A 114,827-nucleotide genomic window follows, 5' to 3' on the forward strand; every position below is an offset into this window, starting at 1 on the left:
GCCGCTGCTGCTGGTCGCGGGACTGGCCTTCACCGGTTCGTGGCTGCTGGGCAGTGATTCATTCTGGATCTCCTACGGGCTGTTAATTCTTGCTGCCGCCTGTATGTACGCACCTTACGGTCCGTTCTTTGCGCTGATCCCCGAACTGCTGCCAAAAAGCGTGGCCGGTGTATCAATGGGCCTGATCAACAGCTTTGGCGCGCTGGGTGCCTTTACCGGTGCCTGGCTGGTGGGATTACTGAACGGCCTGACCGGCAACCCGAGCCTGTCGTTTGTGCTGATGGCGGTATCACTGTTTGTTTCGGTGGCAATCATGTATTCGGTGCGTCCGCAGACAAAGCAGGATGGTAAGTCGGTAACCGCGATTGAGGCTAAGGCTTGATGATTTGAGCTTTGCGAAAAACGGTGTATCAGCACCGTTTTTTCCTTACGATAATCATAATTTTTCGTCAGGTTACTGTTGGTTAGGTAACGCAGATTCATTCAGAATGAATCAACTCAAATAAAAAATTGTTTGAGATTTTTTTTCTATGCACATCATCATGGCAAACATTACAAAGTGTAATTAGGTTTCCTAACACATTTTCCCCACCGTCAGCATGGTGTTCAATATGATGTAATTCAAGAAAAGTCCTTGGATCTCCGGGAATTTTTCTTATATGGGACCATTGGCAGATTCGACAAGCATGGCGATCTCGTTCCAGCACTTTGACTCGGACAGGATCGGGTATTTTTCTATCATGAACTTCCGCTTGCCGATCTTCTTCAAGCAGGTAGGCACCTACATTCAATTCCGGGCGACCGGAATTTTTAGTTGCAATCGGCCAGCCATCCTCAGTGCGTAATTCGCGGGTACGACGAGCCCACTCCTTACTATCGTTAGCTAAATATCTCAACTCCTCACCCGTTACCGGGCGACCAACATTCTTCCTCAGATAGGTCAGTATTTTTTCCTTGGTTGAAACCTTAGTACGGCGAAGTTCATTGACTTCATTCCAACGGAGCGCAGCTTCTCTATCTTGTTCAGAAGACATCAGTGCATAAATATCAGTTTTGAGGCAGCTAATGTCACTGACATTGAGATCTTCTATAGAAATTTCCTGTTGCTCGATCATTTCTTTAAGTGTATTACCACTTAATACTGACCAACCAAATTCAACCCTTAATTCTCTTATCCTCCTTGCATATTCGCTTATCCCAGCGACTATCATTAATTCATCGCCATGAATAATTTCCCTTGGGTATTTCATTAGATATGCCAAAATACGCTCTCGCGCAGAATTACAGCCTTCATCATTAATAAGAGAGCTCCCTAAATCACGTAACACGTGAGTTGCAGGTACGAGAGCCAAAACCTGCTCCCGCAAAGAACTTTCTAATAATCTGCTCTCAAAATCAGCAATTAATACTGCAAGCTGTTTACGCAGCGTTTCCGGTTCGTTCTTCTTTGATCTTCGCACCATTTTGAATTCTGCATTCCATCAAGTGAATAACATAACTAGCTATTTTTTCAGCAAAAACAGGAGGAACCGCATTACCAATCTGGCGAGCGATTTCTGTTTTAGTACCTGTGAAAACAAAGCTATCATTAAAACTCATTAACCGGGCAGCTTCACGATGTGTTATTGGACGATGTTCTTCCGGATGGAGATAACGTCCTTTTTCAGGCTTAAAGAATTCTGTACGTATGGTAACGGAAGGGCGTTCCCACCATAAGCGTCCAAAGAGGTCCGTACCACCGGATTTTTTTCTAATCCAACAATCAGGGGTAATATCTGGCCTGTTATTTTGCAAGTCAAATCTGTTACCCCCTATCGGAACAGCGCGATAACGCTCCTGAGACAGAGCAGTTGGGTTCCGACCGAAGTGGAGATCCAATGGAGGTGGGACGTCCCGAATTTCTGTTCCCACGGGTTCTGGTAAATCACTAATAAAATCTTTAACGTTTAGCCATGAAGGAAGTTTACCGGGTTTATCCGGATTTTGATGCGAAGGCAACGGCGGAAAGTTTGATACTTTATCCAGAGAAAACCGCTCTTTCTTAATGCCAATGGCAATAGCGCGCTTACGCGTCTGAGGTACACCATAATCAGCGGTATTCAGTATTGAAGGGTTTAAAAGCGTGAAACCCAGTCTTTCAGCACGGACCGTGATATCCTGAAACTCATCACTCGATAAAAGCCCGGGAACGTTTTCCATAACAAAAACTGAGGCCGATGACTTCTCAATGATATCCATGTAAGGTTCCCAAAGTGCACGACGATGGTCACCATCACGGTTTTTATTTAATAAGCTGAACCCCTGGCAAGGGGGACCACCAATAACGATATCTGCTTCAGGTACGGGATTTTCAGCAATCCATTCCTCAATATTTGCGACTACACCATGCTCACCATAGTTAGCATTGTAGGTTTTGATCGCAGCACTATCATTATCAAGTGCCAGAATACCTTCAAAATGAGCGCTATTATCACCTTTCATGAAGCCGTAGGACAAACCACCGGCACCACAAAATAAATCGATGACTTTCAACTTGCTAATTTTACTCATTAAAAATAGCTCCTGGTTCTGAATTTCATATCAACGGGTTATTCTACCACAAAATAGAACTGTATGCATTTACAGTATTTGGCGTTTCTATGAATCAGAAGTGAGGCTATCGGTTATATAAAAACGACACAAGGAGCAAATCAGGCAGGATTGAGAATCGCTTAACTCATTGATATTTAATGGCACGCCCTACAGGATTCGAACCTGTGACCTACGGCTTAGAAGGCCGGTGCTCTATCCAGCTGAGCTAAGGGCGCACGGTGAGTGGGTCGGATTATACGGTCAACCTCCGCTTAGTCAACGATTTTACCGCCTTTCGCCACCCGATGACGAAGTAATGAACGATATCCTGCCAATCTCCGCCTGACAGCAGCGCCCGCTTCTGACAAAATAGGGCCAATCCCCGATTTAACTCAACACAGATGGATCACCTCTCTGATGGTAGCAAAAATTATTGACGGTAAAACGATTGCGCAGCAGGTGCGGCAAGAGGTTGCGGAAAAAGTACAGCAGCGTCTGGCAGCCGGTAAACGTGCACCTGGCCTGGCCGTAGTTCTGGTGGGTGAGAACCCGGCGTCGCAAATCTATGTCGGCAGCAAACGTCGTGCCTGTGAAGAGGTCGGTTTCCTCTCCCGCTCTTACGATCTGCCCGCAACGACCAGCGAAGCAGAGCTGCTGGATCTGATTACCGAACTGAACAACGATCCGGCGATTGACGGTATTCTGGTGCAGCTGCCGCTGCCGGCCGGCATTGACAATGTGAAGGTGCTGGAGCATATCTCTCCGGCAAAAGACGTGGACGGCTTCCATCCTTATAACGTTGGCCGCCTGTGCCAGCGTGCGCCGAAGCTGCGTCCGTGCACGCCACGCGGCATCGTCACGCTGCTGGAGCGCTACAATATTGACACCTTCGGCCTGAACGCCGTAGTGGTTGGAGCCTCAAACATCGTTGGTCGCCCGATGAGCATGGAGCTGCTGCTGGCCGGTTGTACCACCACCGTAACTCACCGCTTCACCAAAAATCTGCGTCATCACGTGGAGCACGCCGATCTGCTGGTGGTTGCCGTTGGCAAACCCGGCTTTATTCCCGGCGAGTGGATTAAGCCTGGCGCGATTGTGATCGATGTGGGCATCAACCGCCTGGAAAGCGGCAAAGTGGTGGGCGATGTGGAGTTTGAAACCGCCTCCGAGCGCGCTTCCTATATCACTCCGGTGCCGGGCGGCGTGGGTCCAATGACCGTAGCAACCCTGATTCAGAATACCCTGCAGGCCTGTGAAGGCAGCGATGATGGAGCAGCAGAATAATGGCAACTTTTTCCCTTGGCGATCATCCACATGTGGATCTCTGCGACCTGTTGAAGCTGGAAGGCTGGGTTGAAAGCGGCGCAATGGCTAAATCCCTGATTGCCGACGGTTACGTGACCGTCAACGGCGCGGTGGAAACCCGCAAGCGCTGCAAAATCGTGGCTGGTCAGACCGTCGAATTCGATGGCAATCAGGTTACCGTTACCGCCTGACGCTCAATAAACGCATCAAGCAGCCGAGAACACGTCTGTTTGTCAGCTTAAGCCGCCATTCTTCGGGATAGCGGCTTTTTTATGCCGATGTAAACAGCCGATGCTCTGTATTACGGCAACCCGCTCAAGATTTCTCCATTCTCCTACCCACAAATGATTACTCCGTTGATCGTTGATTCATATCAATAAATTACCGACAGCAGGCGTTACCCTGCCTTATCCCCTGTTAAACGGAAGAGGTAGAGCATGAAAGCTGCTGTAGTCACTCACGATCACAAAGTGAACGTTGTTGAAAAAACCCTCCGCCCACTCAAGCACGGCGAAGCCCTGTTAAAAATGGATTGCTGTGGCGTGTGCCATACCGACCTGCATGTTAAAAATGGTGATTTCGGTGATAAAACCGGGGTCATCCTTGGCCATGAAGGCGTAGGCGTCGTCAAGGAAATCGGCCCGGGCGTCACCTCACTGAAGCCCGGCGATCGCGCCAGCGTAGCCTGGTTCTTCAAAGGCTGCGGCCACTGTGAGTACTGCAACAGCGGTAATGAAACCCTGTGCCGTGACGTGGTTAACGCGGGCTACACTGCCGACGGCGGCATGGCGGAAGAGTGCATCGTGGTGGCGGACTACGCGGTAAAAGTGCCGGACGGTCTGGATTCTGCGGCAGCAAGCAGCGTGACCTGCGCCGGGGTTACCACCTATAAAGCGGTGAAAGTTTCCGGCATCGCCCCTGGCAAATGGCTGGTGATCTACGGCCTTGGCGGTCTGGGCAACCTGGCGCTGCAGTACGCTAAAAACGTATTTAACGCGAAGGTGATTGCCGTTGACGTCAACGATTCACAGCTGCAGTTCGCCAAAGATATGGGCGCGGATATGGTGATCAACTCACGCAATGAAGACGCGGCAAAACTGATTCAGGAACGCGTGGGCGGCGCTCACGCAGCGGTAGTGACTGCCGTTGCTAAAGCGGCCTTTAACTCAGCGGTAGACGCCATGCGCGCCGGTGGGCGCATCGTGGCCGTTGGCCTGCCGCCGGAGTCAATGAGCCTGAATATTCCGCGCCTGGTGCTGGACGGTATTCAGGTGGTGGGATCGCTGGTTGGCACGCGTGAAGATCTGGCCGAAGCCTTCCAGTTTGCTGCCGAAGGTAAAGTGCTGCCGAAGGTTACCCGCCGTCCGCTGGAAGATATCAACACTATCTTCCACGAAATGGAAAGCGGGACTATCGTTGGCCGTATGGTGATTGATTTTACCGGGGCGAAATAATCCCCTTTAACCGGCCCGCACTACGCGGGCCGGTTGTTCGCAAACGCTACTCGCTCCACGGCTGTACCCGATAGGCACAACGCCTGGCCTGGCTGAGAATATGCTCAATGCGTACCACGTCGGCGTGCAGCACTTCGCTAAAGATGGCCTGTTCCGCCCGGCAAAATCCCTGACAGACCGTTGCCGCCGCGCAGATAGGACAGTGGTTCTCAATCAGCAGCAGGCTGCCATCATCCAGCACCTCATATTCCGCCATATAGCCTTCGGCAGAACGGATCTCCGCCAGCCGCGCAACGCGTTCGGTTAAACCGCCAAGCGCAGCCAGTTCGTGCCGATAAAACTCGCGGGTTTTCTTCTCGCGCTTTTCAATCAGCAGATCGATTCCCTGCTCGCCAAACGTTTCTCTGACAATCTCCAGCAGCTGGACGGTCAGTTCGGGGTGAGTATCCGGAAACTGCTTCTGCCCTTCCGCCGTCAGCTGCCAGAACTGTGAAGGGCGGCCCACGCCACGCGATTTAGAGAAGGCGGCAACCAGCCCTTCCGCCGCCAGCTTGTTGAACTGCTGGCGCGCGGCTTCTGCGGTCATTCCCAGCACCTTTCCCGCTTCAGCAGCCTGCTGTGGGCCACGGGTTTTCAGCAGATGAAGCAGCCGCTGTGATGTCGATAAGTGCTCTTCATGTGAAGGTTCCGTTGACAAGATTTTTATACCCCCACTAATATTCCAAGTGTTTTCTTGTTTTATTAATTTACCTCAGAGCTGTGCGGCCGACAACGTCTGAGCGAATAACCATTATGCCTCACGGAGTCACTATGTCATCGCATGAAGGGAACTGGGGAGATCTGCTCTCCGGTCAGAATGCCGCACGCTCGGCTGCACTTTCCGGCGGCGTTGCGCTGCACGCCATCAATATCTATATCGCCACCACCGTGCTGCCGTCGGTCGTTCAGGAGATCGGCGGGCTGAATCTGTATGCATGGAATACCACGCTGTTCGTGGTTGCCTCGATACTCGGTTCGGCACTGACCAGCCGCACGCTGAACCGCACCGGTGCGCGCGGTGCCTATATGATTGCCATCACGCTGTTTCTGGCCGGCAGCCTGCTGTGCGCCCTGGCACCGTCGATGCTGGTGATGCTGCTGGGCCGTACCGTGCAGGGGCTGGGCGGCGGTTTCCTGTTCGCGCTGGGCTACGCGATGATCTACGAAGTGTTTGAGAAGTCGCTGTGGCCGCGTGCCTTTGCGCTGGTGTCGGGCATGTGGGGCGTTGCCACGCTGGTTGGTCCGGCGATCGGCGGTATCTTTGCCGATATCAACGCCTGGCGCATGGCATTTGGCTTCCTGGTCCCGGTGTCGCTGCTGTACGCCTGGCTTATCTGGCGTGCGCTACCCGCCGACGCTCAGGATCGCGGGCCTGCCGCGCCGCTGCCGGGTATCCAGCTGCTGCTGCTGACGGCGGCGGTGCTGGCCATCAGCCTCGGCAGTACCGAAGCGGATCTGAGCTATAACCTACTCGGGGTTGGCGTGGCGGTGATTCTGGTGGCGATACTGGTACGTCGTGAACGGAAAGGCGACGCTGGCCTGCTGCCGCGCAATGCGCTGCGCCTTCATTCACCGCTGCTGATGCTGTATCTGACCATCGGCCTGCTGGTGGTCGGCATGACCAGTGAAACCTTCGTGCCCTACTTCCTGCAGCACCTGCACGGCCAGTCTCCGCTGATGTCGGGCTATCTGGCGGCGCTGATGGCGGCAGGCTGGACGCTGGCCGAAGTCTGGAGCTCCGGCTGGCAGGGCAAACGTATTACGCTGGCGATTGTTATTGGCCCGGTGCTGGTGCTGGCCGGGATGGTAATGCTGGCGCTGGCGATTCCGGTACAGATCGCCGAGGGCATCACGCTGCTGGTGGCGATCTCGCTGGCGCTGCTGCTGGTGGGCTTCGGGATTGGTATCGGCTGGCCACATCTGCTGACCCGGGTGCTGGAGGTAACGCCTGCAGAAGATCAGGACGCCGCCGCCACTTCGATTTCTACCGTACAGCTATTCGCTACCGCACTGGGCGCTGCGCTCTCCGGCATGCTGGCGAATATGGGCGGGCTGAACGTGCCGGGGGGCACTGAGGGGGCAATCAGCGCTTCGCGGGTGCTGTTTGGCGTGCTGGCGCTGGCACCGCTGCTGGCAATCTACAGCGCCAGCCGGGCGGCTAAAGCCAGGTAACCAGAACGATGCCGCTCAGACGGCGGCATCGCTTATCACCGTTGCGCCATCGACCTGACCCAGCTGGTAATGCCGCACCTCCGCATGTTCAGCAATCAGCTGTGCCAGCAGCGGCGAATGGCTGGTCACCCACAGCTGGCTGTAGCGGCTGGCTTCGGCAATCAGCTCAGCGAGCGCGGGCAGCAGATCGGGATGCAGGCTGTTTTCCGGCTCGTTAAGCGCCATAAATGCGGGCGGACGCGGGCTGAGCAGCGCCACCACCAGGCAGAGAAAGCGCAGCGTACCGTCGGACAGCTCGGCGGGCTCCAGCGGCCGCAGAATACCCTGGCGATGCATCAACAGCTGAAAGCGCCCGCCCTGCGCGTCCACTTCAAAACGGCTGTCGGGAAACGCCCGCTCAAGAATTGAGAACAGCAGCTCGCTGTGGCCGCGCTCGCGAATGGTTTCAAAGGCGGCGGCCAGATTGCTGCCGTCGTGGGCCAGCACCGGTGAGCGAATGCCCACCTGCGGCGCACGCAGCGCGCTGCCCGGCCACACGGCAAATTCATGGTAGAAACGCCAGCCGCGCAGGCTCTCGCGCACCTGCGACACCTCCGGGTAAAGATGCGGTTCCGCCAGCTGAGCAAACACCGACTCTTCCGCGTGCAGCGAGGCCGGATAAGCCACTCTTTCACCCTCGATATTTTGCAAAAACGCAGTCTGGTTGTTGCGCTCCAGCAGCTGCGCCGATCGGCGGCGTCGCTGTCCGCTCAGCCACAGCTGTTCTTTTTTCACCAGCGGGTCGAGGTTAAACAGGCTGATCAGCGGCTCGGGGAAACCGATTTCCAACTGGTAGTCGAAGTCGCTCATCTCAACCGCCAGCACCATGCGTTTGAGTTCGCTGTTGCGTTCACCCGGCCGCTTTCCACCCGCCCACATTGCCTTCTGAATGCCACCGTCCTGCGCCAGCCCCAGCGACAGGCGTTCGCACGCCGCTTCGTGCAGCAAACGCACCGCTTTATACAGATTGGATTTGCCGCAGCCGTTGGGGCCACTGATGACATTCAGCTGGCCAAGTTCAAACTCAAGATGGCGGATGGAGCGGTAGTTAGTGAGGGCAAACTGACGGATCATATCAACACGTCCCGGATGTAAAACGGGCCAGCGATTGCCGGCCCGGAGTGAGGGGTTACTTACGACGCCAGCTGGTACCGGCAGGGCCATCTTCAAGAATAATGCCCAGCTCATTCAGCTTATCGCGGGCCACATCGGCCTGCGCCCAGTTCTTCTCTTTGCGCGCATCGTTGCGCATTTTAATCAGCGCTTCGATCTCCGCCACTTCATCATCGTTGCTCTGCGCCCCGCTTTGCAGGAACAGTTCCGGGTCCTGCTCCAGCAGGCCAAGCACGCCTGCCAGCTGGCGCAGACGGGCAGCCAGCGCATCGGCAGCGGTTTTATCTTCTGACTTCAGGCGGTTAACCTCACGCGCCAGGTCGAACAGCGCCGAGTAGGCTTCCGGCGTGTTGAAGTCGTCGTCCATCGCCTCGCGGAAGCGGGCTTCAAACGCTTCGCCACCGGCAGGCGTTGCCGACGCATCGGTATTACGCAGCGAGGTGTAGAGGCGTTCCAGCGCAGCGCGCGCCTGGTTCAGGTTATCTTCGCCGTAGTTCAGCTGGCTGCGATAGTGGCCGGACATCAGGAAGTAGCGCACGGTTTCCGCGTCGTAGTGCGCCAGCACGTCGCGCACGGTAAAGAAGTTGTTCAGCGATTTTGACATCTTCTCGCGGTCAACCATCACCATGCCGGAGTGCATCCAGTAGTTCACATACGGGCCATCGTGGGCGCAGGTGGACTGAGCAATTTCGTTTTCATGGTGTGGGAACATCAGATCGGAACCACCGCCGTGAATGTCAAAGTGGTGGCCAAGCTGTTTGCAGTTCATCGCCGAGCACTCAATGTGCCAGCCCGGACGACCGTTGCCCCACGGCGATGCCCAGCCCGGCTCATCGGACTTGGACATTTTCCACAGCACGAAGTCCATCGGGTTGCGTTTTACATCAGCCACTTCCACGCGCGCACCGGCCTGCAGCTGTTCCAGATCCTGACGCGACAGCGAACCGTAGGTCGGGTCGCTGTCTACGGAGAACATCACGTCGCCGTTGCTGGCGACATAGGCGTGCTCACGGGCGATCAGCGTGCTCACCAGTTCGATGATTTCATCAATATGGCGGGTCGCACGCGGCTCCTGGTCCGGCGGCAGAATGTTCAGCGCGGCAAAATCGGTGTGCATTTCGGCAATCATGCGGTCGGTCAATTCACCGATCGTTTCGCCATTCTCGTTGGCACGCTTGATGATTTTGTCATCAATATCGGTGATGTTACGCACGTACTTCAGTGAATAGCCGAGGTAACGCAGATAGCGAGCCACTACGTCAAACGCCACAAAGGTCCTGCCGTGTCCAATGTGACAGAGGTCATAAACGGTAATGCCGCACACGTACATGCCAACTTGACCGGCATGGATAGGTTTAAATTCCTCTTTTTGACGACTCAGGGTGTTGAAAATCTTTAGCATTGAGACATTCCGTTTTAGGCGTGTGCGGGGTTAATGATAAAAATGATAATCCCGTATTCTGACGCATTTTTCATGCCAGCGCTACGCCAGGTATCGCTATAGCGCGGATGTTGTTATGCAGCAGGGCTGACTCGCCATCACATTTTGTGATATAAGACCCGTCTGCCGCACGGAGCGGACATTTGTCCATTCCACCGGCGCGCATTCTTAATACTCTAACCCTGACAGGATGAAAATATGGTCACTTTCCAGACTAACCACGGCGATATCGTAATCAAAACCTTTGATGACAAAGCGCCGGCAACCGTAAAAAACTTCCTGGAGTACTGCCGTGAAGGCTTCTACGACAACACCATTTTTCACCGCGTAATTAACGGTTTCATGATTCAGGGCGGCGGTTTCGAACCTGGCATGAAGCAGAAAAACACCAAAGACGAGATCCGCAACGAAGCGAACAACGGTCTGAAGAACACCAAAGGCACCCTGGCGATGGCGCGTACTCAGGCTCCTCACTCTGCTACCGCACAGTTCTTTATCAACGTTGCCGACAACGACTTCCTGAACTTCCGTGACGAAAGCCTGCAGGGCTGGGGTTACTGCGTGTTCGCTGAAGTGGTTGAAGGTATGGACGTGGTTGAGAAAATCAAAGCCGTTTCTACCGGCCGCAGCGGTATGCACCAGGACGTGCCAAAAGACGACGTGATTATCCAGAAAGTTACCGTCAGCGAGTAATAATGTCGCACACGCTGTTTATCGCAGATATTCATCTGTGTGTTGAGGAACCGGCAATTACTGCCGGTTTTCTTCATTTTTTACGCCGGGAAGCGCAGCATGCTGACGCCCTCTATATTCTTGGCGATCTGTTTGAGGCCTGGATCGGCGACGACGATCCGAATCCACTACACGCCGAAGTCGCTCAGGCTCTGAGCCAGCTCAACATCCCCTGCTTCTTTATTCACGGCAACCGCGATTTCCTGGTCGGCAAACGCTTTGCCCGCGCGGCAGGCATGACTCTGCTGCCGGAAGAGCAACTGCTGGATCTTTACGGTAAGCGCGTGCTGATTATGCACGGCGATACGCTCTGTACCGACGATGTCGGCTATCTGCGTTTCCGTGCCAAAGTGCATCAGCCCTGGCTGCAAAAACTGTTCCTCGCCCTGCCGCTGTTTATTCGCCAGCGTATTGCGGTGGAAATGCGCGCCGGAAGTAAAGAGGCGAACAGCAGCAAAGACATGGCGATTATGGACGTGAATCAGCAGGCCGTTGTGGCAGTAATGCATCGCCATCATGCGCCAATCCTGATCCACGGCCACACCCATCGCCCGGCGGTACATCAGCTGATGGTTGACGGTCACCCGGCCGAAAGAATTGTTCTGGGTGCCTGGCACGAGCAGGGATCGATGATCCGAGTCAGTGCAGAAGAGACGGCGCTGATTTCCTTCCCGTTCTGAATCAAAATTTTGCCCTGAGATGGCGTGATAATCCGCTACGCAACCGTTTTCCTTGCCGCTGACTCATGCTATTCTCTCAGCCCTTCCCATCGGGTAGCCCCAGGGTTACTACGGTGACGTTTTACAATCACAGGAGTCAGCCCCGCATGTCATCTAACGCCGCACCGGCCCGCATTGCTATTGTTATGGGTTCCAAAAGTGACTGGGCAACCATGCAGTTTGCAGCGGAAATCCTCACCAGCCTGGACGTTCCCTTCCACTGTGAAGTGGTTTCTGCCCACCGTACCCCGGACAAGCTGTTTAGCTTTGCCGAACAGGCTGCGGATAACGGCTATCAGGTGATTATTGCAGGCGCAGGCGGCGCGGCTCACCTGCCGGGTATGCTGGCAGCCAAAACGCTGGTTCCGGTGCTGGGCGTGCCGGTACAGAGCGCGGCACTGAGCGGCGTCGACAGCCTTTATTCCATCGTGCAGATGCCACGCGGCATTCCGGTTGGCACGCTGGCGATTGGTAAAGCCGGTGCGGCCAATGCAGCCTTGCTGGCGGCGCAAATCGTTGCCCTGCACGATGCCGAGCTGGCAACACGTCTGGCGGCATGGCGTCAGTCCCAGACCGATGAAGTGCTGAACAACCCGGACCCACGGGGTGAGGCATGAAACCGGTTTGCGTATTAGGTAACGGACAGCTTGGCCGCATGCTGCGCCAGGCGGGGGAACCGCTGGGGATCGCCGTTTATCCGGTCGGTCTGGATGCGGAACCGGAAGCGCTGCCGATTGCAGCCAGCGTAATTACCGCTGAAATTGAACGCTGGCCGGAAACCGCGCTGACTCGCGAACTGGCAGGTCATAACGCCTTCGTTAACCGCGATATTTTCCCCCAGCTTGCCGACCGTCTGACACAAAAACAGCTGCTTGACCGGCTGGGTCTGGCCACCGCGCCGTGGCAGCTGCTTTCCTCCGCCGACCAGTGGCCGCAGGTGTTTACCACCCTCGGTGAACTGGCAATCGTCAAACGCCGTACCGGTGGCTACGACGGACGCGGACAGTGGCGCCTGCGCGCGAATGAAACCAATTCATTACCGGAAGAGTGCTACGGCGAGTGCATCGTTGAGCGCGGCATTAACTTCTCCGGCGAAGTGTCGCTGGTAGGCGCGCGCGGGCACGATGGCCGCACGGTATTCTACCCGCTGACTCATAACCTGCATCAGGACGGTATTCTGCGTACCAGCGTCATGCTGCCGGTGGTGAATGCTGCCCATCAGCAGCAGGCCGAGCAGATGCTGTCAGCCATCATGAACGAGCTGAACTACGTCGGCGTGATGGCGATGGAGTGCTTCGTGGTGCCGGAAGGTCTGCTGATTAACGAGCTGGCCCCGCGCGTGCACAACAGCGGCCACTGGACGCAGAATGGCGCATCGATTAGCCAGTTCGAGCTGCATCTGCGGGCGATCCTCGATCTGCCGCTGCCGAAGCCGGTGGTCAGCAGCCCGGCGGTGATGGTGAATCTGATCGGTACTGACGTGAATCTTGACTGGCTGCAGCAGCCGCTGGTGCATCTGCACTGGTACGATAAAGAAGTGCGTCCGGGCCGTAAGGTCGGGCACCTGAATCTTTCTGACGTTAGCACCGCAGCATTGAGCGACGCGCTGAATGCGCTGGTGCCGATGCTGTCGGAAGAGTACGCCAGCGGGATTGCCTGGGCGGTTGAGAAGCTGGGCTGATCCCCTTCCTTGTTTCTTTGATATATATTGAAGAACGCATATCGCGTTCTTCAATTATTTACACGTTTTAGATGTAAAAGGAAAAGAATAGTCCTGGACTATACTTTAGTACGGCTAACAATTTTCATTTTAACAGCGTATTGTTAAAGCAATAAAAAATAAAATATATCAATAAATTGCCAGTCTTTTCATTATCCAGCACCAGGGAATTTAATCAATTATACTGAATCCAGGTATGAAATGTTTCAATTTCTGTCACCGGATATATTAATCTCTACAAAAATCAGTAATATATGTCGTCACCATCAAATCATACCCACAGTATCTATAAACCATGGCACAATACTGCAATTAACCCGATGATTATGATCATGTTGATCGCAGCTACCAGGGAAAGGACTATTCACAAGGATGAGTCATTATGCGAAATCCATTTTTTAACAACATGGCAATTAACTCATCGATTAAAGTACACCTTGAAAAAAGGCTGGCAAAGTATAAAAACTTCAATTATGCCTATGCTATCATGAGTAAAAATAACCCATCAAATTTTAGCATAATCTCTAATAGACAAGAATGGTTCGATGTATATCTGGAAAATAACTTCCAGTTTATTGATCCAGTATTAATGACAGCATTAGACAGGATCACTCCCTTTGCATGGGATGAAAACATCATGCTCAGCCAGGGAATAAAGGTCCCCAAGATTTTTGACATAGCAAAAAATCACAACATCATAAATGGATATACTTTCGTATTGCACGATCAATATAATAATCTTGTTGTTCTATCAATGATGATGAATGAAGAATGTGATGACAACATTGATGAATTCATCACTTATAATAAAAATCAGCTCCAGATGATTTTAATAACCACCCATGAAAAATTAACTTCACTTTATAAAGAACAAGAAAGCAAATCAGAATTTGAAGGGATGAACGCTAAAGACCTATTATCAAAACGCGAAAACGAAGTTATTTACTGGGCTAGTGTTGGGAAATCCTATCAGGAAATAGCGCTCATACTGGATATAAAAACCACCACTGTAAAATATCACATTGGTAATACGGTAAAAAAACTCGGAGTCACTAATGCAAAACATGCAATTCGAATGGGGGTGGAATTACAAATCATCAGACCGCTTCTCCCTGACGAAAAATGATAAAGGCCACTGTTTCAAAGAGTGACGACTCCCACCAATACTATTTTGCACCAATGCGGTTAACACTTCCTGGCTACCTTCGTCTACAGGCATAAAGATAAGGTATATATTTTCATTTTTTTCCGAAACCCCTATCTCAACAATAGAAACAGGCCATCCAGAACGTTTAAATATAATATACATAGAATGACTGACTATCGCATAGATCCCATCGTAGCGATAATGCCTCGCATAATTTATCATTGATAAAAACAAAGTTGCACTAACAGGGAAACCTTTACCCCTGAGTATTTCTGAACGGTTCTTATCAATAAATAAACGACTGGCTTCAATAAAATTACCACTGGGGATTTCAATTTTATTGAAATACTTATTGAAAACATGGGTAATCATATTTGGATATTTTGTTTCAATAAACCTTACACCACAAATGAGATGCCCACTGGCTTTATCTAGCAGATACACAGTTTGATGACTATCGTATTTATCCGATTCCATCCCATCATGGCAACTCACCATCCAGTTCAATCTGTCTTTAAAAACAGATTTTCTTAAAGAAAAAAGATCCTTAGATCTATAATCATCAAGAGACCTGTGACGAACATCAAAAAAATCCAGCATAGAAAACCATCCATAGTAAATTCTGGCATGAATAACCCGTTAAATCAGACCATATCAAATGACATGCTTCATGTAAAATAACAACGTTAAACTATCTGGTAGTCGATCAGCACTATTACTTTAAATTTAAAAAACTCTCGATTGATATTTTATTTCGATGTTAGGAATAAACTTATTTTTAAATATCAGTTTATTCTTAACCGTTCTGACGAAGTCGGATGTTCTTACAAGACTGCTAAGCCTATCGTTTGCAATCCAGACGTTGCCGATCGTTAAAGCTGCCGTTTTTGAGTATTACTGACTAAAAATAAAGCTTTATGCAGACTCATCATGTATCAACCCTCTGCTAATAAATGTATTACAGTGAGGCAAACCCAACGCTTCTGGCAGCAACACCGTAACCTAAAAGGGAGAGTGGTACTGGACAGGTTAGCCGGGTGTCTGCCGCACGGATGCGGCAGCCAAGCCTACAAGGACGTATTTACGGCGACCCGGCGATCTGCCAGTACCACTCTCACCAGGCCACCGCTTCCACCACAATTACCCCGCCTCATACCCCCTGAACAGCGCCCTGCCCTTCAGCAACCGCACGCCCAGCCAGCCACCGCACAGGGAGAGCAGCAGCGCACCGGTCAGCGGCAGCACCAGCCACAGTACGAAATCCGGCTGCCACGGGAAATCGAACACTTTTCGCTGTAATCCCCACAGGGCCACCTCCGCACCGATTGCCGCCGCCGCACCGGACACTACGCCCAGCAGTGCAAACTCGCACCACAGCGTACCGCGCAGCAGCTTTTTACCCGCACCCAGCGTGCGATACACCACCAGCTCCTGACGCCGCTGGCGCATGCCCACCTGGATCTGCGCCAGCAGCAGAAGCACGCCACAGGCGGTCACCAGCACCACCATAATTTCCAGCGCCTGGCTCACCTGCGCCAGTACCTGCCCGATCTGCCGCAGAATACTGCCGATATCCAGCAGGCTCAGAGTCGGAAACTCGCGGTTTAGTTGCACCAGCAGCGCATTGTTATTATCCAGGCGGAAGCTGGTCAGCCAGGTCTGCGGCTGCGCATCCAGCGCGCCCGGCGGGAAGATAAAGAAGAAGTTCGGCTTCAGGCTTTCCCAGTCCACTTTGCGCAGACTGGTGATTTTCGCCGTAAAGTCCTGGGTATCGCCGGTAAAGGTCAGCGTGTCGCCCAGCTTCACGCCCAGCCTTCCCGCCAGTTCCTCCTCCATCGACGTTTCACCCGCTTTTGGAGGCCATGTACCTGCGGTGAGCGGGTTATGATCCGGCAGGTCGCGCTGCCACGTCAGATTCAGCTCGCGGTTGAGTGATTCATCCATCTTCGGATCGACCGGCTGCTGATTGATGCCGGTCAGGCGCACGCGAGCCACCGGGTAGAAGGTTTCCGGCTTCACCTGATGCTGTTCAAGGAAGGTTTTCACCTGCGGCACCTGCTGCTCGGTAAGATTCAGCAGGAAGTAGTTCGGGCTACCCGGCGGCAGCTGTTGCTGCCAGCGGTCCAGCAGATCGCCGCGCATCACCAGCAGCAGCGCCAGCAGCATAAACGACAGCGAGAATGCCGCCAGCTGGCTCAGAGTGGTCCACGGCTGTCGCAGCAGGCGGTTAACCGCCAGGCGAAATGCCAGATTGCGCAGGGTCAGGCGCTTAAGCAGCAGCAGTCCTCCCCAGCCCACCGCGCCCAGCAGCAGCGACAGCAACACAATGCCCGCCACCAGCGCCCACAGCAGTTTACTGCCGCCGACCAGCAGCGCCAGCAGCCCCACCACCACCAGCACCATCAGCGGCAGATAAATTTTCAGCGGCCAGATATTCGCCACCGCGTCGCGTCGCAGTACGCGCAGCGGCTGGGTTGCCAGCAGCAGACGATAGGGCCGCAGGCCAACCAGCAGGGAAATCACAAACAGCGAGCCTACCGCCCACAGCCACGGCCATGCACTGGCGGCCGGGAGTTCACCGGGCAGCACCGGGCGCAGCATACGCAGCAGCAGCGCCTCAAACCCCATACCGATAACGCCACCGCAGATCGCCGCCAGCAGCAGTACCGCCAGCCACTGCCCGACAATCAGCTTGCGTAACGCCTTGCGGTTAGCGCCCAGGGTTTTCAGTACCGCCACCAGATCGTAGCGGCTGCGGCAGTAGTGGCTCATCGCCACCGCTACGGCGGCAATCGCCAGCATCAGCGTCAGCAGCGCCGACAGCAGCAGGAACTGCTGGGCGCGCTGCATGGATTTACCCAGCGCATCGTCCGAGTTTTCCACGCTGATCCAGCGCTGGTCCGGCGTCAGCCGCGAGGCTATCCAGTCATCAAAGCGCGCCAGCTGCTGCGGATTGCCGGCAAATTTATAATTCCAGGTGAGGCGGCTGCCCGGCTGTACGGCACCGGTTTTTTCCACGTCGGCCAGGTTCATCAGCAGCCGCGGGGCCGTTTGAAACGGATTAAATCCGGCATCCGGTTCCTGAATGACCTCCCCGGCAATACGTAAAGTCGTATCGCCCACATCCAGATTTTCGCCGCTTTTACGCTCGAGCTGCGCCAGCAGTCGGGGCGCGGCCAGCACGGTTCCCGCCGCCGGTTTTAACCCGGCCGGCTCGGTCGCCAACTGGCCGAACATCGGATAGGCATCATCCACCGCTTTCACCGATGCCAGCTGTGGGGTATCACCGGCGAAGGTCATGGTCATAAAGGTCAGTTGGCGCCCCACCTGTAGCCCGTCGCTGCGCGCCTGCTCAAGCCATTCGGCAGGCACCTCACGCGAGCTGCGCAGCGTGCGGTCGCCCGCCATGAAATCACGGCTTTGCTGAGTTAAGCCTTTCTCCATGCGGTCGCTGAGCGATCCCAGCGCCAGCACGCAGGCCACCGCCAGCGTCAGCGCCAGCCAGACAATCAGCAGCGAGGGGGATTTCCACTCACGCCAGAACCAGCGCCAGATCATGATTCCTCCCACAGCTTGCCGTCGCGCAGCCGCAGACGACGATCGCAGCGCGCCGCCAGTTGTTCATCGTGGGTAACCAGAATCAGCGTGGTGCCCAGCTCGCGGTTCATGGAAAACAGCAGATCGGCGATGCGATCGCCGGTTTTACGGTCGAGGTTACCGGTCGGTTCATCGGCAAACAGCAGCGCCGGGCGGCCGTTAAAAGCGCGAGCCAGCGCCACGCGCTGCTGCTCCCCGCCGGAAAGCTGAGCGGGAAGATGGCTGAGGCGCTGGCCAAGCCCAAGCTGACCGAGCAGCTGCGCCGCCTGTTCGCGGCTCTGCCGGTCGCTCTCGCCGCGCAACAGCGCCGGGAGCTGTACGTTTTCCACCGCGTTCAGCGTTGGCACCAGCATGAAAGACTGAAAAACAAAGCCCACATTTTTCGCCCGCAGCTCCGCCCGCTGTTCTTCATCCATTTTATGCAGCGGCTGCCCCAGCATCATCACTTCCCCTTCGCTGCCGTCGTCCAGACCGGCAAGAATGCCGAGCAGCGTCGATTTCCCTGAACCCGACTCGCCGATCAGGGCGATAGTTTCAGCCGGTTTGACAACCAGCTCAACTCCGGTAAGGATGGAAAGCTGATGCTCACCCTGACCGACGGACTTACTAAGACGATGAACTTCAAGAATGTTTTCCGCTGGCATTACCCTTTCCTGTTGCTGTTAGCTTTGATGACGATGCGCGCGACGGCGGCGGATACGCTGCTGGTGCTGGGCGACAGCCTCAGCGCCGGTTACCGCATGTCCGCCAGTGCCGCATGGCCTGCATTACTCAATGATAAGTGGCAAAAATCACCCGCTATTATTAACGGTAGCATAAGCGGCGACACCGCAGCCCAGGGGGTTGCACGTCTGCCCGCTCTGCTGAAAAAGCATCAGCCCCGCTGGGTGCTGATTGAACTGGGCGGCAACGACGGTCTGCGCGGCTTCCCGCCTAAACAGCTGGAGCAGGATCTGGACAGCGCCATTAAACAGGTTAAAGCCGCCGGGGCGCAGCCGCTGCTGATGCAGGTTCGCCTGCCCGCCAACTATGGCCGCCGCTATACCGAATCGTTTGCCGCCATTTATCCGCAGCTGGCGGAGCGCAATAGCATTCCGCTGGTGCCGTTCTTTATGGAGCAGGTGTATCTGAAACCGGAGTGGATGCAGGATGACGGTATTCATCCGGCCCCTGCCGCACAGTCGTTTATTGCCGATGTGATGGCGAAACAGCTGGCTCCTTTAGTTAACCATGAGTAACCCGGCCACGAACGCTGTAACAGGTAAAGTTATGCAAAAATCTATCGTAATAACCGGCAGTTCCAGCGGAATTGGCCTGGTGGCGGCCAGCGATTTGCTGCGCCGGGGCTATCATGTGATTGCCGCCTGCCGCAAGCCGCAGGACGTGGAGCGGATGAATGAGCTGGGCTTCAGCGGCGTGTTGCTCGATCTGGATGATGCAGAAAGCGTGGAGCGCGGTGCGGCAGAGATCCTCACGCTGTGCGAGGGCCGCCTGTTCGGACTGTTTAATAATGGCGGTTTTGGCCAGTATGGACCGCTGCAATCGGTTACCCGTGCCCAGCTGGAGCGGCAGTTTTCCACCAACCTGTTCGGCACCCACCAGCTGACTATTCTGCTGCTACCGGCGCTTATCGCCAGCGGTGCCGGGCGCATTATTAACACCAGCTCGGTACTGGGGCTGATCTCTACGCCGGGCCGCGGTGCCTATGCCGCCAGTAAATATGCGCTGGAGGCCTGGTCCGATGCGCTGCGTATGGAGCTTCATACCAGCGGCGTGCGCGTCAGCCTGATCGAACCGGGGCCAATCAGTACGCGGTTTACCGATAATGTCAGCCAGGCGCAGCAGGATAAACCGGTGAAAAACCCGGGCATCGCCGCCCGCTTTACCCTGCCGCCGGAGGCGATTTTGCCGAAGCTGCACCACGCGCTGGAAAGCAAGCATCCGCGCCTGCGTTATCCGGTGACGCTGGTCACCTGGACCATGACGCTGCTGCGCAGGCTGCTGCCGGGGCGCGCGCTGGACTGGTTTTTACGGCAGAATTAGTCCACGGGCCTTGAAGCCCGCCGTTCTGCCCCAATACAGTATGAAACTCACGTGAAAAGAGACGAATTCATGGCACCACACGCTGCGATTGTTGAAATTAATGAAACCAACCTGCACCAGACGCTGGAACAGTCAATGCAGGTTCCCGTACTGTTTTATTTCTGGTCCGGGCGCAGCCAGCACTGCCTGCAACTGACGCCGCTGCTGGAGCGCCTGGCGCAGGAGTATGCCGGTCAGTTTATTCTGGCAACGCTGGACTGTGATGCGGAACCTGCCGTCGCGCAGCAGTTTGGTCTGCGCTCAATCCCGACCGTGTATCTGTTCCAGAACGGTCAGCCGGTCGACGGCTTCCAGGGGCCGCAGCCGGAAGAGGCGATACGCGCCCTGCTGGAAAAAGTGCTGCCGAAGGAAGAAGAGCTGAAGGCGCAGCAGGCGATGCAGCTGATGGACGAAGGCAAAGCGCTGGATGCCCTGCCGCTGCTGAAAGATGCCTGGCAGCTGAGCAATCAGCGTAGCGATATCGGCTTCCTACTGGCTGAAGTGCTGATTGGCCTGAACCGCAGCGACGAAGCGGAAGCGGTGCTGAAAGCGGTGCCGTTGCAGGATCAGGATAGCCGCTATCAGGGGCTGATTGCGCAAATCGATCTGCTGAAACAGGCGGCGGACACTCCGGAGATCCAACAGCTGCAGCAGCAGATCGCCGAGAACCCGGAAGACGCTTCGCTGGCAACCCAGCTGGCGATCCAGCTCCATCAGGTTGGCCGCAACGAAGAGGCGCTGGAGCTGCTGTTCGTTCATCTGAAGAAAGATCTTGGCGCTGCGGATGGCCAGGCGCGTAAAATCCTGCAGGAAATTCTTGCCGCGCTGGGTACCGGCGATGCGCTGGCCAGCAAGTACCGCCGCCAGCTTTACTCCCTGCTTTACTGATTATCCGGTACGGACGCGGCATCACGGGCTGCGTCCGGCCTGTTACTTAGCCGTGGCTGCCTGCTCCTGACTCTATTCCGGTACTGACAAATGACTGACCGCTTCTCGAAGAAAAATCCGACCATTCAGGATATTGCCCGAATTTCGGGGTTAAGTACCGCCACGGTGGATCGGGTTTTGAATCAGCGCCCCGGCGTACGTGAAAATACCCGCCAGCGGGTCGAGGAAGCACTCAGGCAATTCTCCGCACAGCAGAACAGCGGGCAGCAGATGAAAATCGCCTTTGTTCTGGAAGCCGGTACCAGCTACATCGAACTGGTGAAGAGTGCGCTAGAGAGCGTTAAGACAGGCTATCCCGCTATCACCACCACCTTTGACAGCGTGCCCAACTATCAGCGCGATGCTCAGGCATTCAGCCAGCTGTTAAAAAAGCGCGTTAGCGAATCCGATGCGGTGGTACTGGTTTCCCGCGAGGATGTGCAGGTGAATAGTGAGGTGCGCAGCGCCGGTGCCAGCGGTGTACCGGTGATCTGTCTGTCAACCGATCTGCCCCATTCTGCCGCCTACGTTGGGGTTGATGAGGTGAGCGCCGGGGCTAATGCCGCGCTGCTGATGGGAAAAATGCTGCCGGTAAAAGCGGCCAAAGTGCTGTTTGTGGTTAGCGCCACCTATCGCAATCAGGAAGAGCGGGAAATGGGCTTTCGCCGGGTGATGCGCAATGAATTCCCCCACCTGGAGATTCAGGAAAAAATCAGCTCCAACGATGAATCAGCGGAGACTTACAAGCTGATAAAAAAATATCTTCAGGATAATCGCGATATCGCCGCCGTTTACAACGTCGCCGGTGGTAACCGCGGCATTGCCAGGGCGCTGGCCGAAGAAAAACTGGCAGGAAAGGTTATTTTTATTGCTCATGAGCTGACCGAGCACAGCCAGCGAATGCTTGAACAGGACGAGGTTAACGTTATTTTTGGCCATGACAGCGAACGTGAAATCGAAGCGTGTTTTACTCTCGCTCAGCGGCTGGTGAAAGGCCAACCCGTCCGCTCAAGCTATATGCCGCTGCTGATGTTCACCAAATATTCCCGCTTCGATCTCCCCTCCCCGGCGGATAACGAGTAACGCGCAAAATTAAACCTGCACATACAGGCTGCGCATCAGTATCCCGCATCAAAAAATGAGTTTTTGTTGTAGATAATCAGCGGGGTTTTGATGCTGACCGCCGGTTTCCCCGCGCGGATCTGTTCAAAAATCGTCAGGCAGTGGTTAATTTCACTCTGCACATCGTGGCCCAGCACCGCGTCCATTTCCCCGGTTTCCAACAGGCTGCGGGTGAATTCGCTCAGCTCGTGGCCAATAAACAGCACCTTATCCGTCAGCCCGGCTTCGCGCAGCGCCCGGGCAATACCACGATTCCCTCCCGCCATATTATAAATGCCCGCCATCGGTGCATTCTCCTTCAGGTATTTTTTTACGCTCAGCCACGCGCCTTCGGCTTCATCGTTGATATTCACCCGTTCCAGAATATTCAGATGAGCGTAATCGGCGCGTAATACCCGGCGGAAGCCCACCTCGCGCTCTTCCTGGGCGCGATAGGCTGAACTGCACAGCAGCAGAATATTCCCCGGCACGCGCGGCAGCATTCGGCCCATCAGCCAGGCGGCGGTAGCACCGGTACCAATCTGATCCAGCCCGACGTAGGCGCTGCGCCGTGAGTTGGGTAGATCGGTGGTCAGGCAGATCACCGGCACGCCGTTTTCCACCGCCTCACGCACCGCGCGGTTGGTTTTTACCTCATCCCGCGAAACCAGAATAATTCCTTCACATTCTTCGGCTCGCCGCAGGATCAGCGCGCTGAAGCGATCGGCATTCACCTGCACGTTGGGCACGCTGTCGAAGGTGAAGTGCAGTTCAGGGTGAGCAGCACTGTATTTTTTGGCCTCTTTCTCAATCAGATTGATAAAGCTTGAACCTGCCTCGCAGATAAAGGCGATACGCCGCAGCGGTAACGAGGCATTTTCCTGCCAGTTCCCCCCAAGGCGGTTGATGGCCGCCTGCACTTTTTTGCCGGTGACCGCCCGCACGCCGCTGCGGGCATTCAGCACCCGATCGACGGTCGAGGTGCTCAGACCTGCCGCCTTCGCAATTTCAACAACCGTTGGGCCACGACGAAAAGGTTTCTCTGACATAGGATTCCTGATGCAATTATACCGGCCTTTAAAATGTTAATAATCATAACCAGTTACGTTAAAAACACCAAATATTCCATCAAATTGAATTACATCATAATTATTAAAAATGATGTAAATCACATCAAACAATTGTGTGATGAGAATCATTTTTTGACGAGATTTATCCGACGTTAAATTGACTTCACCCCCCTGCCAGGCGATCAATTGCGAAACAAAATTTTTACTTTCGCATCCTGTGAAAAATATTTTCAGGTCATCGCTAAAAGAGGTAAATGATGTCAAATCATAACGTTACTAATGTTTCAAATCCGGTGCGCTGGGGAGTCGTCAGCACGGCGAATATTGCCTGTGCCAAAATTATTCCGGCAATGCTGGCCAGCGAATACTGTGAGGTAAAAGCCATCGCTTCGCGCTCGCTGGAAAAAGCGCAAGCCAAAGCCGATCTCTTTGGTATTCCGCAGGCGTACGGCAGTTATGAAGCGCTGCTTAACGATCCCGATATTGAGGCTATCTACGTTCCGCTGCCGAACGATCAGCATATCGATATGGTGCTGGCCGCTGCCGCGCACGGCAAACACGTACTCTGCGAAAAGCCGGTGGCGCTGACCGCCAGCGAAGCAAAGCGCCTGCGCGATATTCCGGCCAATCTGCTGGTGGCAGAAGCCTTTATGGTCCGCCACCATCCGCAGTTTGACATACTGCGCCAGCAGATCCGCAGCGGCGATCACGGACGGATTCAGGCGGCGCAGATCCTGCTCTCCTTCATGCTGGATAACCCGGGTGATTTTCGCTTTGACGTCAAAAAAGGCGGCGGCGCACTCTACGATCTCGGCTGCTATACGGTGATGACCGCACGCTATCTGTTCGAGCGCCAGCCGGAGCGGGTTTTCTGCTCGATGGTGCGATCCGCCCATAACGGCACCGATGAAACAACCCACGCGATCCTCGATTTCGGTCAGGGGCAGCAGGCCACGTTAACCGTCAGCCTGAAGATGGCCGCTTCACAGCGCGTGCAGGTGGTGTGTGAGAAATCCCTGCTCGACCTCTCAGCCCCTTATGTACCCGGTAGCGGCTCCCCCGCCACGCTGTGGGTCGACTCCCACACCGGCCTGGACGATGCCGCACCGCAGCCGCAGGTGCTGCCGGTGGTGGAGCAGTATCAGTGTGAAGTCACGAACTTCTCACGCACCCTTCGCGGCGAACTGACGCCTGAATTCGGTGTGGAAGATGCCATCGCCCAGATGCAGGTGATGGACGCCCTGTTTGCTTCCGCAGAGAGCGGACAGTGGGTCGAGGTGGCGAAATGAAAACGTTCAATATCGCCATTATCGGTGCCGGGATGATCGGTGCCGCTCACGCCTCCGGCTACCGCGCCCATCAGGCCCGGCTCGCCAGCGACCAGCATCAGTTTGTTCTGCACACCGTCTGCGATGCGCGGGAAGATGCAGCCCGCGAGCTGGCTAAGGTCTGGGGCTTCGCCCACGTAGCCAGCGACTGGCAGGCGGTCATTGCTGACCCGGAAATCGACATTGTCAGCGTCACGCTACCGAACTTTATGCACGCCGAGGTGGCCACCGCCGCGCTGCGCGCCGGTAAGCACGTGCTGTGCGAAAAACCGCTGGCGCTGACCGCAGCGCAGGCGGCAGAGATGACCGCGCTGGCAAAAGCGAGCAAAGGCGTCAGCGGCAGCGTCTTTAACTACCGCCGCATTCCCGCCGTGGCGATGATCAAACAGCTGGTGGAGAACGGTGAAATCGGCACCCTGAGCCATCTGCTTATCCAGTACCAGTGCGGCTATGCGGCAGATCCGCTGCTGCCGCACAGCTGGCGCTATACCGAAAGCAAAGCGGGCGGCGGTGCGCTGCATGATATCGGCGCGCATGCGATCGATATTGCCCGCTTCTTCTGCGGCGATATCAGCGAAATAGTCGGTGCCGCCACCGATACGCTGATTACCCACCGTTATCTGCCGCTGGCCGCTAACGCGGGCCACAACCACGTGGCGCTTAGCGATCGCAGTGAAAAAGTCGATACCGACGACATCAGCTCCTGCGTGATGCGCTTTCGCAACGGCTGCCAGGGGCTGTTCTCCGCCAGCCGCGTCACCGTCGGCATGGGCAATACCCTGTCATTCACGCTGACCGGCAGCCGGGGCACCATTCTGTTTAATTCCGAACGCCCCGGCGAACTGCATATTGCCCGCGCTGAACGCGAAGGCGGTGCTTTTATCACCCTGGCTAACCAGCCTTCGTTCCCGTTCCTCAGCGATCTGATCCCGGTGCCGCACGACGGCGTGGCGGTCGGCTACGCCGAAGGTTTCGGTTTTATGATGGCCGAATTTATGCAGGCGGTGGCCGAAGGCAAGCCGTGGCAAAAAGGCGCCTTCAGCGATGGTCTGGCCGTCGCGCAGGTTCTGGAAGCCATTCAACTCTCATCGCGCGAGCGCCGTCCGGTTGCTATCGCGGAATTTAACCAAGGGGAAAACCATGTTTAATGTTGCATTACTGGGTGCAGGCCGCATCGGGCAAATTCACGCGGGTAATATTGCCGCCCACCCGGACTGCCGTCTGGTTCGCGTGATGGATGTCTATACCCCGGCGGCACAGGCGCTGGCGGCAAAATATGGCGCACAGGTCAGCACGCTGGATCAGGTTTTGAATGACGATAATGTTGATATTGTCGCCATCTGCAGTGCGACCGATACCCATGCCGATCTGATTGAAGCCGCCGCCCGCGCTGGCAAAGCGATCTTCTGCGAAAAACCGGTGGATCTCAGCCTGGAGCGGGTGGAACGCTGTCTCGCCACGGTGCGCGAAGCGGATGTTCCGCTGATGATTGGCTTTAACCGTCGCTTCGACCCAAGCATGGCTGGGCTACAGCAAAGCCTGGTTAACGGCGAGATCGGCAATACCGAACTGGTCACCATCAGCTCGCGCGATCCTGCCGCCCCTTCCGCCGACTATGTGAAAACCTCCGGCGGCCTGTTCCGCGATATGACCATTCACGACCTGGATATGGCCCGCTGGCTGCTGCAGGAAGAGCCGGTGTCGGTCTTCGCCAGCGCTTCATCGCTGGTCGATCCGGAGATTAAAGCGGCAGGCGATGTGGATACGGCGGTGATTACGCTGACCTGCGCCAGCGGCAAAATCGCGGTGATCACCAACAGCCGCCGCGCCAGCTACGGCTACGACCAGCGTATTGAAGTCCACGGCAGCAAAGGGATGCTGGCGGTGGCAAACCATCCGGAAAGCAGCCTGATTAAATCGGTCGCGGAAGGCGTGGTGGCGCAGAAACCGATGCACTTCTTCCTGCAGCGCTACGGCGATGCCTATCGTCTGGAGCTGGGTGGGCTGATCGAACACCTGAAAAACGGCACTGCTATTCATCCATCCGGCGAAGACGGTTTGCAGGCACTGCTGCTGGCGGATGCGGCGCTGGAATCTCTGCGCACCGGTAAAGCCGTGCAGCCGGGGAACCGCGTATGAAAATCGGCATGGTTACCGACAGCCTCGGCCATCTCAGCCAGGACGAGATGCTGCGCGCCGCCGCCGAACTGGGCCTCAGCCATGTTGAATTTGGCTGCGGCAACTGGTCCTCGGCACCGCATATCGACCTGAAGGGGCTGCTGGCCAGCGGCGACGCGCGGCGGAATTTCCTGGCGAAAGTCGCCGATCACGGCCTGACCATCTCCGCGCTGAACGCCAGCGGCAACCCGCTGCATCCCGGCCAGAGCGGTGCCGACCATCAGGCCTGTGCCGATGCGACGCTGGAGCTGGCTGGCCTGCTGAAAATCGATCGCGTGGTAATGATGTCCGGCCTGCCGGGCGGGCCTGGCGACAGCTGGCCGAACTGGATCACCGTGGCCTGGCCGCCGTTCTGCTCGCAGATTCTGGAATATCAGTGGAATGAAGTGGCGATCCCGTGGTGGAAGCAGCGGGTAAAAAACGCCCGCGAGCACGGCGTCAGCCGCCTGTGCATCGAGTTTCACGGCGGGCAGCTGGTTTACAACGTGCCGTCATTCTGGCGGCTGCGGGAAGCGGTTGGCGAGACAGTGGGCGTTAACTTCGATCCCAGCCATCTGCTGTGGATGGGAGCCGATCCGCTGGCCTGCATTCATGAGCTTGGTGAGGCGATCTACCACGTACACGCTAAAGATACCTTTGTTAACGCCCGCCAGACCGCACTCAGCAGCCGGCTGGAAACCCTGCATCCGGTCAGCAGCCGCGAGCGGGCGTGGAACTACGTCACGCTGGGATATGGACAGGACGAACAGTGGTGGAAGCAGTTCTGCTACCACCTGCGCCAGGTGGGCTACGACGACGTGCTGAGTATCGAGCACGAAGACGTAGTACTGGCACGCGATGAAGGGATGCGTAAATCCGTCGCGTTACTGGAACGTTGCCTTGCCGATGCGCCGTCGGACTACCGTCTGCCGGATATCGGTTAAGTCAGCGGACAGGTGATACCGGGCCGTTCACGCGGCCCTTTTTCTCCCCTATGAAAAGAAAGAGAACATCATGCGTACCCTTAAAAAAAATATTATCACTCTGCTCTGCATGTTGCCCCTCTCCGGTGCCGTGACTGCCGCCACGCCGCGTATTGGCGTGGCGATGTCCGCCTTTGACGATAACTGGCTGACCATCCTGCGCACCGCCATTATTCAGCAGGCGAAAACGGAAGGCGTTCAGACCCAAATCGAAGATGGAAAAAATGAGATAGGCACCCAGCTGAATCAGATCCAGAACTTCACCGCTTCCAGCCCGACGGCGATCATCGTGAACCCGGTAGACAGCGACGCCGTGCAGTCCATCAGTGACGATGCCGCAGCGGCCAATATTCCGCTGGTTTACGTCAACCGCGAGCCGGCCAATATCAACTCACTACCGGCCAGCCAGGCGTTCGTCGGCTCCAGTGAAAAAGAAGGCGGCACGCTACAGGCGAAAGAGGTCTGCCGCCTGCTGAACGGCAAAGGCAACGTACTGATTATGATGGGCGATCTGGCCCAGCAGTCGGCGGTACAGCGCACGGCAGCGGTAGTCGACGTCTTCAGTAAAGCGCCGTGCCAGGGGATCAAAGTGGTCGATAAGCAGGTGGGTAAATGGACCCGTACCGGCGGCAATAACCTGATGACCAACTGGCTTTCCACCAGCCTGACCTTCGATGCCGTACTGGCTAACAACGATGAAATGGCGCTGGGCGCGATACAGGCGCTGAAAGCATCGGGCCGCCCGATGGACTCGGTGGTGGTCGCCGGGATCGATGCCACCGTTGACGCGCTGGCGGCGATGAAAGCGGGCGATCTTGACGTCACCGTGTTCCAGGACGCAGTCGCCCAGGGTAAGGAAGCGGTGATTGCGGCCGTAAAACTGGCCAGGGGTGAGAAACTGCCAAATCGAGTACTGATCCCCTATCAGCTGGTGACGCCAGCCAATATGAACCAGTTTGTTAAATAAGCGGGCAGACCATGATAACTGCAACTTTAACCGCCGCCGCCCCTCGGGGCGGCCCTTCTCCCTCGCGCGATTACGAATATGTGCTGGAAGTGGATAACGTCCGCAAGGCGTTTCCCGGCGTGGTCGCGCTGGATAACGTCAGCCTGCGTATCCGTCCCGGCAGCGTCCACGCGCTGATGGGCGAAAACGGCGCGGGAAAATCGACGCTGATGAAAATCATCTCCGGCCTGTACCAGCCTGACAGCGGCGAGGTACGGCTTCGCGGAGAAACGGTTTCCCTCTCCAGCCCGCTGGTGGCACAGCAGGCTGGGATCGCCATGATCCATCAGGAACTGCTGCTGATGAATCCGATGACGGTAGCCGAGAATATCTGGATACGTCGTGAGCCGCGCAATCGTTTTGGCTTCATCGATCATACGGCGATGTACCAGCAAACCGAAGCGCTGCTGAAGCGCCTGAAGATCAACCTGGACCCCGATGCTGAAATTAGCGACCTGTCGATGGCCAGCCGGCAGATGGTGGAGATCGCCAAGGCGGTATCACTGAATGCCGACGTGCTGATTATGGATGAATCCACCTCGTCAATTACCGAAACCGAAGTGGAACATCTGTTTGCGATTATCCGCGACCTGCGCGCCAGCGGTATCGGCATTGTCTATATCACCCACAAGATGAACGAGCTGTACGAAATCGCTGATGAATTTACCGTGTTTCGCGACGGGAAATACGTGGGCACGCATGCCGCCAGCGATATCAGCCGCGACCGGGTGATCCAGATGATGGTGGGCCGCGAGATCACCCAGATGTTTCCCAAGGAGAGCGTGGAAATTGGCGAGGTGGTGCTGAAGGCCGACGGCCTGACGCTGGACGGCGTATTCCGCGATGTTTCCTTCGAGCTGCGTGCCGGGGAGATCCTGGGTTTTGCCGGACTGGTCGGTTCCGGGCGCTCAAACGTGGCGGAAACGCTGTTCGGCGTCACCCCGGCAACCAGCGGCACCATCACGCTCGACGGCCATGAACGGGTTATCTCCTCCGCATATAAAGCCATTCGCCACGGCATGGCGATGCTGACCGAAGATCGTAAGGAGACCGGTTGCTTCCTGCCGCTGGATATTCAGGAAAATATGCAGATCGCCGCCATCCATGAAGGCTACTGCCGCAATGGCATTGTTGATGCAGCGCAGCTGGAAGCCGACTGTCACGCAATCTGCCAGAAGCTGAGGGTCAAAACGCCGGATATGCATGAGTGCATTGAGAACCTCTCCGGCGGCAATCAGCAGAAGGTACTGATCTGCCGCTGGCTGCTGACCAAACCGCGCATTCTGATCCTGGATGAACCCACCCGAGGGATCGATGTGGGGGCCAAGGCTGAGATCCACCGGTTGATTGTGGAGCTGGCCCGCCAGGGGGTGGCGATCATCATGATCTCCTCTGAACTGCCGGAGGTGCTGGGAATGAGCGATCGGATCGTGGTGATGCACGAAGGCAAAGTCACCGGAATTGTAAATGCCGCAACGGCGGATCAGACAACCATTATGAGCCTGGCCGCTCATTAAAAGACGTGAGGAAATTATGACGATGTCTACCACCGATCGTGTGCCGTCAGTATCGGCACGGCGTAAAAAACGCCTGCCGACCGAAGCCAGTATTTTCCTGGTGTTTCTGGGCATTGCCGCACTGTTTGAAGTTGCCGGCTGGCTGATTGTCGGACAGAGCTTTTTGTTTAATATGCAGCGCCTGCAAATCATCATCCTGCAGGTGGCGGTCATTGGCATTATTGCCGTTGGCGTCACGCTGGTGATCGTCACCGGCGGGATCGACCTCTCATCCGGTTCCGTGGTGGCGATGAGTGCCATGGTGGCGGCCACCTTCGCGCAGTCCTCGGTGTGGCCGAAACTGTTCTATCCCCACTTAAGCGATCTGCCGTTCTTTGTGCCGCTGCTGGTGGGGCTGGCAATCGGCGCTCTCGCCGGACTGGTCAACGGCCTGCTGATCGGCCTGACGAAAATCCCGCCGTTTATTGCTACCCTCGGCATGATGGTCGCCGCACGCGGCATCGCCAACTGGTATACCGAAGGCAGCCCGGTGTCGGGCTTTACCGAGGGGTTTGCCTGGCTGGGGAACGGTCTGGGCCGCTGGGCACCGGTAGCCATCTTCCTGCTGGTGGCGCTGATATTCCATCTGGTGATGCGATACACCCGCTTTGGGAAATTTACCTACGCTATCGGTGCGAATCCGGCGGCAGCGCGCGCTTCCGGCATTAATATCGAACGCCATCTGATCAAGATTTACGTGATTGCCGGGCTGCTGGCCGGGCTGGCGGCGATGGTGGCGATTGCCCGCATTAAAACCGCGCAGGCAGGGATGGGGATGATGTACGAGCTGGACGCGATTGCCGCTGCGGTGATCGGCGGGGTTTCACTGGCGGGCGGCCGCGGCCGCATTCTGGGAACGGTTATCGGCGCGCTGATCCTCGGGGTGATGATGTCCGGCTTTACCTTCCTGCGGGTGGATGCTTACTACCAGGATATTATTAAAGGCTCGATTATCGTGATGGCAGTGATCGTGGATCAATATCGTCAGTCGGGGAAATCGAAGAAAAAAGTGTAGTTTGGCGGTGGGTGGTAATCGTTCAGCTCCACCTGCACTAAGAGGCTCATCCGGCGATGAGCCTCTCCACAACGGGCTAAACCCGCTTACCTTCCTTCACAAACAGCATCGCCACAAATCCCACCACGGTGATCAATGCGGCAAAGTAGAAGCCCGCGTTCAGCGAGCCGGTACTGTCGGCGATAAATCCGGTCACATATGGGGCAAAGATTGATGCCGCCATGCCGAAGAAGTTGTACAGGCCGAAAGCGGTACTCAGCGCGGCACGCGGTGCGTTATCCGCCACCAGCGCAATCAGTACCGGGTTAAGGCTGATTTTGCCGATAAAGCCGTACAGCACCAGCACGCCGATCAGCGCCGCTTCGCTTGAGGAGTAAACGATGCCGAAAATCGCCAGCAGCGAGAATGGCAGCATGCACAGCACAACGGGTTTCCGACGGCCCAGCTTGTCGGAAATATAGCTGCAAATCAGCGTACCCAGCACCGATATCCACGGCACGATCGAGGCGATGCCCGCCGCGTGCACAATGTCCATCCCGCGCTCTTTTTGCAGGTAGTACGGCAGCCAGGTGATGATGACGAAGAAGCCGTAAATCGAGCAGAAGATGGTGATGTAGGCCATCAGCAGATTGCGGTTTTTAAACAGATCGCCGAATTTGAAGTCACCTTTGGTTTCTGCCCCGGCAGCAGGGTTAGCATCCGTAGACGGTGCTTTTTCACGGATAAATACCAGCATCAACAGCGCTACGATCAATACCGGCAGCGCCATCGCCAGGAACGGCATCTTCCACGTTGTGTGGTAGTGCTCAATCATAAAGCTGGAGAGGTAATAACCCAGCGCGATACCAAACGACATGCCGCTGCCGATTACCGCGCTACCAAGGGTGATCCACTTTTTCGGAATAGCTTCTGATGAGAGTGCGTACTGCGGGCCGTAGTAGACACCCTGCGATGCACCGGTCAGCATCCACAACAGCATAAAAATCAGGAAGGTGGGTGAAATGCTGATAGCGGCCATAAAGAGCGTAAACAGCATAAAGCCGCTGACCAGAATGCGCTTTCTGCCTAAGCGGTCGCCGAGCAGTCCGGCCGGAACCTGTAGCAGGGTATAGGCCAGAAAGAACAGACTGCTGATCAAACCCAGCTGACTTTTAGACAGGCCGAATTCGGTTTCGATCTGCGGCATTACCGGGCTGAGTACCGAACGTGCGGCGTAAATCACCACCCAGCCGAGGAAAAAGATAATAACGGTTTTAATCCAGTACGGGACCCGTTCATTTTTTGTTGTTTGCATAAAGCCATACTCCCTGGTATGACGGGCACGAAGGCCCATCGTGATTCCTGATACTACTTTACGGTGTCACTAGTGTTCCCGCCGTACCGGCCAGCACGGCATCAATGTCCTTCAGTGCGCCGATATGTGCAACTTTGCCACTGCGCTGTACGAAGCGGCTAACCGCCATGATTTTTGGCCCCATCGCACCGTCGTTGATCGCCAGCGGTGCGAGTTCGCCCGTGGTGGCAGAGCGGATCGCGCGCTGCTTCGGCGTTCCCCAGTGTTCGTAGACCGCATCCGCATCGGTGAGGATCACCAGATGATCGGCATCCAGCGCTTCCGCCAGCAGCGCCGAGGCCAGATCTTTATCGATCACCGCTTCGCTGCCCACCAGACTGTCGCCCTCAGCGACCATCGGTACACCGCCACCGCCGTTGCAGATGACGATATGATTTTTCGACATCAGTAAATTAATCGCTTCAATATCAATAATTTTCTTTGGCTCCGGCGAAGGAACCACGCGGCGCAGATAGCTGCCGTCCAGCTTCATATTCCAGCCGTATTTCTGTTCCAGCTCCTGCTGCTGCGAAGGCTGGTAAACCGGGCCAATAAATTTGCTCGGCTGCTGGTAGGCAGGGTCGTTGCTGTCCACCAGCACGCGGGTCAGCAGCGTGGAAACCGGCTGCGACGGATGATACGCCGACAGCTGCTGCGCCAGCATGTAACCGATCATCCCCTGGCTTTCCGCCACCAGAATATCCAGCGGGTAAGGCGGTACGTCGCGGTAGGCCAGGTTCTGCAAGGCCAGCAGCCCGACCTGTGGACCGTTGCCGTGCACAATAGCGATGCGGTATTTTTTCGCCAGCTTGCCGACCGCATCGGCGATAAGAGAAATACTGCGGTACTGGTTCTCAGCGGACAGCACTTCACCACGCTGTAACAGGGCGTTGCCCCCCAGAGCAATCACTAACGTTTCCATTCGAACCTCTGTTTTCTCTGAATTCAGGTAACAGGAAACCCTGCCGGATCGAGCCCGGCAGCGATTTTTCCTGCAAATTTAATAAAGACTGTTGATCAGTCTGGCCCCGGACCAGATGCCCAGTAGCGTATCCACGCCGGAGGAGTGCCCGATTTCCAGCAGCTCGCCAACGGCGGCGGGCAGCGTACGGTTACCGGACAGCGCCGCTGCAAACTGCTGCATCGGCGAGGAGAAAACCCCCTGCGCGGCAAACCGTAGATAGTTGACGCTGACAAGCGTCGTCAGATCATCCAGCGGGCGGCTGGCGGCAAAGAATGCAGGTAGCCGGGTAACATCAATACGCCGATCGAACCAGGCACAAAACAGCATCCCCAGCACCGTGTCATCGTTGCCCGGCGTCAGACCCGGGCCTTTTCCCAGCACGCTGCTCCAGTCCACGATTTCGCCCAGCAGCCAGGCGCGGAACTGCTGCTGCATCTGCAGAATTTCCGCATTTAAAGGCTGGCTAACAATGCGATCGAGGCGGCCGAACAGCCCGGTTTCAGCCGTTGTGGCAGCCAGCACCGCCTCCAGCGGATCGACGGCGATCTGCCCGGTTCGTGACGGAGACAGATCGGTACGATGTTCCGACGGGCAGAGGCAGATATCCGCCAGCACGATCCCCTCTGGTAGCAGTTCGCACGCCGGGGACTCGGCCAGTTCGTCGGAGAAATCGTCAAAGTCTTCATCGGCGATTTCCCAGCCCATCGGACTTAGCCCACGCCCTTCACGGTGCAACGTCAGCAAATGCTGGCCCGGGGTAAGAAGATTGATCGCGTTGCGAAAATGCCCGACGCAGCGTAGTGGACCGAAGTCCTCTGTGGCATGACGGCTGACGGCCAGCGCAATACTTTCCATCTCTCCTCCCCCGGACTCCCCGGTTAGTACTGATTTAACCGGTGATACCCAGCTCTTCGGCCAGCGCTTCGATGGCTTTTTCAAAGCAGCCCAGCGGCGCACGCACGGTACCCGCACCAATTTGGCCGACGCCCGCTTCGCGGTGGGCGATACCGGTGTTGATCAATGGGGTGATGCCGGTTTCCACTACGCGGCGCGCGTCAAGGCCCAGGCAGGCACCCTGGAAATCCCAGGTTGGGATTTGCAGCATCATGTTGCGCTCAAGGAAGATTTCCGCCATTTCTTCCGAAATTTCAGTGGCCGCCGTCATACCGCCTGCCGCACCGACAAAGCGGGTTACGCCAGGTGCTGCAACCATCGCCGCACCGCCGATACCGAAGGTTTCGGTGATCGCACTGTCGCCGATATCCGGGTTCGCATCGGCCTGGCTGTAGCCGGAGAAGAACAGCCCTTCCGGGGTATTCACCGGTGCGGTGAACCAGCGATCGCCCATGCCGCTAATTTTAACGCCGAAGTTTTTGCCGTTACGGGTCATCACCGTCACGATGGTTCCCTGTTTGATCTCCGCACCGGCGTCCATCGCCGCCTTGCAGTAGGCCATCGCCAGGTTGAGGAAGAACTGATCGGTGATGCTGAGGAAGTGCATCGCGCGGCCAAGCTCGGCCTTATCACGATCCAGCAGAGTGATTTTTGGTGCCAGCTGGCGCATCAGCAGCGCGGAAGCGGCGATATTACGCTGGTGGAATTCGTCACCCATGGTAATGGCCTGCGCCATCAGGGCGGTCAGGTCGATACCGTCAGCAAAGGTTGCCAGCACGTCTTTCAGAATCGGGGTCAGCGAGTCGCGCATCCAACGGTGGCGTTCCTGCACGTCCGGGCCGTAGGCACCGAAACGCATCACTTTACCGATGCCTTCGTTCAGGTTGCAGTAGGCGAAGTTACCGTGGGTATGGTTTTTCACCACCACCATCGGCATATGCGCGGAAGTGATGCCGCCCATCGGCCCCACGGCACTGACGTTATGGCAGGGGATAAACTCGATTTCACCCTTTTCCAGCAGCGCCAGCGCCTGCTGTTCATCGCTGGCCCACTCTTCAAACAGGCAGGCACCGATGCAGGCACCGCGAACCGGGCCGCTCATTTCCTGCCAGGTGACGGGAGGACCGGCATGCAGCAGCTTTCTGCCCTGGTTCAGTTCAGGAACCCGTTTTTTTGCTAAATCGACGTCAATCCAGTGTGGACGGGCTTCACGAATGCGAGCGATAACCGCGGCGTTGGCTTGTTCAATAGAATCGTACATATCAATCCCTTACTTTAATTTTTTCAGTATGTTAGCTAAACGTTGGTTGCCGCCGGCAACCGGAGCCCACTGGTAGTGAACCACTGAAATTTCGTTGGCTTGCAGATCCTCGGCAAAGCTGCGCAGGCCTGCATTAATGACCGACACACCGTTCAGCAGCGCCGGAACCGGTTCGGTTGACGGGGCAGGCTGCGGATCGGTCAGATAGCCGGCCAGCGCGACCGCTTCGGGTAGTGAATTCATCACCGCGATCCCTGCCTCATTTAAGATGGCGATCTGCGCTGAGCGCTGCTGCGGGTCCTGTTCAGTACCGGTGACGGTGGCGATCACTGCCAGCGGATGGGCCGTACCACGTTTTTCACGCAGGCGTTTTACTTCGGTCGCCAGCGAGGTTGCCGGGTCCTCCTGCGCGCCGTAGCCGATGACCACATCCAGCAGCAGTACGCCAACCTGCGTCTGCTGGCTCAGCCGGGCGATTTCCTGATTGCGGGTTGACGGGTCAATCATCGGGTGCGGTTTGCCCTGGGTGTAGAAGTCGTCACCCATATCAATGATGCGATGACCGTCGGCGTTCAGCATTGAGCCGTGGTGGTGGCTGCTGTCGGCCTCAACGCCCAGGCGGTCCGCCAGCAGCATCGCACACTCTGCGGCCAGCGTGCCGCCTGCGTACAGACCGGAGATTTTTCCCCCGCAGACAGCAGGCTGCTGTTCGGCCATCTGCTGCACGTGCCCCAGCATCGCGGCAAGGCGCGCGGCCTCATCCAGCGTGGCGGCGAAGGTAATATTGCCATCCTGCTTCTGCGCGGCTTTCGCCCCGAGGAACAGTGCCACCACCGGTTTGCCGAGGGTTTTCATTTCGGCAATCACCCGGGTGCGCACCGATTCCGCAGGAGGTTTGGAAACGAATGCCAACACTTTGCTCTGTGGATCGGCGGCCAGCATACGCAGCGCGCTGAGGGCGCTGATGCCGCCCACGTCGGCGGTTAAGTCACGGCCGCCCAGGCCGATAGCGTGAGAAACACCCTGCCCTGCGAGGGTAATTTGCGAGGTCAGTTCCTGAATACCGGTGCCCGATGCGCCGATAATCCCGATGCAGCCTTTCGGGGCCACGTTGGCAAAGGCCAGCGGTGCACCAGCGATATTGGCGGTGCCGCAGTCCGGCCCCATCACGATCAGTCCTTTTTCACTGGCTTTGGTCTTCAGTGCGCGTTCCTGTTCCACGCTGACGTTGTCGGAAAACATCATCACGTTGCAGTCGTCGTCCAGCGCCTGATCGGCCAGCTGCCCGGCATATTCACCGGCAATCGAAATCAGTACCAGGTTGGCATCCGGCAGTTTCTGCCGTGCGGTACGCCAGCTGCGCGCTTTAAGTAGGCGTTTGCCGCCCTGCTGGCCCTGAGCAATCGCCTTCAGCGCGGCATCCAGCTCATCGGCAATCTCTGCCGTGATTGATTCGTCGGCGGAGTCGGCTTTGATCGCCACGCAGATGTCGTTAGGGGTTGCCTCATTGAATTCCGGGTGCCAGAAACCGGTGGCCTCCAGCAGGGATTTATTCGCAGGTGTCCCCATCATCACCGATATTTCATCAACGCGTGGGGAATCGCTGAGCTTGCGGGAAATTAGCATCAGGCTGACTGAGTCCTGAAAACTCCCTTTTTTAAGAAAAGCATGGACCATAGTAATATCCTTAAACATCTTGTGAACATCACAATCATTAACGGCGGCTAAATATTTTCATAACCTGTATATTTCCGAGCCATTATTGCTGCCCGAAAAACTACAAATAAAAAGGGTTGATAAAGGTGAGTGCTATCACACTTTACCCATTGTTAGAAAAAATCGTCGAATACCTGCCGGATTAATAAATTCACTGAGAAAGGAAGGGCTTATTTGTTAGAAATATTCTAATAATCCCCTGGGCATTCAAAGAAAATTTGAGCCAATGGAATAATGCCTGTCTGGATCACATTATTTAACTCCCAGCTTTATACATTAGGCCGCAGAGGTGGATTAATTAAACCGCAGTAACCAAAGGACTATTTATGAAAGTCTCTAAACAAGAATTATATCAACTTATTCGGAATAAAATTCATTCCGCAGGATTAAGCCAGGAACATGCCGGTATCGTCGCGGATGTTCTGGTTCATGCTGATGCACGCGGCATCCATTCTCACGGAGCGGTAAGGGTTGAATACTACTCAGAGCGCATCAGCAAGGGAGGCACCAACAATCATCCCCACTTCACCTTTGAAAAAACCGGCCCTTGCAGCGCCATTTTTGACGGCGACAACGGTGCCGGTCACGTAGCCGCGAAGCTGGCCATGGATCGCGCCATCGACATGGCGAAAGAAAACGGCGTGGCGGTGGTCGGCGTTCGCCGCATCGGCCACAGCGGCGCACTTTCCTACTTTGTCCAGCAGGCATCGAAAGCCGGTATGATTGGGATCTCCGTCTGCCAGTCCGATCCGATGGTTGTTCCCTACGGCGGTGCGGATGTTTACTACGGCACCAACCCGATTGCTTTCTCCGCACCGGCGGAAGGCGACGAAAATATCACCTTTGATATGGCCACCACCGTGCAGGCGTGGGGCAAAGTACTGGACGCCCGTTCACGCAACGTGCCTATCCCGGATACCTGGGCCGTCGATGCTGAAGGCAAAAACACCACCGATCCATTTGCCGTCAGCGGTCTGCTGCCGATCGCCGGGCCTAAAGGCTACGGCCTGATGATGATGGTCGATATCCTTTCCGGCATTCTGCTGGGCCTGCCTTTCGGCAAACATGTGAGTTCGATGTATCACGATCTCAGCGCAGGTCGCGAACTGGGGCAGCTGCATATTGTGTTAAATCCGAGCTATTTCACCAATGAAAGCAGCTTCCGTAAAAATATCAGCCAGGTGATGAAAGAACTGAATGAAGTGAAACCGGCACCGGGCGTGGAAAAAGTGCTTTATCCCGGTCAGGGTAGTCATCTTCGCGAAATTGAAAGCGATCGTGACGGCATCGACATTGTAGATGAAATATATCAGTACCTGATTTCTGACGATATTTATCAAAAATCGTACGATCATAAAGATCCGTTTGCCAGCTAACATCCTGGCAATAAAACAGCGCGGCGCTGGCATCGTTTAAATTAACGCCACCGCCGTAACGTCTTATAAATAATCCGGGCAAAGCAGGGCTGCTGATTAAATGTACGTTTAACGACCTTTACTTTACTCAGGGAATTGCAAGCGGGAAGATAAAGATGAAAGATTTCCGACAAGACATTACCGATATTTCTAGCAAAATATCTAAAATCGGTGCCGATCCAACCGGCGGCATGACGCGCCTGCTGTATACCAAAGAGTGGGTAGAGGCGCAGAAAGCCCTGAAGCAGATTTTCGAAACCGCTGGATTTGCTGCCTCGCACGATGCCACCGGCAACCTGTCAGCCCGGCTGACCGGCTCGAAATATCCCGAGCAGACCATTCTTACCGGCTCTCATATTGATACCGTAGTCAACGGCGGTAACCTCGACGGCCAGTTTGGTATTGAAGCCTCATTCCTTGCTGCAAACTACCTGAAAGACACCTATGGCCCGCCGCTGCGTTCACTGGAAGTGATTGCGCTGGCCGAAGAGGAAGGCAGCCGCTTCCCATACGTCTTCTGGGGCAGTAAAAACATTTTCGGCCAGGCGCGGCGCCAGGACGTGGAAAATATTGCCGATGCCAAAGGCGTTAACTTTGTCGATGCGATGCACAGTGCAGGCTTCGATTTCCGCCCCGAAGATCAGCCTGTACGCAAAGATATCGCCGCCTTCGTTGAAATCCATATTGAGCAGGGCAAGGTGCTGGAAACCGAAGGAAAAACCATCGGTGTGGTGACCAGTATCGTTGGCCAGCGCCGCTACGATATCCGCCTGAAAGGTGAATCAAATCACGCCGGTACTACACCAATGGGTTATCGCCGCGATACGGTCTATGCCTTCAGCCGCATCTGTACCGAATCTATTGCCAAAGCCCGTGCAGAAGGCGATCCGCTGGTGCTGACCTTCGGCAAGGTGGAACCGAAACCCAATACGGTTAACGTCGTTCCCGGCTTTACGCATTTCACCATGGACTGCCGTCATACCGATGCCGCCGCGTTGGATCGTTTCACGCTGGAAATTGAAGCGGATATGCGCCGCATCGCTGCTGAAATGGGCATTGAAATTGAGATCGACCGCTGGATGGACGAGAAGCCCATTCCAATGAATAAGCAGCTGGTTGAGTGCGTCAGCCATCTGTGTGAAAAACACAAAGTCAATTACCGCCTGATCCACAGCGGCGCAGGCCACGATTCACAAATTTTCTCTCCGCATGTACCAACGGTGATGATCTTCGTGCCAAGTATCGACGGCATCAGCCACAACCCGGCGGAAAAAACCCATCTTGACGACCTGGCGGAAGGGGTGAAAGTGCTGGCCCATACGCTTTATCAACTCGCCTGGACCGAAGAGGGAGGCAGCCTGTGAGTAATAGCAAAGTGGCATCCAACAGCGGGTTCGATCCGCTGTACTGGAAGAAAATCGTTGTTGTCCTCTGTCTTGGCTGGGCGGTGATCTGGATTTATCGCACCATTCTGACCCCTATCTTCCCTGAAATTCAGGCCACCATCGGCGCGCATTCCAACGCGGAAATGGGGCTGATCGCCAGCTTCTATTTCTTTGCCTACACCGGTATGCAGATCCCTTCAGGGATTCTGGTCGATAAGTTTGGCAAAAAAGTGGTGCTGATACCGGGCTTCTGCCTGTTTATCATCGCCACGCTGCTGATCGGTAACGCCACCAGCCTGACCATGGTCTATGCAGGCAGCCTGCTGGCAGGTATGGGCTGCGGCTCTTACTACGGCTCGGCCTATTCATTGTCATCAGAAAACATTCCGCTGGAGCGTCGTGGCCTTGCAACGGCAATTATTAACAGCGGTTCAGCGCTGGGGATGGCTATCGGCCTGATTGCCTCCAGCCTGCTGGTGAAAAGTATGGGGATGGACTGGCAGCTGACGATCTTTATGATCACCGCCCTGCTGGTGATTATGACCCTCGTCTTTGCCGTGGTGATTAAAGGCGGTTCCTACAGCAGTCATCTGGCCAGCCAGCCGACCAGCACCACTGCCGCTGCTGCCGCACCGGAAGAAACCAATGAGTCCAGCGGACTGTTCAGCATGCGCATGATTTCAGCGTATGTGATGTATTTCGCTACCTGCTACGGCTACTACATGATCGTCACCTGGCTGCCGTCGTTCCTGCAACAGGAACGTGGATTTGAAGGTGTCGCGATTGGCTTCTCCTCCGCGCTGGTGGCCTTTGCTTCCGTTCCCGGGGCGCTGTTCTTCAGCCGTATGTCGGATCGCTTCCGCAACAAAAAAGTCCAGCTGATCATCTTCCTTGAGCTGTGTGCGGCGGTGATGCTGGTCTGTACGGTGATCTCCCCGGATTCCACCACGCTGCTGATCAGCCTGATCCTGTACGGACTGCTGGGCAAGCTGGCCGTTGACCCGATCATGATCTCATTCGTTGCCGATAACGCACCGAAGAAAGGCTACGGCACCAGCTTTGGCGTCTTTAACTTCTTCGGCATGTCCTCTTCGGTGATTGCCCCCTTCCTGACCGGGGTGATTTCCGACAACACCGGTTCCAAGGTGATGGGCTTCTATATTTCGGCCGGCATTCTGGTGGTAGGTACGCTGATCTTCTTCATCGTGAACGTGCTGATGAAGCAGAAAAGTAAACGTCAGACTGCGGCACAGGCATAACGCTGTATCCGGCCACCGGCGTGTGGCCGCTAAATTTTTAAGGAGAATTATTGTGGGATACTTTACGAATCAGATCGGCTATCCGCAGGACCTTCTGGCATCACGCTCCATTATTAAACGTAAAAACTATGCGCTGATCCCACCGGAAGGACTGGTAAGAAACGTCATTCCCGGTTTTGAAAACTGCGATGTTACTATTCTGGGCACGCCAAAGCTCGGTGCGACTTTCGTGGATTATCTGGTCACCCTGCACGACGGCGGGCGCAACCAGCAGGGATTTGGCGGAGAAAACGTTGAAACCTTCGTTTATGTGATTGACGGTAAGGTTACCGCTTCCGCCGACAGCACCGACTATCCCCTGACCAGCGGTGGCTACCTGTATTGCCCGGCGGGCGTGACGCTGCGCCTGGAGAACACCAACGGCGGCCAGGCAAGCCAGCTGTTCCTCTATAAGCGAACCTATCAGCGCATTAAAGGCTATGAGGCCCACGTAGTCAGCGACAATGTGAAAAACCTCGAAAAAATTCACTATGAGGGAATGAGCGACGTCACCCTGCAGGACCTGCTGCCGAAAGAGCTGGGTTTTGATATGAACATGCATATTCTCTCCTTCAAACCCGGTGCCAGCCACGGCTATGTGGAAACCCACGTGCAGGAGCACGGTGCCTATGTGCTCTCCGGCGCAGGTGTATATAACCTCGATAACGAATGGATCCCGGTGAAAAAAGGGGATTACATCTTTATGGGCGCGTATGTACCGCAGGCGGGATATGCGGTTGGTAAAGATGAGTTCAGCTACATCTACTCAAAAGACTGTAATCGCGACGTAGACTGCTGATGTAAATCGGACAGGCCATGCTGTTTACAGCATGGCCTGTCGTACCCGGTAGTCCCTTTCAACTTTCTGCAACATTCATCAACTCTTTTCTGGCTCTGCATCATCATTCATCAGCTGTTATCCTGTTAGGCTTAGCATTTACCGTCCGGTTATTGGGCGTGTTTATCAGGAGCCTATTCTCTGTGCTTGACCAGGAAACTATCCGTACCTTTATCCACGTGGCGGAAAGCCACAGCTTTTCTAAAACGGCCGAAGCGCTGTTCAAAACCCCTGCGGCCATCAGCTACCGGATTAAAATGCTGGAGGAGGATGTCGGTACGCAGCTGTTTATGCGCACTACCCGTATCGTGCAGCTGACGCCAGCAGGCGATCACCTGCTGGAGCGCTGCCGCCAGTGGCTGGCCTGGCTGGATGCTATGCCGGGTGAGCTGCAGCAGATTAATCACGGCGTTGAGCGCCAGGTGAATATAGTGATTAATAACCTGCTCTACTCGCCGCAGGCGGTGGCAAAACTGCTGGCGCACCTGCATCAGAAATTCCCGCTGACTCAGTTTCTTATCTCCCGCCAAGTGTATATGGGCGTGTGGGATTCCCTGCTGCACGATGACTTTCAGCTGGCGATTGGCGTGACCGGTTCGGAAGCGCTGGCTAATAACGTCAGCATGCTGGAACTGGGCGGCGTCAGCTGGCTGTTTGTCGTGGCCGCGGATCATCCCCTCGCCGAGTGCGAAGGCCCGGTACACGAGGACAAACTGCGCGCATGGCCGGCGATTAATATCGAAGATACCTCGCGGAATCTGACCAAACGGGTGGCCTGGCTACTGCCGGGACAAAAAGAGATTATCGTTCCGGATTTAAGCAGCAAGCTGGAGTGCCATCTACAGGGGATGGGCGTCGGTTTCCTGCCTGCGGAACTCTGTCAGCGCTATATCAACAGTGGGCAGCTGGTCAGCTGTGAAGTGGCCAATCAGCGGCAGCCTTCCCCGCTTTCACTTGCCTGGAAAAATGAGGCGGGAAAAGCGGTGGAAGAGATTGTGGCTCTTTTCCAGCAGCGAGACGAAGCCATCGGCGATTTTCTGCAAAATATCGACCTTTCTGCGTAACGTCGCGCAAATAAGCGCAGGATGGGCAAAAAAATCCCCGCGCGGCTATGCTAGCGCGCATAAATACAGCAAACTGATAGCTGCTGGGCAAAAGTGAATCGGCCCTGATAATAACAATCCGGAGGTTATTAATGCTTGCTGTTATTCCCGTCATTATCGTTCTGGCTCTGATCATTGTCTGGTCCGGTATCAAGATTGTCCCGCAGGGCTATCAGTGGACCGTCGAACGCTTTGGCCGCTATACCAACACGTTACAGCCCGGCTTAAATTTGGTGATTCCCTTTATGGATCGCATTGGCCGGAAAATTAATATGATGGAACAGGTGGTGGATATTCCTTCTCAGGAGATTATTTCGAAGGATAACGCCAGCGTGACTATTGACGCAGTCTGCTTCATTCAGGTGGTCGATCCGGCGCGCGCGGCCTATGAGGTCAGTAATCTTGAGCTGGCGATCATCAACCTGACCATGACCAATATGCGTACGGTGCTCGGCTCAATGGAGCTGGATGAGATGCTGTCGCAGCGCGATAATATCAACACCCGCCTGTTACAAATCGTCGATGAAGCCACCAACCCGTGGGGGGTGAAGATCACCCGCATTGAGATCCGCGACGTGCGGCCACCGGCAGAACTGATCGCCTCGATGAACGCCCAGATGAAAGCCGAGCGTACCAAGCGTGCCGATATTCTTGAAGCTGAAGGCGTGCGCCAGGCAGCAATCCTGCGTGCGGAAGGGGAAAAGCAGTCGCAGATCCTGAAAGCTGAAGGTGAACGCCAGTCCGCATTCCTGGCCGCCGAGGCGCGTGAACGTGGTGCCGAAGCCGAAGCACGAGCTACAAAGATGGTTTCAGAAGCCATCGCCGCCGGGGATATTCAGGCAATTAACTATTTCGTGGCACAAAAATATACCGATGCCCTGCAAAATATCGGGGCCGCAAACAACAGCAAGGTGGTAATGATGCCGCTGGATGCCAGCAGCTTGCTGGGCTCCATTGCCGGTATCAGCGAACTGCTGGGCGAGCGTAAACCTGAGCGGAATCGATGATGATCGTTGAACTGCTGGCAAATCCCTGGTGGCTGTGGCTGACGCTGGGGGGGCTGCTGCTGGCTGCCGAAATGCTGGGCACCAGCGGATATCTGCTGTGGAGCGGCATTGCTGCCGTACTGGTTGCGCTGCTGGTGTGGCTGGTGCCGATGCCGTGGGAGTGGCAGGGATTAAGCTTTGCGGTACTCACCGTACTTGCCGCACTGTGGTGGCATCGCTGGCTACAGCGCCGCAATCGTCGCCTGCCGCCCTCCTCGCTTAATCAGCGCGGCCAGCAGCTTATTGGCCGCCGGCTGACGCTGGATAGCGCGCTGGTTAACGGTTTTGGCCACGTGAAAATCGGTGACGGCAACTGGCGGGTGCAGGCAGAAGAAGACCTCCCCGCGGGCTGCAACATCATCGTGGTCGCCGTTGAAGGGATTACCCTACAGGTTGCACGCCGGGAACATTAAGCCGGTTTTGTCGTTGAACAACAGCCCGCCAGGTGATTGATAATCGGGCAGTCCGCGCTGTCATCGCCGGGGCAGCTGGCTGCCATATCAAGCAGCCGCAGGCGCATCTGCGTCAGCTGTTCGATATGCTCCTCAATCTCCTTCACTTTTTCCAGCGTGCGCGCTTTAACATCAGCGCTGTGCCGCTGTGGGTCGTTGAGCAGGCTGACCATTTCCCGGCACTCGTCAAGATTAAAGCCGACCTGCCGCGCCTGGCGCAGCAGCGTCAGCTCTTCCAGCTGCTTCGCCGAGTAGGTGCGATAGCCGTTATCACTGCGCAGCGGCGGTGTAACCAACCCTTTTTCTTCATAGAAGCGAATCGCTTTGCTGGTCAGCCCGGTTTTTCTGGCGACCTCACTGATATTCATATTTGCTCCTTGACCTTCACCTTGATGGAAGGTTTAACCTTCATAACTACTGCAAATAACGCACCGGGTCAAACCGGGCAACAAGGAGTTTTCTATGTCACATACCACACTACTGGCGCTGGATGGCCTGACCTGTGGCCACTGCGTTAAACGGGTTCAGGAAACGCTCACCAAACTCGATAATGTTGAACAGGCCGACGTTACAGTGAATGAAGCACGCGTCACCGGTAGCGCCAGCGCAGAAGCGCTGATTGCCGCCGTGGAAGGCGCAGGCTATCACGCCACCCTGTCAGCGGACGACAGCCACCCAAAGCCTGATCCGCTGACAGAATCAGAACCTCAGCCGGAAGCGCTGACAGCGGCCGTTTCCCAGCTTCCGGCATCCGACGCTGGCGACAGCTATCAGCTGTTAATTGACGGCATGAGCTGCGCCAGCTGCGTTGGACGAGTACAGAATGCCTTACAAAACGTGCCGGGTGTCAGCCAGGCACGGGTTAACCTTGCCGAGCGCAGCGCGCTGGTACTCGGCACCGCCTCGCCGCAAACGCTGATCGATGCCGTCAGCAATGCGGGATACGCTGCCGAAATTATTGAAGATGAAACCGAACGCCGCGAGAAGCAGCAGCAGAGTGCGCAGAACGCCACCCGGCGCTTCCGCTGGCAGGCCGCGCTCGCCCTTGCTCTCGGTATCCCGCTAATGGGTTGGGGAATGATCGGCGACAATATGATGCTCACCGCTGAGAACCGCAGCGGCTGGCTTGTCATTGGCGCACTTACCCTGCTGGTGATGATTATCGCCGGAGGGCATTTCTACCGCAGCGCCTGGCGCAGCCTGCTTAATCGTACCGCCACCATGGATACGCTGGTAGCACTCGGCACCGGTGCGGCGTGGCTTTACTCCATCAGCGTGAATCTGTGGCCTGAATGGTTCCCGATGGAAGCCCGCCACCTCTATTACGAAGCCAGTGCAATGATTATTGGCCTGATTAATCTCGGCCATATGCTGGAACAACGTGCCCGCCAGCGTTCCTCGCAGGCGCTGGAAAAACTGTTAGATTTGACGCCACCCACCGCTCGGGTTGTAACCGAGACCGGCGATCGTGTGCTGCCGCTGAGCGAAGTTCAGCTGGGCATGACGCTGCGCGTGACGACCGGCGATCGCGTGCCGGTTGATGGCACCATTGTACAGGGTGAAGCCTGGCTGGATGAGGCGATGCTGACCGGAGAAGCCATCCCGCAGCAAAAATCACCGGGTGATACGATCCACGCAGGAACGGTCCTTCAGGACGGCAGCGTGCTGTTCAGCGCGCAGGCGATCGGTAAAAACACCACGCTTTCACGCATTATCCAACTGGTACGGCAGGCGCAAAGTAGCAAGCCGGAAATCGGTCAACTGGCCGATAAGATCTCCTCGATTTTTGTTCCCGCCGTAGTGCTGATTGCGCTGCTGAGCGCGGCGATCTGGTATTTCGCTGGCCCCGCGCCGCAGATTGTCTACACACTGGTGATTGCCACCACGGTACTGATTATTGCCTGCCCCTGTGCGCTGGGGCTGGCAACGCCGATGTCGATTATTTCTGGCGTGGGCCGCGCGGCGGAGTTTGGCGTACTGGTGCGCGATGCCGATGCATTACAACGTGCCAGCACGCTGACTACGCTGGTGTTCGATAAAACCGGTACGCTAACCGAAGGTGCACCGCGCGTGGTCGAGGTTGTACTGTTCAATGGCGCAGAGGCAGCGAACGTGGAGCGCCAGGCTGCGGCTCTCGAGCAGGGTTCCAGCCATCCGCTGGCGCGGGCGATTATCAATCACGCGGCGCTGGCGTCACTGCCGGAGGTTGCGCAATTTCGTACAATACCGGGCCTGGGGGTAAGCGGCATACTTGACGGCAAGCCGCTGCTGCTGGGTAACCTGGCGCTGATGGAGCAGCAAAAGATCGATACCGGCGAGATTACGGGAGCGCTGGCTGAGCATGCCGCCAATGGTTCCACGCCGGTGCTGCTGGCGGCGGACGGGAAAATCGTCGCGCTGTTTGCCATCCGCGATCCGCTGCGCCAGGAAAGCGTCAGCGCATTGCAGCGCCTGCATCGTCGCGGCTATCAGCTGGTGATGCTGACGGGGGATAATGAAATTACCGCCAACGCCATCGCCCGGGAAGCGGGCATCGATCGGGTAATCGCCGGGGTGCTGCCTGAAGGCAAAGCTCAGGCGATTAGCCAGCTACAGCAGCAGGGTCAGCAGGTGGCGATGATCGGTGACGGTATTAATGATGCCCCGGCGCTGGCTCAGGCCGATGTCGGCATTGCGATGGGCGGCGGCAGCGATGTTGCCATTGAAACAGCGGCGATTACCTTAATGCGTCAGGATCTGAATGCCGTGGCGGACGCACTGGCGATTGCCAAAGCCACGCTGCGCAATATGAAACAGAACCTGCTGGGCGCGTTTATTTACAACGCCTGCGGCATTCCGATTGCGGCTGGAATACTCTATCCGCTGACCGGTACGCTGCTGAATCCGGTCGTGGCCGGGGCAGCGATGGCGCTCTCTTCAATCACCGTGGTGAGTAACGCAAACCGCCTGATTCGCTACCGTCCGCCGCAGGATTAATGCTTCAGGGCGCGGACTGTCGGTGTGCTGCGTTTTGCCCTGTCGCTCAGCGACTTATCGCGTTAGCATGAGAGCTAATAACGCGATCCGCCGGGGGAACAATGGGCAAAGTCATTCACGCACTGCGGCAGCTGTCGCGCCGGTTCTGGCCGGTAGAGTATCGTTATCCGGCTCTGGATATTTCCCTGGGCCAGCGACACCTGCATCTGGTCGGCAGTATCCATATGGGCACACGCAATATGTCTCCGCTACCGGGGCAACTGATCAATCAGCTGCAGTATGTTGATGCCCTGATTGTAGAGGCGGATATCACCACCGGTGGTTCACCCTTCAGCGATAGTGAGGTCTGCCCTCCACTGGCTGAGCGGCTGTCTGCCGAACGTTTCCAACTGCTGGAAAAGCTGTGCAGCGAACTGAGTGTTGATTTGCAACGTATTAATACCCTGCCCGCATGGCAGGTGGCGCTGATGCTCCAGGCGCAGCAGGCTCAGCGGCTCGGGCTTCGCGCAGACTGTGGCATTGATTACCAGCTGTTGCAGGCGGCGAAAGAACGGCAGATAAAAATCATTGAATTGGAAGGGCCGGAAACCCAGCTGGCGCTGCTTAAATCGCTGCCGGATCAAGGCATGACGCTACTGGAAGATACGTTGCAGCACTGGCACGTTAATGCCCGGTTGCTGCAAACGATGGTCAGCTGGTGGCTGGAAGCCCCACCGGGCAGCAGTGGGAAAACGGTACTGCCGGATACCTTCAGCAGCAGCCTGAGTGATTTGCTTATGCATCAGCGTAATCAGCGATGGTGCCAGCAGCTGCACGCACTGCCGGCGGGACGCTATATTTTAGCGGTCGGCGCGCTGCATCTTTACGGTGAGGGAAATCTCCCGGACCTGCTGGGCCGCTAAAAAAATGGCCGATATCTCTATCGGCCAGTCAATAATGAAGTTTTTATGATTTTGGTTATCTATCAGCACGGGTGCTGACGCGGGGCAGATTGTCGCTCAATGCGCACTTTTTCTCCAGTACTTTTATTCACCAATTTTAAGCGGCAAGCACGCGAATGGAACAGGAAGGATTAAAGCGATGACTCCGGCGGTAAAACTATTAGAAAAACAAAAAGTAAACTTTACGCTGCATCCTTACGAGCACGACAGCAATGAAACTAACTTCGGTGATGAGGCGGTGCGTAAGCTCAATCTTGACGCCGAGCGGGTCTATAAAACGCTGCTGGTGGCACTTAACGGCGACAATAAAACCCTCGCCGTTGCCGTTACGCCGGTTGCGGGCCAGCTCGATTTGAAAAAAGTGGCGAAAGCGCTGGGTGCCAAAAAAGTCGAGATGGCCGATCCGCAGTTCGCCCAGCGCAGCACCGGCTATCTGCTGGGCGGCATCAGCCCGCTGGGGCAGAAAAAGCGCCTGCCGACGGTCATCGATCATCTGGCCCAGCACTTTGATACCATTTATGTTTCCGGCGGCAAGCGCGGGCTGGATCTCGAACTCGCTCCGGGTGACCTGGCAAAACTGCTGAGCGCCAGTTTTGCCGATATCGCCAAACGCGATTAATCCGGCCGCTGGTTAATCAACTGATCGATCATCCAGCGCCCCGCCGGGCCGGGCGGTGAAAGCCGCGACCAGGCGACATCCACCTGGATATTTTGCGGCCAGCCCGCCACCGGCAGCTCACGCAGCAGCTGGTGGCCAAACTGCTCGGTCAGCCAGCGCGGCAGTACGCTCCAGCCAAATCCCTGCTCCGCCATCTCCAGCAGCAGCAAGTACGACGGTGCCAGCCAGATTTTACCTCCCGGCACCGGTTCCTGTTCCGTCCAGGTATTCAGCCGCAGCTGGCGGATGCCCTGCAGCTCGATCTCCGTTACGCTATCCTGCTGCGCCAGCGGATGATCCTTATGCAGATAAATCGCCATTTTCGCTTCCACCTGCAGACGCCGCAGGCTGATATTTGCCGGATAGCGGTCCTGCACGCGGATCACGCCGATATGCGCCCTGCCGCTTTGCAGCAGATCGATAACATCGCCGTCTTCGGCAATCATGCATTCAAACTCAATATCCGGATAGCGGCTGGCAAAGCGTTTAAGCAAATGTTCGTGATGATCGGCCTGCCAGAAATCGGAGATCGCCAGCCGTAAACAGGGCTCGACGTCGCCCGCCAGACGCATAGCCAGCTCATCCAGCTGCGCGGCGGCATTGAGAATCACGTTAACCTGCGTCAGCACTCGCTGACCATTTTCGGTCAGTACCGGGGTACGCGCTTCGCGGTTAAATAAAATCAGCCCGAGATCGCTTTCCAGGTTGGCCACGGCGGTACTGACCGTTGACTGGCTTTTGCGCAGCGCTCGCGCCGCTGCGGAGAACGAGCCGCTTTCTACGGTCTGTACAAACGCTTCCAGGGATTCCGGTGAATAACGCATCGCAGATGTATCGCTTTTATCGATGGATAATCATTTTATCTTAGCAGCAAAAGGATAGAAAATACGCTTCCTAAATCACTCAGGAGGACATATGTCCACTCGTACGCTGAAAGAACGTTTTTATCATGCTGCAGGCTTTGAACTGGTGGCGATTGCAATCATTTCCCCTGTCGCCGCCTGGCTTATGAACAAACCGCTATTTCAGATGGGCGCACTGGCCATTATGCTTTCCACCGTGGCGATGATCTGGAACATGATTTATAACGCCGGGTTCGATCGCCTGTTCCCGCGCGAACGTGTAAAACGCGGTCTGGCACTGCGCGTGATGCATGCTCTGGGCTTTGAAGGTGGATTTATTCTGATTGGTCTGCCGCTGGCGGCCTGGATGCTGGGTGTGACGCTGTGGCAGGCATTTCTGGTTGAACTGGGCTTTTTCCTGTTCTTCCTGCCCTACACGGTGGTGTACAACTGGGTCTACGATAAGCTTCGTGACCGCCTGATGCGTTCACGTGAACAGCGCCGTCAGGCTCATACGTCTTCCTGACGACGCGGATATGGAGCACTCGCGTGCTCCATATTCACAGCAGCAGACTTTACTCCGCTTTCTTATACACAATCTCACCGGCAGGCTGGTACTTTGCCGCATCCAGCGGGGAGTGCGCCTGTATATACTGCTTCAGCACTTCTGCATCAACAAAGCCGGTATTGACATAGCTGGCCTGCTTATCCACTTCCGGATAGCCGTCGCCCCCGGTGGCGTTGAAGCTCAGGGTAGCCATGCGGTACACCTTATCGTCCTGCAATGGTTCGCCGTTAATCTTCACGTCGCTGACCCCGCTACCGTCGGCAATCAGGCTGACGCGGGCAAACTGCGCATAGGCACCGGAATCCACCTGCTTATTCGCGACAACCGCCAGATAATCACGCACTTCGCTGCCTTTCATATCGACATAAACCAGTGTATTACCAAACGGCTGTACCTTTAGCACGTCTTTATAGGTGATATCTCCGGCTTCAATGGAGTCGCGCACGCCGCCGCCGCTCATCACCGCAAAATCGGCCTTGGTGCGTTCAATCTGCCCTTCAAGGATTAATCGCGCCATATTGGTCTGCACGAAACGTACTTTGCTGCGGTCACCCTCAAGATGGCCGTTAACGCTGCCTATTTTCACGCCAAGCTGCGCCTCGCCCTTTTTCTGGAACGGCGTCAGCAGTTTCATCATCGCCGGGTTTTTATCGATTTCCGCCGTGTAGTTCACCCAGCTGGTGCCGCCGTCAGCGTTCGTGACTTTATGCTTGAGATTGATCGGTACAAGTTCGTAGTGTTCCAGCTTCAGCTTGCCGTTGCGGAAAGTGAAATCGGCGCGACCAATATATTTGCCCCATTCATGAGCCTGCACGATCCAGGTGCCGTTCTGACGATCCGGCGTACAGGGAGTGCCCGGCACGTAGTCTGCCTGTTTGACGTTTTCCTGCGCCATACACACCGGGTCCTGTGAATGGCCACCCACGATCATATCCAGGTAGCCTGCGGGCAGCTCGCGGGCCATTTCCACATCGCCCGGCGCATTCGAACCATGATTACCGTTGTCATAATGCCCCATATGGGTAGCGGCAATAATCACATCCGGTTTTTCTTTGGCACGCAGCTCTTCCACCACCGCTTTCGCTTCAGCTGCCGGTTTGTGGAACACGATATCGGTGAAGTTTTCCGGATTGCCGATTTTGGCCGTGTCGTCAGTGGTCAGACCGATGACAGCGATCTTCAGTCCTTTACGATTAAACAGCGCGTACGGCTGGAACAGGCGCTTGCCGGTACTTTTTTGATAGATATTGGCAGAGAGCAGCGGGAACTTCGCCCACTTTTGCTGCTGGCGAAGCACCGACAGCGGATTATCAAACTCGTGGTTACCTATCGCCATGGCATCGTAGCCAATCAAATTCATCCCGCGGAAATCAGGCTCGGCATCCTGTAGGTCGGATTCCGGTACGCCGGTATTGATATCGCCGCCGGAGAGGATCAGCACTGCCCCACCGTGCGACTGCACGTCCAGACGGATCTTATCCATCATAGTTTTCTGCGCCGCCAGCCCGTACTCACCGTGTTCATTGTTCCAGAACCGACCGTGATGATCGTTGGTATGCAGCACGGTGAATTTATAGGTACGGTCTTTTACCCAGGCCTGCGCCATCAGCGGTGCGCTAAGCAACCCAACGGTCAACAGACTCAGGATACGTTTATTAAATACCAGCACTGCGCTTCTCCTTGTTTCATCAACCGCAAGCCAACCCGCACAAATGCGGCTTTGGCAAAATAATCAGCAAAAGTATTCACTTTTTGTGACAGCCCCGCAACCACAGCACTGAAATAGCTCTAAATGGTAATTACTCACGCGGAGGTTGTTAGTTATAAAAGAGGGCTTTGCAGCGAATTTGCTTCTCTGCGCTCATAAAAACATAATTAGATGACAGGTTAATTTAATGGCAAGTGAATCCCCGCTCTCTTCTCCCTCATCGCCCGTTCGGCGCACCGCTTTTGGTATCCTCGGCGCCATCAGCGTTGCCCATCTGCTGAATGATATGATCCAGTCGCTGATTCTGGCGATCTACCCGCTGCTGCGTGCGGATTTCTCATTAAGCTTTGTGCAAATCGGCATGATCACGCTGACCTATCAGCTTACCGCGTCGCTGTTACAGCCGCTGATTGGGCACTACACCGATAAGCATCCGCAGCCGTGGTCACTGCCCGTCGGCATGGGCTTTACGCTTTCCGGACTGATCCTGCTGGCGCTGGCCGGGAATTTTACCACCGTCCTGCTGGCCGCCGCGCTGGTGGGCACGGGTTCCTCGGTGTTTCACCCGGAATCCTCGCGCGTGGCGCGGATGGCATCGGGCGGACGGCACGGCCTTGCGCAGTCGCTATTCCAGGTCGGCGGTAATTTTGGCAGCTCGCTGGGCCCGCTGCTGGCCGCACTGGTCATTGCTCCCTATGGCCGCGGCAACGTTGCGTGGTTCTCGCTGGCGGCGCTGCTGGCAATTGTGGTCCTGTTGCAAATCAGCCGCTGGTATCAGACGCAGAATCGCATGGCGAAGAAAAGCACCGTGGCCGCCATCAGCCCGCTGCCGCGCCGCCAGGTGGCCTTCGCGATTAGCATTCTGCTGGTGCTGATTTTCTCTAAGTATTTTTATCTCACCAGTCTGAGCAGCTACTACACCTTCTACCTGATGCAGAAATTTGGCCTGTCGGTACAGAGCGCGCAGCTGCATCTGTTTATTTTCCTGTTTGCCGTGGCGGCAGGGACGGTGATCGGCGGGCCGATTGGCGATAAAATTGGCCGTAAGCGGGTGATTTGGGCCTCTATTCTCGGCGTTGCCCCCTTTACGCTGCTGCTGCCGCATATGAACTTATTGTGGACGGGCGTGCTGTCGGTGATTATCGGCTTCGTGCTGGCCTCGGCGTTTTCCGCCATTCTGGTCTATGCCCAGGAGCTGATGCCGGGGCGTATCGGTATGGTTTCCGGGCTGTTTTTTGGTTTTGCCTTCGGTATGGGTGGACTGGGTGCCGCCCTGCTCGGTCTGCTGGCCGACCATACCAGCATCGAACTGGTCTATCAAATCTGCGCTTATCTGCCGCTTCTCGGTATTCTCACGGCTTTCCTGCCTGATAACCGGCGTAAATAGTCCCTTACCGGTGCAATTGTTTGATTTTTGCACCGGTTCACGCTCCGGTAACACCAGCACTGTAATCTGATAAGTGCCTAAAATCGCACTTACTGACAAATTTCAGCGTATGGTTCATATTTTTTTCCATTAGTCTCAATAAACACAAGCGCCGCGACGGATTATGCCATACACTGAAAACTTACAACTGGACACATTTATACTCTAATTAATTCGAGTTGCAGTACAGCGGGAGGCCCCCCAGCCCGGCGCACGGATCGCACAGTGACCAGGGCAACAAGCAGGGCATCTGCCACTTGAAGTATGACGAGCAGGCATACATAAGGAGACAGGCATGCACCACACCACACCGCTTATCACCACCATTGTAGGAGGCCTGGTTCTCGCCTTCCTCCTTGGTATGCTGGCTAATCGCCTGCGCATTTCTCCCCTTGTTGGTTACCTGCTGGCTGGCGTTCTTGCCGGTCCTTTCACCCCAGGCTTTGTTGCTGATACCAATCTTGCTCCCGAACTGGCTGAACTTGGCGTGATCCTGCTGATGTTCGGCGTGGGTCTGCATTTCTCTTTAAAAGATCTGATGGCGGTAAAGTCGATCGCCATTCCCGGCGCTATCGCACAGATAGCCGTGGCGACACTGCTGGGAATGGGGCTTTCATGGGCAATGGGCTGGTCGATGCTCACCGGATTGGTGTTCGGGCTGTGCCTTTCCACGGCGAGTACGGTGGTGCTGCTCCGTGCGCTGGAAGAGCGTCAGTTGATTGACAGCCAGCGCGGGCAAATTGCGATTGGCTGGTTGATTGTTGAAGACCTGGTGATGGTGCTGGCGCTGGTGTTGCTGCCTGCTATTGCCGGTATGTTCGAAGAAGGTAATGCCAGCATCGGCCTGCTGCTGTTCGATCTGGTACTGACCATCGGTAAAGTGGTGGCCTTTATGGTGCTGATGATGGTGGTTGGCCGCCGCGTCGTACCGTGGATACTCGCCCGCAGCGCCGCAACCGGCTCGCGCGAGCTGTTTACCCTGGCGGTGCTGGCACTGGCGCTCGGTATTGCTTTTGGCGCCGTAGAGTTCTTTGATGTCTCCTTTGCTCTGGGTGCTTTCTTTGCCGGTATGGTGCTTAACGAGTCTGAACTGAGCCACCGTGCCGCACACGATACGCTGCCGCTGCGCGACGCCTTTGCGGTGCTGTTCTTTGTGTCGGTCGGCATGCTGTTCGATCCGATGATCCTGATACAGCAGCCGCTGGCGGTGCTGGGCGCGCTGGCGATTATCGTCTTCGGTAAATCCCTTGCTGCACTGTTCCTGGTGCGACTGTTTGGCCACTCCAAACGTACGGCGCTGACCATTTCAGTCAGCCTGGCGCAGATCGGTGAGTTCGCCTTTATCCTGGCCGGACTGGGCGTCTCCCTGAACCTGCTGCCGGAAACCGGCCGCAATCTGGTGCTTGCCGGTGCCATTCTGTCGATTATGCTGAATCCGATCCTTTTCGCTCTGCTGGAGCGCTATCTGCAAAAAACCGAAACCATCGAAGAGCAGACCATGGAAGAAGCCATCGAAGAAGAGAAGCAGATCCCGGTGGACCTGTGTAATCACGCGGTGGTGGTCGGTTTTGGCCGCGTTGGCAGCCTGCTTGGCAGCCGCCTGATGGAAGCGGGTATTCCAATTGTAGTCGTCGAGAACAGCCGCCCGCGCGTTGAAGCGCTGCGCGAGCAGGGAATTAAAGCCGTATTAGGCAATGCCGCCCGGGGCGATATTATGGACCTGGCGCGGCTCGACTGCGCGCGCTGGATGCTGCTGACCATCCCTAACGGCTATGAGGCCGGGGAGATCGTTACCGCCGCTCGCGAAAAGCGCCCGAACATTGAGATTATCGCCCGTGCCCATTATGACGACGAAGTGGATTACATTATGGAGCGCGGTGCCGACCGCGTGGTGATGGGCGAGCGTGAGATTGCCAACAGTATGCTGAATCTTATCCTGCTCAACCCGGTTGAAGCACCGGCAGAGTGCCCGATCTGATGTCAGCAAAAAGGGACGACTTCGCGTCGTCCCTTTTTTATCACACCGGCTCAATGCCAGAGATGGCAGACGGCCTGCCTGCCCTCTCCTTGTATCATCGTTCCCAGTAAGACTCTTCCAGACTGTCTTCCCGCTCCGGCAGGCCGCGCGACAGGCGCGGTGAATGCTGGTTCAGCACCTGATAGCTGACGCGGTTGGCGTATTTACACACCTGCGCCAGCGAGGAGTAGGTCAGATAGCTGCGCGCGTGCTTACTGGAGTTGGGAACGTTGCTGCGGTGGAAGTTATTGGCGGTAATATCATGCAGCAGCGCCGCCAGCGCGCCGTCACCGGCCCCGTTAGTATTCATAATTTTCTCCGGCCCGCCCATATAGGGCGCGATATGGGAGAAAATCCGCAGTGGTACTGTGCAGTCCTGATGACGCATCGCACGGCTGAATTCGTACTGGTTGAATTCCGGGATTGCACCAGGCAGCAGCGGATGGCGCGTGGTGCGTTTGCCCTCCTCTTCGGTGAATCCGGCCATATACAGGCCGTTCGGCCCGGCGGTACACAGCACCAGATCCACCCAGTCGAGGGCAAGATTCGATGCCTTCAGCGGGTCGCTTTCTCCAGTCAGCTCAAAAGCTTCATCTTCATTCATCGCCACGATCGACACATGGTCGCGCATAAAATCGCGCCAGAACTGCGGATTATCAGCGATCACATATTTGGTACCCAGCGTCAGCACCACCGGCACGTTATGCTTTTTGGCATAGTGGATAGCCTGCATGGTCGCTTCCGGCATCGGTTCACCCGGTTTGCAGCGCACCAGATAGGAGGTGAGTACCAGCGCCGACGCCCCGGCAATCACCTCTTCCGGCACGCTTTCAGCGCGCAGCTGATTCATCATTCCCGGGCTAATGGCGAAGGTGCGTTCGCCGTGTTCACCAATCAGCGTAAAGCAGCGGCCAATTGCACCGTCAACGCCCTGCAGGTAGTTCAGATCGGTGCGGCTGGAGGTATGACACAGGTAGCGGTAGGCATAGCTGCCGATTTGAATGTTATTACACATCACGCCCAGCAGCACGGAGCGGTCGTCGGCCAGCACCGAGTAGTTGTGCAGCGTATTGCCGATGGTGCCGCCGGCAAACTGATGGGTGATCAGATTATCGCGCATCAGCTCTTCATAAAGCGCCTGCGCCACATCATCTTCAATCACCAGCGAATGGCCCACGCTGAGGCCATAGCGACGCACAAAGTCATCATCCACTTTGGCTTCAATATCAACAAGGATCTGGTCGATGCCCACAATCCAGCTATTAGCGGCCTCGTTTTCCGGCTGAGCGACCTGTAACAGCGGATCGCGCGCGCTGACGGGGAAATAGTGTTTGGATTTACGTTTACCGGGGAATTTCATAATTGCAGGACCAGAAGGGGAAGCAGGCCGCAATCATAACATATTTGCGCAACGAGGCGATCGGCGGTGGAAAACGACCGATCGCTTCGTCAGTTAGCGATACTGATTAACCAGTTCCAGCATCATATCGATATGCGCTTCATCGTCGTTCAGCGCCGGAATGTACTCAAACCGGGTGCCGCCCGCGTGCAGGAAGAATTCGCGGTTCTGCTCGTTGATCTCTTCCAGCGTTTCCAGGCAGTCTGACGCGAAGCCCGGGCTCATCACCTGTACGTGCTTCACTCCCTTCGCGGGCAGACCCTGCATGGTTTCATCCGTGTACGGCGTCAGCCAGGGTTCACGTCCAAAACGTGACTGGAAGGTCAGCATCGCTTCGCTGTCGCTCAGCCCCAGTGCGGTTTTTAACGCATCAAAGGTGTCATGGCAGCGTTGTGGATAATCGTCGCCCTCATTGGCAAAGCGCTGCGGAATACCGTGGAACGAGGCCAGCAGCAGATCCGGTTTACCGTGCTGCGCAAAAGAGCGCTCGACCGACGCTTTCAGCGCGGCGATATAGGCAGGATGGTCGGCGTAGTCGCGAATAAAATGCACCGTTGGCAGGCTGCGATAGCCAGCAAACACGCTGCTGAGACCGTCCCACACCGATGCGACGGTTGAGCAGGAAAACTGCGGATAGAGCGGCAGGACGATGAGCTTATTCACGCCCTGAGCCATCAGATCATCCACGGCGCTTTTCAGGCTGGGATTGCCGTAGCTCATGCCCAGCGCAACCGGTATATCCAGTTTCGCCGCCAGCGCATCGCGCTGACGCTTGCTGAACACCAGCAGCGGCGAACCTTCATCGGTCCAGACGGAAGCATACAGCTTGGCTACGCGCGGTGAACGAATCGGCAGAATACCAATATTCAGAATCGGCCACCACAGCCAGCGCGGCGTGTCGACCACGCGTTTATCACTGAGAAACTGCTTTAGATAGCGTTTTACTGCGGAGGTGGTCGGAGCATCTGGTGTGCCTAAATTGACCAGCAGTACGCCTGGCTTATCTTGCCTCATTGTTATTCCTTTTGATGGCATCAGCGGAGATGAAAACGAGACTCATTCTAACGGAAAATTGCGGGGGAAAAACCAATTGCTGTAAAAGGGACCGGATTTAACCGGCCCCCTTCAAACTTAACCGAGGATTTTTGCCAGCTCAGCGCTGACTTCGGCCACTTTACGTGTGCCGTCGATCTTGTTGTACGCAGTGTTGCCCGCTTCGGCTTCTTTGCTGTAGTAAGCAATCAGCGGAGCGGTCATCTGATGATATTCAACCAGACGCTTACGAACGGTCTCTTCCTGGTCATCTTTGCGCGTTGTCAGCTCTTCGCCGGTCACGTCATCTTTCCCTTCCACCTTCGGCGGATTGAAAGTCACGTGGTAAACGCGGCCGGATGGCGCATGAACGCGACGACCAATAATACGCTCAACGATCAGTTCGTCTGGTACGTCGAACTCCAGCACGTTGTCGACTTTAATGCCCGCTTCCTTCATGGCATCAGCCTGAGGGATAGTGCGCGGGAAACCGTCCAGCAGGAAACCGTTACGGCAGTCTTCCTGAGCGATACGCTCTTTGACCAGCGCGATAACCAGTTCGTCGGTGACCAGTTTACCAGCATCCATAATCTCTTTGGCTTTCAGACCTAACTCCGTTCCCGCTTTAACCGCGGCACGCAGCATGTCACCCGTGGAGATTTGCGGAATACCGTATTTCTCCATAATAAACTGAGCCTGAGTCCCCTTACCTGCACCCGGAGCCCCGAGCAGAATAATACGCATTGCGTAAATCCCCTTGCGAATTGCTTATATGTGTACTTTATCCAAGTGTATGAACATAACATTAATGGGCCGCTCACCACAAGGAAGCACGCGGCTATCCTGCATCCGCGTAGCGTTGCACATCCACTCGGCGACGGGCATAAACCGTTTGTGAAACCACCGCCAGAATAATAATCGCCCCACCAATAACTGCATGAATAGTAGGGATTTCATCCAGGAACAGATACATCCATAGCGGAGCCAGCGCCGTCTCAAGCAGCAAAAACAGCCCGGCATTGGCCGGAGAAACAAAACGCGTCGATAATGTGATCAATCCCATCGCCAGCGGCATAATCAGTGCGCCTTCTGCGATCGACCAGCCATATTGCGCCGGTGTCAGCATTTTCAGACTTTCGAGGAGATCGCTGCCGGACCACAGCACAATCACCACCGAAGCCAGGATTGCTCCCAGCGAAGGCAGACCGGCCGTCCCACCGCTGACGCGGGAAGTGAAAATAAAAGCCAGAGCCATGGAGAACGCCGTACCTAATGCATAGAGGTTGGCAATACCGCTGTGGCCCACGCCGCGACCGGACATGACCACCGCTACGCCGAGTATCCCCGCCAGCGATGCCAGCAGTACGCTACGGTCAATGCTCATCTTAAAGAACAGCCGCGAAATCAGCGCCGAAATAAACGGCGTTGAGGAGATAATCACCAGCACGGTCGCCACACTACCGCGATTCAGCGCATTGACGAAGCAGGCCGAGGAAATGCAGAAAAACAGCGTCGACAGCGCATTTTCCTGGGTCAGCCAGGGTGTGCCTAACGTTGAACGACTTTTCCGCCACAGCAGCCAGACCAGCAGGCACATACCCCACATAAAGATGCCGCGTAGCGCAACGATCAGCCACGAATTTTCGATTCCCATCATACGGATAAACACCGAATCGCTACTGAGAATAATGCCACCCATAATGCCAATCAGATTGCCATTCACCGGCAGTGCGTTTTTCATTTCCCCTCCCACAGGGCTTGTAGCTGTTGTTGTATTTCTGCCGTTGTATCAATTCGCTGACTTCCGTCTCCACGAGCCCAGGAGGAAAGCCGCAGCGTACCGGTCTGTTCGAAATAGCTCGCCCCGGCCGCCTTTACCTTTTTCTTCAATGTTTCACTGAGCGGGGGAACGTTAAAGCAGCCGAATGGGCCACCCGCGTTACCAAGCGAATCAAAATCCATTCCGCCCACGTCTTTCAGGCTGATAGCTCCCACACTGGACATATTGAACGGCTGCCAGTCGGGACTACGAAGATTGTTCAGCGCTTCAATCAGCGGCTTATCAGAGGCGGTAGACTCCTCAAACAGCAGCAGTTCGCTGCGCATCAGGGTACTGAAGTCTTCCGGGCGCAGGGCGATAATCGCCAGTCCGATAGTCAGTGAGGCATGTTTGTGCAGCGGCGCAACAAAGACCGAACTGTCAGCAATCAGTTCGCCATGACGGCAGGTGGCGAAACTGTGGGAAGCATCAACAACCCCTTTGCCCTTCGTTCCTTTCAGACTGTTGACTTCCGCAGTGTAGGGATTGACGTGAGTAATAATCGGCACGGTTCCCGGCCCGGTACAGTGGGTATTAGGAAAGTTAAACAGCTCGCTGACCGGTTGATAGTGGGCATGCCTGGCAAGGCACAGCGTCGTTTCCTGTTTATGAAGCAGGTGGGAAAGAATGACCAATCCAACCCGCACAGACTGGACCAGGAACAGCTCATACTTTTCCAGGCGGTAAACGCGGGTCAGTTCTTCACGGAGTTCATCTCTCAGCATACGCGCTCGCTTATAAAACTGGTCGCCGTGGACCTGCTGTAACTGAAGGGAAAGTGAGGAGGTATCCATCAATTTATTAACTCTTGCTGGAAAAGAAGCGGCATCACGTTATCGCGGAATATCGACCCCACGGCGATCTCGCAGGGAGGGAGGCGATAGTTCACCCAGGCAATTTCTTCTATCTCGGACCCCGCACGCGGCTGGCCGCTGATTTCCACGTGATAGACATGATTCTCAATCGCCGTTTGTTCAAATTCGGCCAGGCCGTGGAACAGGCCAAATGGACGAAAGGTTTTGACCTGTACACCCAGCTCTTCCTGAAGCTCACGCTTCAGGCAGCTGAGATGATCTTCACCGGCAAGCGGCTTACCGCCTGGAGAAATAAAGATCTCGGTACCGCGTTTACGCGTCAGCAGGAGTGAGCGCTGGTTGATGATGATGGCTGCGCATTTAACGATAACTTTCATAGCAAACTCCGCGTGGCGTAACCCAACGGTTACACCACGATTAACGGTTTGATTCAGGCAACGGCGCTGGCTTTCAGCACCGGGGTCAGCAGGGTTTCACCGGACAGGAAACGCACGATGTTCTGCGCCAGCGGGGCTTTTTCTCGCAGATAGGCAAGAATTACCTCATCTGAAGGCGTGGAGAAGCTGTCGGCGAAAATACTGATCCCTTCCAGCGACTTAGTGGAAATCCCCAATTGCAGCAGGCGATATTTCACGTCGTCCGCCGACTGGGCGAATTCATAAATGGGTGACTGATAGTTGATGTCGTACTGAGCCATCATCTCCACCAGAAATGCCTTTGCTACCTGACGCTGCTCCGGGAATTCCATCTGGTAGTGGGTGATACCGTCGTTAATGGTGTTAATACCGTTTCGATGGCAAAAATCAACGAGATGTGCATGAATAGCCAACTTTTCACCTAAAAGAACCAGATTTTTCCGGTGCTTAAGGATATCACTTTCCAGATTTTCAATAGCAATTGAACGAAACGCTCCGCTGATATCAGCGACGGTATGATCGACGACCAAATCACCGAAACGACCTCTTAATTCATCAACGCGATGCGCTAAAATGCCACGATGCAGTGAACATCCGCTGTTTCCTGACCAGAGGTGCACAGGAATACCCTGTAACATTAGATAACACGCTGCCAGCGTACTATCGCGACCACCGGTGAACATGACGAGCTGTGGTTTTACGGAATACTGATTTGTCATTTTCCTTTCCTTCACATAGCTGTTGTGCGTAATCGTCGGCTGACAAGAAAAAATATCGCTGTATGTACATGGAGTTAAAAGAAAAAACATCCTCTCTCAGGCAGTTGTTCTGCTGATAACTCCGGGGTCAGAGTAGGTAAAATCGACTGGACTTTAAAATGATATAAACAGACACTGGATGTGAGATTTTCTAACGGATAGGGCTATGTCCGGACTTCCTTCGCTACGCGCTCTGCGCTATTTTCATCAGGCTGCACTGCATCAAAGCTTTAGCCTCGCTGCACAATCACTGCACGTGACTCATAGTGCAGTCAGCCATCAAATCAAACTGCTGGAAGAGTGGTTAGATAAACCGTTGTTTCTGCGGGTAGGTGGCCGGGTTCAGCTGACCTCGGACGGCGAGCGGCTTAAGGTTTGCTGTATACAAACCTTTGGCGAAATTGAAGCGACCTGCGAAAAAATCCGCGCGCGTAACCTGCACAGCCTGACGATTTCCTGCGCCCCCAGCTTTCTTGCCCAATGGCTAATCCCGCGGATCAGCCGTTTTACCAGCCGCCACGCGGAGATCGCCCTGACTTTTCAAACTCATGTCGATATTGAGCGCGTACGTAACGAGTATTGCGATGTGCTGATCGTCAGTCATGAACAGTCTGTCGGAGAGGATATCGCTGCCACGCTAATCACCGTCGATTATATTGGTCCGGTCTGTTCGCCAGAATTCGCTAATCGCTTTACCTATGAAACCGATTTCGCCACCCTTCCGCTGCTGCATGCCGATACCAAGCTGCACGCCTGGGCTGAATGGGCAAAAAAAACCGGAGCACGGGGCGATTTCTGGGCGGGGCGCCACTTCGATAATCTGACGCTGGCTATTCAGGCGGCGCGCAGCGGCATGGGCATTATTATGACACCGCAGATTTTGGTGAAAAAAGAGATCCAGGAGGGGTCACTGATCGCCCCCTTAGGCTTCGCCGAAGTGGATCGCGCAACGTGGATGATGGTGAAAGAAACACGGCGTGAAGAACAGGAGATTGCCCTGTTCCGTCGCTGGCTGCTGGAAGAGGCTTCCGGCGGCGGTTGACAAGGTCGGCAGATGGACGCAAAAAAGGGCCGGATAATCCGGCCCCTTTCAGTTCACGTGCTCGATGATTAGCCCAACAGCAGCTGGTTCATGCGGCGAATAAACTGGTTTGGATCGTCCAGCGATCCCTTCTCGGCCAGCAGCGCCTGATCCAGCAGCAGCTCGATCCACTCGGCGAAGCGCGCTTCGTCCTGGGTATCGGCAGCGCGTTTAACCAGTGCGTGATCCGGGTTCAGCTCGAACAGATACTTCACGTCCGGCACGTCCTGGCCCGCAGCGGCAAACAGCTTGGCCATCTGGGTGCTCATTTCGTTCGCGTCGGTGGTGACGATGGCCGGGGTATCGGTCAGACGATGGGTCAGACGCACTTCTTTCACACGCTCGCCCAGCAGCGTTTTCACACGCTCAACGAACGGTTCCAGCGCCTTCTCGGCTTCCTTCTGCTCTTCGGTTTCTTCGTCGGCCAGCTTGCTCAGCGCATCGTCGGCTTTGCTGACGGACTGGAACGGCTTGCCGTCGAACTCGGTCAGGTAGCTCATCATCCATTCATCGATGCGATCGGAGAGCAGCAGGACTTCGATACCTTTTTTGCGGAACAGCTCCAGATGCGGGCTGCTCTTCGCCGCGGCATAGCTATCGGCGGTAATGAAGTAAATCTTCTCCTGACCTTCCACCATGCGGCTGATGTAGTCTTCCAGCGACACGGTCTGTGCCGGGCCTTCGCTGCTGGTTGAGGCAAAGCGCAGCAGTTTGGCGATGGTTTCGATGTTCGCGCTGTCTTCCGCCGGGCCTTCTTTCAGTGCCAGGCCGAACTGCTGCCAGAATTTCTGATATTTCTCTTCGTCATCCTTCGCCACTTTTTCCAGCATCTGCAAAGAACGCTTAGTCAGTGCACTGCGCAGGGTCTGAGTGATGCGGCTGTCCTGCAGGATCTCACGGGAGACGTTCAGCGGCAGATCGTTCGAGTCGATCAGCCCCTTCACGAAGCGCAGATAGTTCGGCATAAACTGCTCTGCGTCATCCATGATAAATACGCGCTGCACGTACAGCTTCAGACCGTGTTTGTGATCGCGGTTCCACATATCCCACGGCGCCTGAGCCGGAATATAGAGCAGGCTGGTGTACTCCTGCTTACCTTCCACGCGGTTGTGGCTCCAGGTCAGCGGGTCGGTGAAGTCGTGGGCAACGTGCTTATAAAACTCTTTGTATTCGTCTTCGCTGATTTCAGACTTGCTGCGGGTCCACAGCGCCTGAGCCTTGTTGATTTTTTCCCAGCTGGTGGTGTCGTCTTCTTCGTTACGGGATTCAATTTCAACCGGCAGGGCAATATGGTCGGAGTATTTGCTGATAATGCTGCGCACGCGCCATGCATCGAGGAACTCGTCTTCGCCTTCGCGCAGGTGCAGCGTAATCTCGGTGCCGCGATCTTCTTTGGTGATATCCGCGATGGTGTATTCACCTTCGCCTGCGGATTCCCAGAATACGCCCTCATCAGCGGCAGCACCGGCAGCACGGGTGCGCACGGAAACTTTATCCGCAACGATAAACGCCGAGTAGAAGCCCACGCCGAACTGGCCGATCAGCTGGCTGTCTTTCGCCTGATCGGAGCCTAAGGACTCAAGGAAGGATTTGGTACCGGATTTGGCAATGGTACCCAGGTTTTCAATGACTTCGTCGCGACGCATACCGATACCGTTATCGCTCAGCGTCAGGGTACGGTTTTCCTTGTCGACAGAAACACGTACGCGCAGCTCGCCGTCACCCTCGTAAAGATCGGGGGTGGATAATGCACGGAAGCGCAGTTTATCCGCAGCGTCCGAGGCGTTGGAGATCAGTTCACGCAGGAAGATTTCTTTGTTTGAATAGAGTGAGTGGATCATCAGGTGCAGAAGCTGTTTCACCTCTGACTGGAAGCCACGCGTCTCTTGTCCTTTCATGGTCATTGCTACCTCAACTAAAACAGGTTGATGAACGTTGAGGGTAGAGATGGGGGAGAAGCGCTGGATTTTCAAGGCGGCACGAAAACTCGTGCCGTTTGAATGGTCAGAATTTAATCTTGTGGCGCCCGGCCAGTGAATGGGACAGCGTCGTGCCGTCGACCATTTCCAGCTCGCCGCCGACCGGAACGCCGTGCGCGATGCGGCTGGCTTCCACGCCATACTGTTCACACAGGCTGGCAATGTAGTTGGCGGTTGCCTCACCTTCTACCGTCGGGTTGGTCGCGAGGATCACTTCCTGAATGGTTTCTTTTTCCAGCCGCTGCTCCAGACGATCCAGGCCGATATCTCCTGGTCCGATGCCGTCCAGCGGTGAAAGATGGCCCATCAGCACAAAGTAACGGCCGGAAAACTGCCCGGTCTGTTCAATGGCATGAATATCCGCCGGGCTTTCAACGACACAGATTTGACCGTTCTGCTGGCGACGTGGGTTCGCGCAGATGGTACAGATCTCCTGCTCGGTAAAGGTCCGGCAGTCCGCACAGTGGCCAATCTCAGACATCGCACGAGTCAGAGCCTGTGCCAGGCGCATACCACCGCTGCGGTCGCGTTGCAGCAGCTGAAAAGCCATGCGCTGGGCCGATTTAGGCCCAACGCCCGGCAGGCAACGCAGCGACTCCATTAGTGCTTCAAGGAGCGGGCTGGTCTGCATCAGAACGGCATCTTGAAGCCAGGTGGCAGCTGCATACCGGATGACACGGCGGCCATTTTCTCTTTCTGCGCTTCAGCAACGCGGCGAGCCGCATCGTTAAATGCCGCAGCAACCAGATCTTCCAGCATGTCTTTGTCATCTTCCAGCAGGCTTGGGTCCACTTCCACACGACGGCAGTTGTGCGCGCCGTTGATGGTTACTTTCACCAGGCCGGCACCGGATTCACCGGTCACTTCCATTTTGGCGATCTCTTCCTGAACCTGCGCCATTTTGTCCTGCATTTGCTGGGCCTGCTTCATCAGGTTACCCAATCCGGCTTTACCAAACATAAGTTTTCTCTCTTTCGCTCAGGCCACACCAACAAAACGGTGATGCGGCGGGTTACACAGGGCGGATACTCTCTTCATCAACGTCTGCGTCAAAAAAGCGTCGCAGCGTCTGAATATTATTATCCGCGATAATCGACTGGCGCGCCTGCGCCAGCTTCTCTTCATAAATTTTTTGCCGCCACTCCAGCGGCGTCAGCACCGCCGGATTATCATCTTCCACCACGGTTAATTCAATGGGATGACCGGCAGCATTGTTGAGGGCATCATTCAGCGCCTTCTGCGCCGACGGGGAATTCAGATGCCGCTGGCTGGACCGCAGATGCAGACAAACGCCACCGTCCGTTACCTCTTTCCACGCATTCAGCGCCAGCTGCTGCACCAGCCGCGGCATGGTCAGGGTGGCTATTTCGGCCGCCCAGGCATCACGCTCCAGTGATTCCTCCGTCAGTTTGACGATCAGCTCCGGCGTTTTTTCATGCTCCAGCGCGCTGCGCAACGCTTTCGGCGTGGCTACCGGCTCCGCTTTCACCTCTTCCTTCGGCGTCTGCGCCTTCCAGCGGTACGCTTCCTCTTTTACCGGTGCGGCGGGTGCAGCATCCTGTCGCGGGCGCTTCTGCCCACGTTCGGTTGCGGCTGCCAGACGCTCCAGTGCAGAGCTGGCCGGCCGCGCACCCTGCGCTGCCGGCTCACTCTTTTTTGGTTTGGTTGCTCCCTGCTGGCGCATCAGTTGAGTACGCGCCTGCAGCAGCTGGCTGGTAGTGTCAGGCAATCCCTGAGGCGGCGGCGCATCTGGAATAGTATGCGCGACTGCCGGCTGAGATGGCGGCACCAGCGGAGCCTGAGGTGAAGTCTGGGGTACGGCCTGGGCGATAATAGCCGGGCGAGCAACGGGTTCAGCAATCACCGCTTTAGGATGAAAGGCCAGCGCACGCAGCAGCGTCATTTCAACGCCCATGCGGCGATCCGGCGCCAGCGGCAGCTCCTTGCGCCCCACCAGCAGCGTCTGGTAATAAAGCTGTACGTCTGCTGGCGGCAGCACTCGTGCCAGCTCGCGCAGACGCTGTTCAATCGTGGCCATATCCTCACCGAGCGCCGAGGGCAGCAGCTGCACCATAGCAATGCGGTGCAGGAGGGTCAGCATTTCAACCAGCAGCGCTTCCCACTCCACGCCGCGCGAGGCCGCCTGGTTGAGCAGCGCCATCACCTGCGCACCATCCGCACTGACCAGCGCTTCGATCAGCGCCAGCGGCTGTTCGTCGTCCAACGTGCCGAGCATATCGTTCACCGTCACCGTAGTGACCGCCCCCTGCCCCATGGCGATAGCCTGATCGGTCAGGCTGAGGGCATCGCGCATACTGCCGTCGGCGGCGCGCGCCAGAAGCTGCAATGCACGCGTTTCAGCGGAAATCTGCTCAACCTGCAGGATATGCTCAAGCTGGCCGCGGATCTGATCCTGATCTAAGGCTTTCAGATGGAATTGCAGACAGCGCGACAGGATGGTCACCGGCAGCTTCTGCGGATCAGTGGTAGCTAACAGGAATTTGACGTGTTCAGGTGGCTCTTCCAGCGTCTTCAACAGCGCATTGAAGCTGTGACGCGAAAGCATATGAACTTCGTCGATCAGATAGACTTTAAAGCGCCCGCGCGCCGGAGCGTACTGCACGTTATCCAGCAGGTCACGGGTGTCTTCGACTTTAGTGCGCGATGCGGCATCGATCTCAATCAGATCAACAAAGCGCCCCTGTTCGATTTCACGGCAGTTATCGCACTGGCCGCAGGGCGTAGCGGTGATGCCGGTCTCGCAGTTCAGCCCTTTAGCCAACAAACGGGCAATCGTCGTCTTCCCAACGCCGCGGGTGCCGGAAAACAGATAAGCGTGATGGATACGGCCCAGCGAAAGACCGTTAGCCAGCGCGGTCAGGACATGCTCCTGACCAACGACTTCAGTAAACGCTTGTGGACGCCACTTACGGGCCAGTACCTGATAGCTCATTCGGACTTCATCATTGTTCTGAATCAAAAGAAGATACTATAACAGAATCCTCTCCTGCCCGTCGCGGTTCCTGTCGGATAGTTCCCGATACGGAGCACGCTCACAAAATCTTACGCAGTCACTGTCGGGAAAGAGATGTTTTTTTACTCAAAATGAATCAGGCAATTTATTTACGTTTTAATGATAAAAAACTCACAGAGTTAATTTCCCAGCCTGTAAAAAATAAAATAAAACACCACGCCACCCTTCTGTTAAAGAAGCCCCAGCAAGATGTAATTTTTTTGAAAATAGCCAAACGCAAGGGAATCAAAAAAATAAAATACAGTCAGTTATCAACAGAGTCGGCATGGCAAACGCAACCGCCACTTACTGACACGATTTCATTTTATTGTGTTCCCCCTATTTCAATACAGGTTCCTGACTGAAACCCGATGAAAAAGAATTTTCCTGGATTGCTTTTATTAAGTAGCCTGGCTGCCTATGGTGCGGATGACTTTAAGGTAAATAATATTACCTTTAGTGGCCTGCAGCGCGTTACGCCCGGTGCCGTCTTGCTGAATATGCCGGTACGAACCGGCGATACGGTTTCCGCGCAGGATCTCAGCGAGACGGTACGCGCCCTTTTTGCCAGCGGCAACTTTGAGGATGTGCAGGTACTTCGCGACGGCACAACGTTAATCGTGCAGGTAAAAGAGCGGCCGACGATCGCCAGCATCACCTTCGCCGGCAATAAAGCGATCAAAGATGACATGCTGACGCAAAACCTGGAGGCATCCGGGGTGCGCGTGGGGGAAGCGCTGGATCGCACCACCATTACCTCGATTGAAAAAGGGCTGGAGGATTTCTACTTCAGCGTAGGTAAATACAGCGCCAATGTTAAGGCAGTTGTCACGCCCCTACCGCGCAACCGCGTCGATTTAAAGCTGGTCTTTACGGAAGGGGTTTCCGCCAAAATTCAGCAGATTAACCTGATCGGTAACCACGCCTTCAGCACTGATGAACTGCTTTCCCACTTCCAGCTGCGCGATGAAGTGCCCTGGTGGAATCTGGTCGGCGACCGGAAATATCAAAAGCAAAAACTGGCGGGCGATATCGAAACGCTGCGCAGCTTCTACCTCGATCGCGGCTACGCCCGTTTTTCCGTCGACTCCACGCAAATCAGCATGACGCCGAATAAAAAGAGCTTATTCATTACCGTCAACCTTACCGAAGGCCAGCGCTATACCCTGTCATCAGCGGAAGTCAGCGGTAATCTTGCGGGGTATTCCGCGCAGATCGAAGAGCTGGCGCGCATCAAGCCGGGTGAAACCTACAGCGCAGCCCAGGTCACACGCATTGAGAATGATATCAAAAAACTGCTGGGCCGCTACGGCTACGCATGGCCCCGGGTGCAGACTCAGCCGGAGATCGATGACGCAACGAAAACCGTCAAACTGCACATTAACGTCGATGCCGGTAATCGCTTTACCGTGCGTCATATTATCTTTAACGGTAATGACACCTCGCGCGATGCGGTACTGCGGCGGGAAATGCGCCAGATGGAAGGCGCCTGGCTGGGCAGCGATCTGGTGGAACAGGGTAAAGAGCGGCTTAACAGGCTGGGCTATTTTGAAAGCGTGGAAACCGAAACGCAGCGCATTCCCGGCAGCAGCGACCAGGTTGATGTGGTGTACAAAGTGAAGGAGCGCAATACCGGCACCCTGAACTTCGGTATCGGCTATGGCACCGACAGCGGCATCAGCTTCCAGGTTGGCGTGACGCAGGATAACTGGCTGGGCACCGGCAACAGCGTCAGCTTTAGCGGCACCAAAAACGACTATCAGACCTATGTTGAAGTCTCCGCCACCGATCCTTATTTCACCGTGGACGGCGTCAGCCTCGGTGGCAAGTTTTTCTATAACGATTACAGCGCCGAAGATAACTCGCTGGCGGAATATAACCTGAAAAGCTTCGGCTTCGGCAGCAACCTTGGCCTGCCGGTCAGCGAACACAGCATGATGAACCTGGGGCTGGACTATGTTTATAACAGCCTGACCGATATGGAACCGCAGCTGGCCACCTGGCGCTACCTGGCTTCACGCGGGATCGATCCGGCGGTGGTCACCAAGGACAGTGACAGCAACTCTGATTTTGTCGCCAACGATGTTTTCGCCAGCATCGGCTGGAGCTATAACTCGCTGGACCGTGGCTTCTTCCCGACCTCCGGCGTCAGCGCCAGCTTTACCAGCAAAATCACCCTGCCAGGCTCCAGCAACAGCTACTTTAAAAACACGCTGAACGCCAGCGCCTATCTGCCGCTGAGCGACAGCCACAGCTGGGTGCTGCTGACCCGTACCAAGCTGGGCTACGCGGGCGGCCTGGGCGGCAGCGACGTGCCCTTCTATGATAACTTCTACGCAGGTGGCTCCAGCACCGTCCGCGGCTTCTCGTCGAATACTATCGGTCCTAAAGCGGTGTATTACCGCTGTAACGGCAGTGAAAGCAGCTACGGCGCGTGCCCGGTGGAGAAATCGACCGACGCGGTGGGCGGCGATGCGATGGCTATCGTCAGCGCCGAGTTGATCCTGCCCACTCCGTTTGTCGGCGATCGCTATGCCAGCTCGCTGCGGACTTCACTGTTCGTTGACGCCGGAACGGTCTGGGATACCCAGTGGCAGAACACCGAGCAGACCGAAGCCGCCGGGATTCAAGACTACGGCGATCCTTCGCAGGTTCGTGTCTCATCCGGTCTCGCCGTCCAGTGGCAGTCACCGCTTGGCCCATTGGTCTTCTCTTACGCGCTACCGCTGAAAAAGTATGACGGTGATAAATCGGAGCAGTTCCAGTTCAATATTGGTAAAACATGGTGATCGGCGATATTTAAATTGTAGAAAATTACAAAAATATTACCCGATCGTATTTATCGTTGACAGATTCATTACTTAACAGAATGGTATTATCTCCTGGTGGGAAAGTTCTGAGCAAACTCCTCACCATCGTTGTTATAAAGTAAATCAAAGGTCACCTTCGCCGGTGGCCTTTATTTTTACTTAAAATAAGCTGAATCTAATTATCAACACACTAAAAGCCAAAAAAAACCGCATAGAATATGCAATATAGCGCCAGCTATTGGGGAGACAACTTCTCGAAAATGGATTGGGTAATATCTTAAGGATGTGGTCCTGCCAATAACGTCAAAAGGAAATTGACTATGCCCTGCCCCACCTGAACATCAATTTCACCGTTTCCCTGGTACAGCATCCTGCACCGGGTTTGACTGTTGTCTGCCGTTTACCCCTGCCAGCGCTGCCGCTGGTCATTTACAGATTAAGTGAGAACACCGAATGAAAATACTTTGCGCGGTACTGAGCGTCCTGTTGATTGTGGCCGTGGGCTATATTTTTCATCAGCATCAGGGCATTCCAGAGCGGATCGCTCTGCTGGATGTGGAAAGAATTATTGCTCAGTCTGCTCCCGGAAAGGCCGGGCGCGAGCATCTCAGTATTATCGACAGGCGCTTCCAGCAGGGCATGGAAGATTTACACAGAAGTTACCAGAACGCCCCTGAAGAGGAGCAGCAGCGGGTCTTCAGTAACGCCGAGGAAACACTGGTCAGGCAGTTTAGTGTGGAAGAACGCGGTGTGAGCGATGCTCTGAAAAAAATCATTTACGAAGAAGCAGAAAAGTGGCGTAAAGAACATAGCATCGGCGCTATTTTCCCGGCTCAGTTGGCGCTGGCCAGTAGCGAAAAGCAGGTGGATTGTACTGATGAAATTCTGGCTGCGGTTGATCGGCGGCATATCACCTTTGCTGACTTACCCGTGTTACAGATCAATCAACCCCCGGCGATAACGCCTGTTTCCCCGCTTGCTAAGAAAAAAGCGGAAGCGAAACTTAGCGCACCTGAAGTGACCAAGCCCCAAGATAACGATAGCCAGGATCAGGAACGCCCGGCACCGACAGTACCCGAGACAAAATCGCAGACGGGCGAGCTTACCGCTCCAGTTACGACGAATCCTGAATCGCAAACGGCCGGGCTTGCCTTTTCCGGCGCTTCAGCGGCAAATTAACGGGGTAAGAAAGGGTGATATTTAGTCAGAAACGCCATCAAGAATAGCGGAATCTTGCAGAAGGGATGACGGTGAGCAGCAACGCTGCTGCCCACCGAAACAGCATCAGTGCCCCGGGAAGTTCACCAGGCTGTAAACATTCAGCCCCAGCGCCTTCAGGCGTGCTTCACCGGTCAGGTCAAACAGATTGATGATGAAGGCAGCATCCTTCACCGTGCCACCCGCGCGCTGGATCAGTTTAACGGTCGCTTCAATTGTGCCACCGGTCGCCAGCAGATCGTCCACGACGAGGACAACATCACCCGGCTGAATGGCATCACAGTGCAGTTCTAAACGGTCGGTACCGTATTCCAGCTCATAGCTTTCCGAGAAAGTCTGGCGCGGCAGCTTGCCCGGCTTACGCACGGGAATAAAGCCCACCCCCAGACCCAGTGCAACGGGTGCACCAAACAGGAAGCCACGCGCTTCCGTACCCACAACTTTGGTGATACCCGCGTTACGGTAGCGTTCAACTAACAGCTCAATGCTCAGCGCGTACGCTTTCGGGTCTTCCAGCAGGCTGGTGACATCACGAAACAGGATGCCCGGTTTTGGATAGTCCTGGATGCTTTTGATACTGTTTTTAAGAAAATCTAGCTGCTGCGCAGTCGCGGTCATAATGTTATGCCTGGTAAATACAAATCTGACTCGCGCAGCTTCATCTCCCCCAGCCGCGAAACGGTCGGGTGAAATTCTAACGAAGGAGGGAAGCCACGCACGAAAACGACCAAATCTATGCAAACCGCCGAACAATTGCAACCGCGTTTAAGAAAATCAGCGATTTTCTTGCTCTTCCTCAACGACCGGAAGCCGGGCCATAAACACCAATAAACAGCACAGGATCGTTAGTAACATCAGGCGAATCCAAAGAATTTTTACCATCCACAGTGAAAAAGCAAAGGTCAGCAGGATAAAAACTATCGCCCTACTTTTTGCACCGGGCGGCATGGCACGATGCTGCTGCCAGTGACGCAGGTAGCGGCCAAATACGGAACGATAAAGCAACCAGTGATGGAAGCGCGGCGACGATCGGGCAAAACACCAGGCGGCCAGTAACAGGAACGGCGTTGTCGGCAGCAGCGGCAAAACGGCACCAAGCGTCGCCAGCACCATCGCAAGCCAGCCAAGAATCAATAAAATATAACGTTGCATCGTGCACCCGTAAAAAAATGTCGTAAACAGGTTATCATATCGCGATCGTGGCCACGGAGAAGAACATGAAAAGTGCAGGTTTACTGCAGCAGCTGGATACTCAGCTGGCACAGCTGGCTCGCGCCGTGGAGCCACACGCCAATCAGCGCACGGCAAAGGCGCGTTTCGATCATCAGCTGTTTCACGGCCATTCCACCCGACTGGGGGATTATCTGCTGGAAGTGCAGCAGACGATGACGCAGTTAAAGCAAAGCGTGCAGGACAATCGCGCCGAGCGCGTTGCCTGGATGGCAGAGCGCGTGGTGCTGCAGATGGGGGCTCTACAGCGCGAACTGGCCACCCAGACGCTGCGCAGCCGCGAAGCCGAACCGGTGGTGGAAAAGGAAAATCTGTATGAGAAACTCTCCCAGCATCAGGATTTCGAGCGCCGCTTACGTGCGATGATTGCCGATCGTGAAAGCCTGCTGGCAATTCAGGAGACGCTGGCGCAACAGCAGCAGCTTCAGCGCGAGATTGCCGCACTGGAAGGTCGCCTGCAGCGATGTATGCAGGCGCTAAAACGCATTGAACGCAGTATTGAAAATCGCGAACGCGATCGCTAGCCGCTAAGGCGAACTATACTAACAGCACAATCTGGCTGGAGAGGTAAAATGGGGCTGCTTTCCTGGATTATCATTGGGTTACTGGTCGGTATTTTTATCAGGCGCTATTTCCCCGGCCGCCCCGGTGGACGAGCCGCAACGCTGGTTTTGAGCACGATTGGCGCACTGATCGGCGGTTATATCAGCAGCTATTTTGGTTTTGGTACGCTGGCACTGATGGATGTCCGCTCCGAACTGATGGCGCTGGCAGGTGCGTTGGTGATGGGTGTGGTTATTAAAATTTTGCGCATCTGAACACTGTTGTTATCCCCGCATAGCAGACGATAAGGAGTCATAATGTCGCTGGAAAATGCCCCTGAAGAGGTCAAGCTGGCCGTTGATCTGATTATGCTACTGGAGGAAAATCAGCTGGAACCGGAAACGGTTCTGGCCGCCTTGGCTATCGTTCAGCGAGACTTTGAGCGAAAGCTTGCCGAAAAAGCTTAGCGGGAGGAATGGCGCAACGTTGGACAATAGATCAGCATCTCAACCAGCGTATCGACCAGCTGCGGCGCATCGTCGGCAAGGTTAAAGCTTTCCGGCATAAACAGCCAGTTTTCGATAATTCCGCTGATGTAGCCCCGGATGATAATCGCCGCCCGTGGGGTATCCAGATTATCCGGTAACTGCTTTGCCCGTATGCACTGTTTTAAAACATCCTCTATCTTCTCATAGCATTCCAGATAGAGATTTTGCTGCATCAGCTGCAGCGTAGCCATTTCACCGACAAATTCACATTTGTGATAAATAATTTCCATCAATGCCCGTCTTCTCGGATCGCTGGTTGTCGCGTCAAAGACATACAGAATCATTGCTCGCATAACAGACAGTGGATCCGCAGGGTATTTTGATTGATACTCAATTTCCAGATCCGCCATAACGGAGTCGGACTGTGCCCAGATTTCGTTTAGCAAATCAGTTTTGTTTTTAAAATGCCAGTAGATTGCCCCCCGTGTAACGCCAGCGGCAGCGGCAATATCAGCCAGCGACGTTTTGGAAACGCCGACTTCTGAAAAGCGTTCGATCGCTGCATTGATAATGTGATTGCGCGTTTCCTGCGCCTGCTGTTTGGTATTTCGTGCCATAGTGGGGTTTTTACAAAATGGTAGATTTACATACATTTCCGAATGTATGTACCATAGCACGACCATAATTTAAACGCAGCAATGGGTTTATGGGTTTGTGATCCATTGAACAATCGATACCGGACATTCGAGGTTTATTTATGAACAAAAACAGAGGGCTAACGCCTCTGGCAGCCGTTCTGATGCTTTCAGGCACCCTGGTTCTGACAGGATGCGATAACAAAGAGCAACAACAGGCTGGGCAACAACAGGCACCTGAAGTGGGTATCGTCACGCTGAAAAGTGCCCCACTAAAAATTACCACCGACCTGCCAGGTCGTACCTCATCTTTCCGTATCGCAGAAGTTCGCCCGCAGGTTTCTGGCATTATTCTGAAACGCAATTTTGTTGAAGGTAGCGACATTAAGGCGGGGGAATCCCTCTATCAAATTGACCCGGCGACCTATAAAGCCGCGTGGGAAAGTGCGAAGGGCGATCTTGCTCAGGCGCAGGCTAATGCGCAAATCGCCAGCCTGACGGTTAAACGCTACAAACCTCTGCTGGGTACCAAGTACATCAGTCAGCAGGACTATGACCAGGCTATTGCCACGCAGAGCCAGACCGCAGCAGCCGTTCAGGCAGCCCAGGCCTCGGTGGAAAGCGCGCGTATTAATCTGGCTTACACCAAAGTCACTTCGCCTATCAGCGGCCGTATTGGTAAATCTTCCGTTACCGAAGGTGCACTGGTGACCAGTGGCCAGACAACTGCCCTGGCTACCGTTCAACAGCTGGACCCGATTTATGTCGATGTCACTCAGTCAAGCGAAGACTTTATTCGTCTGCGTAATGAACTGAATGCCGGTACGCTGCAGCAGGCAAACGGCAAGGCCGAAGTTAAGCTGTTAATGCAGAATGGTAGCGAATATGCGCAGAGCGGTACATTGGAATTCTCCGATGTCACCGTCGATGAAACCACCGGTTCTATCACGCTGCGCGCCGTGTTCCCTAACCCGGATCACAGTCTGCTGCCGGGCATGTTTGTTCGTGCTCGTCTGGATGAAGGCACCAACCCAAATGCGCTGCTGGTTCCACAGCAGGGCGTAACCCGTACCCCAACCGGTCAGGCTACGGCGATGGTAGTGGGTGCAGACAACAAGGTTGAAGTGCGCAATCTGACCGCCGACCAGGCCATAGGCGACAAATGGCTGGTTACTGGTGGACTGAAAGATGGTGACAAGGTGATTGTGACCGGACTGCAGCGCGTCAGACCGGGTGCAGCCGTAACGCCACAGGAAGTTAGCGAAGACAGCTCCAAAGCAGCAGCACAGCCTCAGGCGCAGTCTGAACAAAGCAAGTCTTAACAGGAGCCACTGATTCATGGCTAAGTTTTTTATCGATCGCCCGATCTTCGCCTGGGTTATCGCCATCATTATTATGCTGGCGGGCGCACTGTCGATCCTGAAACTGCCGATTGAGCAATATCCTAACGTTGCACCACCGGCAATCGAGATCTCTGCCACCTACCCGGGTGCTGATGCGAAAACCTTGCAGGACTCCGTCACGCAGGTTATCGAACAAAATATGAACGGCATTGATGGCCTGATGTATATGGGCTCAAGCAGTGACTCAACGGGTACGTTGCAGCTGACGCTGACCTTTGAGTCCGGCACCAACGCCGATATTGCTCAGGTTCAGGTTCAGAACAAACTGCAGCTGGCCATGCCGCTGTTGCCACAGGAAGTACAGCAGCAGGGTATCCGCGTTCAGAAATCCTCCAGCAGCTTCCTGATGGTTGCCGGCTTCATTAACGAAGACGGCACCATGACGCAAAACGATATCGCCGACTACATCGGGTCTAACGTAAAAGATCCGATCAGTCGCGTTTCTGGCGTCGGTGATACGCAGCTGTTCGGTGCGCAGTACGCCATGCGTGTCTGGATGGACCCGCACAAGCTGAATAACTTCCAGCTAACTCCCGTGGATGTGATCAGCGCAATCAATACGCAGAACTCCCAGGTTGCAGCGGGGCAGTTGGGTGGGTCACCACCGGTGAAGGGGCAGCAACTTAACGCCTCGATCATTGCACAGACGCGCCTGACCTCGGCTGAAGAGTTTGGCAATATTCTGCTGAAGGTGAATACCGATGGTTCGCAGGTTCGCCTGAAGGATGTTGCACAGATCGAACTGGGCGGCGAAAACTACGAGATTATCGCCCGCTTTAACGGTAAACCCGCTTCTGGTCTGGGGATTAAGCTGGCGACCGGTGCAAACGCACTGGACACGGCTTCTGCCGTGAAAGCTGAACTGTCCAAGCTGGAACCGTTCTTCCCGTCCGGTCTGAAAGTGGTTTACCCTTACGACACCACACCGTTCGTTAAAATTTCAATTAACGAAGTGGTCAAAACGCTAGTTGAAGCGATCGTGCTGGTGTTCCTGGTGATGTATCTGTTCCTGCAAAACTTCCGCGCTACGTTGATTCCAACCATCGCGGTACCGGTAGTCTTGCTGGGTACTTTTGCCATTATCAGCGCCTTCGGCTACTCGATAAACACCCTGACGATGTTCGGTATGGTGTTGGCGATAGGCCTGTTGGTAGATGACGCCATCGTCGTGGTGGAGAACGTTGAGCGCGTGATGGTTGAAGACGGCCTGCCGCCGAAGGAAGCCACGCGAAAATCGATGGACCAGATACAGGGTGCCCTGGTGGGTATCGCCCTGGTGCTGTCTGCGGTATTTATCCCGATGGCCTTCTTTGGTGGGTCAACCGGGGTTATTTATCGTCAGTTCTCGATTACCATCGTTTCCGCGATGGTGCTGTCGGTGATTGTGGCCCTGATCCTGACCCCGGCGCTGTGCGCCACCATGCTGAAGCCGATTGCCAAAGGCGATCACGGTAAAACCACCGGCTTCTTTGGCTGGTTCAACCGCCTGTTCGATAAGAGCACCCAGCACTATACCGATAGCGTGGGTCATATCGTTCGCAGCACCGGTCGTTATCTGGTGATTTATCTGCTGATCGTCGTTGGCATGGCCTTCCTGTTCCTTCGCCTGCCTACTTCGTTCCTTCCTGAAGAAGACCAGGGCGTATTACTGACCATGGCTCAGCTGCCGGCTGGTGCGACTCAGGAACGTACCCAGAAAGTGCTGGATCAGGTGACTGACTACTATCTGACTAAAGAAAAAGACAACGTGAACTCGGTGTTTACCGTAAACGGCTTTGGCTTTGCAGGACGTGGGCAGAATACCGGTATCGCCTTTATCAGTCTGAAAGACTGGGATGAACGAGCCAGCTCGGAAAACAAAGTTCCGGCGATTGCTGCCAGGGCGATGGGTGCACTGTCATCGATTAAAGATGCCATGGTTATCCCATTCAACCTGCCAGCCATCGTAGAACTGGGTACCGCAACCGGCTTCGACTTCCAGCTGACCGATAAAGCCGGCCTGGGCCACGAGAAGCTGACCGAAGCACGTAACCAGCTGCTGGGTATGATTGCACAGCACCCGGATACGCTGGTCGGTGTGCGCCCTAACGGTCTGGAAGACACGCCGCAGTACAAGCTGACTATCGATCAGGAAAAAGCGCGCGCGATGGGGGTATCACTCTCTGATATCAACACCACGCTGGCCGCAACCTGGGGCGGTTCCTACGTTAATGACTTCATTGACCGCGGCCGCGTGAAGAAAGTGTACGTGATGGGTGAAGCCCCTTACCGTATGCTCCCAAGCGATATCGGCAACTGGTATGTTCGTTCCACCAGCGGTGAAATGGTGCCATTCAGTACCTTTACCACCGGTCAGTGGATCTACGGCTCACCGCGTCTGGAACGCTACAACGGCCTGCCTTCTATGGAGCTGTTGGGCCAGCCGGCACCGGGCAAAAGCTCCGGTGATGCGATGAACCTGATGGAAGAACTGGCGGCTAAACTGCCAACGGGTATCGGCTATGAGTGGACCGGCATGTCCTATCAGGAACGTCTGTCAGGAAACCAGGCCCCTGCCCTGTACGCCATCTCGCTGATTGTGGTCTTCCTCTGTCTGGCAGCACTGTACGAGAGCTGGTCGATTCCATTCTCGGTGATGCTGGTTGTGCCACTGGGTGTCGTCGGGGCTCTGCTCTTCACCACACTGCGTGGGCTGAGTAACGACGTTTACTTTGTGGTGGGACTGTTGACCACCATAGGGCTATCGGCGAAAAACGCCATCCTGATCGTTGAGTTCGCTAAGGACCTGATGGAGAAGGAAGGAAAAGGGCTGGTCGAGTCGACTCTGGAAGCGGTACGTATGCGTTTACGTCCTATTCTGATGACCTCTCTGGCATTTATCCTCGGCGTACTGCCGCTGGCGATCAGTTCCGGTGCCGGTTCCGGCGCGCAGAACGCCGTAGGTACTGGCGTAATGGGCGGCATGGTTACCGCAACCGTTCTGGCTATTTTCTTCGTCCCTGTGTTCTTTGTGGTGGTTCGCCGCCGCTTTAGTAAGAACAAAGAGGAACTGGAACACAGCCATCCGGTTGAACATCATAAATAATCGACCGTTGTCGAAATCCCTAAGAGGCCGCCCTGTGCGGCCTCTTTTTTTTGCGGTTGCAATTTCAAAAACGTGGGCGCATACTATTGTTATAGTATAACATAACAAATGGAGTGAACGATGAAACAGGGTATTCATCCTGCCTACCGTCAGGTGGTGTTCCATGACACCACGGCCGATGCTTACTTTGTGGTGGGATCGACAATTAAAACCGACCGCACCATCGAACATGATGGCAAAGTTATGCCTTACGTAACGCTGGATGTCTCTTCCGCATCACACGTGTACTACACCGGCAAACAGAAAGACTTTGCTAAAGAAGGTAGCGCCGCGCGTTTCAGCCAGCGCTTTGGTGGCATTCTCAACGTAATGAAAAAGTAAGGGCTTCCCATGCAGGTATTAAGCTCGCTGGCATCAGCCAAAAAGCGTCACAAAGATTGCAAAATCGTACGCCGCCACGGCCGGGTATTTGTGATCTGTAAAAGCAACCCTCGCTTTAAAGCGGTGCAGGGAAGAAAGAAAAAACGCTAAGTTAAAATGAACTTAATGTGCCAGGCGAATCATCAAAGGGTTCGCCTTTTTTGTGTCTGTTTATTTTCAATCCCCACTCCCACCGGCATTGAATAATTTTTTTTCCTCGAAAATCCATCTATTTAACTTGAACACCTCGCTAATAACCGTCCGTTGACGGTGTGTTTATGCGCATTTTTTGTCAAAGAAATCATCGTTAAATCAGTAATTTATACGAAGCATCATCATCCCACCATCGCAGTATCACTTTGATTACTCCGATATTTGGCGATTGCTGAAGTGTAGTGGCACTACATTATATGACCCCCTGTCATTCAATAATGTTACGCATCATAATTTAATAGGGATATCAAAATGAAACGTTCAACATTAGCATTAGCCTTGTCATGCATTATGTTTTCTGCGGCCAGTATGGCTTCAACACCGATTCAACTCTCCTCATTCAATAACCTGCCAGATGATAACGAAGTGAATGGTTTTCACGGCAGCTTCCTGTACAGCAATACCGGCACCGTTAATGGTTTCGACCTGCCGATCCTTGGATACGGCGAGCTGGATCAGCTCAACGGGTTACAGATCGGTGCCGTTGCCGGTTCACATATTCGAAACGGTATGAACGGTGTTGCTATTGGTTTGTTTAACTGGCACGGCGGCACTGACAATGGCGTGAACATCGGCCTTGCCAACAAAGTTGGTGATATGACCGGTTTCAACCTGGGTTTATACAGTGGAGCAGAACGGTTCACCGGTATTAATCTGGGTGTTGCAACGCAAACTGCCGAAATGAACGGTATTAACTTTGGAGCACTGGGAAACTACACCACGGGCAACCTGCAGGGGATAAACGTTGCGCCGTTTAACTGGACCCAGCGTGACAGCACCGGGGTTAACGTCAGCCTCCTCAACCACACTGGCAACGCCACCGGCGTCAACATTGGCGCTGTCGGTAACTGGAGCGAAGGTAACATTGAGGGGCTTAACCTCGGCCTGGTCAACGTTTCGGGCAACATTACCGGTTTAAACATTTCGCCACTGTATAACCTGTCGCAGGATACCGTGGGAGCCAACTTCAGTGCGATTAACATGTCGCATAACGTTCAGGGGGCCAATATTGGTCTGGTGAACATGACGAACGATGTGCAGGGAGGAAACATCGGGGTGGTTAACGTGGCTCATAACGTCAACGGTTTCAACTTTGGCGCAGTGAACGCCTCTTCGGGTACTACCAACGCAGACATTGGTGCTTTTAACTATTCCGAAAGTACGTCCTTCCAGTTCGGCCTGGTCAACGCCACCAAAAAACTTGAAGGGTTACAGATTGGTGTCATTAACATTGCAACCAATGCCACCGTTCCGGTACTGCCGCTGGTTAACTACCACCGTTCATTCTGATCGATAAATAAGGCGGATCGCCAGACGATCCGCCTTGTTGATTTACTTCATACTGGCAACCATCGCAGTAACGTTATGTTTAAACGCGGCCACGTAGCTATCTGCTTCCCCGCCCTTTTCCGTTAAGGCTTCTGGATAAAGTTCTCCACCCTGTTTTGCACCGGTGGCAGAGGCAATCTGTTTTACCAGGCGAGGATCGGTCTGATTCTCAATAAACCACGCGTTAATCTTCTCTTTCTTAAGCTGGTTAATCAGGCTGGCTACATCTGATGCACTGGCTTCAGATTCCGTCGAAAAACCGACAGGAGACAGGAAGCTGACGCCATATCGCTGGCCGAAATAGCCAAACGCATCATGGCTGGTTAATACCTTGCGCTTCGATTGAGGGATCTGCGCGAACTCCTGCTGTGCCCAGCTATCCAGCTTTTTCAGCTGCTCAATATAAGCATTACCCTGCTGGCGGAAGTAGGCGGCATCAGTTGGATCGGCGGCAATCAGGGCATTCATCACATTAGTGGCATAGATCACGCCATTCTGCATGCTGTTCCATGCATGAGGATCGGTGATTGTTTTGCCATCTTCTTCCATTTTTCGCGTGTTAACTCCGCTGGAAGCCACAATGGTCTGCCCTTTATAACCAGAAGAGGTAATCAGGCGATCCATCCACCCCTCCATCCCAAGGCCGCTGACAAACACTAAATCGGCATGAGCCAGTGACTGACTGTCCTTTGGTGTCGGTTCAAAGCTGTGCGGATCGCCATTTGGCCCGACCAGACTTTTGACCACCACATGCTCACCGCCGACGTTTTGTACGATATCAGCCAGTACGCTAAAACTGGCCACGGCCTGTACCGTGTTTGCCATCACCGCCGGAGCGGCCAACAGGGCTGACAGTGCCAGCACCAAAGGTAACTTCTTCATATTTTTACTCCTTCGCCATAGACAATGTTCTGCGTACGGAAAAAATACCGCCGCAGGGTCCAAATAAAATCGAGATAAAGAACAGCACTGCCGCGCTCAGAACCACGGCGGGTCCGGCAGGCAGAGAGAGATAAAATGAGGCGCAAAGACCGCTGAAACTGGAAATTATTGCCAGCAGCATCGCAGCGGCGAGAGTGCCGGAGAGATGGCGACTCCAGAAGCGGGCACTGGCAGCAGGCAGCATCATCAGACCTACGCTCATTAACGTTCCCAGCACCTGGAAGCCCGCAACCAGATTGATCACCACCAGTATCAGAAAGATTCCGTGGACCAGCGGCGAGGTCCAGCGATTCTGCGCAGCAAGAAACGTAGGATCGAAAGCATCGATCACTAAGGGACGATAGATGAATGCCAGCACCAGTAACGTAATACCGCTGATACTGCTGACCAGCAAAATTGATGGCGCATCAACGGCCAGCAGGGAACCAAACAGTACATGCAGCAGATCGACACTGGAGCCGCGCAGGGAAACCAGCGTAACCCCTAGCGCCAGAGAACCAAGATAGAAACCGGCAAAACTGGCATCTTCCCGCAACGGTGTGTAGCGGCTGACGGCACCGGACAGCAGTGCCACCGTCAGCCCGGCAATCGCACCACCGATACCCATTGCTACCAGAGACAGTCCCGAGATCAAATAGCCAATCGCCGCACCGGGAAGCACCGCGTGGGATAGCGCATCCCCTACCAGGCTCATACGTCGAAGCAGTAAAAAAACGCCGAGTGGGGTTGCACTAATCGAAAGAGCGACACAGGCCACCAGCGCACGACGCATGAAACCAAATTCGATAAAAGGCTCAATAAGTATCATGCCCGCTCCCCCGCACTGCGGGAAAAGTTCAGCCCCGTCACACCGCAGCTACGGCAGGACCATTCGCTGTGATTCGCTTTTAAACGCAGAACCTGAGGGAAATGATTAGCGACCGTCGCCATATCGTGCAGAACGACAATCAACGTGCAGCCGGCTCGATGGCGCTCCGCCAGCAGCTCGATAAGCAGAGCGATCGTATCGCTGTCTACACCGCTAAACGGCTCATCTAACAGCAACAGTTCGGCATCCTGAATCAACAGGCGGGCAAACAGAACACGCTGCAGTTGCCCGCCAGAAAGCGTACCCGGTGCTGCATCGATAAACGGCAACATACGGACCCGTTCCAGGGCCTCAAAAATCTGTTTCCTCTGCTGGCGATTAATGCCGCCGAACCAGCCGCACTGCCGCCAGAAGCCCATGGCGACCAGATCGAACACGGTAAGGGGAAATGTTTTTTCAAGTTCTGCATGCTGCGGTAGCCACGCAATCGTTGGGCGCGGAGTTGGCAGGCTGATACTGCCACTCACCGGCGGGATCATGCCACACAGCGTTTTTAGTAACGTCGATTTACCGCTGCCGTTATCGCCGACCAGTGCTGTCATACTTCCCTGGGTAAACTCACCCACCAGCTCAGGGGTGACAGCACGCTGTTGATAACCAACGACGAGTTTGTTCAGTGTAATCATCAAGCGATCGCCCATTTTGTCATCAACAAAAGCAGCAGGACCACTACGATGGATAGCATCGCTCTTAGCCAGGCAGGGCTACTGAACAGGGTGCCGAATCGATAAAAAGGAGAGGATGGGTAGCGCATAGCATCATTCAATATGTTATAACATAACGCAAATCTACTGCTAAAATTGGCGAATTGATAAGATTAAAATGTATCTAAGTATTACATTATGCCGTAACGTGTTTCGCGGTGATTTATATAAAGAAAATTCAACAAGCGTGAAGCCACTCGAAAAAAAACAGGTCAACAAGAAATAACAATCAATTGACAAATCATAATGATAGGCTAAACCAGAATGACAACTGATTGGCTTTAGCTGTAAAAATGCGTCATCTTTATTAGCAACAATTAACTTCAGGGTGAAAAATGCACAGAACTTTACCATTAAAAAATCGTCAAAATGTCATTACTCCACTAAAATTAATAGAGGAAATTAAACAGAACATTCCTAAAATAGAGGATGACCTGGTCGGAAATTTGATCTGGTATTCCCCTAATGCTCGTTATGTTCCGAATAGTCTGAATGTTATTTCTCTGGAAGACTTGGGACAATCGCGTTATAAAATGAACTATAGTTTCCTTTGGAACGTCTTCAATGCCTGTCTTGATATTGATTCAGACGAAACCACTTATAGCTCAGTCAACTTTGTGCTTTCAGATGGTGCATTGCAGTTTGATTTCATAGATAACGAACCGGACTCTATGTCGGAAGAATTGTAATAATCAGTCAATTAGTTAACAAAAAAATGAAACTAAGTTATATTTTAAATAGATGTTTCATTTGAAGAGTAATTATCACTTCCTGGCCAACCGAGTATAAAAGTGCTGTTAATAAGCATGTTTTTCAAGCGATGGAGGGGAAAAAGATGGACGAATACTCACCGAGAAGGCATGATATTGCACAGCTGAAATTCTTGTGTGAAAACCTGTATGATGAAAGTATGGCAACGTTAGGCGACAGCCACCACGGCTGGGTTAACGATCCTACTTCTGCCATCAACCTGCAGCTTAATGATCTGATTGAACACATTGCTGCTTTTACTATGAATTACAAAATCAAGCACGTTGATGATACCGATCTGATTGGACAGATTGACGATTATCTCGATGATACTTTTATGTTATTCAGCAACTACGGCATTAATGCACAGGACCTTCAGCGTTGGCAAAAATCAGCAAAACGCCTGTTCAACATTTTTGCAGAAGAGTGTGCGCACGGCCAAATCCAGGCCAGCCATTCATTTTAGTAACCCACTACTCCTTACGGTTTAATGATGACTGACAAACTTTTAACTAAAACTGATTATCTGATGCGCCTCAGACGCTGTCGTTCTATTGACACCCTCGAGCGCGTGATTGAAAAGAACAAGTACGAATTATCTGATGACGAATTGGCTATATTTTATTCAGCGGCCGATCATCGCCTTGCTGAACTAACCATGAATAAACTTTATGACAAAGTCCCCGTTTCCGTGTGGAAATTTGTACGCTGACATTTAAATGGTTTTGATTTTAATAGAGTAGTGTGTGCAGAGCTGGCCAGGGCGTAACGGGCGGCGTCCAACCAGCAGAACACCGTAAAGATTGTCTCAGAATTCATTAAAATCAACCGCTGATGTGCAGAAAGGATGTCTGCCAGGAGTATGACATCAAGCTGAACTATAATTAATCCCAGCATTTTACAAATAATCTATGAGGGTTGCACTCTTACATAGTCTGTAGAGTTCAATCGCTTTATCGTGCATACCCCGCAGACAATAATTCTCCCTATTGTGCCCTGCTGTTGTCGTTAGCTGCCTTGCATTGCCTCCTACAGGAACCAGGATAAGCGTTTCCGGCAAACACGGTGACGTTGAGCTAAGGATTAAATTAAACTGATGGGTTGTTCAACAGCGACTGGCGTTGATACGCGCGCTTTTAACTCAACAGTGTAGCCTTCGATCGGTGTCCGTATATTCCCCATATAAGTAATGCTCATTCTGCAGATCGCTATCTCATATTGTAGAGTAATGATCCGCATCCCGCGCAGTGGCTGATCACGCGCAGCAAGCAAACCCGGCAAGCATGTTAAACATAAGGAATTTTGCAGTGATATGCGGATATGCCGCTTTGATCTCAGGAGAGTCTCAACGTGATTAGGGTGAGGCGAAAGCCAGGGAGAGAGTTACGAAAGCAGAAATGGGTGGGGGCCCTGCCAGCTACATCCCGGCACACGCGTCACTTGTTACGGCTGCTTCCTTCCGGACCTGACCGAATTCACAAGTTAGCATTGCGGGAGAACCAACAGGGCCCCCATTGACGGCCTCGGATAACCGAAGCGCAGGCGCATTATCAATGAACCCCAGGGCAATTGCAAGCCAGCCTCCGATGACCGTTTGTTTCTTGCACAATACGGGTAATATTCCCTCATTACTTGTCAAATCACGCTGATTAATCAGCTCAAATTTCAGCGTCTGTCCCTTATACTGATCCCTTTCTGAACGCCTTCGCGGCTGGTTCCTGTTTACAGCTATGGTCAGGGAGTGAATTTGGACGCAGAACACGATAACTTTCGCCAACGTATCTTTCAGATCCTTGCAGCTATCCCTTACGGTTCCGTCACCACTTACGGAGAGATCGCCCATCTGGCTGGTTCACCCAGAGCTGCACGTCAGGTTGGCGGCGTACTGAAACGTCTGCCGGAAGGTAGCAAACTCCCCTGGCATCGGGTGATTAACCGCATGGGGGAAATTTCGCTTACGGGTGATGATTTGAGCCGACAGCGGTTGGCACTGGAAGCCGAAGGCATTGAGGTCTCGCCAGAGGGTAAAGTCGATTTAAAGCGCTATCGCTGGAAGCCTTAGTAACGCCCCCGCAGGGGCGCTTGAGAATACCTGAATCAGTATGAGGTTGGCGCAGGAACCGCCGAGGAAGGCGTAACCTGTGTCGGTGAGGTCGACGGCACCGAGGTGGCCGCTCCGTCTTGTGCCTGAAGCGGTACTGATGGAACCGGCACCAGCGTCAGATCCTGTCGCGTGCCGCCCGTAGTGACCACCTGCTTCACCGTATCGGTAATAAACAGCATTTTGCCATTCAGGGTTACCGCCGCGCTAAGCAAAATGCGTGCTCCTGGCTGCACATCGGCCGGATTAAACGGCAGCACGAACTGGAATGGTGCCTGCTTGCCCTCGGTGCGCGTAACGCGCTGTGACAGGACTTTCGACGGCGCATCGGCCAGTGATGCATCTGACAGTGTGACCGTCAGAACCGCATCAGGTGGCAGTGCGATTCTCTGACGTATCCATACCGTACCGCTAACGTTTGGCTGCTGGATAACTGCCTGCTGGCCCTGTACCTGCGAACCCAAAGTTGGTGTCGGCACATCTTTGCTCTTGTCCGCACAGCCAGAGATTGCCACCGCGAGAGCGGCACTGCTCAATACAAACCAGAGTTTCATGGATGTCTTCTCCTTTTTGATCCCTACGGCGCGATAATGCCGTTCAGGGGCAGAGCTTTACTGCCCGTAAGGCTTTAATTCTGGCACATGTTGCTGGATTTTTCCTGTTACCAGCGATTTTCATTCTTTCCGCACGAACTGCGCAGATCCCATAAACAGGCGTTGACGCTAACTGGTCGGATCTCGCAAACTGAGCACTGAAATTTTTAAGAGGATGCCGTTTATGAGCCAGGCGCTGCAAAATTTGTTAAATCTGCTCGATCTGGAAAGCCTTGAAGAGGGCTTATTCCGCGGGCAAAGTGAAGATCTTGGTCTGCGTCAGGTCTTTGGTGGCCAGGTTGTCGGCCAGGCGCTTTATGCTGCCAAACAGACTGTTCCCAGCGAGCGTATCATCCACTCTTTTCACAGTTACTTTCTGCGCCCTGGCGACAGTCAGAAGGCGATTATTTACGATGTGGAAAACCTGCGGGACGGCAACAGCTTTAGCGCCCGCCGGGTGAAGGCGGTTCAAAATGGCAAACCGATTTTTTACATGACCGCCTCATTCCAGGGCCCGGAAAGCGGCTTTGAGCATCAGAAAACGATGCCGGAGGTCCCCGGACCTGATGATTTGCCATCCGAGCACGAAATTGCGCACAAACTTGCTCCACATATCCCTGCCCCCTATCGCGACAAATTCCTGTCGGAAAAACCGTTTGAAATCCGCCCGGTGAAATTTCATAACCCGCTAAGAGGACATGTGGACGAACCCTATCGTCACCTGTGGATACGCGCAAACGGCACGATGCCGGAAGATAAGCGTATTCATCAGTATCTGCTCGGCTATGTGTCCGATTTCAATTTCCTGCCGGTATCGCTACAGCCGCACGGTAAAGGCTTCCTTGAGCCGGGTATGCAGGTCGCGACCATCGACCACTCCATGTGGTTCCACCGTCCGTTTGACCTCAATGAGTGGCTGCTGTACAGCGTGGAGAGCACTTCGGCTTCCAGCGCCCGTGGTTTTGTTCGCGGCGAGTTCTACACCCAGCAGGGGACGCTGGTTGCTTCAACGGTACAGGAAGGCGTTATCCGCCAGCGCGAGTAAAGCAACCTCAGACGATAGATAATGACAACAGGGATCGGCGCAACACGGACGTGCTGCTGGACTTGCGAACTGAGGGTTTGCGGTGTTACTGGGATGTACCACAAAAAAAGCGGGCCATAATGGCCCGCAAGATTTTTTATTTTTAGCGCACTACTTTCCTTTTATTGCTTACCCGACCAGATTACTGGTTGTAAGCATTCTCGCCGTGGCTGTTGACGTCCAGACCTTCACGCTCCTGGTCTTCAGGAACACGCAGGCCAACAATCATATCTGCCACTTTGAAACCGATAAACGCGACAACAGCGGTCCAGACAACGGTCAGCGCAACACTTTCCAACTGCACCCAAACCTGATGCCCCATGGTCACGCCTTCTGCATAACCCACGCCGCCCAGTGAAGAAGATGCGAACACACCGGTCAGGATACAGCCAACAATACCGCAGACGCCGTGAACACCGAACACATCACATGGGTCATCAACACGCAGCCATTTCTTCAGGGTGGTCACACCCCACAGGCCAGCCAGACCACCAACCAGACCGATAATCAGAGCACCACCAACGCCAACGTAACCACAGGCTGGGGTAATCGCTACCAGACCCGCAATCGCACCGGAGCTGACGCCCAGCAGCGAAGGTTTACCGCGCAGTGCCCACTCACCGAAGGTCCAGGTCAGCATTGCACCCGCCGTTGCTACAACGGTGTTAAGGAATGCCAGACCGGCGATTTCGTTCGCAGTACCTGCAGAACCGGCGTTGAAGCCAAACCAGCCGAAGTACAGGATTGCAGTACCGGTGAACACCATTGGCAGGTTGTGCGGTTTAAAGGCTTCTTTACCAAAGCCCGCACGTTTGCCCAGCAGGTAAGCACCGACCAGACCCGCTACCGCAGCGTTGATGTGTACAACGGTGCCGCCCGCGAAGTCCAGTGCGCCATCCTGAGCCAGGAAACCGCCCGCCCAGACCATGTGTGCAATTGGCAGGTAAGCAAAGGTCAGCCAGATCAGTACGAAAATCAGCACGGCTGCAAAGCGGATACGCTCAGCAATAGCACCCACAATCAGCCCCACGGTGATACAGGCAAAGGAAGCCTGGAACGCGACGTGAATGTACTGGTAGAAGGACCCCATCAGCGTGGTCGGTGCAATACCTTTCAGCATCGCCCAGCCAAAGCTACCGAAGAACGCGTTGCCTTCGCTGAAGGCCAGAGAATATCCGTAAACCATCCACACAACGCAGACCATGGCGAAGGTCATTGCCACCTGGGTCAGCATGGACAGCACGTTTTTACCGCGAATCAGACCGCCGTAAAACAGCGCAATGCCCGGAATTGTCATAAACAGCACCAGCGCGGTGCAGATCATCATAAATGCGTTGTCGGCTTTATCCGCTACCGCCGGTGCGGCAGCCATGGCAAGCGACGGTAACAAAGCAATGCTGGCAAGGCCAAACTTAGCGAGTTTCTTCATTTTATCCCATCCCATCACAATTCTTAGCCCCGAATTACAGTGCTGCTTCGTCAGTTTCGCCGGTGCGAATACGGATCACCCGCTGCAGTTCTGCAACAAAGATTTTCCCGTCACCAATTTTGCCGGTGTAGGCAGCTTTGCTAATCACATCAACCACTTCATCAATCTGGTCATCTGCAATCGCAATATCAATTTTTACTTTTGGCAGGAAGTTAACGCTGTACTCAGCTCCGCGATAAAGTTCTGCATGCCCTTTTTGTCTGCCAAAACCTTTAACTTCTGTCACGGTCAGACCCTGAATGCCGATAGATGACAGCGCTTCACGCACGTCTTCCAGTTTGAACGGTTTGATTACCACGGTAACCAGCTTCATACGATCCCCTCCAGTATTGAATACGGTTGTTTCACGAACACGGATTTACTAAAGCAAAGGCTGTGCCAGAAATGAAAAACAGGCAGTTTTCAGGTGATTAGTCAGTGCGGATCTGGAGCGCAGCCTGGGATGGGATACCGCGAACAGAAAGCCTGTAAGAGGAGTATAGAAAAAACGCACCTTAACGGTGCGTTTTGCGTGGATTCGGTGCATTAAGTCAGGGCAATGGTTATTTTTTCGCCTGAATATGGTGCAGCGCCTGACCAGTTAAGATTCGCTCTCTGCGGCAGCCAGCTCTTCACCCGCCAGCTGTAGCTGGTACATTTGCCAGTAGCGTCCCTGGGCTGCCAGCAGCTGTTGATGATTACCGCGTTCCACTGCCTGCCCACGGTGCAGTACAAGGATCGTATCCGCCTCGGTGATAGTGGAAAGCCGATGGGCAATGACGACCAGCGTGGTTTGCTGGCGTATAGCACGCAGTGCCTTTTGAATCGCCTGCTCTGTACCCGAGTCAATATTGGCGGTGGCTTCATCCAGGATCAGGATCTTCGGCGTTGCCACCAGCACCCGCGCCATCGCCAGCAGCTGTTTTTGCCCAACGGAAAGGTTGTTTCCCTGCTCGCCCAGTCGGGTGTAAATCCCGTCGCTCATACTTCGCGCCAGCGAAGCCAGCTGCACGGTTTCCAGCGCCTGCCAGACCGCCTGTTCGCTGATATCCCGCCCCAGAGTAACGTTAGCAAAGAAGGTATCCGCCAGCACGACCGGGTCCTGTTGTACCATCGCCACACTCTGCCGCAGCGACGCATGACTGAGTGACTCCAGCGGGCGGCCATCCAGCAGGATTTCACCTTTACTGAGCGGATAATAGCCCATCAGTAAATTAGCCAGCGTGCTTTTACCGCTCCCCGTATGGCCAACCAGCGCAACGAAATCACGCGGGGCGACTTCCAGGTTGATATCGGTCAGCACCGGCTTACCGGTACGATAGGAAAAAGTCAGGTCGCGAATAGCAATGCTGCCGCTGGACAGCGGCTGCGGATCGTCGCCATAGGGCTGACGCGGCGCATCCATCAGTTCGAAGATGCGCTCACCGGCCACCACTGCCTGCTGCAGCATCGACTGTTGAGTCGTCAGCTCGATAAGCGGTTCATTAAGGCGACCAAGGTAATTAATAAAGGCGTAAAGTACCCCGACCTCAATTGCCCCCACCGACGAAAAGCCAAACAGCAGCATCAGGCCACACAGGATCATCGCGGAAAACAGGCTGAGCAATGGCCGCAGCAGAAATCCATCCAGCCGCAGCGTCTGCATCCTCGCCAGATAATGCGAGCGGCTGGCGGCCCCCATACGCTCACCAAACCGCGCCTGCTGGCGGAACTGCTGGATAACGCTCATGCCGTTGATCGCTTCATTAAAACCGTTGTTGATGTCTGCCAGATAGCTGCGCACCCGGCGAACAATTGGCGTGCTGTAGCGTTGATAAATCAGCATAACGATCAGCACAGCCGGGAAAATTGCGATTGCAATCAGCGCCATGCGCCAGTCGAGGCTGAACATCGCCACCAGCATTGCCCCCACCAGCGCCGCGCTACGCAAAACGGTCGCCGCCACGGTAACGTACAAATCGCGTACGACTTCGGTATCGTTGGTGACACGGGATATGATTTGCCCGACCGGCTGGGTATCAAACGCGCTGAGCGGCTGACGCAGCGCGGCATCCATTACGTCGGTACGCAGGCGCTGCACCACGCCAACCGCAGCCTGGTTAAACAGCAGTGACTGCCAGTAATGCAACGCCGCAGCCAGTAGCTGCAGCAGCAGGAAGCTGGTTACCAGACCTGCAGCCAGGCCCAGCGGCATATGGTGTTTCGCCACCATATTGTCAATAAAGTAACTAATCAGCACCGGTCCCAGCACTTCCGCCGCTGCGGCCACCCACAGCATCAGCACCGCCAGACTCAGCGATTTCCGCCACGGCGATCCATAGGAAAGCAGCCGTTTAAGCGTTGGCCACAGCCGCCGGTTTTCATTCGCCATGCGGCACCCCCTGCTCTGATTCATCTTCGTCCAGCGCGGCTTCCAGCTGCTGATAGCGATACATATCACGATACCATCCGCTGGCAGCGGCCAGCTGTTCATGGCTGCCGCGCTGGGCGATTTTGCCATGCTGTAATACCAGAATCTCACTGGCTTCGGTCAGGGCAGAGAGTCGGTGTGCACTGATGATGATGGTGCGCCCTTCACCCCAGCTGCGCAGATTGTGCAGGATCTGATGTTCGGTACGACCATCGACAGCCGACAGCGCGTCATCCAGTACCAAAATTTCGGCATTGAGCAGCAGCGCACGGGCAATAGAAATACGCTGCTTTTGCCCGCCGGACAGCATTACCCCGCGCTCCCCGACTTCAGTCTCATAGCCTGCTGGCAGGCGTATAATGTCATCGTGAACCGAAGCCAGCATTGCCGCCCGCTCGATTTCATCCTGAGTCGCTCCCGGATTGCCGAGTGCAATGTTGTTGGCAATAGTGTCCGAGAACAGGAACGGCGTCTGACTGACCACCGCCAGGCGACTGCGCCAGCTGTCCAGCTGCAGTTCCGTCAGTGGAATACCGTGGTAGCGGATATCCCCGCGATCGATATCAAAATGACGCTGGATCAGGCCGAGCACCGTGCTTTTACCGGAACCGGTCGGGCCACACAGCCCCAGCATCTGTCCCGGAGCCAGACTAAGATGAATTTCCGACAACGCGGGCTGAGCGGCGGCCGGATAGCGGAACTCGTCGATCGCTACCCGCAACTCCGCGCGCCCTTCCGGCAGAACTGTTGTTCCATCGGTGACTGTCGGTGCCTCTGACAGCAGCGCCTTGATGCGGCTCCATGCGGCGCTACCGCGTTCAACAATGTTAAACATCCACGCCAGCGCCAGCATTGGCCAGATCATCAGGCCGAGGTACATCACAAAGCTGGTCAGTTGGCCGAGGCTTATCTCGCCGTGCCAGACCATCCAGCTACCGCCGCCGATCGCCAGCAGATTCGACAGGCCAATCGCCACGTAAATTGTCGGATCAAAGCGGGCATCAACCCGGGCAACGCGCAGATTTTTTTCTCCGGTATCACGGGCAATGTCGGCAAACTGCGCCGACTGGCGATCTTCCAGGCCAAAAGCTTTGATCATCCGAATGCTGGTCAGGCTTTCCTGGGTCTGATCGTTTAACGAGGAGAAGGCTGCCTGCGCCAGCTTAAAGCGGTTATGCAGCTGATCGCCGTAGCGTTTAATCACCAGTGCCATTACCGGCATCGGCAGCAGCGCCAGCAGCGTCAGCTCCCAGCTGATCTGCGTGCTCATCACAATCAGCACGGCGCAGCCCATTACCAGTGAATCCACCAGGGTCAACACGCCCTCACCGGCAGCAAAGACCACGCGGTCAACATCGTTAGTGGCGCGGGCAATCAGATCACCGGTGCGATGGCGTAAATAGAATTCAGGATGCTGACGACTGAGCTGACGATAGAAATCTTCACGCAGCTCCACCGCCAGCTGATAGGAGGCACCAAACAGCAGCACGCGCCAGACGTAACGCAGCAGGTAGACCACCACGGCAGTAAGCAACATGACTCCCACCCACACCAGCAGCCGCTGATGGCTCATCTGCTGCTGGCTAACGCCGTCAACAATGGTGCCAACGATATGAGGCGGCAGCAGCTGCAGCAGCGCAATGACGATGAGCAACAGAACGGCGCCCACGTAGCGCCGCCATTCACGAAGGAAATACCAACTTAGCTGGCTGAAAAGTCGCACAAAATATCCTGATTATCGACCGAAAAGAAGACGGCTGCCGTTCAGGGGGCAACCGGCAAAGCGGTGGTGTATTTTATCTCTTCCATGGCAAAACTCGAAGTGACATCGATCAGGCCTGGAATACCGTTGACCAGCCGTTTGTAAAAACCATCGTAGCTTTTCATATCGGCTACCTGCACCTTCAACAGGTAATCATATTCTCCTGCCATACGATAAAAACCCATCACTTCAGGCATTCCCTGCACTAACGTTACAAACTGCTGAAACCAGCTGCTGCTGTGCTGCTGGGTTTTTATCAGCACAAACGCCGTCAGCCCCAGGCCCAGCTTTTCACCGTCAAGTAGCGCCACCCGGCCGCGAATATAGCCCTCATCCTCAAGCCTTTTCAAGCGCTTCCAACAGGGCGTGGTGGTCAGGCTGACCGCATCGGCCAGGGCCTGCAGTGAGAGCATGCAGTCCTGCTGTAACAGGTTAAGCAGCATGCGGTCTTTTTTATCAAGCGGATTTTGTAGCAAAATTTTCTCTCATTGGTCTGGTGAGCAGCATGATTATAGCAACCTTTTCCCCGATGGTTTAGTTAATCTGAATCCACTCCAGACCATTTCAGGGATGATGACGATGAACAAGAATATTTACCGTAACCTGCTTATTGCCGGGCTTTTTGGCGCAGTAGCCCTGACATGGGGGACGACATGGATGGCGATGAAAATTGCCGTTGCCACGGTTCCCCCTGTTTTTGCTACCGGGCTGCGTTTTTTGTGTGCTGCCCCGCTACTTTTGCTGCTGGCACGCTATCGCCGCGCTCCGCTGCTGTTCCCCGCAGGTCAGCGCGGTTTCCAGCTCTGCGTTATGCTGTTCTACTTTGCCATTCCCTTTACGCTGATGATCTACGGTGAGCGTTACACCTCTTCCAGCCTGGCGGCGATTATTTTCGCCACCATGCCTGCGGCGGTGCTGGCAGCATCGCTGCTGTTTCTGCGGGAAAAAACATCACTTCAGCAGCTGCTGGGATTGGCAATCAGTCTTGGTGCACTCAGTACCATTCTGTGGCATGAAACCCAGGCCAATGGGGTCAGCCAGATGAAGGGTATTCTGGCGCTGGTAGCGGCGGTGCTGATCCACGCACTGATGTATGTTCAGTGTAAAAAACGCTGCGCCGGGATTTCCGTTCTGAGCTACAACGCTCTTCCCTGCCTGGGTGCCGGAGTGCTGTTAACGCTGACCGGCCTTAGCGAATCACCGGATTTTCACGCGTTTGCCCCTGAGGCGCTGATGGCTATTGCTTATCTGGGATTAGTCGCGGGTGTCGGCGGGATACTGTGCTACTTCGCGCTGCAACAGGTCGCGCGACCTTTCCAGGCCTCGCTGGTATTTCTGGTCTTTCCGCTGATCGCCATCGCACTGGAAAACGGGCTTAACGGCAGCAGTATCAGTCGCGAATCCTTACTGCTGCTGCTGCCGTTCCTGTTGGGGATTTTACTGACGCTGTATCGCGGCGCGGCACAGAAACGCAAAGTGGTTGTGCCCGCAGCAATACAACGCTGAATACAAATAAAAAAGCCGGACATCTTGTCCGGCACACTGGAAAACGGGTCTCAGTATTCGGGGGAATAGTCGAGATGTGGTGTGTTAAGCCAGTGGTTGAGGTAATGCGACACTCCCTGCGTCGCGCAATTTCCAATAACCGGTAAATGCGGTAGCTGCGCTTTCAGCTGCGCCATGGCATTTTGCATGACAAAGCCATACCCAACCTGATTCAGCATTTCCAGATCGTTCATCGCATCGCCAAAGGCCATGCAGGTTGCCATTTCTATCTCCAGATGCTTTGTAAGCTGAGTCAGCGCCGATCCCTTATTACAACCCAGTGGTAACACCTCCAGGCAGTGGCTGGCCGAGAAGCAGAGATGAGCGCTGTCTCCCAGCACCTCACGCAGCTGAATCAGCAGCTGGCACAGATCATCATGCTCGCCGAGAAAACAAATTTTAGTGACCTGATGCTCCGCCAGCGTACGTGGATCGGCAATATGGTAGCTAAAGCCGCTCAGCTGATGCGCATCTAAAATTTCAGGCTCATCAAATTGGGTAAACCAGCCGTCATCGTTGAAAACGTGCAGACTTGCTTTAGTCTGCCAGTGGCTGTGGATCACCTGACGGGCAACCGACGGTGGCAGATCTGAGCCAAACAGCAGCCCACCCTCGGCATCGTGAACACGGGTTCCGTTGCCGCTGATTAACCAGGCAGGCAGATTGTGCTGCTGCATCAGCGGCTGCATTTCCAGGAAGTGCCGGCCGGTAGCAAAAGCAAGCTGTACCGGGTGCGCCTGCAGCAATCTCAGGGTCGATAAAGTTTGCTCCCCAAACTGATGAGTCGGTAACAGCAGCGTTCCATCCATATCAAATGCAGCAAGGCGAACCATAATCACTCCGGCAACGGTGGTTAATCTGTCAGCAAGTATCACCTGGTATTTGCGGAACAAATAGTGAATACTTTCACAAAACTGTTCCGGGTTTAGGCTGATGCGTGAAATTAACCGGTTAAATCAATATCAGCGGCTTTGGCAGCGCAGCGAAGGCCAGCCGCTATCGTCCAGCGTGGGCGAAATAGCCAACTGCTGTTTTTGTAGCGAACGCCACGTTCGCACCCTGCTTAATCAGTGGCAAGAGGCGGGATGGCTGGGCTGGGAGGCGCGCTCGGGGCGCGGCAAGCGTGGAACCGTGACCTTTTTACGCTCGCCTGAAGCACTGCGTAGCGAAATGATGCTGCAACAGCTGGACAGAGGGCAGCCGCAGCATGCCCTGCAGCTGGTGCCGCTCGCCACCGAGCAGCTCAGCCAGCTACTCCAGCCGTTTCTTGGCGGCCAATGGCAGAATAATCAGCCGACGCTGCGTATACCCTATTACCGCAAGCTGGACCCGCTGCGGCCCCTGGTGCTGGCCGGGCGTGCAGAGCAGCATCTGGCCCAGCAGGTGTTCTCTGGGCTGAGCCGACTGGCCGGTGATGACGCTATCCCCGACCTCGCTCACCACTGGCAGATTAGTGACGATGGCCTGAGCTGGTTTTTCTTCCTGCGACCCCAGCTACGCTGGCACCACGGCGAAGCGGTAACCGCACAGCAGCTGCAGCAGACGCTGCAAAATATTCTCGCCAGCCCGACCGGAGAGCGAATGCTCGCCAGCGTGAAACGCGTATCTCAAGCCCATGCGCTCTGCCTGCGCATCGATCTGCATCAGGCAGACTACTGGCTTGCTCACCGGCTGGCCAGCGTATGCTGCCTGTTACCTCATCCCGACAATCCGGATATCGGTACAGGCCCGTGGCGGCTGGTCGCCAACTCGACAATGCTGGTCAGGCTGGAAAGCCACGGCTGGTATCACGGCGTCCATCCTCTCATGCAGGCGGTTGAATACTGGATCGCTCCGCAGCTTTTTGACCGCGAACTTGGAACCAGCTGCCGCCATCCGGTGCAGATAGCGATAGGGGCACAGCAGGACCTCGCGCAGTTACAGCCCGTGAGCCAGCGTATCAGCCTGGGGTTCTGTTACCTGGCTATTGGACAACGTGCCGGGCTTAACGCCGCGCAGGCACAGCACATTATGGCACTGGTACACCTGTCAGGACTGGTCGAACAGCTACCGCTGGAAGAAGGGTTGATTTCCCCCAGTAATGAGATGCTTCCGGGCTGGCATATTCCGCAGTGGAAACCCGATCGGCAAACGGCACTCCCTGCGACGTTAAGCCTGCATTACCATCTGCCGGTAGAACTGCACGCAATGGCTATCCGGCTTCAGCAACTGCTGGCAGCACAGGGCTGCCGCCTCAGCCTGCACTTTCACCCGGCGAAAAACTGGCAGGATTATCCGTCGCTGGCGGAGGCCGACCTGGTGATGGGCGATCGCCTGATCGGTGAAGCACCAGTATTCACCCTTGAAAGCTGGCTAAGGCTGGACCCGCTGTGGCCGGTGATTATCGGCAAAGCGGAATGGCAGAAGCTGTTGAAATCACTGGACGAACTTCAACAGCACGCTGACGGGGCCGGACGACACGATGCAATGCACGACGTGTTTAAAAAACTGATGCACCAGGCTGCCATTACGCCGCTGTTTAACTATCGCTATCAGGTTAGTGCACCGCCGGACGTCGAGGGGATACGGCTTAATGCGTGGGGCTGGTTTGATTTTTCCCGCGCATGGCTCCCGCCACCGGTAGCCATTGACTGAGTGAAACTACCTTTCTATCGATTCAGGCAGTACCATAGCGGGCAGAACATTATCAGGAAGAGTAAGTATGAAACGTGCAGTCGTAGTATTCAGCGGTGGTCAGGATTCAACAACCTGCCTGATCCAGGCCCTTAAGCAGTACGACGAAGTCCACTGCGTGACCTTTGATTATGGCCAGCGGCATCGGGCTGAAATTGACGTTGCTCAGCGGCTGTCGCTGTCGCTGGGTGCTCGTGCGCACAAGGTTCTGGATGTCACCCTGCTTAACGAACTGGCGGTCAGCAGCCTGACCCGCGATAACATCCCGGTCCCTGACTGGGACCCCGCCAGTAGCGGTCTGCCGAGTACCTTTGTACCGGGGCGCAATATTCTCTTCCTCACGCTGGCGGCTATTTATGCCTATCAGGTGGAAGCCGAAGCGGTGATTACCGGCGTGTGTGAAACCGATTTCTCGGGCTATCCTGACTGCCGCGATGAGTTTGTAAAAGCCCTTAACCATGCCGTATCACTGGGCATGGCGCGCGATATCCGCTTTGAAACACCCCTGATGTGGCTGAACAAGGCGGAAACCTGGGCGCTGGCCGACTACTGGCAGCAGCTTAAACTGGTTCGCGAACAGACACTGACGTGCTACAACGGCATCCAGGGCGATGGCTGCGGCGAGTGCGCGGCCTGCCATCTGCGCGCTAACGGTTTGCAGGAATATCAGCACAATGCTGATACTGTGATGCAGGCGATGAAAACGAAAACCGGCCTGGTTTAAGCCACGGAGCGATGATGACCGGGCACCCTCCCGGTCATTCGTGACGATCCGAAAAAACGAGCGTTGGTGGCATTAAGCCGTTTCCCGTTTGGCTGAATGAGAAAAAAAGCATCGCGCTTTATTCACCCGGCTCCAGCATCGCCTCCAGCCTCTGACGCAGCTCCCCTTCCATCGGCTGCGCTTTCTGAGTGCGCAGGTCAATACAGACGAAGGTTAACAGTGCATCGGCCACCACCTCGCCGCCGGGCTGTAGCGTTACCGTTTGAGCAATCACGCCGCTTTTGCCGTTCAACTGCTGCACCTTGCTGCTGACCAGCAGGGCATCGCCAAGCACCGCGGGCCGACGATAGTTAATATTGATATTCACCACAATAAACGCCAGATGATTGGTCGTCATCCAGTGAAAGGATTCGGTTTCCTCAAGCCAGGCCCAGCGGGCTTCTTCAAGAAACTCCAGATAGCGTGCGTTATTGACGTGTTGATAAACATCAAGATGATAGCCACGAACTTTGATGGTGGTCTGCATTGCTTCCGATCTCCGAGTAAAAAAGGCCACACCAACTGGTATGACCTCTTAGAGATTAGCAGCCGGAGCATCGGCGTTGCAGACAACGTGCCCGACTCGCGAAACGGATCACAGTTTAATTCGTGTCAAATTACGTTCGACCAGCGCCTTGCCGATCCCCGGAACCTCGGTCAGCTGATCGACCTGGCTAAAGGGGCCATACTTGTCACGATAGCTGACGATAGATTCCGCTTTTTTAAGACCCACGCCGTTCAGCGTGGCCGCCAGCTCCTGCGCGGTGGCACTGTTAATGCTCACCTGACTACCCGCATCCTCATCGCTCTTGCCAGCCCCCTGCGGCACCGGCGTTTTCACTCCCGTTCTGGTTTCGGCCTTCACGTCTTTTGGTGCCTCCACGCTGCCGGTTGCCAGCGCGGGTGTCATAAGCGCCATGCCGAATGCCAGTGAAAGAGCCTGAAGCGTTGATTTAAACATGCTGTTTTCCTCCATGTGTTTGACAGCATGACTAACCTACGTCAGCGCTTTTCAGGCGGCAAACGGCAGATTTCAGAAATGGAAAAGGCCGCATAAGCGGCCTTTCGAGTTGCAATCAGTTGCAGTGATTTTGCGAGGCTTACTGCGCCTGTGCAGCAGCACCGTACTTGATTTTGGCTTCTTTACGCAGGTTAGTCATCAGCGCTTCAAAGGCAATCTGTGCGTTATTCTGCGTTACGCCCTGAACCAGCGCGGTTTTCTGTGCAGCCGGCATTTCACCCGTCTGTACCTTATCCAGCGACAACAGCACTACGTTGCCCTGCATATCTTCACCCACACCGTAAGATGCTTTACCCGCTGCAGGCAGCGGCAGCGCAAAGGCTGACTGCGTCAGAGGGTCCTGCCCGGTACGCGTCAGCGTCTGGGTTTGACCAAAGCTCAGACCCGCCGCTTTCAGCGCCTCATCACCTTTGCCGGCTTTCAGATCCGCCAACAGTTTATCCGCCTGCGACTTCGCTGCCGCCTGCGCTTTCTGCTGCTTCAGGGTATCGGTGATCTGCGCGGTCACCTCTGGCAACGGCTTAACGGCTTCCGGCTTGTGCTCGCTGATACGCAGGACAAAAGCACGATCGCCATCAACAGTAATGACGTCTGAGTTTCGACCCGGCGCACCATTATCCCCGACAAGGCCGCCGTTGAAGATCGCTTCCTGAACCGGTTTAAAGTTCAGCTCAGCAGGCAGATTATCATGGCTGAACCAGCCCGTTTCCACCGCTTTAACGCCGGCCGCCTCTTCAGCTCCCGCCAGTGACTCAGTGTCGTTGCTTGCCGCATCGCTGACTTTCTGCTGTAGCTTATAGTAAGCATCGACGGCTTTTTCCTGCTTCACTTTTGCCGCAATTTCATCACGAACGTCGGCCAGGGCTTTAATCTGCTGAGGCTGGATATCATCCAGGCGAGCGATAATAAAGCCAACTGATGATTTGATGATCCCTGACAGCTGCCCTTTGTCTTTCAGGCCTGAGTTTTTCAACTCATCAGGGGTCGTATCCGGCTCCAGCCAGCCCATATCGCCGCCCTGGCGTGCTGAAATCGGGTCAGCTGATTTTTCTTTTGCCAACGCGGCAAAATCACCGCCGTTCTTCAGTGCATCCAGAATCGACTGCGCTTCCGCTTCGGTTTTGGTCTGAATGATGCTGTAGCGATTGCGCTGCGGCTGGGTGTAATCCTGCTGATGTTCATCATACCAGCCCTGGATTTCACTCTCGCTGACCGGCTCCTGCATGCTTGCCGCATCCAGCTTGATGTAGCTTACGCGGAACTGCTCAGGAGACATGAAGCTGTTTTTATTCTGCTGGTAGTAGTTATTGATTTCGTCAGGGGTGACGGTCTGTTTTGCCGCCAGTTCACCAACGTTAATCGTCACTTCGCGCACCAGACGCTGCTGGGAAATTAACGCGGCCAGCGCATCACTTTCGCTGCCCAGAACAAAGTCGGTACCGGTCACGGACTTAATCAGCTGCTGAGTGGTCAGCTGCTTACGCAGCGCTTCCGCATACTGATCGGCCGTAAAGCCCATATTGCCAATCAGGCCCAGATACTTGGCGTTATCAAACTTGCCGTCGGTCTGGAACGCGGGCTGGGTGAAGATCGCCTGCTTAATCTGATCGTCGCTAATTGCCAGGCCAATATTTTTTGCATACTGGTCCAGCAGAATTTCATCGGTCAACTGCGAAAGCGCCTGCTGACGCATTTGCTGCATGTAACCTTCGTTACCTGCCAGTGCGGAGAATTGTTCGCCCAGCATCTGCTGCTGACGTGCACGCTCGTTGCTGAAAGCTCGCTCAAGTTGAGCACGGCTGATTTCCTGACCATTTACCTTGGCCGCATAATCACCACTGCCGCCCGTCAGGTATCCGCCCACGCCGGTAAGAACAAAGGACAGGATGATCAAACCCAGTATAATTTTGAGCACGACATGGTTCGAGGCCGCGCGTAAATTGTCCATCATGGTGTGACAACACTCCGCTGTAGTGTGAATGTAAAACCTTGCGCTATCGTCCCGCGTTCCCGAGGACGTGCAACGCCATGCATTGCTGCAACTCCAGTGACTCCAGGGAGTTACATCCTGTAGACAACCGCATTATGCGAATGTCACTGAATCATAAAAAAAAGGCACATCAGTCTGATGATGTGCCTGTATGTTACATGAGAACGCCCTGGCGATCCTCACTCCGCCGAAGAAATCTGTTTCAACGGCAGCATATTGCTTAGTTAACGGCGTCTTTCAGCGCTTTACCGGCACGGAAGCCCGGTACTTTGCCCGCAGGGATAGTAATTTCTTTACCCGTCTGTGGGTTACGACCAGTACGCTCTGAACGCTCACGCACGGAGAAGGTGCCGAATCCTACCAGCGCCACTTCGTCACCAGACTGCAGAGAATCAGTAACAGAGGCAATAAACGCATCCAGTACACGTCCGGCTGCAGCTTTGGAAATATCTGCATTTGCAGCAATTTTGTCGATCAACTGTGACTTGTTCACCTAATCATCCCCTCTTTTATTTTTCACACCGTGACTGGCACCCTGCCAGCAACGTATGTGCAGTCGTTTATTATGACCGCGAACCTAACTTGTTGAGCCATTACCATCGGCAATCGTTGCTATGACTGGCTTAACAGCATCCTAAATTAGCCGGACAAAAAAAGGCTGGCAAGTAACAATTCACCTGCCAGCCCTCGTTTTACGGCGATTTATCTTAAATTACTATTTTTCGGTGACAACCTGCATGCCTGAAGGGGCATTTTGCAGGGCCAGCTCAAGAACTTCTTCGATCCGCTTCACCGGATAGATCTTAAGATCGGCAATCACGTTGTCTGGAATCTCTTCCAGGTCGCGCTTGTTTTCGTCCGGAATAAGTACCGTTTTGATCCCGCCGCGATGCGCTGCCAGCAGTTTCTCTTTCAGACCACCGATCGGCAGCACCTGGCCACGCAGCGTGATCTCACCGGTCATGGCCACATCAGCACGCACCGGATTACCCGTCAGGCAGGAGACCAGCGCGGTGCACATGGCAATACCTGCACTTGGACCATCTTTCGGCGTAGCCCCTTCAGGAACGTGAACGTGGATGTCACGCTTCTCGTAGAAGTCACCGTTGATGCCCAGCTTGTCCGCACGCGCACGCACCACGGTCAGCGCAGCCTGGATGGACTCCTGCATCACTTCACCGAGAGAACCGGTGTAGGTCAGCTTGCCTTTACCCGGTACGCAGGCGGTTTCAATGGTCAGCAGATCGCCACCCACTTCCGTCCACGCCAGACCGGTCACCTGACCGACACGGTTTTCACTGTCGGCACGGCCGTAGTCAAAGCGCTGTACGCCAAGGAAATCTTTCAGGTTGTCGCCATTGATATCAATACGCTTCAGCGACTTATCCATCAGCAGCGATTTCACCGCTTTCCGGCACAGCTTGGACAGTTCGCGCTCAAGGCTACGCACACCCGCTTCACGCGTGTAGTAGCGGATGATGCCAACAATCGCACTATCATCGACTGAAATTTCATTTTTCTTCAGCGCGTTACGCTCGATCTGCTTCGGCAGCAGGTGCTGTTTGGCGATGTTCAGTTTTTCGTCTTCGGTGTAGCCAGAAAGACGGATCACTTCCATACGGTCCAGCAGCGGAGCCGGAATGTTCATCGAGTTAGACGTTGCCACAAACATCACATCGGAGAGATCGTAGTCGACTTCCAGATAGTGATCGTTAAAGGCAATGTTCTGCTCGGGATCGAGCACTTCCAGCAGCGCAGAGGCCGGATCGCCACGCATGTCCGAGGACATCTTGTCGATCTCATCCAGCAGGAACAGCGGGTTTTTGACCCCCACTTTGGCCATTTTCTGGATCAGTTTGCCCGGCATCGAACCGATATAGGTACGACGGTGACCGCGAATTTCCGCTTCGTCACGCACGCCGCCCAGAGCCATACGTACGTATTTACGCCCGGTGGCTTTGGCGATTGACTGCCCCAGCGAGGTTTTACCCACGCCCGGAGGCCCAACCAGGCACAGAATCGGGCCTTTGATTTTGCTGACGCGGCTCTGTACGGCTAAATACTCAAGGATGCGGTCTTTCACTCGCTCAAGGCCGAAATGATCGGTATCCAGCGTTTCCTGCGCTTTGCGCAGGTCTTTCTTCACTTTGCTGCGCGCATTCCACGGAACCTGAACCATCCAGTCGATGTAGCCACGAACGACGGTGGCTTCAGCCGACATCGGCGACATCATCTTCAGCTTCTGCAATTCAGCTTCGGTTTTGTCTTTTGCCTCTTTCGGCATTTTGGCCGCGTCAATTTTACGCTTCAGCGCTTCATTTTCGTCAGGCGCATCGTCCATCTCGCCCAGCTCTTTCTGAATGGCCTTCATCTGCTCATTCAGATAGTACTCACGCTGGCTTTTTTCCATCTGTTTTTTCACGCGGTTACGGATGCGTTTCTCAACCTGCAGCAGGTCGATTTCCGACTCCATCATCGCCATCAGATATTCCAGACGCTCGTTCACGTCGGACATTTCCAGCACGGACTGTTTGTCAGCCAGCTTCAGCGGCATGTGCGCCGCGACGGTATCGGCCAGGCGCGCAGCATCATCAATACTGTTCAGCGAAGTCAGTACTTCCGGCGGGATCTTTTTATTCAGCTTGATGTAACCTTCAAACTGATTGATCGCCGTGCGTACCAGCACTTCCTGTTCGCGCTCTTCAATCTCCGGAGACTCAAGGTATTCTGCCTGCGCGGCAAAATGGTCGCCGTTGTCGGATAAAGTCGTGATATGAGCACGCTGTAAACCCTCTACCAGCACTTTCACCGTGCCGTCCGGGAGTTTCAGCATCTGTAAAATGGAGGCGACGGTCCCGACAGAGAAGAGATCGTTAATGCCTGGTTCATCCGTTGAAGCTTCTTTCTGAGCGACCAGCATGATCTTTTTGTCATGATCCATGGCGGCTTCAAGGCAGCGAATCGATTTTTCACGACCAACAAACAACGGAATGACCATGTGCGGATAAACCACTACGTCACGCAACGGCAACACAGGGATTTCAATGCGTTCAGAACGCTCAGGATTCATAGAGCTCTCTCTTAGTTTAATTTCCGCCAGGTAAGGGGAACCGCATCATCCTTAACAGAAGCGGTTTACCCACAGGTATTTGAGTATATGGGGATGAATGGAATAGATTCAACGTTGGGGTTACCAGAAATGTTAAAGGGGGAAGATTTTCCCCCTTTTCGGTTAACTGACTGGAAAGATTTGGTTATTTATTCGCCAGACGCCTGCTGTGCTTCCGGTTTACCGTAAATCAGTTTAGGTTCGCCGTTGTTTTCGATCACCGAAGCGTCAACCACCACCTTCTCCACGTCTTCCATTGAAGGCAGATCGTACATGGTATCCAGCAGCACGCCTTCAACGATAGAGCGCAGGCCGCGCGCGCCGGTTTTACGCGACAGGGCCTTTTTGGCAATCGCCGTCAGCGCCTCATCACGGAACTCCAGATCCACACCTTCGAGGTTAAACAGCGCCTGATACTGCTTGGTCAGCGCATTTTTCGGCTCGCACAGGATCTGGATCAGCGCATCTTCGCTCAGCTCGGTCAGCGTTGCCACCACCGGCAGACGACCGATGAATTCCGGGATAAGACCGAACTTAATCAGATCTTCCGGCTCCACCTGCGCCAGCAGCTGTCCTTCGGTCGCTTTTTCCGCTTTACCTTTTACCGTGGCACCAAAACCAATCCCCGAGCCGGTATCCACGCGCTGGGAAATCACCTTATCCAGGCCGGCAAACGCGCCGCCGCAGATAAACAGGATCTTCGAAGTATCAACCTGCAGGAATTCCTGCTGCGGATGCTTACGGCCACCCTGCGGCGGTACGGCGGCAACCGTGCCTTCAATCAGCTTCAGCAGTGCCTGCTGCACGCCTTCACCGGACACGTCACGGGTAATCGACGGGTTGTCCGATTTGCGGGAAATCTTGTCGATTTCATCGATGTAGACGATCCCGCGCTGCGCTTTCTGCACGTCGTAATCACATTTCTGCAGCAGCTTCTGGATGATGTTTTCCACATCCTCACCTACGTAACCGGCTTCGGTCAGCGTGGTGGCATCCGCCATGGTGAACGGCACATCCAGCAGGCGCGCCAGCGTTTCAGCCAGCAGGGTTTTACCGCTGCCGGTCGGGCCGATCAGCAGAATGTTACTTTTGCCCAGCTCAATGCCGTTGCTGGTGTCGCCGTTGCGCAGGCGCTTGTAGTGGTTATAAACCGCCACCGACAGCACCTTCTTCGCCCGCTCCTGACCGATAACGTAGTCGTCCAGGTGATGGCGGATCTCGTGCGGCGTGGGCAGCGAGTTACGCTCGCGGTGCGGCGCAACCTCTTTAATCTCTTCGCGAATGATGTCGTTGCACAGATCAACGCACTCATCGCAGATATACACTGACGGGCCGGCAATCAGCTTGCGTACTTCATGCTGGCTTTTGCCGCAAAAAGAGCAGTACAGCAGTTTTCCTGAACCGTCTTTGCGTTTGTCTGTCATCAGTAACCTCATGTCTTGCTAAACAGACCTGAAGTGGGCTGTCTAAATTTACGCGTACCAGCAATTAATATAGCCCATTTCCCCTTTAAAATGGGAGTAAAACTCCGCAACGGCGCAAGCCCCACAGTGGAATTGTGAATTGGTCCAGGATTGTTCATAAAAACATCCGGCATGCTATTTTTGGTTATTGATATTCACTATCCCTCTGTTTTGAAATCTGAATATTCATCCCAATGACTGTTGATTTAGCTACCTGTTTGATTATGCTAAACTCTCGTGACTTATCAGATCCCGATGGAGTGTAAAGCATGCCTCAAGAGCCAAAGAAAGAAGAAAAAGGCCAGGAAGAGAAGAATTCAGCGCTGGCAGTGAACAAGCTGCTGCAGTCACGCTCTATTATCATTTCCGGCGAGATTAATCAGGAACTGGCCGAGAAAGTGACGGCTCAGTTGCTGATCCTGCAGGAGATGGGCGACGAGCCAATCAAGCTGTTTATCAACAGCCAGGGTGGCCACGTGGAAGCAGGCGACACCATCCATGACATGATTAAATTCGTGAAGCCTAAAGTTGTGGTGATCGGTACCGGCTGGGTAGCCAGCGCCGGGATCACCATCTTCCTGGCAGCCGACAAAGATAACCGCTACTCGCTGCCAAATACCCGCTTTATGATCCATCAGCCGCTAGGCGGCGTGCGCGGTAAAGTTTCAGATATTGAAATTGAAGCGAAAGAACTGCTGCGTGCGCGTGAGCGCATTAACAAGCTGATCAGCAAAGCGACCGGGCAGCCGCTGGAGAAAGTTGAAAAAGACACCGACAGCAACTACTGGATGAGCCCGGAACAGGCTATCGACTACGGTATTGCCACGCACGTAATCAGCCAGTGGGATGAGCTAAAGGTCTGATTTCGCGGTTGAAGAGTTGAATTGAAAATGGCCCACAGTTTTCTCTGCGGGCCATTTTTTTATGCCATCGGGCGAGCGTTAATACTACTCGCCAGACGCCTGCTGTGCTTCAGGTTTACCGTAAATCAGTTTAGGTTCGCCGTTGTTTTCGATCACCGAAGCGTCAACCACCACCTTCTCCACGTCTTCCATTGAAGGCAGATCGTACATGGTATCCAGCAGCACGCCTTCAACGATAGAGCGCAGGCCGCGCGCGCCGGTTTTACGCGACAGGGCCTTTTTGGCAATCGCCGTCAGCGCCTCATCACGGAACTCCAGATCCACACCTTCGAGGTTAAACAGCGCCTGATACTGCTTGGTCAGCGCATTTTTCGGCTCGCACAGGATCTGGATCAGCGCATCTTCGCTCAGCTCGGTCAGCGTTGCCACCACCGGCAGACGACCGATGAATTCCGGGATAAGACCGAACTTAATCAGATCTTCCGGCTCCACCTGCGCCAGCAGCTGGCCTTCGGTCGCTTTTTCCGCTTTACCTTTTACCGTGGCACCAAAACCAATCCCCGAGCCGGTATCCACGCGCTGGGAAATCACCTTATCCAGGCCGGCAAACGCGCCGCCGCAGATAAACAGGATCTTCGAAGTATCAACCTGCAGGAATTCCTGCTGCGGATGCTTACGGCCACCCTGCGGCGGTACGGCGGCAACCGTGCCTTCAATCAGCTTCAGCAGTGCCTGCTGCACGCCTTCACCGGACACGTCACGGGTAATCGACGGGTTGTCCGATTTGCGGGAAATCTTGTCGATTTCATCGATGTAGACGATCCCGCGCTGCGCTTTCTGCACGTCGTAATCACATTTCTGCAGCAGCTTCTGGATGATGTTTTCCACATCCTCACCTACGTAACCGGCTTCGGTCAGCGTGGTGGCATCCGCCATGGTGAACGGCACATCCAGCAGGCGCGCCAGCGTTTCGGCCAGCAGGGTTTTACCACTGCCGGTCGGGCCGATCAGCAGAATGTTACTTTTACCCAGCTCGATGCCGTTGCTGGTGTCGCCGTTGCGCAGGCGCTTGTAGTGGTTATAAACCGCCACCGACAGCACCTTCTTCGCCCGCTCCTGACCGATAACGTAGTCGTCCAGGTGATGGCGGATCTCGTGCGGCGTGGGCAGCGAGTTACGCTCGCGGTGCGGCGCAACCTCTTTAATCTCTTCGCGAATGATGTCGTTACACAAATCAACGCACTCATCGCAGATATACACTGACGGGCCGGCAATCAGCTTGCGTACTTCATGCTGGCTTTTGCCGCAAAAAGAGCAGTACAGCAGTTTTCCCGAACCGTCTTTGCGTTTATCGGTCATTCACTCCCCCTCATTGTCGCACTCACTGCCCCACCGGGTCAGCGACCGCAGGCCAGCACGAAGTCTGGCCTGCGAGGCGACGGATACATGGCAAAACAGATCAGTTGCGCTGAGCCAGTACGGAATCAACTAATCCATACTCTACGGCTTCAGCCGCCGACAGGAAACGATCGCGGTTAGTGTCACGTTCAATCGTTTCCACGCTCTGGCCGGTGTGCTTCGCCATCAGTTCATTCATCATCTGTTTCGTTTTGATAATTTCACGCGCATGAATATCGATGTCAGAAGCCTGCCCCTGGAAACCGCCCAGCGGCTGGTGAATCATCACGCGTGAGTTTGGCAGGCAGTAACGTTTGCCTTTTGCGCCAGCGGTCAGCAAGAATGCGCCCATTGAGCAGGCCTGTCCCATACAGATTGTGCTGACGTCAGGTTTGATAAACTGCATGGTGTCATAAATCGACATCCCGGCAGTGATAACGCCACCAGGAGAGTTAATGTACAGGTGAATGTCTTTTTCCGGATTCTCTGCTTCCAGGAACAGCATCTGGGCCACGATCAGATTAGCCATATGGTCTTCAACCTGACCGGTCAGGAAAATGATGCGTTCTTTGAGCAGGCGCGAGTAGATGTCGTAAGAGCGCTCTCCACGAGAGGTCTGTTCAACAACCATTGGCACTAAAGCCATCTGAGGTGCAGTTAATTCACGTTCGCCACTGTATGACATTATCGTCTCCTGATACATTTCATTTGGCCACACTCCGCAGCGATTCTACTTGAGAGCGATCGGGAACACTATGATTCCGGTCCTTTCCGCCGAAGCTACCCGGGCGCTCAACAGGCCTGATAGCATCGTTGCATACTCTGATGAACTCGTATGCCAGTGATAACAATCTGGGGATATTGCCCCGCTATTTCAAGCATAACAACGTTTTTATCAACTGCTAACCAGGAATATTGGCTCAGGCGACAATTTGCGGAATAAATAGACAAATTGTCAGCAAAAGCAGTCGATTCCAGTTCATTAAATAGCAAAAGCCCGCAGCCAATGGCTGCGGGCTTTCGTTGAACAACCAGTAAAGTTAAATCAGGCCTGAGCGGTCTGGTTCATCAGTTCCTGGAAGTTAGTGGCTTTCTCAGTCACTTTCGCTTTTTCCAGCACGGCTTCAACAGCCTGCTCTTCCAGCGCAACGTTACGCATATTGTTCATCAGCTCGGTGTTTTTGCTGTAGAACTCAATAACTTCTGATGGATCTTCGTAAGCAGAAGCCATTTCTTCGATCAGCGCTTTAACGCGGTCTTCGTCAGCTTTCAGCTCGTGGGTACGAATCACTTCACCCAGCAGCAGACCAACCACTACGCGGCGTTTTGCCTGCTCTTCGAACAGTTCACGAGGCAGTTCCAGAGCCTGCTTCTCGTTACCGCCAAAGCGCTGTGCAGCCTGACGCTTCAGCACGTCGATTTCGCCGTCGATCAGGGCGGCAGGAACGTCGATGTCGTTAGCCGCAACCAGGCCGTCGATAGCCTGAGACTTCACGCGGTTACGCACGGCGCCTTTCAGTTCACGCTGCATGTTCTTACGTACTTCGGTACGCAGACCAGCCAGAGAACCATCAGCCACGCCGAAACGCTTGATGAACTCTTCGGTGAATTCTGGCAGCTCACGCTCTTCAACTTTCTTCAGCACGATTTCAAACTTCGCTGCTTTACCTTTCAGGTTTTCAGCGTGGTAATCTTCCGGGAAGTTAACGTCGATAGTGAAGGTTTCACCGGCTTTATGGCCAACAACGCCTTCTTCGAAACCTGGGATCATACGACCCTGGCCCATTGCCAGTACGAAATCAGATGCTTTGCCGCCTTCGAACTCTTCGCCGTCCACAGAACCGGTGAAATCGATGGTTGCGCGATCTTCCGCGCCAGCAGCCGCGTCGGTTTCTTTCCAGGTCGCCTGCTGCTTACGCAGGGTATCCAGCATGGCATCAACGTCTTCGTCAGTGACTTCTACAACCGGTTTTTCAACTTCGATTGCTTCCAGCCCCTGCAGCTCAACTTCCGGATACACTTCAAACTCAGCAGAGAAAGTGAAGTCTTCACCGATTTTGTATTCGCCCGGTACGTAGTTTGGTGCACCAGCCGGATTGATTTTTTCTTTGATGATCGCATCAACAAAGTTGCGCTGCATCAAATCGCCCAGCACGTCCTGACGAACGGAAGCACCGTAACGCTGTGCAACGACGGTCATCGGCACTTTACCTTTACGGAAACCGTCGATACGTACTTTCTTAGCTACGCTAACCAGTTCGTTTTTAACTGCAGTTTCGATCACGTCTTTAGGAACGGTAATCGTTACGCGACGGCCCAGGCCCTGAGTTGTTTCTACTGAAGCTTGCATCTTATTACCTCAAAAAATCACGTGCTCGGTCAACTTCAGATGCACCCTGCTACGGTGGAAACACCGATAACTGAATGAATCTAAGAACCGGGACGGCTTCTGATGCCAGAACCGCATTCCCTGTTAACAGAAGCGTCCCGAAGACATTCTGTGAAAAAATAGACGCCGCATTATAGCGGCAACGTCTAAGCGAGTCGAGGCTGCACACTCCCCCGACGCACGCTACTTTTTACATTTTTGCGATGAAACCGCAAGAATTTGATGAGTGCTGCGGTTTTTTAGCCGCTATGAACGAAAAAACGGCCCAGAGGCCGTTTGGTATTGAAAGGTGATAAACCGTTATGCCAGCGTTCCGGCACCCCGACAGTTAGGCGAGGCGGGCACGGTATCCTGCAGGCTTTCCCACTCTTTGACCGTGTAGCTGTGCAACGCCAGTGCATGGACGCTTCCTGCCAGTTCATCAGCCAGCACCCCGTAAATCGCACGGTGCCGTACCAGGAAACGCTGGTCGATAAAACTGTCACTGACGATCACCACCTTGAAGTGACTTTCCGCCCCCGCAGGGACGTTGTGACGATAGCTTTCGTCATGGACCTCAAGGTGCACCGGTGAAAATGCCGTACGTAACTTTTCTTCTATTTGTTCACGGATCATAACCGAACTCCTCTCCAGCAGAGAACTGCGCCCCATCTCTTTAAATGTTAGTCGTTTTTTATGCAAACCCGATGCACTTTAACGAAATTTTCAAATCAGCCAACATTTTTACTTATCGAACGTGAAACACTCAGGCCTGATTGCAGTCCAAGCCTCAAGCGTTCAGTCGTCCGAAAATACGACAACGCGATGAATTTACGCGCTATCGGGGCTTCCCCTGACTACAGGCGATGTTATGATGGCCGGAGTTTTTTCAGCAATACAACTCACGTTATCGAGAAAATAAGCATGTTAAAAAAATTACTGTTCCCCCTGCTGGCCATGTTTATGCTGGCTGGCTGTGCGACAAGCAGCAACACGCTTGATATTTCACCTAAAATCAAGCTGCCCCAGCAGGATCCAGGCCTGATGGGCGTAACCATCAGTATCAACGGAGCCGATCAGCGCACCGACCAGGCACTGGCAAAAGTGAACCGTGACGGTCAGCTGATCACACTGACTCCTTCACGCGATCTGCGCTTCCTGCTGCAGGAAAGCCTGGAGAAACAGATGACCGCCCGTGGCTATATGGTTGGTCCAAGCGGTGCAGTCGACCTGCAAATCGTGGTGAACAATCTTTATGCCGACGTGACTCAGGGCAACGTCCGCTACAGCATTACCACCAAGGCCGATATTTCGATTATTGCTACCGCTAAAAACGGCAATAAACAGGTGAAAAACTATCGCCAGGTCTACAGCGTGGAAGGTGCTTTCAACGCCAGCAACGAAAAAATTACCAATGCGGTTAACGCAACACTGGGTGACGTGATTGCCGATATGGCTCAGGACACGTCGGTCAGCGAGTTCATCAAGCAAAACTCTCGTTAATCATTGCAGGCCCGCCGGGATAGCGGGCCTGACTTTAAGGTCCGTATGCCCAATCACTATTTACAGATTTTCACCCGGCGCAACTCCGCCCTCCTTTTATTACTTGGTTTCGCATCCGGCCTTCCCCTGGCATTAACCTCCGGCACTCTGCAGGCGTGGATGGCGGTTGAAAATGTCGATATCAAAACTATCGGTTTCTTCTCACTGGTCGGCCAGGCTTACGTGTTTAAGTTTCTCTGGTCACCGCTGATGGATCGCTATACGCCGCCATTTCTTGGCCGTCGACGCGGCTGGCTACTGATTACCCAATTGCTGCTTATCGTCGGCATTGCCATGATGGGCTTTTTACAGCCTTCACGCGATCTGACATTGCTGGCAGCGCTGGCGGTGCTGATCGCTTTCTGTTCCGCCTCGCAGGATATTGTTTTTGATGCGTGGAAAACCGATGTACTGAGCGCGGCCGAACGCGGTAACGGTGCCGCCATCAGCGTGCTGGGTTACCGACTGGCGATGCTGGTTTCCGGCGGCCTGGCGCTATGGCTGGCCGACCGCTACCTCGGCTGGCAGGCCATCTGGTGGCTGATGGCGCTGATGATGGTCCCGGGTGTTATCGCAACGCTACTGGCTAAAGAACCCGCACTAACCTCCGAAGTCCCGCGTTCTCTGGAACAGGCGGTCGTTGCTCCGCTGCGCGATTTCTTTAATCGCAACAATGCGTGGCTGATTCTGTCACTGATTGTGCTCTACAAGCTGGGCGATGCCTTTGCCGCCAGCCTGACCACCATTTTTCTGATCCGCGGCGTGGGCTTTGACGCGGGCGATGTCGGCCTGGTCAATAAAACGCTGGGATTGATAGCGACCATTGTTGGTGCGCTGGTCGGCGGAGTACTGATGCAGCGTCTGAGCCTGTTCCGCGCGTTGATGCTGTTCGGCATCTTGCAGGCCGTTTCCAATCTGGGTTACTGGATTCTGTCGGTGACGGATAAACACCTTTACAGCATGGCGGCGGCGGTAACCGTGGAAAACCTTTGCGGTGGAATGGGCACGGCGGCATTTGTCGCACTGCTGATGACGCTGTGCAACCGCTCGTTTTCAGCAACCCAGTTCGCTCTGCTCTCTGCCCTGTCTGCCGTTGGGCGAGTGTATGTTGGGCCGGTTGCTGGCTGGTTTGTTGATGGCTGGGGCTGGCCGACCTTTTATGCTTTCTCGGTCGTTGCTGCGCTGCCCGGGCTGCTGCTGTTGGCGGGCTGCCGATCAACGCTTGAATATGCGCAGAAACATCCAGACTTTCCACCGCGCACTGCATTTCCCACTGCATACCGCTGGGCCCTGCGCAGTTTGGTGCTCGGATCGCTACTGTTGATTCTCTGGCTGATCGCCCTGGCACTAAATGCATCGGATTTAACCGTGCCTGATGTTATTGTTTCCGGACTGTTAAAAACAGCTGTTTCACTGATGTTGGCAGGCATTGGGGCAGGAACGTTACTCGATTTTTTGGCAGGCCGAAAATTGTCTTTCAGTGCCGATTAAATCGTCGTTTAAGCTGATAAATTTGATTTGTTAAGGAAATTATTTCCATAACAATTTAATAACAACAATCCAGGCAATTGTAACACCTGCCTGGATTATTTTTACCTGGCAGATTTTG

108 protein-coding genes, 1 tRNA gene, 1 other RNA gene and 1 other annotated feature (1 of these 111 only partly in view) are annotated in these 114,827 nt (G+C 54.6%); of the genes, 57 read left to right on the forward strand and 53 right to left on the reverse strand.

All coding sequences use genetic code 11. The features are described from left to right. On the forward strand, positions 1–382 hold the 3' portion of the coding sequence (locus tag IBT47_RS07350) for an MFS transporter (RefSeq protein ID WP_234471763.1). It extends 908 nt beyond the left edge of the window; only the last 382 of its 1,290 coding nucleotides appear in the window; its start codon lies off the left edge, out of view; it ends in the stop codon at positions 380–382. Between the two features lie 97 nt (positions 383–479). On the opposite strand, the gene IBT47_RS07355 is transcribed toward IBT47_RS07350, so the two are convergent. The 3 genes from IBT47_RS07355 to IBT47_RS07365 all read right to left on the reverse strand — a co-directional run bounded on the left by IBT47_RS07355 (position 480) and on the right by IBT47_RS07365 (position 2,807). Continuing rightward, positions 480–1,463: an HNH endonuclease gene (locus IBT47_RS07355; protein ID WP_200559963.1), complete on the reverse strand. Its 984-nt coding sequence runs from the start codon at positions 1,461–1,463 to the stop codon at positions 480–482. Next, positions 1,420–2,550, reverse strand: a complete 1,131-nt coding sequence (locus tag IBT47_RS07360) for a DNA cytosine methyltransferase (RefSeq protein ID WP_200559964.1) — start codon at positions 2,548–2,550, stop codon at positions 1,420–1,422. Before IBT47_RS07360 ends, IBT47_RS07355 begins: the two co-directional genes overlap by 44 nt. A gap of 180 nt (positions 2,551–2,730) precedes the next feature. Then, a tRNA-Arg gene (locus IBT47_RS07365) sits at positions 2,731–2,807 on the reverse strand. A 181-nt stretch (positions 2,808–2,988) separates the two neighbouring features. Between IBT47_RS07365 and folD the strand changes: the two genes are divergently transcribed. The 3 genes from folD (at position 2,989) to adhP (ending at position 5,330) form a co-directional block, all read left to right on the forward strand. Continuing rightward, complete coding sequence (folD, locus tag IBT47_RS07370) at positions 2,989–3,855, forward strand: bifunctional methylenetetrahydrofolate dehydrogenase/methenyltetrahydrofolate cyclohydrolase FolD (protein WP_105590894.1); 867 nt, start codon at positions 2,989–2,991, stop codon at positions 3,853–3,855. Continuing rightward, a complete protein-coding gene (ybcJ, locus tag IBT47_RS07375) occupies positions 3,855–4,067 on the forward strand; it encodes a ribosome-associated protein YbcJ (RefSeq protein ID WP_105590893.1) in 213 nt (70 codons plus the stop codon). The genes folD and ybcJ overlap by 1 nt, the downstream gene beginning before the upstream one ends. Before the next feature lie 246 nt (positions 4,068–4,313). Beyond that, positions 4,314–5,330: an alcohol dehydrogenase AdhP gene (gene adhP, locus IBT47_RS07380; RefSeq protein WP_105590892.1), complete on the forward strand. Its 1,017-nt coding sequence runs from the start codon at positions 4,314–4,316 to the stop codon at positions 5,328–5,330. Positions 5,331–5,376: 46 nt separating this feature from the next. On the opposite strand, the gene IBT47_RS07385 is transcribed toward adhP, so the two are convergent. Next, positions 5,377–6,027, reverse strand: a complete 651-nt coding sequence (locus IBT47_RS07385; protein WP_234471764.1) for a metalloregulator ArsR/SmtB family transcription factor — start codon at positions 6,025–6,027, stop codon at positions 5,377–5,379. A gap of 113 nt (positions 6,028–6,140) precedes the next feature. Between IBT47_RS07385 and IBT47_RS07390 the strand changes: the two genes are divergently transcribed. Continuing rightward, a complete protein-coding gene (locus tag IBT47_RS07390; RefSeq protein WP_200559965.1) occupies positions 6,141–7,541 on the forward strand; it encodes an MFS transporter in 1,401 nt (466 codons plus the stop codon). Between the two features lie 15 nt (positions 7,542–7,556). Here the strand turns inward: IBT47_RS07390 and IBT47_RS07395 are convergent, their stop codons facing one another. Beyond that, positions 7,557–8,654 (reverse strand): AAA family ATPase, encoded by a 1,098-nt coding sequence (locus IBT47_RS07395; protein WP_200559966.1) that lies wholly within the window; start codon positions 8,652–8,654, stop codon positions 7,557–7,559. A gap of 55 nt (positions 8,655–8,709) precedes the next feature. After that, positions 8,710–10,095 carry a cysteine--tRNA ligase gene (gene cysS / locus IBT47_RS07400; protein ID WP_200559967.1) on the reverse strand — a complete coding sequence of 462 codons (1,386 nt, stop codon included), beginning with the start codon at positions 10,093–10,095 and terminating at the stop codon, positions 8,710–8,712. Positions 10,096–10,332: 237 nt separating this feature from the next. Here cysS and ppiB point away from each other — a divergent pair, with 237 nt between their 5' ends. From ppiB to IBT47_RS07425, 5 genes are all read left to right on the forward strand, one after another. After that, the gene (gene ppiB / locus IBT47_RS07405; protein WP_105590887.1) at positions 10,333–10,827 is read left to right on the forward strand and encodes a peptidylprolyl isomerase B; all 495 of its coding nucleotides are present in this window, start codon (positions 10,333–10,335) and stop codon (positions 10,825–10,827) included. Positions 10,828–10,829: 2 nt separating this feature from the next. Continuing rightward, the gene (gene lpxH, locus IBT47_RS07410; RefSeq protein WP_200559969.1) at positions 10,830–11,546 is read left to right on the forward strand and encodes a UDP-2,3-diacylglucosamine diphosphatase; all 717 of its coding nucleotides are present in this window, start codon (positions 10,830–10,832) and stop codon (positions 11,544–11,546) included. Between the two features lie 146 nt (positions 11,547–11,692). Next, positions 11,693–12,202, forward strand: coding sequence for a 5-(carboxyamino)imidazole ribonucleotide mutase (purE, locus tag IBT47_RS07415; protein ID WP_200545436.1), 510 nt, complete (start codon positions 11,693–11,695; stop codon positions 12,200–12,202). After that, positions 12,199–13,266: a 5-(carboxyamino)imidazole ribonucleotide synthase gene (gene purK, locus IBT47_RS07420; protein WP_200559970.1), complete on the forward strand. Its 1,068-nt coding sequence runs from the start codon at positions 12,199–12,201 to the stop codon at positions 13,264–13,266. The genes purE and purK overlap by 4 nt, the downstream gene beginning before the upstream one ends. A gap of 421 nt (positions 13,267–13,687) precedes the next feature. Next, positions 13,688–14,431 carry a LuxR family transcriptional regulator gene (locus IBT47_RS07425; protein ID WP_200559971.1) on the forward strand — a complete coding sequence of 248 codons (744 nt, stop codon included), beginning with the start codon at positions 13,688–13,690 and terminating at the stop codon, positions 14,429–14,431. Here IBT47_RS07425 and IBT47_RS07430 read toward each other — a convergent pair. From IBT47_RS07430 to ybbA, 3 genes are all read right to left on the reverse strand, one after another. Beyond that, entirely contained in the window at positions 14,393–15,052 is a 660-nt protein-coding gene (locus tag IBT47_RS07430; RefSeq protein WP_200559972.1) for an acyl-homoserine-lactone synthase, read from the reverse strand. The two genes, IBT47_RS07425 and IBT47_RS07430, sit on opposite strands and share 39 nt — an antisense overlap. Before the next feature lie 540 nt (positions 15,053–15,592). Beyond that, complete coding sequence (gene ybbP / locus IBT47_RS07435; protein WP_200559973.1) at positions 15,593–18,010, reverse strand: putative ABC transporter permease subunit YbbP; 2,418 nt, start codon at positions 18,008–18,010, stop codon at positions 15,593–15,595. Continuing rightward, on the reverse strand, positions 18,007–18,693 hold the full coding sequence (gene ybbA, locus IBT47_RS07440; protein WP_200559974.1) for a putative ABC transporter ATP-binding protein YbbA: 687 nt from the start codon (positions 18,691–18,693) through the stop codon (positions 18,007–18,009). Before ybbA ends, ybbP begins: the two co-directional genes overlap by 4 nt. Here ybbA and tesA point away from each other — a divergent pair. The 4 genes from tesA to IBT47_RS07460 all read left to right on the forward strand — a co-directional run bounded on the left by tesA (position 18,664) and on the right by IBT47_RS07460 (position 22,141). Beyond that, positions 18,664–19,287: a multifunctional acyl-CoA thioesterase I/protease I/lysophospholipase L1 gene (gene tesA / locus IBT47_RS07445; protein WP_146114103.1), complete on the forward strand. Its 624-nt coding sequence runs from the start codon at positions 18,664–18,666 to the stop codon at positions 19,285–19,287. The two genes, ybbA and tesA, sit on opposite strands and share 30 nt — an antisense overlap. A 31-nt stretch (positions 19,288–19,318) precedes the next feature. Further along, entirely contained in the window at positions 19,319–20,092 is a 774-nt protein-coding gene (locus IBT47_RS07450; RefSeq protein ID WP_200559975.1) for an SDR family oxidoreductase, read from the forward strand. 69 nt (positions 20,093–20,161) lie between these two features. Beyond that, positions 20,162–21,019 carry a co-chaperone YbbN gene (locus IBT47_RS07455; protein ID WP_200559976.1) on the forward strand — a complete coding sequence of 286 codons (858 nt, stop codon included), beginning with the start codon at positions 20,162–20,164 and terminating at the stop codon, positions 21,017–21,019. A gap of 90 nt (positions 21,020–21,109) precedes the next feature. After that, on the forward strand, positions 21,110–22,141 hold the full coding sequence (locus tag IBT47_RS07460) for a LacI family DNA-binding transcriptional regulator (RefSeq protein WP_200559977.1): 1,032 nt from the start codon (positions 21,110–21,112) through the stop codon (positions 22,139–22,141). Between the two features lie 35 nt (positions 22,142–22,176). Here the strand turns inward: IBT47_RS07460 and IBT47_RS07465 are convergent, their stop codons facing one another. Then, a complete protein-coding gene (locus IBT47_RS07465) occupies positions 22,177–23,208 on the reverse strand; it encodes a LacI family DNA-binding transcriptional regulator (RefSeq protein ID WP_200545428.1) in 1,032 nt (343 codons plus the stop codon). 275 nt (positions 23,209–23,483) lie between these two features. On the opposite strand from IBT47_RS07465, the gene IBT47_RS07470 reads away from it, so the two are divergent. The 7 genes from IBT47_RS07470 to IBT47_RS07500 all read left to right on the forward strand — a co-directional run bounded on the left by IBT47_RS07470 (position 23,484) and on the right by IBT47_RS07500 (position 31,274). Further along, a complete protein-coding gene (locus tag IBT47_RS07470; RefSeq protein WP_200545427.1) occupies positions 23,484–24,518 on the forward strand; it encodes a Gfo/Idh/MocA family protein in 1,035 nt (344 codons plus the stop codon). After that, positions 24,515–25,705, forward strand: a complete 1,191-nt coding sequence (locus tag IBT47_RS07475) for a Gfo/Idh/MocA family protein (RefSeq protein ID WP_200559978.1) — start codon at positions 24,515–24,517, stop codon at positions 25,703–25,705. The genes IBT47_RS07470 and IBT47_RS07475 overlap by 4 nt, the downstream gene beginning before the upstream one ends. After that, on the forward strand, positions 25,698–26,696 hold the full coding sequence (iolG, locus tag IBT47_RS07480; protein WP_200559979.1) for an inositol 2-dehydrogenase: 999 nt from the start codon (positions 25,698–25,700) through the stop codon (positions 26,694–26,696). The genes IBT47_RS07475 and iolG overlap by 8 nt, the downstream gene beginning before the upstream one ends. Beyond that, on the forward strand, positions 26,693–27,658 hold the full coding sequence (locus IBT47_RS07485) for a sugar phosphate isomerase/epimerase (protein ID WP_200559980.1): 966 nt from the start codon (positions 26,693–26,695) through the stop codon (positions 27,656–27,658). Before iolG ends, IBT47_RS07485 begins: the two co-directional genes overlap by 4 nt. 70 nt (positions 27,659–27,728) lie before the next feature. Next, positions 27,729–28,664, forward strand: a complete 936-nt coding sequence (locus IBT47_RS07490) for a sugar ABC transporter substrate-binding protein (protein ID WP_200545422.1) — start codon at positions 27,729–27,731, stop codon at positions 28,662–28,664. An 11-nt stretch (positions 28,665–28,675) separates the two neighbouring features. Further along, entirely contained in the window at positions 28,676–30,220 is a 1,545-nt protein-coding gene (locus IBT47_RS07495) for a sugar ABC transporter ATP-binding protein (protein WP_200559981.1), read from the forward strand. A 22-nt stretch (positions 30,221–30,242) separates the two neighbouring features. Continuing rightward, positions 30,243–31,274, forward strand: coding sequence for an ABC transporter permease (locus IBT47_RS07500; RefSeq protein ID WP_200559982.1), 1,032 nt, complete (start codon positions 30,243–30,245; stop codon positions 31,272–31,274). A 76-nt stretch (positions 31,275–31,350) separates the two neighbouring features. Here IBT47_RS07500 and IBT47_RS07505 read toward each other — a convergent pair whose 3' ends face one another. From IBT47_RS07505 to IBT47_RS07525, 5 genes are all read right to left on the reverse strand, one after another. Continuing rightward, positions 31,351–32,568, reverse strand: coding sequence for an MFS transporter (locus tag IBT47_RS07505; protein ID WP_200559983.1), 1,218 nt, complete (start codon positions 32,566–32,568; stop codon positions 31,351–31,353). A gap of 58 nt (positions 32,569–32,626) precedes the next feature. Then, positions 32,627–33,529, reverse strand: a complete 903-nt coding sequence (locus IBT47_RS07510) for a carbamate kinase (protein ID WP_105590864.1) — start codon at positions 33,527–33,529, stop codon at positions 32,627–32,629. A gap of 78 nt (positions 33,530–33,607) precedes the next feature. Next, positions 33,608–34,426: a DUF2877 domain-containing protein gene (locus tag IBT47_RS07515; protein WP_200559984.1), complete on the reverse strand. Its 819-nt coding sequence runs from the start codon at positions 34,424–34,426 to the stop codon at positions 33,608–33,610. A 34-nt stretch (positions 34,427–34,460) separates the two neighbouring features. Next, positions 34,461–35,726: a DUF1116 domain-containing protein gene (locus IBT47_RS07520; RefSeq protein ID WP_200545416.1), complete on the reverse strand. Its 1,266-nt coding sequence runs from the start codon at positions 35,724–35,726 to the stop codon at positions 34,461–34,463. A gap of 9 nt (positions 35,727–35,735) precedes the next feature. Next, complete coding sequence (locus IBT47_RS07525; RefSeq protein WP_200559985.1) at positions 35,736–37,403, reverse strand: acyl-CoA synthetase FdrA; 1,668 nt, start codon at positions 37,401–37,403, stop codon at positions 35,736–35,738. 365 nt (positions 37,404–37,768) lie between these two features. Between IBT47_RS07525 and allD the strand changes: the two genes are divergently transcribed. The 7 genes from allD (at position 37,769) to IBT47_RS07560 (ending at position 44,940) form a co-directional block, all read left to right on the forward strand. Beyond that, entirely contained in the window at positions 37,769–38,818 is a 1,050-nt protein-coding gene (allD, locus tag IBT47_RS07530; protein ID WP_200545414.1) for an ureidoglycolate dehydrogenase, read from the forward strand. 155 nt (positions 38,819–38,973) lie between these two features. After that, a complete protein-coding gene (gene allC / locus IBT47_RS07535; RefSeq protein ID WP_200559986.1) occupies positions 38,974–40,221 on the forward strand; it encodes an allantoate deiminase in 1,248 nt (415 codons plus the stop codon). Further along, complete coding sequence (locus IBT47_RS07540; RefSeq protein WP_244913645.1) at positions 40,218–41,501, forward strand: MFS transporter; 1,284 nt, start codon at positions 40,218–40,220, stop codon at positions 41,499–41,501. Before allC ends, IBT47_RS07540 begins: the two co-directional genes overlap by 4 nt. A 52-nt stretch (positions 41,502–41,553) precedes the next feature. After that, positions 41,554–42,339 (forward strand): (S)-ureidoglycine aminohydrolase, encoded by a 786-nt coding sequence (gene allE, locus IBT47_RS07545; protein WP_200559987.1) that lies wholly within the window; start codon positions 41,554–41,556, stop codon positions 42,337–42,339. 182 nt (positions 42,340–42,521) lie between these two features. After that, positions 42,522–43,442 carry an HTH-type transcriptional activator AllS gene (allS, locus tag IBT47_RS07550; protein WP_200559988.1) on the forward strand — a complete coding sequence of 307 codons (921 nt, stop codon included), beginning with the start codon at positions 42,522–42,524 and terminating at the stop codon, positions 43,440–43,442. 131 nt (positions 43,443–43,573) lie between these two features. Continuing rightward, the gene (locus IBT47_RS07555) at positions 43,574–44,488 is read left to right on the forward strand and encodes an SPFH domain-containing protein (RefSeq protein WP_105590856.1); all 915 of its coding nucleotides are present in this window, start codon (positions 43,574–43,576) and stop codon (positions 44,486–44,488) included. Beyond that, positions 44,488–44,940 carry an NfeD family protein gene (locus IBT47_RS07560; protein ID WP_200560063.1) on the forward strand — a complete coding sequence of 151 codons (453 nt, stop codon included), beginning with the start codon at positions 44,488–44,490 and terminating at the stop codon, positions 44,938–44,940. The genes IBT47_RS07555 and IBT47_RS07560 overlap by 1 nt, the downstream gene beginning before the upstream one ends. Here the strand turns inward: IBT47_RS07560 and cueR are convergent. Continuing rightward, positions 44,937–45,347 (reverse strand): Cu(I)-responsive transcriptional regulator, encoded by a 411-nt coding sequence (gene cueR / locus IBT47_RS07565; protein WP_200559989.1) that lies wholly within the window; start codon positions 45,345–45,347, stop codon positions 44,937–44,939. The genes IBT47_RS07560 and cueR overlap by 4 nt on opposite strands. Before the next feature lie 94 nt (positions 45,348–45,441). On the opposite strand from cueR, the gene copA reads away from it, so the two are divergent. From copA to ybaK, 3 genes are all read left to right on the forward strand, one after another. Next, on the forward strand, positions 45,442–47,955 hold the full coding sequence (gene copA, locus IBT47_RS07570; RefSeq protein ID WP_200559990.1) for a copper-exporting P-type ATPase CopA: 2,514 nt from the start codon (positions 45,442–45,444) through the stop codon (positions 47,953–47,955). Positions 47,956–48,056: 101 nt separating this feature from the next. Beyond that, the gene (locus tag IBT47_RS07575) at positions 48,057–48,857 is read left to right on the forward strand and encodes a TraB/GumN family protein (RefSeq protein WP_200559991.1); all 801 of its coding nucleotides are present in this window, start codon (positions 48,057–48,059) and stop codon (positions 48,855–48,857) included. Positions 48,858–49,035: 178 nt separating this feature from the next. After that, a complete protein-coding gene (gene ybaK, locus IBT47_RS07580) occupies positions 49,036–49,515 on the forward strand; it encodes a Cys-tRNA(Pro)/Cys-tRNA(Cys) deacylase YbaK (protein WP_200559992.1) in 480 nt (159 codons plus the stop codon). Here the strand turns inward: ybaK and IBT47_RS07585 are convergent. After that, entirely contained in the window at positions 49,512–50,378 is an 867-nt protein-coding gene (locus IBT47_RS07585) for a LysR family transcriptional regulator (RefSeq protein ID WP_200559993.1), read from the reverse strand. The genes ybaK and IBT47_RS07585 overlap by 4 nt on opposite strands. A gap of 91 nt (positions 50,379–50,469) precedes the next feature. Here IBT47_RS07585 and IBT47_RS07590 point away from each other — a divergent pair, with 91 nt between their 5' ends. Beyond that, entirely contained in the window at positions 50,470–50,922 is a 453-nt protein-coding gene (locus IBT47_RS07590; RefSeq protein WP_200559994.1) for a multidrug/biocide efflux PACE transporter, read from the forward strand. A 49-nt stretch (positions 50,923–50,971) separates the two neighbouring features. On the opposite strand, the gene ushA is transcribed toward IBT47_RS07590, so the two are convergent. Beyond that, on the reverse strand, positions 50,972–52,570 hold the full coding sequence (ushA, locus tag IBT47_RS07595) for a bifunctional UDP-sugar hydrolase/5'-nucleotidase UshA (RefSeq protein WP_234471787.1): 1,599 nt from the start codon (positions 52,568–52,570) through the stop codon (positions 50,972–50,974). A gap of 289 nt (positions 52,571–52,859) precedes the next feature. Between ushA and IBT47_RS07600 the strand changes: the two genes are divergently transcribed. After that, complete coding sequence (locus IBT47_RS07600) at positions 52,860–54,059, forward strand: MFS transporter (RefSeq protein WP_200559995.1); 1,200 nt, start codon at positions 52,860–52,862, stop codon at positions 54,057–54,059. A gap of 334 nt (positions 54,060–54,393) precedes the next feature. Further along, positions 54,394–56,076: a YbaL family putative K(+) efflux transporter gene (gene ybaL, locus IBT47_RS07605; protein WP_200545402.1), complete on the forward strand. Its 1,683-nt coding sequence runs from the start codon at positions 54,394–54,396 to the stop codon at positions 56,074–56,076. 94 nt (positions 56,077–56,170) lie between these two features. Here the strand turns inward: ybaL and IBT47_RS07610 are convergent, their stop codons facing one another. The 7 genes from IBT47_RS07610 to IBT47_RS07640 form a co-directional block, all read right to left on the reverse strand. Continuing rightward, the gene (locus IBT47_RS07610) at positions 56,171–57,475 is read right to left on the reverse strand and encodes an inosine/guanosine kinase (RefSeq protein WP_200559996.1); all 1,305 of its coding nucleotides are present in this window, start codon (positions 57,473–57,475) and stop codon (positions 56,171–56,173) included. Positions 57,476–57,568: 93 nt separating this feature from the next. Continuing rightward, positions 57,569–58,528: a ferrochelatase gene (gene hemH / locus IBT47_RS07615; protein WP_200559997.1), complete on the reverse strand. Its 960-nt coding sequence runs from the start codon at positions 58,526–58,528 to the stop codon at positions 57,569–57,571. Positions 58,529–58,645: 117 nt separating this feature from the next. Beyond that, complete coding sequence (gene adk, locus IBT47_RS07620) at positions 58,646–59,290, reverse strand: adenylate kinase (protein WP_105590843.1); 645 nt, start codon at positions 59,288–59,290, stop codon at positions 58,646–58,648. 94 nt (positions 59,291–59,384) lie between these two features. After that, positions 59,385–60,287, reverse strand: coding sequence for a DMT family transporter (locus IBT47_RS07625; RefSeq protein WP_200559998.1), 903 nt, complete (start codon positions 60,285–60,287; stop codon positions 59,385–59,387). Further along, a complete protein-coding gene (locus IBT47_RS07630) occupies positions 60,284–61,159 on the reverse strand; it encodes a DUF6024 family protein (protein WP_200559999.1) in 876 nt (291 codons plus the stop codon). Before IBT47_RS07630 ends, IBT47_RS07625 begins: the two co-directional genes overlap by 4 nt. Continuing rightward, positions 61,159–61,557 carry an NUDIX domain-containing protein gene (locus IBT47_RS07635; protein WP_105590840.1) on the reverse strand — a complete coding sequence of 133 codons (399 nt, stop codon included), beginning with the start codon at positions 61,555–61,557 and terminating at the stop codon, positions 61,159–61,161. Before IBT47_RS07635 ends, IBT47_RS07630 begins: the two co-directional genes overlap by 1 nt. 53 nt (positions 61,558–61,610) lie before the next feature. After that, positions 61,611–62,315: a hypothetical protein gene (locus tag IBT47_RS07640; RefSeq protein WP_200560000.1), complete on the reverse strand. Its 705-nt coding sequence runs from the start codon at positions 62,313–62,315 to the stop codon at positions 61,611–61,613. 205 nt (positions 62,316–62,520) lie between these two features. Between IBT47_RS07640 and IBT47_RS07645 the strand changes: the two genes are divergently transcribed. Then, positions 62,521–63,396: a LysR substrate-binding domain-containing protein gene (locus IBT47_RS07645; protein ID WP_105590838.1), complete on the forward strand. Its 876-nt coding sequence runs from the start codon at positions 62,521–62,523 to the stop codon at positions 63,394–63,396. A gap of 68 nt (positions 63,397–63,464) precedes the next feature. On the opposite strand, the gene htpG is transcribed toward IBT47_RS07645, so the two are convergent. The 4 genes from htpG to dnaX all read right to left on the reverse strand — a co-directional run bounded on the left by htpG (position 63,465) and on the right by dnaX (position 68,367). Continuing rightward, positions 63,465–65,333 (reverse strand): molecular chaperone HtpG, encoded by a 1,869-nt coding sequence (htpG, locus tag IBT47_RS07650; RefSeq protein WP_172606525.1) that lies wholly within the window; start codon positions 65,331–65,333, stop codon positions 63,465–63,467. 106 nt (positions 65,334–65,439) lie between these two features. After that, positions 65,440–66,045 carry a recombination mediator RecR gene (recR, locus tag IBT47_RS07655; protein ID WP_105590836.1) on the reverse strand — a complete coding sequence of 202 codons (606 nt, stop codon included), beginning with the start codon at positions 66,043–66,045 and terminating at the stop codon, positions 65,440–65,442. Then, positions 66,045–66,374 (reverse strand): YbaB/EbfC family nucleoid-associated protein, encoded by a 330-nt coding sequence (locus IBT47_RS07660; protein ID WP_105590835.1) that lies wholly within the window; start codon positions 66,372–66,374, stop codon positions 66,045–66,047. Before IBT47_RS07660 ends, recR begins: the two co-directional genes overlap by 1 nt. A gap of 52 nt (positions 66,375–66,426) precedes the next feature. Next, a complete protein-coding gene (gene dnaX, locus IBT47_RS07665; protein ID WP_200560001.1) occupies positions 66,427–68,367 on the reverse strand; it encodes a DNA polymerase III subunit gamma/tau in 1,941 nt (646 codons plus the stop codon). After that, positions 67,030–67,091, reverse strand: a sequence feature (DnaX frameshifting element). (Overlaps the previous gene by 62 nt.) Positions 68,368–68,519: 152 nt before the next feature. On the opposite strand from dnaX, the gene IBT47_RS07670 reads away from it, so the two are divergent. From IBT47_RS07670 to IBT47_RS07680, 3 genes are all read left to right on the forward strand, one after another. Then, a complete protein-coding gene (locus tag IBT47_RS07670) occupies positions 68,520–68,792 on the forward strand; it encodes a hypothetical protein (protein ID WP_200560002.1) in 273 nt (90 codons plus the stop codon). Positions 68,793–68,798: 6 nt separating this feature from the next. Beyond that, positions 68,799–71,216, forward strand: a complete 2,418-nt coding sequence (gene bamA / locus IBT47_RS07675) for an outer membrane protein assembly factor BamA (RefSeq protein WP_200560003.1) — start codon at positions 68,799–68,801, stop codon at positions 71,214–71,216. 507 nt (positions 71,217–71,723) lie between these two features. After that, positions 71,724–72,416, forward strand: coding sequence for a hypothetical protein (locus IBT47_RS07680; protein WP_200560004.1), 693 nt, complete (start codon positions 71,724–71,726; stop codon positions 72,414–72,416). 105 nt (positions 72,417–72,521) lie between these two features. On the opposite strand, the gene apt is transcribed toward IBT47_RS07680, so the two are convergent. Both apt and IBT47_RS07690 read right to left on the reverse strand, forming a co-directional pair. After that, positions 72,522–73,073, reverse strand: a complete 552-nt coding sequence (gene apt / locus IBT47_RS07685; protein ID WP_200545391.1) for an adenine phosphoribosyltransferase — start codon at positions 73,071–73,073, stop codon at positions 72,522–72,524. Positions 73,074–73,229: 156 nt separating this feature from the next. Then, positions 73,230–73,607 carry a DUF454 family protein gene (locus IBT47_RS07690; protein WP_200560005.1) on the reverse strand — a complete coding sequence of 126 codons (378 nt, stop codon included), beginning with the start codon at positions 73,605–73,607 and terminating at the stop codon, positions 73,230–73,232. Between the two features lie 65 nt (positions 73,608–73,672). Here IBT47_RS07690 and priC point away from each other — a divergent pair, with 65 nt between their 5' ends. The 3 genes from priC to rsmS are packed head-to-tail and all read left to right on the forward strand — an operon-like array spanning position 73,673 to position 74,695. Beyond that, positions 73,673–74,209 carry a primosomal replication protein PriC gene (priC, locus tag IBT47_RS07695; RefSeq protein ID WP_200560006.1) on the forward strand — a complete coding sequence of 179 codons (537 nt, stop codon included), beginning with the start codon at positions 73,673–73,675 and terminating at the stop codon, positions 74,207–74,209. Positions 74,210–74,257: 48 nt separating this feature from the next. After that, positions 74,258–74,503, forward strand: a complete 246-nt coding sequence (locus IBT47_RS07700) for a hypothetical protein (protein ID WP_105590828.1) — start codon at positions 74,258–74,260, stop codon at positions 74,501–74,503. A gap of 42 nt (positions 74,504–74,545) precedes the next feature. After that, positions 74,546–74,695, forward strand: a complete 150-nt coding sequence (gene rsmS, locus IBT47_RS07705) for a pleiotropic regulatory protein RsmS (RefSeq protein WP_105590827.1) — start codon at positions 74,546–74,548, stop codon at positions 74,693–74,695. Here the strand turns inward: rsmS and acrR are convergent. Next, a complete protein-coding gene (gene acrR / locus IBT47_RS07710) occupies positions 74,692–75,333 on the reverse strand; it encodes a multidrug efflux transporter transcriptional repressor AcrR (protein WP_200560007.1) in 642 nt (213 codons plus the stop codon). The genes rsmS and acrR overlap by 4 nt on opposite strands. Before the next feature lie 140 nt (positions 75,334–75,473). Here acrR and IBT47_RS07715 point away from each other — a divergent pair, with 140 nt between their 5' ends. From IBT47_RS07715 to IBT47_RS07735, 5 genes are all read left to right on the forward strand, one after another. Next, entirely contained in the window at positions 75,474–76,673 is a 1,200-nt protein-coding gene (locus IBT47_RS07715; RefSeq protein ID WP_105590825.1) for an efflux RND transporter periplasmic adaptor subunit, read from the forward strand. Between the two features lie 16 nt (positions 76,674–76,689). Then, a complete protein-coding gene (gene acrB / locus IBT47_RS07720; RefSeq protein ID WP_200560008.1) occupies positions 76,690–79,839 on the forward strand; it encodes a multidrug efflux RND transporter permease subunit AcrB in 3,150 nt (1,049 codons plus the stop codon). Between the two features lie 120 nt (positions 79,840–79,959). Then, on the forward strand, positions 79,960–80,220 hold the full coding sequence (locus IBT47_RS07725; RefSeq protein WP_105590823.1) for a type B 50S ribosomal protein L31: 261 nt from the start codon (positions 79,960–79,962) through the stop codon (positions 80,218–80,220). Positions 80,221–80,229: 9 nt separating this feature from the next. Then, positions 80,230–80,370, forward strand: a complete 141-nt coding sequence (gene ykgO, locus IBT47_RS07730) for a type B 50S ribosomal protein L36 (RefSeq protein ID WP_071997379.1) — start codon at positions 80,230–80,232, stop codon at positions 80,368–80,370. A 411-nt stretch (positions 80,371–80,781) separates the two neighbouring features. After that, positions 80,782–81,762, forward strand: coding sequence for an LA_2272 family surface repeat-containing protein (locus tag IBT47_RS07735; RefSeq protein WP_234471765.1), 981 nt, complete (start codon positions 80,782–80,784; stop codon positions 81,760–81,762). A 42-nt stretch (positions 81,763–81,804) separates the two neighbouring features. Here the strand turns inward: IBT47_RS07735 and IBT47_RS07740 are convergent, their stop codons facing one another. Genes IBT47_RS07740 through IBT47_RS07750 form a run of 3 tightly spaced genes read right to left on the reverse strand, consistent with a single transcriptional unit; the run spans position 81,805 to position 84,237 of the window. Then, positions 81,805–82,683, reverse strand: coding sequence for a metal ABC transporter substrate-binding protein (locus IBT47_RS07740; RefSeq protein ID WP_200560010.1), 879 nt, complete (start codon positions 82,681–82,683; stop codon positions 81,805–81,807). Between the two features lie 4 nt (positions 82,684–82,687). Continuing rightward, a complete protein-coding gene (locus tag IBT47_RS07745; RefSeq protein WP_105590820.1) occupies positions 82,688–83,551 on the reverse strand; it encodes a metal ABC transporter permease in 864 nt (287 codons plus the stop codon). Next, positions 83,548–84,237, reverse strand: coding sequence for a metal ABC transporter ATP-binding protein (locus tag IBT47_RS07750; protein ID WP_200560011.1), 690 nt, complete (start codon positions 84,235–84,237; stop codon positions 83,548–83,550). Before IBT47_RS07750 ends, IBT47_RS07745 begins: the two co-directional genes overlap by 4 nt. Positions 84,238–84,650: 413 nt before the next feature. Here IBT47_RS07750 and IBT47_RS07755 point away from each other — a divergent pair, with 413 nt between their 5' ends. The 3 genes from IBT47_RS07755 to IBT47_RS07765 all read left to right on the forward strand — a co-directional run bounded on the left by IBT47_RS07755 (position 84,651) and on the right by IBT47_RS07765 (position 85,777). Next, a complete protein-coding gene (locus IBT47_RS07755) occupies positions 84,651–85,004 on the forward strand; it encodes a hypothetical protein (protein ID WP_200560012.1) in 354 nt (117 codons plus the stop codon). A gap of 146 nt (positions 85,005–85,150) precedes the next feature. Then, positions 85,151–85,531, forward strand: coding sequence for an Hha toxicity modulator TomB (gene tomB, locus IBT47_RS07760; protein WP_200560013.1), 381 nt, complete (start codon positions 85,151–85,153; stop codon positions 85,529–85,531). A 27-nt stretch (positions 85,532–85,558) separates the two neighbouring features. Further along, entirely contained in the window at positions 85,559–85,777 is a 219-nt protein-coding gene (locus IBT47_RS07765; RefSeq protein ID WP_105591157.1) for an HHA domain-containing protein, read from the forward strand. Between the two features lie 696 nt (positions 85,778–86,473). Here the strand turns inward: IBT47_RS07765 and ffs are convergent. Beyond that, an RNA gene (ffs, locus tag IBT47_RS07770) (signal recognition particle sRNA small type) lies at positions 86,474–86,570 on the reverse strand. 242 nt (positions 86,571–86,812) lie between these two features. On the opposite strand from ffs, the gene IBT47_RS07775 reads away from it, so the two are divergent. Further along, entirely contained in the window at positions 86,813–87,127 is a 315-nt protein-coding gene (locus IBT47_RS07775; protein ID WP_200560014.1) for an MGMT family protein, read from the forward strand. 35 nt (positions 87,128–87,162) lie between these two features. Here IBT47_RS07775 and IBT47_RS07780 read toward each other — a convergent pair whose 3' ends face one another. Next, complete coding sequence (locus tag IBT47_RS07780) at positions 87,163–87,720, reverse strand: YbaY family lipoprotein (RefSeq protein ID WP_200560015.1); 558 nt, start codon at positions 87,718–87,720, stop codon at positions 87,163–87,165. 223 nt (positions 87,721–87,943) lie between these two features. On the opposite strand from IBT47_RS07780, the gene tesB reads away from it, so the two are divergent. Further along, on the forward strand, positions 87,944–88,804 hold the full coding sequence (tesB, locus tag IBT47_RS07785) for an acyl-CoA thioesterase II (RefSeq protein ID WP_200560016.1): 861 nt from the start codon (positions 87,944–87,946) through the stop codon (positions 88,802–88,804). Between the two features lie 181 nt (positions 88,805–88,985). Here tesB and amtB read toward each other — a convergent pair whose 3' ends face one another. From amtB to IBT47_RS07810, 5 genes are all read right to left on the reverse strand, one after another. Further along, a complete protein-coding gene (gene amtB / locus IBT47_RS07790) occupies positions 88,986–90,287 on the reverse strand; it encodes an ammonium transporter AmtB (protein WP_172606534.1) in 1,302 nt (433 codons plus the stop codon). Between the two features lie 19 nt (positions 90,288–90,306). After that, entirely contained in the window at positions 90,307–90,645 is a 339-nt protein-coding gene (gene glnK, locus IBT47_RS07795) for a P-II family nitrogen regulator (RefSeq protein WP_105590813.1), read from the reverse strand. A gap of 267 nt (positions 90,646–90,912) precedes the next feature. Next, on the reverse strand, positions 90,913–92,682 hold the full coding sequence (locus IBT47_RS07800; RefSeq protein WP_200560017.1) for a SmdB family multidrug efflux ABC transporter permease/ATP-binding protein: 1,770 nt from the start codon (positions 92,680–92,682) through the stop codon (positions 90,913–90,915). Then, entirely contained in the window at positions 92,672–94,444 is a 1,773-nt protein-coding gene (locus tag IBT47_RS07805; protein ID WP_200560018.1) for a SmdA family multidrug ABC transporter permease/ATP-binding protein, read from the reverse strand. The genes IBT47_RS07800 and IBT47_RS07805 overlap by 11 nt, the downstream gene beginning before the upstream one ends. A gap of 41 nt (positions 94,445–94,485) precedes the next feature. Then, positions 94,486–94,959, reverse strand: a complete 474-nt coding sequence (locus IBT47_RS07810) for an Lrp/AsnC family transcriptional regulator (protein ID WP_200560019.1) — start codon at positions 94,957–94,959, stop codon at positions 94,486–94,488. 94 nt (positions 94,960–95,053) lie between these two features. Here IBT47_RS07810 and IBT47_RS07815 point away from each other — a divergent pair, with 94 nt between their 5' ends. Further along, the gene (locus tag IBT47_RS07815) at positions 95,054–95,989 is read left to right on the forward strand and encodes a DMT family transporter (RefSeq protein ID WP_370569865.1); all 936 of its coding nucleotides are present in this window, start codon (positions 95,054–95,056) and stop codon (positions 95,987–95,989) included. A gap of 50 nt (positions 95,990–96,039) precedes the next feature. Here IBT47_RS07815 and cof read toward each other — a convergent pair whose 3' ends face one another. Beyond that, positions 96,040–96,861, reverse strand: a complete 822-nt coding sequence (gene cof, locus IBT47_RS07820; protein WP_200560021.1) for an HMP-PP phosphatase — start codon at positions 96,859–96,861, stop codon at positions 96,040–96,042. A gap of 100 nt (positions 96,862–96,961) precedes the next feature. On the opposite strand from cof, the gene IBT47_RS07825 reads away from it, so the two are divergent. Beyond that, complete coding sequence (locus tag IBT47_RS07825; protein ID WP_200560022.1) at positions 96,962–98,662, forward strand: SgrR family transcriptional regulator; 1,701 nt, start codon at positions 96,962–96,964, stop codon at positions 98,660–98,662. Positions 98,663–98,729: 67 nt separating this feature from the next. Beyond that, entirely contained in the window at positions 98,730–99,425 is a 696-nt protein-coding gene (gene queC / locus IBT47_RS07830) for a 7-cyano-7-deazaguanine synthase QueC (RefSeq protein WP_200545370.1), read from the forward strand. A 118-nt stretch (positions 99,426–99,543) separates the two neighbouring features. Here queC and IBT47_RS07835 read toward each other — a convergent pair whose 3' ends face one another. The 6 genes from IBT47_RS07835 to clpX (IBT47_RS07860) all read right to left on the reverse strand — a co-directional run bounded on the left by IBT47_RS07835 (position 99,544) and on the right by clpX (IBT47_RS07860) (position 107,008). Then, on the reverse strand, positions 99,544–99,951 hold the full coding sequence (locus IBT47_RS07835; protein WP_200560023.1) for a thioesterase family protein: 408 nt from the start codon (positions 99,949–99,951) through the stop codon (positions 99,544–99,546). A gap of 108 nt (positions 99,952–100,059) precedes the next feature. Continuing rightward, a complete protein-coding gene (locus tag IBT47_RS07840; RefSeq protein ID WP_200560024.1) occupies positions 100,060–100,425 on the reverse strand; it encodes a helix-hairpin-helix domain-containing protein in 366 nt (121 codons plus the stop codon). A 139-nt stretch (positions 100,426–100,564) separates the two neighbouring features. Next, entirely contained in the window at positions 100,565–102,436 is a 1,872-nt protein-coding gene (gene ppiD / locus IBT47_RS07845; protein WP_200560025.1) for a peptidylprolyl isomerase, read from the reverse strand. A gap of 259 nt (positions 102,437–102,695) precedes the next feature. Next, the gene (gene hupB, locus IBT47_RS07850) at positions 102,696–102,968 is read right to left on the reverse strand and encodes a nucleoid-associated protein HU-beta (protein WP_105590803.1); all 273 of its coding nucleotides are present in this window, start codon (positions 102,966–102,968) and stop codon (positions 102,696–102,698) included. 222 nt (positions 102,969–103,190) lie between these two features. Continuing rightward, positions 103,191–105,545, reverse strand: a complete 2,355-nt coding sequence (lon, locus tag IBT47_RS07855) for an endopeptidase La (RefSeq protein ID WP_200545366.1) — start codon at positions 105,543–105,545, stop codon at positions 103,191–103,193. Between the two features lie 188 nt (positions 105,546–105,733). Next, complete coding sequence (gene clpX, locus IBT47_RS07860) at positions 105,734–107,008, reverse strand: ATP-dependent protease ATP-binding subunit ClpX (protein ID WP_105590800.1); 1,275 nt, start codon at positions 107,006–107,008, stop codon at positions 105,734–105,736. Between the two features lie 308 nt (positions 107,009–107,316). Here clpX (IBT47_RS07860) and IBT47_RS07865 point away from each other — a divergent pair, with 308 nt between their 5' ends. Continuing rightward, entirely contained in the window at positions 107,317–107,910 is a 594-nt protein-coding gene (locus IBT47_RS07865; protein ID WP_105590801.1) for an ATP-dependent Clp protease proteolytic subunit, read from the forward strand. Between the two features lie 84 nt (positions 107,911–107,994). Here the strand turns inward: IBT47_RS07865 and clpX (IBT47_RS07870) are convergent, their stop codons facing one another. The 4 genes from clpX (IBT47_RS07870) to bolA form a co-directional block, all read right to left on the reverse strand. Then, positions 107,995–109,269 (reverse strand): ATP-dependent protease ATP-binding subunit ClpX, encoded by a 1,275-nt coding sequence (clpX, locus tag IBT47_RS07870; RefSeq protein ID WP_105590800.1) that lies wholly within the window; start codon positions 109,267–109,269, stop codon positions 107,995–107,997. 100 nt (positions 109,270–109,369) lie between these two features. Then, a complete protein-coding gene (gene clpP, locus IBT47_RS07875) occupies positions 109,370–109,993 on the reverse strand; it encodes an ATP-dependent Clp endopeptidase proteolytic subunit ClpP (RefSeq protein WP_105590799.1) in 624 nt (207 codons plus the stop codon). 360 nt (positions 109,994–110,353) lie between these two features. Further along, the gene (gene tig / locus IBT47_RS07880) at positions 110,354–111,658 is read right to left on the reverse strand and encodes a trigger factor (RefSeq protein ID WP_105590798.1); all 1,305 of its coding nucleotides are present in this window, start codon (positions 111,656–111,658) and stop codon (positions 110,354–110,356) included. A gap of 339 nt (positions 111,659–111,997) precedes the next feature. After that, positions 111,998–112,312 (reverse strand): transcriptional regulator BolA, encoded by a 315-nt coding sequence (gene bolA, locus IBT47_RS07885; RefSeq protein ID WP_105590797.1) that lies wholly within the window; start codon positions 112,310–112,312, stop codon positions 111,998–112,000. A 288-nt stretch (positions 112,313–112,600) separates the two neighbouring features. Between bolA and IBT47_RS07890 the strand changes: the two genes are divergently transcribed. Beyond that, positions 112,601–113,179: a lipoprotein gene (locus tag IBT47_RS07890; RefSeq protein WP_105590796.1), complete on the forward strand. Its 579-nt coding sequence runs from the start codon at positions 112,601–112,603 to the stop codon at positions 113,177–113,179. Between the two features lie 45 nt (positions 113,180–113,224). Further along, positions 113,225–114,709, forward strand: a complete 1,485-nt coding sequence (gene ampG, locus IBT47_RS07895) for a muropeptide MFS transporter AmpG (RefSeq protein WP_200560026.1) — start codon at positions 113,225–113,227, stop codon at positions 114,707–114,709. Positions 114,710–114,827 lie beyond the last annotated feature (118 nt).

This window comes from Erwinia sp. S43 (genome assembly GCF_016624745.1).
Classification (GTDB): domain Bacteria; phylum Pseudomonadota; class Gammaproteobacteria; order Enterobacterales; family Enterobacteriaceae; genus Erwinia; species Erwinia coffeiphila.

Bases quoted from the DNA above. Each gene is read 5' to 3' on its own strand.
- IBT47_RS07355 (WP_200559963.1), bottom strand. From the start codon at position 1,463: ATGGTGCGAAGATCAAAGAAGAACGAACCGGAAACGCTGCGTAAACAG.
- IBT47_RS07360 (WP_200559964.1), bottom strand. From the start codon at position 2,550: ATGAGTAAAATTAGCAAGTTGAAAGTCATCGATTTATTTTGTGGTGCC.
- folD (WP_105590894.1), top strand. From the start codon at position 2,989: ATGGTAGCAAAAATTATTGACGGTAAAACGATTGCGCAGCAGGTGCGG.
- ybcJ (WP_105590893.1), top strand. From the start codon at position 3,855: ATGGCAACTTTTTCCCTTGGCGATCATCCACATGTGGATCTCTGCGAC.
- adhP (WP_105590892.1), top strand. From the start codon at position 4,314: ATGAAAGCTGCTGTAGTCACTCACGATCACAAAGTGAACGTTGTTGAA.
- IBT47_RS07390 (WP_200559965.1), top strand. From the start codon at position 6,141: ATGTCATCGCATGAAGGGAACTGGGGAGATCTGCTCTCCGGTCAGAAT.
- IBT47_RS07395 (WP_200559966.1), bottom strand. From the start codon at position 8,654: ATGATCCGTCAGTTTGCCCTCACTAACTACCGCTCCATCCGCCATCTT.
- cysS (WP_200559967.1), bottom strand. From the start codon at position 10,095: ATGCTAAAGATTTTCAACACCCTGAGTCGTCAAAAAGAGGAATTTAAA.
- ppiB (WP_105590887.1), top strand. From the start codon at position 10,333: ATGGTCACTTTCCAGACTAACCACGGCGATATCGTAATCAAAACCTTT.
- lpxH (WP_200559969.1), top strand. From the start codon at position 10,830: ATGTCGCACACGCTGTTTATCGCAGATATTCATCTGTGTGTTGAGGAA.
- purE (WP_200545436.1), top strand. From the start codon at position 11,693: ATGTCATCTAACGCCGCACCGGCCCGCATTGCTATTGTTATGGGTTCC.
- purK (WP_200559970.1), top strand. From the start codon at position 12,199: ATGAAACCGGTTTGCGTATTAGGTAACGGACAGCTTGGCCGCATGCTG.
- IBT47_RS07425 (WP_200559971.1), top strand. From the start codon at position 13,688: ATGCGAAATCCATTTTTTAACAACATGGCAATTAACTCATCGATTAAA.
- IBT47_RS07430 (WP_200559972.1), bottom strand. From the start codon at position 15,052: ATGCTGGATTTTTTTGATGTTCGTCACAGGTCTCTTGATGATTATAGA.
- ybbP (WP_200559973.1), bottom strand. From the start codon at position 18,010: ATGATCTGGCGCTGGTTCTGGCGTGAGTGGAAATCCCCCTCGCTGCTG.
- tesA (WP_146114103.1), top strand. From the start codon at position 18,664: ATGAACTTCAAGAATGTTTTCCGCTGGCATTACCCTTTCCTGTTGCTG.
- ybbA (WP_200559974.1), bottom strand. From the start codon at position 18,693: ATGCCAGCGGAAAACATTCTTGAAGTTCATCGTCTTAGTAAGTCCGTC.
- IBT47_RS07450 (WP_200559975.1), top strand. From the start codon at position 19,319: ATGCAAAAATCTATCGTAATAACCGGCAGTTCCAGCGGAATTGGCCTG.
- IBT47_RS07455 (WP_200559976.1), top strand. From the start codon at position 20,162: ATGGCACCACACGCTGCGATTGTTGAAATTAATGAAACCAACCTGCAC.
- IBT47_RS07460 (WP_200559977.1), top strand. From the start codon at position 21,110: ATGACTGACCGCTTCTCGAAGAAAAATCCGACCATTCAGGATATTGCC.
- IBT47_RS07465 (WP_200545428.1), bottom strand. From the start codon at position 23,208: ATGTCAGAGAAACCTTTTCGTCGTGGCCCAACGGTTGTTGAAATTGCG.
- IBT47_RS07470 (WP_200545427.1), top strand. From the start codon at position 23,484: ATGATGTCAAATCATAACGTTACTAATGTTTCAAATCCGGTGCGCTGG.
- IBT47_RS07475 (WP_200559978.1), top strand. From the start codon at position 24,515: ATGAAAACGTTCAATATCGCCATTATCGGTGCCGGGATGATCGGTGCC.
- iolG (WP_200559979.1), top strand. From the start codon at position 25,698: ATGTTTAATGTTGCATTACTGGGTGCAGGCCGCATCGGGCAAATTCAC.
- IBT47_RS07485 (WP_200559980.1), top strand. From the start codon at position 26,693: ATGAAAATCGGCATGGTTACCGACAGCCTCGGCCATCTCAGCCAGGAC.
- IBT47_RS07490 (WP_200545422.1), top strand. From the start codon at position 27,729: ATGCGTACCCTTAAAAAAAATATTATCACTCTGCTCTGCATGTTGCCC.
- IBT47_RS07495 (WP_200559981.1), top strand. From the start codon at position 28,676: ATGATAACTGCAACTTTAACCGCCGCCGCCCCTCGGGGCGGCCCTTCT.
- IBT47_RS07500 (WP_200559982.1), top strand. From the start codon at position 30,243: ATGTCTACCACCGATCGTGTGCCGTCAGTATCGGCACGGCGTAAAAAA.
- IBT47_RS07505 (WP_200559983.1), bottom strand. From the start codon at position 32,568: ATGCAAACAACAAAAAATGAACGGGTCCCGTACTGGATTAAAACCGTT.
- IBT47_RS07510 (WP_105590864.1), bottom strand. From the start codon at position 33,529: ATGGAAACGTTAGTGATTGCTCTGGGGGGCAACGCCCTGTTACAGCGT.
- IBT47_RS07515 (WP_200559984.1), bottom strand. From the start codon at position 34,426: ATGGAAAGTATTGCGCTGGCCGTCAGCCGTCATGCCACAGAGGACTTC.
- IBT47_RS07520 (WP_200545416.1), bottom strand. From the start codon at position 35,726: ATGTACGATTCTATTGAACAAGCCAACGCCGCGGTTATCGCTCGCATT.
- IBT47_RS07525 (WP_200559985.1), bottom strand. From the start codon at position 37,403: ATGGTCCATGCTTTTCTTAAAAAAGGGAGTTTTCAGGACTCAGTCAGC.
- allD (WP_200545414.1), top strand. From the start codon at position 37,769: ATGAAAGTCTCTAAACAAGAATTATATCAACTTATTCGGAATAAAATT.
- allC (WP_200559986.1), top strand. From the start codon at position 38,974: ATGAAAGATTTCCGACAAGACATTACCGATATTTCTAGCAAAATATCT.
- IBT47_RS07555 (WP_105590856.1), top strand. From the start codon at position 43,574: ATGCTTGCTGTTATTCCCGTCATTATCGTTCTGGCTCTGATCATTGTC.
- IBT47_RS07560 (WP_200560063.1), top strand. From the start codon at position 44,488: ATGATCGTTGAACTGCTGGCAAATCCCTGGTGGCTGTGGCTGACGCTG.
- cueR (WP_200559989.1), bottom strand. From the start codon at position 45,347: ATGAATATCAGTGAGGTCGCCAGAAAAACCGGGCTGACCAGCAAAGCG.
- copA (WP_200559990.1), top strand. From the start codon at position 45,442: ATGTCACATACCACACTACTGGCGCTGGATGGCCTGACCTGTGGCCAC.
- IBT47_RS07575 (WP_200559991.1), top strand. From the start codon at position 48,057: ATGGGCAAAGTCATTCACGCACTGCGGCAGCTGTCGCGCCGGTTCTGG.
- ybaK (WP_200559992.1), top strand. From the start codon at position 49,036: ATGACTCCGGCGGTAAAACTATTAGAAAAACAAAAAGTAAACTTTACG.
- IBT47_RS07585 (WP_200559993.1), bottom strand. From the start codon at position 50,378: ATGCGTTATTCACCGGAATCCCTGGAAGCGTTTGTACAGACCGTAGAA.
- IBT47_RS07590 (WP_200559994.1), top strand. From the start codon at position 50,470: ATGTCCACTCGTACGCTGAAAGAACGTTTTTATCATGCTGCAGGCTTT.
- ushA (WP_234471787.1), bottom strand. From the start codon at position 52,570: ATGGCGCAGGCCTGGGTAAAAGACCGTACCTATAAATTCACCGTGCTG.
- IBT47_RS07600 (WP_200559995.1), top strand. From the start codon at position 52,860: ATGGCAAGTGAATCCCCGCTCTCTTCTCCCTCATCGCCCGTTCGGCGC.
- ybaL (WP_200545402.1), top strand. From the start codon at position 54,394: ATGCACCACACCACACCGCTTATCACCACCATTGTAGGAGGCCTGGTT.
- IBT47_RS07610 (WP_200559996.1), bottom strand. From the start codon at position 57,475: ATGAAATTCCCCGGTAAACGTAAATCCAAACACTATTTCCCCGTCAGC.
- hemH (WP_200559997.1), bottom strand. From the start codon at position 58,528: ATGAGGCAAGATAAGCCAGGCGTACTGCTGGTCAATTTAGGCACACCA.
- adk (WP_105590843.1), bottom strand. From the start codon at position 59,290: ATGCGTATTATTCTGCTCGGGGCTCCGGGTGCAGGTAAGGGGACTCAG.
- IBT47_RS07625 (WP_200559998.1), bottom strand. From the start codon at position 60,287: ATGAAAAACGCACTGCCGGTGAATGGCAATCTGATTGGCATTATGGGT.
- IBT47_RS07630 (WP_200559999.1), bottom strand. From the start codon at position 61,159: ATGGATACCTCCTCACTTTCCCTTCAGTTACAGCAGGTCCACGGCGAC.
- IBT47_RS07635 (WP_105590840.1), bottom strand. From the start codon at position 61,557: ATGAAAGTTATCGTTAAATGCGCAGCCATCATCATCAACCAGCGCTCA.
- IBT47_RS07640 (WP_200560000.1), bottom strand. From the start codon at position 62,315: ATGACAAATCAGTATTCCGTAAAACCACAGCTCGTCATGTTCACCGGT.
- IBT47_RS07645 (WP_105590838.1), top strand. From the start codon at position 62,521: ATGTCCGGACTTCCTTCGCTACGCGCTCTGCGCTATTTTCATCAGGCT.
- htpG (WP_172606525.1), bottom strand. From the start codon at position 65,333: ATGAAAGGACAAGAGACGCGTGGCTTCCAGTCAGAGGTGAAACAGCTT.
- recR (WP_105590836.1), bottom strand. From the start codon at position 66,045: ATGCAGACCAGCCCGCTCCTTGAAGCACTAATGGAGTCGCTGCGTTGC.
- IBT47_RS07660 (WP_105590835.1), bottom strand. From the start codon at position 66,374: ATGTTTGGTAAAGCCGGATTGGGTAACCTGATGAAGCAGGCCCAGCAA.
- dnaX (WP_200560001.1), bottom strand. From the start codon at position 68,367: ATGAGCTATCAGGTACTGGCCCGTAAGTGGCGTCCACAAGCGTTTACT.
- IBT47_RS07670 (WP_200560002.1), top strand. From the start codon at position 68,520: ATGAATCAGGCAATTTATTTACGTTTTAATGATAAAAAACTCACAGAG.
- bamA (WP_200560003.1), top strand. From the start codon at position 68,799: ATGAAAAAGAATTTTCCTGGATTGCTTTTATTAAGTAGCCTGGCTGCC.
- apt (WP_200545391.1), bottom strand. From the start codon at position 73,073: ATGACCGCGACTGCGCAGCAGCTAGATTTTCTTAAAAACAGTATCAAA.
- IBT47_RS07690 (WP_200560005.1), bottom strand. From the start codon at position 73,607: ATGCAACGTTATATTTTATTGATTCTTGGCTGGCTTGCGATGGTGCTG.
- priC (WP_200560006.1), top strand. From the start codon at position 73,673: ATGAAAAGTGCAGGTTTACTGCAGCAGCTGGATACTCAGCTGGCACAG.
- IBT47_RS07700 (WP_105590828.1), top strand. From the start codon at position 74,258: ATGGGGCTGCTTTCCTGGATTATCATTGGGTTACTGGTCGGTATTTTT.
- rsmS (WP_105590827.1), top strand. From the start codon at position 74,546: ATGTCGCTGGAAAATGCCCCTGAAGAGGTCAAGCTGGCCGTTGATCTG.
- acrR (WP_200560007.1), bottom strand. From the start codon at position 75,333: ATGGCACGAAATACCAAACAGCAGGCGCAGGAAACGCGCAATCACATT.
- IBT47_RS07715 (WP_105590825.1), top strand. From the start codon at position 75,474: ATGAACAAAAACAGAGGGCTAACGCCTCTGGCAGCCGTTCTGATGCTT.
- acrB (WP_200560008.1), top strand. From the start codon at position 76,690: ATGGCTAAGTTTTTTATCGATCGCCCGATCTTCGCCTGGGTTATCGCC.
- IBT47_RS07725 (WP_105590823.1), top strand. From the start codon at position 79,960: ATGAAACAGGGTATTCATCCTGCCTACCGTCAGGTGGTGTTCCATGAC.
- ykgO (WP_071997379.1), top strand. From the start codon at position 80,230: ATGCAGGTATTAAGCTCGCTGGCATCAGCCAAAAAGCGTCACAAAGAT.
- IBT47_RS07735 (WP_234471765.1), top strand. From the start codon at position 80,782: ATGGCTTCAACACCGATTCAACTCTCCTCATTCAATAACCTGCCAGAT.
- IBT47_RS07740 (WP_200560010.1), bottom strand. From the start codon at position 82,683: ATGAAGAAGTTACCTTTGGTGCTGGCACTGTCAGCCCTGTTGGCCGCT.
- IBT47_RS07745 (WP_105590820.1), bottom strand. From the start codon at position 83,551: ATGATACTTATTGAGCCTTTTATCGAATTTGGTTTCATGCGTCGTGCG.
- IBT47_RS07750 (WP_200560011.1), bottom strand. From the start codon at position 84,237: ATGATTACACTGAACAAACTCGTCGTTGGTTATCAACAGCGTGCTGTC.
- IBT47_RS07755 (WP_200560012.1), top strand. From the start codon at position 84,651: ATGCACAGAACTTTACCATTAAAAAATCGTCAAAATGTCATTACTCCA.
- tomB (WP_200560013.1), top strand. From the start codon at position 85,151: ATGGACGAATACTCACCGAGAAGGCATGATATTGCACAGCTGAAATTC.
- IBT47_RS07765 (WP_105591157.1), top strand. From the start codon at position 85,559: ATGACTGACAAACTTTTAACTAAAACTGATTATCTGATGCGCCTCAGA.
- IBT47_RS07780 (WP_200560015.1), bottom strand. From the start codon at position 87,720: ATGAAACTCTGGTTTGTATTGAGCAGTGCCGCTCTCGCGGTGGCAATC.
- tesB (WP_200560016.1), top strand. From the start codon at position 87,944: ATGAGCCAGGCGCTGCAAAATTTGTTAAATCTGCTCGATCTGGAAAGC.
- amtB (WP_172606534.1), bottom strand. From the start codon at position 90,287: ATGGGATGGGATAAAATGAAGAAACTCGCTAAGTTTGGCCTTGCCAGC.
- glnK (WP_105590813.1), bottom strand. From the start codon at position 90,645: ATGAAGCTGGTTACCGTGGTAATCAAACCGTTCAAACTGGAAGACGTG.
- IBT47_RS07800 (WP_200560017.1), bottom strand. From the start codon at position 92,682: ATGGCGAATGAAAACCGGCGGCTGTGGCCAACGCTTAAACGGCTGCTT.
- IBT47_RS07815 (WP_370569865.1), top strand. From the start codon at position 95,054: ATGATGACGATGAACAAGAATATTTACCGTAACCTGCTTATTGCCGGG.
- cof (WP_200560021.1), bottom strand. From the start codon at position 96,861: ATGGTTCGCCTTGCTGCATTTGATATGGATGGAACGCTGCTGTTACCG.
- IBT47_RS07825 (WP_200560022.1), top strand. From the start codon at position 96,962: ATGCGTGAAATTAACCGGTTAAATCAATATCAGCGGCTTTGGCAGCGC.
- queC (WP_200545370.1), top strand. From the start codon at position 98,730: ATGAAACGTGCAGTCGTAGTATTCAGCGGTGGTCAGGATTCAACAACC.
- IBT47_RS07835 (WP_200560023.1), bottom strand. From the start codon at position 99,951: ATGCAGACCACCATCAAAGTTCGTGGCTATCATCTTGATGTTTATCAA.
- IBT47_RS07840 (WP_200560024.1), bottom strand. From the start codon at position 100,425: ATGTTTAAATCAACGCTTCAGGCTCTTTCACTGGCATTCGGCATGGCG.
- ppiD (WP_200560025.1), bottom strand. From the start codon at position 102,436: ATGATGGACAATTTACGCGCGGCCTCGAACCATGTCGTGCTCAAAATT.
- lon (WP_200545366.1), bottom strand. From the start codon at position 105,545: ATGAATCCTGAGCGTTCTGAACGCATTGAAATCCCTGTGTTGCCGTTG.
- clpX (WP_105590800.1), bottom strand. From the start codon at position 107,008: ATGACAGACAAACGCAAAGACGGTTCAGGAAAACTGCTGTACTGCTCT.
- IBT47_RS07865 (WP_105590801.1), top strand. From the start codon at position 107,317: ATGCCTCAAGAGCCAAAGAAAGAAGAAAAAGGCCAGGAAGAGAAGAAT.
- clpX (WP_105590800.1), bottom strand. From the start codon at position 109,269: ATGACCGATAAACGCAAAGACGGTTCGGGAAAACTGCTGTACTGCTCT.
- clpP (WP_105590799.1), bottom strand. From the start codon at position 109,993: ATGTCATACAGTGGCGAACGTGAATTAACTGCACCTCAGATGGCTTTA.
- tig (WP_105590798.1), bottom strand. From the start codon at position 111,658: ATGCAAGCTTCAGTAGAAACAACTCAGGGCCTGGGCCGTCGCGTAACG.
- bolA (WP_105590797.1), bottom strand. From the start codon at position 112,312: ATGATCCGTGAACAAATAGAAGAAAAGTTACGTACGGCATTTTCACCG.
- IBT47_RS07890 (WP_105590796.1), top strand. From the start codon at position 112,601: ATGTTAAAAAAATTACTGTTCCCCCTGCTGGCCATGTTTATGCTGGCT.
- ampG (WP_200560026.1), top strand. From the start codon at position 113,225: ATGCCCAATCACTATTTACAGATTTTCACCCGGCGCAACTCCGCCCTC.